The organism is Cytobacillus sp. FSL W7-1323, assembly GCF_038595015.1.
Taxonomy (GTDB): domain Bacteria; phylum Bacillota; class Bacilli; order Bacillales; family Cytobacillaceae; genus Cytobacillus; species Cytobacillus kochii.
In genome coordinates, this window is the sequence record NZ_CP151998.1 from 1,326,441 (window position 1) to 1,441,783 (window position 115,343).

A 115,343-nucleotide genomic window follows, 5' to 3' on the forward strand; every position below is an offset into this window, starting at 1 on the left:
ATCGCGTGAATCATCATAAATCAGGCTGTTCTATATATATAGGTGAGGATTATTTAATCCGCAATTATGATTATCATCCCAAAACATATGAAGGGCGATATACACTATTCCAACCGAGTGATGGAATGGGCTATAGTATGATTGGTCCATCGCAACGAGTAACAGGGCGAATGGATGGTATGAATGAGTGTGGTTTAGCAATGGGCTATAACTTTATGAATAGAAGAAGACCAGGTGATGGTTTTATTTGTTGTATGATTGGCAGACTTATTTTAGAGTCATGTCAAGATGTTGAAGAAGCAGTTGCGATGTTAAAAGAAATTCCTCATCGTCATTCCTTTACTTATGTTGTTCATGATAAGAAGGGAAGAAGTGCGGCAGTGGAAACCACCCCAAGAGAAGTGACAGTGCGTGAAACTCTATCCTGTACAAACCATTTTGAGAAACTCTTATCAGAAAACCGTCATCAATTAGCAGATTCAAAGCGTCGTTTAGCTGTTATGGAAGAAAATCGCGCAGCAATGAGTAGTCCAGAGCAAGCTTTTCAATTGATGAATGGTATAGGTAAAGGTGTATTTTCTGATTTGTATGGAAGCTGGGCGGGGACTATTCATACATCTGTATATTTTCCGCGTAGCCTAAAAGTATGGATGGCATTGGGAGGAAATCAACAACCTTATGAGATTGACTTTGCTTCTTGGCTATTAGGAAAAGAGTTATCAATCGAGAGAATGACTGGTAAAGTGGACACGGATATTCCTTTTCTTCACATGGATGAAGGGGCGAATTGGTTTAAGTGAAATGATAAAAAAAGAAAAAGCCAGTTGTGCAAATGAAGAAATGCTCAAAACTGGCTTTAGGGTGGCCTGTTATGGTACTGATTTTGATTATAATTCTCTTCTCATCGCCTTAAGAACATCCACTTTTGTTGCTCTCTTTGCAGGGCGGAGACCTGAGAATACGGTAACGAGTAAACAAATACCGACACTAATAAGGGTCAGTGACCAAGGGATATATGACAATAATAGTCCTTCTGGAGCTGCCTCATCAAATGCTGTTTGAATAATAAATGGTACAGATAAATTGACTAGGAAGCTGACACCATAAGCAACAATCGTCCCAAAGATGGCGCCTAATAAGCCGATATAAGTACTTTCTAATAAAAAGATATTTTTAATTGTACGTGGATGTGCACCAATCGCTTTCATAATTCCGATATCCGGTGCCCTTTCCGTTACAGCCATTGTCATCGTATTGTATATACCAATAGATGCAATAATCAATGCAATCGTACCAATAAAGATAAGGCCGATTTTCATAATAAGGAAGATGACATTCATTTGTTTCATTTCATTGGCAATCGAATAAATCATATAGCCTTTATCTTCAAGAGTCTTGTTAATTCCTTCTACTTCTTGAACGTTATTTGCGTATACTTTTACATAATCATAGACGTCTTCCGATTGTTTGGCGTCAAGTTCGCCGCCTTCGTACATTTCAGTGGCACCGCGCATAACGCCAGTGAATTGTTCAACTTCTTGTAAGATTTCTTCGGAAATAAAGACATGTGCTTCATATGCCCAATCGCGAGCAGGCTTTTCAGCGATTCCTACAATTTTAACAGAAATGGTTTTCTTCGTTTCTTTCCCATCTGTTAATTTAATGACTTCCATGTCCATTTCTTTATTTAGCAAGTCATCAGTATAGACATAGTCCTCGTTGATATTTCCTTCATCATCGTACAATTTCTCAGGGTTAGCACCGTTTTTAATTAAGCTGTCAGTAAAGTGATAACCGACAACAACTTCATTCTCCCCCTCAGGTAAGCGCCCAGAGGCGAGCTTGAAGTCTGCTTTAATCTCTGATGGAAAGTGTGTGACGATGGCATTCGTATTAGATGTATAGTCATCTAGTTGGAAGAAAGGCATCTGCGCCAATTCATTCCTGCGGGTAACGGCTTCCACTCCGTCCATTTCTTCAAAATAAGTAATATCTTCATTTGTTAGTCCTTGTGAATCTTCTTTCCCGTATATCTCCACTTGGGTAACCAATTGGTTTTGCATCATATCAGAAATAATCGATTTATGAAGTCCGAAGCCGACAGAGGCAAGTACAATTAAGAATGCAACACCAATCGCAGTAGCAAGTACTGTCATAAATAACCTAGATTTATTTTTCTTTAAATTTTGTCTAACGAACTTAAACTGATCTTTAAATGTCATTTCCCTACTTCCTCCAATACATGACCGTCAACAATTTCTATTGTGCGATGACCGAACTCGGCAACCTCTTCATCATGAGTAATGATAAGAAAAGTAATCCCTAATTCTTCATTTAATTGTTTAATGAAAGCGAGTAAGCTTTTCTCGGTGTCACTATCTAGGCTACCCGTTGGTTCATCAGCAAGAATAAGAGGTGGATTCACTACAAGTGCACGAGCAATACTGACCCGTTGTTGTTGTCCGCCTGATAATTCGCTTGGGTAATGGTCCTTGAACTCTGCTAGTCCAACACGCTCAAGTGTCTCTAACGTTTTTTGTTTACGTTCCTTTTCATTCATCCCTTTAAAAGTTAACGGCAATTCAACATTTTGGAATGCTGTCATACTTGGAATCAATTGAAAGTTTTGAAAGATAAAACCGATATGCTGAAGTCTAAAGGAGGCAAACTCTCCTTCAGAAAGCTCCGTCACAGTTTGATTATTAATCTTAACTTCACCATCCGTTGGTTTAATAAATCCGCTAATAATATTTAGTAAAGTTGATTTTCCAGATCCGCTTTTACCTACAATGGATACAATTTCTCCTTTGTTAATTTGGAATGATACATCCTTCAGAACAGGTATGACCGTTTTCTTCTCTTTTTTACCTATTTCAAAAGAATGATAAATCTTATTTACCTCAATCATGCATTTTCCCACCTTTTCTTTTGAATACAACTTAATAGACGTAAGTGAAATGAAGTATCCCTACATATTTATCAAAAAAATCTTTTTTAAATGCAAAAGTCATTCAATTGTTGATAGAGATTGAGTTGAAGTAGTGATGTTGTGATAAACTATTATCATTGAGAAAAAGTTGAGGTGTACGTAATGGAAACGGTGTTGATCGTCGGTGGTGGCATAAATGGTCTGTCAGCTGCCCATGAACTACAAAAATGGAAAAACGCAAACAATCGCGACATTCGCATTATATTAACAGAAGCACAAAATCATCTAGGTGGAAAAATTAAAACCGTTGAAGCGGATGGATTTATGATGGAAACGGGCGCTGATTCTATTGTCTCAAGGAAAGTAATGGGTAGAGAAATCTTTTCAGAACTGAATTTAAGTGATGAGGTCGTTTATAACGGGACAGGTCGCTCTTATTTATTTACCGATGGCGAGATAAAGCCCATCCCAGTTGATGCTGTATTTGGTATACCGACAAGTATCGAGTCATTGGCTAAAACTACATTAGTCTCTGCTGAAGGTAAAGTTCGAGCATTAAAAGACGTTTATCACCATAAGAATCCATTTACAGTTGAAGATAGTATTGGTGACTTTCTTACCTATTATTTTGGCGAGGAATTAGTAGAGAAGCAGATTGCTCCAGTATTATCGGGTGTTTATTCTGGAAAACTACAAGATTTGACGATTTCATCTACCTTACCAGCTGTTTTCGAATATAAAAAGAAATACGGAAGCATTATCATGGGGTTCAATGATCATAAGGAGAAATATCAGAGTAGCGGTGAAAGGAAGTTCCTCTCTTTCAAAAATGGTCTTTCAACAATTATTGACGCATATGAAAAATCTCTTGGGGCAGTGGAAATCAAAAAAGGATACGAGGCACAATCAATACAAAAAGTGAAGCAACATTATAAGGTGAGTTTTTCAAATGGTGAAGTGATGAAAGCAGATCATATTGTCTTGAGCACTCCACATCAAGTTGCGCAACAATTACTTGATGACGCAGCATTGAATCAGTATTTTTCTAACATGAAAAACAGCTCACTCATTAGTGTTTACATAGGATTCGATGTTCCTGATGCGGTCTTACCCAAAGATGGAACTGGCTTTATTACATCAAGCAATAATGAGCTACACTGTAATGCTTGTACATGGACGAGTAGAAAATGGAAACATACGTCTAAAAGTGGGAATCTGCTTGTCCGTCTCTTCTACAAAAGTAGCCACCCTTCATTCGCTAGCGTGAAGGATATGGAAGATACAGGATTACTTGATCTTGCAAGAGAAGATTTACAGAAAAGCTTAAAACTAACAGCTGAACCCATTGTATGGGAAATAACAAAATGGAATGAATTAATGCCTACTTATACACTGGACCACCCGCATTTAATCAAAGGAATTGAACAAACGCTTATAGAAAAATATCCTGGCGTGTATATAGCAGGAAGTTCTTACTATGGTTCAGGGATTCCGGATTGTATGGAGAATGGTATTGAAGTGGCTAGAAGAATAACAGCTACATTGTGAAGAACTAAAAAAACAAGAGGGGGGAGGTTATTCCTCCTTCTTGTTATTTATTTCTTCCATTTTTTCTTTCTTTTTCTTTTTTAAGCGTTTTTTCTCTTCTTCCATTTTACTCTCAATCCAACGTTTTTCATCTTTTAGTTCTTGTTTGATTAATTGTTTTTGTAACCTTCTTGACATTAGTTTATCTTTGGTTGCGCCTGAAAGCTCTAGTTCTCTTTTTACTTGCTGCAGTTCTTTGATTAAAGATATCGTCATGAGGATCATTACGAACGAAAATGGGAAGGCAGCAATAATCATTGTATTTTGTAGTGCTTGTAGGCCACCAGAATAGAGCAATACAGTGGCGATGGCTGATAGTAAGACACCCCATATGAGTTTATTACGATTCGTCGGATTTAACACACCTTTAACTGATTGCATCCCCAACACAACAGTAGCGGAGTCACCTGATGTAATAAAGAAAATAGCAATCAAGATAAGAGAGAGGACAGAGGTAATAAAACTAATCGGCATCTCTGCTAATGTTCCAAATAGCATTTGCTCTGTAGTCATTGAAGCCAAATCAGCTATCCCTGTCATTTGCATATCGATAGCAGTACCTCCTAAGAAAGCGAACCAAATAAATGTAACAATGGTAGGTACAAGCAATACTCCAATAGTAAATTCACGTATGGTCCTTCCTCTAGATACTCTTGCTATAAATGTGCCGACATACGGTGACCATGCCATCCACCATGCCCAATAAAAAATCGTCCAATTGTTAATCCACTCTCTGCTTTGCTCATTATTGGGTGTTAATCTAAAACTCATCTCTGGCAGTCGTTGTATATATTTTCCAATCGTGTCTGTGAACAAATTTAAGGAATAAACAGTTGAACCAAAAACAATAAAAAAGAGTAGGAGTACGAGCGCAAGTATCATATTGACATTGGATAAGAGTTTGATACCTTTATCAATCCCAGTGGTGGCTGAGATTAAGAAAATGACTGTAATAATGATAATAATCACTAATTGAATGAGAAAAGAATTAGGGATATTCCAAATGTAAGAGATCCCGCCATTAATTTGACTAGCACCAAAACCAAGAGTAGTGGCGATTCCCGCAACAGTGGCAATAATACCGATAATATCTATTAGTTTTCCTAACGGACCATCGGTATTTTTCATAATAGGAGATAGTGTAGAGCTAATTGAACCATCTCCCCCTCGACGAAAATTGAAAAATGCAAGACAAAGAGCAATAATGACGTATATACTCCAACCATGAATACCCCAATGAAAATAGACATACCTTAAAGCATCCATTGCTGCTTGATCGGTACCCGTTTGCCCTGTAGGAGAGTCAATTGCGAAATGAGAAATCGGTTCTGCTGTTCCCCAGAAAAGGAGTCCTGTACCCATCCCGGCACTAAATAAAAGGGCAAACCAAGTAGGATAACTATATTCTGGTTTTTCATCTGACTTCCCCAGTTTTAATTTCCCATAAGGGCTAACAATTAAAAATAAGCAAACACAGACAAAAACCGTGACTATGATTAAATAATACCAGCCAAAAGTAGAGGTGATGGCTGACTGAATAGCAGCTGTATAGTTTTCCATCACTTTTGGAGCGAATGCACCGATAAAAATTAAAACGAGTAAAATACCAACTGACCAATAAAAGACGGCCCCGAATTTCTGATGTTTAGTTTCATTATTCACTGTCATATACCACCTTTTTTATTGTCAAAGCGTAACTCCGGATGATTAAATGGAAGATCCCTACTGTAATTCTTTTACCTTTTCTAGTGTTTCGAATTAATATAAATATTATGTACACTTATCATGTGAAAAATGGTAAGGAATACTGCAGTGATAGGAAGTGTTTGTTCTTTTATGCGACCGTAGTTAACCTATCCAAACAGAGCAATAAATGACAGGAGTAAATAAATGATTCGGTATACAATCGAACCGAAGGAGAAGAGACTATGAGTTGGGTAACAGATATACAAAAAGCGTTGGATTATATTGAAGCAAACCTGTTGAAAAAATTAAACAGTGAGGAGGTAGCAAAACAAGCGAATACGTCTCCTTTTCACTTTCAACGAACGTTTGCCATTTTAACGGATATGACGCTGGGGGAATATATAAGACGACGAAGATTAACGGGTGCAGCTATTGAGCTTGGTAATAATGATGAGAAAATTATTGATATTGCCCTAAAATATGGCTATGAAACCCCAGAAGCATTTACTAAGGCATTCAAGAAGCAACATCATATCTCACCATCAGAAGTAAAGAAATACCGTGGAAAGTTGAAATTATATCAGCCCTTAAAAATACATGTAACATTAGAAGGAGCGGAACCAATGAATCATACAATAATTTCAAAAGATAGCTTTCAAGTAGTAGGCATAAGAAAGAATTATTCCCTTGAAAACGATGCAAACCTAACAGAAATTCCAAAGTTATGGAATCAAGTGAATCAAGATGGGACTTGTGATCGCTTACTTTCATTAAATAATGGCTCAATAAAAGGTGTGCTTGGGGTTTGCGTGGATCATATAAATCATAGGGAAATTGACTATTGGATTGCTGTCAATCATAATGGGCATTCTACTAGTTTTGAAACAATAACGATACCAGCCTCAACTTGGGCCGTATTTCAAGTGCATGGAGAGATGCCTAAAGCAATCCAACACACGTGGAAACAAATATTCTCAGAATGGTTTCCAACGAGCGGTTATAGACATACGGGAACAGCTGAGTTAGAGGTATATCCTGAAGATGGTTCCAACCGTAGCAATTTTTACTCAGAAATTTGGATTCCTGTAATCAAAGAGTAGTAAGTAAAAAAAGCTGGGTTGTAATTATGAACCCAGCTAAATGATTTAAGAGATTTGCTTGAGGTTTGTGGTTTCCTGCACAAAAACATTTCTTCCAGCCCCGATCCCACATAAAGTAAAAAGAACGGCAATAGTAATAAGGGCAAAAAATGCTGTATGCCATTGGTGAAAAAGGTCATAAAGAAGTCCAAGTAAGAAAGGACCACATGCTGCCAATAAATAACCAAAAGATTGGGCCATGCCAGAAAGAGAGGCAGCCTGTTCACTGTTCATAGATCGTAGACTCATTAATGCTAATGAATGACTTATCGCAGCTCCTAAAGAAAGACCAATGAGGATAATACTTAGAAATGTGATCACCATATTTGAAGTGAGAAATAACCCGCATAAACCTGTAATAAGGGTTGTACCAATCCCTAACCCAATCCATTTTTGATGTGATAATCTTTCTCCTAAAATAGGAATAAAAAAACTCGCTGGTAAACCCGAGATTTGCATGATAGTTAGCATCCAACCACCCATTTCTAACGTGAAACCTTTTACTATCAATATCTCTGGTAACCATGTGGAAAAACCAAAATAGATAAACGATTGCAACCCCATAAAACCGGTGATTTGCCATGCTATTCCCGACCTAAACAATGTAGAGAATGAAAGGAGAGGAACAGGGTTTTTTTTAGGTGTCTTTTTAATAAATGGTATCCATAGAAGACAAGCAAGTAAAATAGGGATTACCCAAATTAGTAGACTGGTTTTCCATGCAATCCCATTGCTAGAAAGTGTTCCACTAATACCTGGTGCAAAGCCAGCAAATACCCCCATTGCTAACGTATATATGCCAGTAATTAGCCCTATTTTTAATGGGAATTGTGCTTTAACAAGACTTGGGAGTAACACGTTACAAATACCTATCCCTAACCCGATCATGAAGGTACCAAGAAATAGTATGAAAATAAAATTAGTAGAGCGCATGAAGACACCTAGACCTATCAGTGTTAGACCGCAGAAAATCACCCTCTCAATTCCCCATTTTTTTGCAAAAAAAGGAGCAAAGGGGGAGATAGATGAAAAGGCTAATAAAGGGAGCGTGGTTAGTAAACTCACTGTACTCGTATTAAACTGCAATTCATGTTGTATGTCACCAATAATGGGGCCAACTGAAGTAATCGCAGGGCGTAAATTGAATGCAATTGTGATAATCCCTATAAAAATAAGTATATTCCTACCTTGATCGCTTCTATCTGTCATAATTAACGCCTCTTTTCAAGTAATCCAAGACGCGTTAATTATAATGAATTTTCTGATATTTGTATAGGGCAACGAAATGTTTATCTATTATTTCTTTGTTTTAGGTGGTAATTGGAGGCTTCGTAACAATTGGGTCTCTATACTATTCTGAACAGTATGCTCGATGAAGAAATCACTAATCATTTTCTTATACTTCTCGTCTTCAAACATTTTTTTATTTTGCAATTCCATCTCGGCGAGTCCTTCATATATGGCAATGAGGCAATAGGTATGGTCATTACCGGAAATAGGGCAGAGAATTTCAACCTCGTGACTGTAGTTTTCGTTGCGAAAGCTTTTGATATTAGCGAGATTTTGTATGCCTTCTTGAAAGTTTTCTTGTTTTAGTTGAAATGATTGATATACATAAATACTCATAATGAACATTCCCCAATCTTCTTTTATCAATTTAAACTTCACTCATTTTTGGTCGATATAGAATGATATAGGAGTATTTTGACATTAATATATCACGATTATTCATTTTCTTCTTAGAAACTTAAGCAACGTTAGAGAGTTATGTAGCTTTTGCTCTATTTTTTATCGAAATATCTTTATAAGTAGGGGAAAGTCGACTTTTGCTCAATTGAAGAATTTATGCTTTATGTAAGTGTAAATCGAGTTTGTGCAGCTAACATTGTAGAATGCATGATTGATGACTGAGCAAATCAAATTTGCGCAGCAATCTTTCCGATTTTTACACATGATGACCGACAAATTGAATACGAGCAGTTAACTATCTGAAATCGCTCTGATTGGTATGAGGAAACAGTTGCTACTCACTATTTGTTTATGAAGGAAGAGTTAGGAAGGCAATAAAAAAGCACCTGATGACATCAGATGCTTTTCCCATGATGGTTATTTCTTAAATACCTTATTTACAAGTTCGTTCATTGACATGTCACTATTTACTTCAAAAGTCCCTGGACGTAGATCATTTTCTAGACCCTTTTTCTCTACGGCATCAAAGAAGTCTTTACCATTTTTAATGATTTTTGCAGACTCAAGTGCATTACCGACGTCGATACTAGTCATACCAGAGGTAACTGTGAGCATCGTACGGTAAACAGCTTTTTCATTTTCATTTTCTTTTGCATCGTTAAGTTGCTTTTTTAGCTTTTCATTTTCTTCTTTAACAGAAGCGATATCTTTCATATCTTTATTAATATTGTCCCATTCTTCTTCACTATGAATAATAAATCCTTGAGATTGTAAGGCTTTTTCCATCTCTTCAGTACTAAGTTCTTCTTTGGTTGCTTCTGCGGGTTGATCGACTTCTTCTGTTGCTTTTGGCTCGGCAGCTTCTGTTTGTTTGCTTTCGGCCGGACTAAGGAAATAAGTAATCCCGAGAATGACTGCTGCGACAATTAAACCACCAGCAAAGCTGCGCATCGTTTTCTCACTCATTGAGCTACTTTACTCCTTTCCGTACTACGTTTTTCGTATGGAGCTAGTAGGTTATTCACTTCTTGTAATGACATCTTTAGTTTTTGAGCGATGCTTTCGTTGGAGTATCCTCTTCTATGTAGGTCAATCATTTCACGTAGAAGTAATCTATGATCCGATTGTACTTCAGATGTACCTGCTTCTACCGCTGTTATCTCAGCATCTATTTCCATGAATTTTACTTTTTGCTGTAGTTGGTGAATTTCATCCATTAAGGAAAAAGAAACCTGGTCAATATGTTGTTCTTGTTCTGATTTCGATTGTTTACCCTTAACAAATGATAAAATGAGCAACACAACAGCTGCACCAAGTAAAATGGCTAATACCCATTCCATCTTATAATTCCTCCTTATATGAAACTATTATCCTGTGATTTTATAATTATACCTTCCTTTTTGTCGAAATACGATTATTTATGTCAAAAATGCCACTAAAGTCATATTTTTGTAACATAAAAACACAGGTTGCATGCTCCTATTATAGTATAAGAGAATGGGGTCTAAATTCAAGCAATGTACAATGAGTGTGTTTTTTTTTGCAAAAGGTTTGCGTCTTTATGAAAGAAAAGGTTAAAATGCAATAAATAGTTTGAAGGAGTGCAACATGAATACATTATTTAATAATCAAGCAAAAGTTTATAAAGAGAAAAATAAAAACAGGGGTCGCTTGCTCATCAAATGCCCTGATCAACCAGGGATTGTCGCCCACATTTCGAAGTTTTTATTTCAACACCAAGCTAATATTATCGAATCCAGTCAATATTCCACTGATCATGAAGGTGGCAACTTTTTTATGCGCATTGAATTTGAGTGTCCTGAACTTCCACAAAAATTTGGACAAATGAAAGAGTCATTTATAAATGTTGCTCAAGATTTTGATATGGAATGGAAGTTACAACAAAATAGTGAATTAAAAAGAACGGCAATCTTTGTTTCAAAGCAGCTCCATTGTTTAAGAGAGATACTATTAGAATGGCAGAATGGCGACATGATGATGGAAATTCCATTAGTTATCAGTAACCATCTAGAGGCAAAAGAAATTGTTGAGTCATTAGGAATTCCTTTTTACCATATCCCTGCTTCGAAAGAAAATCGTGAAGAAGTGGAAACAAAGCAGCTACAATTACTTGAAGAGTATAATATAGATGTTGTCATTCTCGCTCGTTATATGCAAATTTTGACGTCTCGATTTGTTTCTGCTCAAGCTAATAAAATCATTAATATTCATCATTCGTTTCTACCGGCATTTGTTGGTGCGAAACCATATGATCGTGCCTATGCTCGCGGAGTGAAGATTATCGGTGCAACTTCACATTATGTAACCAATGATTTAGATGAGGGGCCGATTATCGAGCAAGATATAAGTCGAGTTGATCATAGGGATGGAGTAGAGGACTTGAAGAGAAAAGGAGCCTCAATCGAACGCAGTGTTCTAGCGAGAGCAGTAAAGTGGCATCTTGAAGATCGCGTGATTGTATATGGTAATAAAACCGTTGTTTTTTAAAAATAAATCGTAATACCTAAATCGGGGAGTTTTCCTCGATTTTTTTATTCTAATAAAACGATGAAAGCGTTTTATTGTTCAAAAAGAATTATTAAAGTAAGTAAAAATCCTTATCTTTGCGGAGTTTTAATTGTTAGATTTCCTTACATCATAATTGACAGCTTGTATAAATTGTTTTTCAATATAACTATCATAAAAAAACAGAAAATTATAAATTTTAGGAGGATGATGATGGAGGAGGCAATAAAAATAGCAAGCCATCCAGTTGTGTGGATTATCTCACTTACAGTCATTGGTGTAGTCATTTTCCAAGGAATTAAATTTATTCAAATGGCAAAGAAAACAAGTGAAAGTGTAGGTCTAAGTAAGCAAGATGTTAACAGCGCTTTAAAAGTTGGGATGATTAACGCAATAGGTCCTTCATTTGGGATTGTGGTTGTAGCTGTATCTTTAATTACTTTACTAGGTGACCCTTTAACATTAATGAGAATAGGCATTATAGGTTCTGCTGCTACTGAATCGATGGGCGCCAATTTGGCTGCAACCGCTTATGGAACAGAACTTGGATCTGAAAGTTTTACTGCAGAAGCGTTTGCAACTGTCGCATGGGTTTTATGTATTGGTGGATGTGGTTGGCTACTCTTTGTCTTCTTATTTACTAAATCATTAGCAAAGATTGAAAGAAAAGTATCAAATAAACAACAAGCAGATGGCAAACTCCCCATTATGATGATTGTGTCAAGTGCGGCTATGCTTGCGGTTTTTGGTAACTTTGTTGCAGGTGAAATATTCAAAGGGGTGGAAACAGCTATTGTTGCTTTAGCAGCGGCTACTGCGATGCTAATCGTGAGTTTTATTGCAAATAAAAGTCATCAACTCAAATTTTTACATGAATGGTCATTAGGTGTATCGATTATTGTTGGTTTAACAGTTAGTTATTTTGTCCTTTAAGGAGGGAAAAGTATGGCGGTTTCCGAAAGTAATATAGCAGCTAAAAAAAATGAGGTGATTCATTCATATGAAATGTATACTTTTCATCAAAAATCACATTTCTGGGGACGCCTAACTATTGGGTTGGTCATTGTATTGACTATCTCACTTCCTCTATATCTATCCTTTGTATTAGGTATACATCCCGGTTGGCAACCAATTATTACTGGGTTGATAGCTTATGCTGCCGCCATCGGGTATGCCTGGTTTATGGAGCCAATATCATATTATCCAACTTTAGGGATATCTGGTACCTATCAAGCCTTTTTAACAGGAAATATTGCTAATATGTGCTTGCCTTCTGCTGCGGCAGCTCAAAATGCTGTTGGTGCTGAACCTGGAACGAAAAAAGGTGAAATTGTTGCGGCTCTTGCAATAGGAGCAACATCATTAATGAATATGGCCATATTAATTTTCATTATTGTTTCTGGATCTTATCTCGTATCAATTATTCCGGAATCGATTCAAGGAGCATTTATATATATTGTTCCTGCTATTTTTGGAGGTATATTTGCGCAGTTTGCCCTTAAGAAGCCGTTATACGGAGGTATTGCATTATCAGTAGGATTATTTGTAAATCTAATACCTATTCCCACTTTTTTTAAAGGAATTATCTGTATCATCTTAACTATCATCATTTGTATATCATTAGAGAAAAGAAAGTAATTATAAAGGAGGAATTTATAATGATCAAAGAAGAACTTATAGATTGGATAAAAAATAAAGAAGAATTTTTTTCAGATATGGCAAAAGATATATGGAATCATCCACAAGTTGCTTATGAGGAAGAATACGCATCGAATTTACAAAAACAAGTCTTACAAGAAGCAGGGTTTGACATTCAAGAAAACGTAGGAGGAGCACAAACAGCATTCGTTGCCGAATATGGAAGCGGGAAGCCTGTTATTGGAATATTAGGAGAATTTGATGCCTTACCAGGACTTTCACAAGCGGTATCTACAAACAGGGAAGAGATTATTAGTGGTGGACCTGGACATGGATGTGGACATAATTTGTTAGGAACCGCTGGTGTGGAAGCTGTTATCGCGATGAGCGAAGCAATGAAAACGAGTGAAATAAATGGAACGATTCGTTATTATGGATGTCCTGCAGAAGAAGTTCTTTCTGGGAAAACATTTATGGCAAGACAAGGAGTATTTAATGATTTAGACTGTGCATTAACTTGGCATCCAGGTGTAGCGAATTTTGTTGTCAATATGTCAATGCAAGCAATGGTTTCGGTAGAATATCAATTTAAGGGAATAACTGCTCATGCTGCTGGAGCTCCGCATGCAGGGAGAAGTGCATTAGATGCCGTGGAATTAATGAATGTTGGAGCAAATTATATGAGAGAGCATGTATTAGATGGCTCAAGGATACATTATGTCATTACTAATGGCGGCCTTGCACCTAATATCGTACCTGATCAAGCAAGTGTATGGTATTATTTGCGTGCAACTACGAAAGAACAAGTAGATAGTATGTTCAACCGATTAGAGAAAATTGCACAAGGTGCAGCACTAATGACTGAAACAAAAGTTGAGCATCAAGTGAAGGCATATGCGTACAATGTCTTGCCTAATGACACACTTAATAAGGTAATGTTAAAAAATATGGAAGGTGTGTCTTTTTCATTGGCTGTTTTCGTATAGATTGTTGCTTTCTTGACCATACTTATAAAGGGTTGATAAATGGGGTTTAAGGAGGCGTTCAAGTATGTGGAAAGATGTATATGAAGAGTTCAGCGAACTAACCAAATCAGAGCAAATGGCTTTATTTAATGCTATGAAACAGGATTTATTTCCAGACGAACCAGATAAGATTAATAAACTACTCAAAAGCATTCGTGAAGCCCGATTTGCTTCTGGTTTAGGGTGCGTTCATTGTGGAAGTACATCTGTAAAAAGAAACGGTAAATATCGTTCAAGACAACGCTATCTGTGTAATGATTGCGGAAAGTCCTTCAACGATATGACGAATACACCATTTTCAGGCTCTCGCTACCCTGAAAAGTGGATAAAATACATTGAACTAATGGTCGAAGGTTACACCCTACCGAAAATCGCTGAACGCTTAAAAATTCATATATCAACTGCATTCTATTGGAGACATAAAATCCTGAACGCATTAGGAAGTCTTGGTTTTAATCAACTGCAAGGTATCGTTGAAAGTGACGAGACCTTCTTTCGAGAGTCTATGAAGGGTCGTGAAATTACCCATAGAAAAGCCAAGAAACGTGGAGAAAAGGACAAGAAAAGAGGGATTTCTAATCTTAAAATAGCAGTTGTCGTGGCACAAGACCGAAATGGTAATATGATTGCTCGGAAAGCAGGAACAGGTCGTGTAAAGGCAGAAGAAATTGATACTGTGATAGGTGAGTATATTCACCCGTCTGCTTTGTTATGTACAGATACAGCAACTAACTACAAGAAATTCGCCAAACTAAAAGGATTACAACACGAAACAGTTAATGAAAGCCAAAAACAACGGGTGAAAAAAGGCATATACCATATTCAACACGTCAATAACTCTCATAATCGTTTGAAAGGTTGGATGGAACGTTTTCAAGGGGTGGCAACCAAATACTTAGATAATTACCTCAACTGGTTTCGTTGGCTTGAAATAGGCAAACAAATAGCATTTGATGAACGAGTCAAACAAATGCTTGTTTCTGCCTGTCGAAAATCAAGTCACACCACAATAGAAATGTTGAGATGTGCTTAACTAATTATTAGACGTATATTTATTGCTTCCAGGGAGTTTTTTGATGTTGTTCCACGCTTCAATCGCTTCCTCACGACTTTTTCCTTGATTATTAGAGTCGGCAAAAAAATCACGAATAAATTGATTGTATTCAAATTGAGGAGCGATTTTTTTCTTGTACAATGGGTTTTTCTTTCGTTCTTCTTCTTTATACCAAGCATCTACAACATCTCGATACGTTTTTCCAATGTTAGTTTTAAAATAGTTTTGGATATAGGTAGAAAAATGAAAATTAGGGATAACTGTCTTGAAAAAGGCTCTTACATTTTGACTACAACGATGGTTTTTCGAAATGACTGTATCAAGACTTAAATCGACCTGTGGTTCTGACTTACTATTCACCTTTGATTTTCTAATTGGCTTTTTTATCTCTCCTGTTCGAAGAAATGTTTCAATTCTATCGGAAATCTCTATTTTTGAACCAGAAGCACTTATTCCATTTTCTCTGCAAAAAGATTGTAATTCTTCCTTTAACCAATAGAAATCTTTAAAACTATCTACACTAATATCTTTTGTTAGATTTGGTCTCATATTCTACACCTCAATATTCACTTATTTCTATTATAGAACAATTGTTCCTGTTAATCAAAAATAATCATAAGCAAAAACAACAAAGTTTACGAAAACAGCCTTTTCATTTAATCAAGATGAATTAAATTTTGCAGAAAAGTTGGTAGCAACAGTCGATAACGAAGTTGTTGAAATGTCCAAGAAGCAGTTCGGTATTGAACTAGAAGATCTATTACCAACGGATAAAAATCATTTCAAACATTTGAAAGGGCAATGTATAGGGGGATCAACAGATGTTGGTGATGTAAGTTGGATTACACCTGTAGGTCAAATCATGACAACTTGTGCACCAGTTGGTGTTCAACCCCATTCTTGGCAAGCTACAGCTTCTTATGGGTCCTCCATTGGACTGAAGGGGATGCATTTAGCAGCAAAATCAATGGCATTAACTTTATTTGATTTATTGACGGATACAAATTTAATCGATGTGGCAAGAGAAGAGTTTGTTAAAGAGACTGCTGGAAAGAAATATGAAGCAGCAATTCCTGATGATTTACGACCACCATCGTTAAAAAGTATGAAAGAATTAGTTCGTATGTAGCAGGGAAGTTGATTGGATAGGAATTATTGTGTAGATAAGCCTTAACAATATTCATTAGAATTGCTAAGGCTTTTTTTGTTTTGATTTCCTCATTCCTCTCCATATTTCTCACGATAATGTGATAAGGCTAAAAGAGGGAAAATGTAACGGTAACTGTGATAATGAAAATAAATCGCACCAGCGAGGCCTTGCCCTGCTGGGTAGTCTTCGCTCCAATCGTCATTGTCCAAAGATGTGAGGAGGTATTTTATGCCTCTTTTAATTGTCTCATCTGGCTTCTGACTTACCGAAATTAATGCATCTATGGCCCATGCAGTATGTGTGAGCGTACTATCACCTAATGGAATATATTTTTTTTGTTTATCACTTAAAGCGGATTCCCCATAACCTCCATCAGCATTTTGAATGGATCGTAGCCAGCTTGTAGCCTTCTTGATCATTTGACTTTTATTATCATATGCAATTGCTGATAATCCCGTAAGAGCTGCCCAAGTCCCGTATATATAGCAAATGCCCCATCTGCCATACCATGAACCGTTCTTTTCTTGGTGTGTTTTAAGCCATTCAATACTTTTGTCGAAATGAGAATGTTGGTGTGGCATTTGTGTGTAATTGCCTAAAAACTCCATGGCTCTTCCTGTTAAATCGGCACTGCTTGGATCGGTGAGAATAAATTCACTATCTTGGATTGGTACTAAAGCTAGTAACTTATTATTGGTATTCTTTTCAAAAGCTGGCCAACCGCCATCATCATTTTGCATGGAAACGAGCCAATTCACGCCTAAATTCCAAGCCTCTTTTATGTTATCATCGATTTTTGCAGAGTTTGTAATTGCACGAAGAGTGGCTGAGGTATCATCAGTATCTGGCTGAAAAGTGTTAATGTTAGAAAATCCCCAAGCTCCTGGTTTTGTCTTGGGATTATGAATGATCCAATCTCCAAATTTATATTGTTGTCTACTAAGTAAATAATTAGTTGCTTTCTTTATCATTGGATCATTTGGTGTTAATCCAGCTTTTTGTAAAGAATAACTGAGCAAGCTTGTATTCCAAACAGAAGCAGTAGTGAATTGGATATGTGTATGACCCTTTACTTTTGTCTTGAATCCGTATAATCCTTTTACCGCATTCTCAATTAACGGATCATCTTTTTTATGTCCTAATGAAAGTAATGCAAACACCATTAAAAATGTCGAGCTAATATAGCCAAATAAGGTCCCGTCAGGTTCTAGGTGATTCATCATATATTGTTTTGCACGGCTCATACTCAGTTGGTGTAACTCTTGTGGTAGGCCTATAATTTTCTTAATACTTGATTTGATTGTTTTGTGTATGGTTCGCCATTCAGAGGAACGGGACCAACTAAAATTTGCTTCCTCTCTCGAAGTGAACAGATCTGATAAATCTGGACTGCTGGCTGTTCGAAAACGAAACCTCTTTTCTGCGATAATCATAATGGGAACTATATTTGCTCTGCCGTATACGGAGATGCTATAGAAATTAATTGGCATGATAGGTTGGATGAGCATTAGTTCAATTGGTAGGGGAAAGAACTTTGGCCATTCATACTGTCCTGTGATGGTAAGAATCAGCTTGGTTAGGAAATGGGTTTCCTCTATGCCCCCTTGTTGTAAAATGAATCGTTTTGCTTTTTTCATTCGATCATCTTTTTTATCGATATAACCAGAATACAACAATGCATGATATGCCTCGACAGTTAAGGAAAGACTGCCTCCTCTTTCATCGTAATAATGTTTCCATGCTCCGTTTTCCTCTTGTTTACTTAGTATCCTTTTAACCAATTGTTTTATCATCTCTTCATCATCAATTTCCAAACTTCTTAATAAAATAATCATATACGTATCAGTGGATATACTAGATTCAAAAGGATATTCCCAAGTACCCGAAGTTGTTTGGTCAGCTCTTAAAGTAGTAATTAAATGATTGATTCCATTTGAGACCTTCATGATATTCACCCTTTTCGTTACTTTTCCTAACAATGTAAGCAATATTAATACATGAGTATTCATTGGACAAAATTATCATTCATAATGGTGGTGTTTTCCATATTTTTAATTCATAAATGGCGAAGAAAAAGCTTAAAATCTTCTATTACTAGGAGAAAGCTAAAAAAAGAATTAGTGACCTTACTAAAGAAAAACAAGCAGAACACAATAAATGAACTTAATCTTGACGAACAACAGATTCTAGAAAAGATAAACCAACAAACAACAGCTTGTAATCTCAATAATGTGACAAGAACAAATGCTTATCTCGCGTTTTATTTGAAATACCCCCAAGTGCATTGGGCTTTGCTAGCCCATTTCGTCTCCAGAAATGCGGGTTGGAATATGACAGATTTAAAGGGGGATTTATTATCAAAGATATTAAGTGAGACAGAACAGAATGCGTTCTTTCAATTTATGGAACGAGCCAATTGGTTGATTTTTCAAGATGCATATCCACAGTTATTGCTATACGAGGAAAGTGTCAGACAAAGTAAGCCGTTATTTCATTTGCTCTCTCATTTAGGAGTTTCTTCATTTATGCAAGCCGTATGGTCCATTTTTTGGCAGCAAAAGCAATCACATATCCTTACACATGCGCTTATTATTAATGAACAAAACTATATAGAAAAAAGAGTGGTACAAAACCCAATTTTTAAAGAAGAAGTGACTTCAACACTTGAGTTCAAATTACAAGATGTTTTTGCTTTTAACTATATTCTTTTTCCGTATCAGACGCATGGAATATCACAGTTAAAAGGGTTAGTTGTTCATTTATTTACAAAGTTGAATCAGAGAATAGAATTAGGGTATAAATTGTACACACTTCTATACGAAAACCCTTCTCAACTACGAAGCTATGTGAAGTGGGCGAACCAACATCCCCATACAGGGTCAAGAAGTGATTACTGGAGGAATGTCTATTGCGTCGTTCAGGAGGGAATACCGACAAAAACCTATAAGCCAAGAATTGCAGATGGTCATTTAAAAAGCGGTGCGAAAAAGTTATTTAGTCCTGTGCTTGTTCATGTATGGAAAGATACTAGTCATAAGAAGCCGGAGGTAGAAGATTGGTTTCAGAATGAGGGTATAGTGAAAATGCTATTTAAAGAAATGAATGTAAAAGATCATAACGTGAAACTGGCGTATATGAAATCCTTAGAAAGATTGGAGCTAGCAGTTGCTGCGAAAAGTTTATTATCGTAATGCAAAGACATACCTTTTTAATTCAGAGGGTATGTCTTTTTTTTGTACAACAATTTTAAATCTTACCATGCCTAGTAGTTTGACAGTAATCGTTTACCTTAACTTATGTTGAAGAGAAGGGATGAACTAGTTAACAATTATATGCTATTTAAGTGAATTTATAGAAATAAAAGCGCTTTCAAATAAAAAGATTATTAAAAATAATAATAAAAGACAAAATGTTCTTTTAATTTAAAAAGGAGCGTGATACTATTGTAAAATATCAAAATCGAATTTAAAGGAGTGGCATGTATGTCTCAGCTAATGGCTTTTGTAATTGTAATTGGAATTTTATTTATTGGGGATGTGGTAGCTACCAGAACAAAGGCATGGGTGCCATCCATGTTTATATGTGCTTCACTATTTCTCCTTGGATATTGGACGTTCTTCCCTACGGATATTGTTGAAGTGGCTGGTATCCCATCGTCTGTAGCAACATTATTAATGTATTTGCTCATTACTAATATGGGTACATTGCTTTCTTTACGGGAATTAAAGCAGCAGTGGAAAACGGTAGTGATTGCTCTTTCTGGAATCTTAGGCATTATTGTCATTTTATTTACAGTTGGTGTACTACTTTTCGATTTTCAAACAATGGTAGTGGCTATTCCACCACTTGTTGGTGGTGTAGTATCGGCATTATTGATGTCAGAAGCAGCTGCCGAAGCGGGACTTGTATCATTATCCGTATTTGCCATTGTTATTTACGTTATGCAAGGTTTTGCTGGTTATCCACTGACATCCTTTGTCTTGAAAAAGGAAGGGAAAAAGCTTCTTCAGCAAGTACGTAAAGGGGAATTGAAAATAAAGGATTCTGTCGAGGAGACAGCAGCCACAACTGAAGAAGTAGAATTAAAGTTGTTTAAATGGCTACCTGAGAAGTACAATACAGACTTTTTTAAGTTTTTCCGTCTAGGTATAGTTGCTTTCTTTGCCTATCTTGTGTCAACTGTATTAACCCCGGTCGTTTCAATTAGTCCGTTTGTCCTCTGTTTATTATTTGGTGTGATTGCTACAAGTTTTGGATTTTTAGAGAAGCAGTCGTTACAAAAAGCAAATGGGTTTGGTTTCGCAATTATGGCATTGATGTTATTTATCTTTGATGGACTAAAGCAAGCAACACCAAGTATGATGCTAGAAATAATTTATCCTTTAATTACAACAATCGTCATTGGTGTAATCGGTATGTATATTTTCTCAATGATCGTCGGTAAAATTCTTAAGGTAAGTAAAGAGATGGCCTTTGCTGTATCTTTAACCGCATTATACGGATTTCCAGCAGATTACATTATTACCAATGAAGTAATTAAATCATTAACAGATGATGAAGAGGAAAGAAATATCCTCACTAGTCATATGTTGCCACCAATGTTAGTGGGCGGGTTTATAACCGTCACGATCGTCTCGGTTATTTTAGCAGGTCTATTTGTCCAATTCTTATAAATTCGCAATCGAAATGAAGGAGTGATGAATGTTGAGTAATGTATTAACTCGAATTGATCAACATATAAAAACACTTGGTAAGTATACAAGTACGCCCGGAAAAGGTACAACGAGACTTACTTATTCAAATGAAGATTTACAAGCAAGAAACTATTTGAAGGATGTCATGAGAGACTACGGATTAACTGTATCGGAAGATGGTGTAGGGAACATTTTTGGTAAATTGGCTGGAGAGGTGAATGGACCAAGCGTTTTAATCGGCTCTCATTTTGATTCTGTTCCACATGGTGGTGATTATGATGGCCCTGCTGGGGTGGTAGCTGGATTGGAAGTGGCAAAACTATTCCAAGAGAATGGCATTAAACCTAAGTATCCATTGGAAGTTGTGGCACTAGTAGAAGAAGAAGGGTCAAGGTTTGGTGGCGGGTTAATGGGATCTAGAAGTATAACAGGTAAGCTTACAGACCAGACATTTAGAGAGTTGGCGGATTCACAAGGAGTTTCCACAGTTGAAGCGATGAAGAGTATTGGTTTGAACCCAGACCTCGTAAAGAAGCGTGACAGAGATACGATGAAGGCGTACTTAGAACTGCATATTGAACAAGGACCGATTTTAGAAAATGAGAAGACCTCAATTGGTATCGTAGAAGGCATTGTGGGTTTATCACAATTGGAGATAACAATTAAGGGAAAGGCAGGTCATGCAGGAACAACACCAATGGATGGTCGTGCAGATGCGCTTGTAATGGCAGCACATATGATTGCTAAGCTACCTAAGATTGCTGAAACTTACGGAGAGGGGACTGTCGTTACAGTTGGTAAACTATCAGTCTATCCGAATGGAGCAAATGTTATACCTGGGTCGGTTACATTTACGATTGATTTACGGTCAACAGAAGAAGCTAAATTGAAAACTCTACTAGAGGAAACACAAACTTTTATTCGTCAGTTACAAAGTGAGAAAATATCTATCTCTATTGCAGAACAATTATATATGTCACCAACAATATTAGATGATGAGATGAAGAAGCAATTAGAAAAGGGCTGCGAGAACTATAAAATATCTTATCAATCTATTTTCAGTGGGGCTGGACATGATGCCATGGTATTTGCTGAACAAACGAAGGCGGCTATGATCTTTATCCCAAGCAAAGATGGATTAAGCCACTGCCCAGAAGAATGGTCAGACCATCAAGATATTGAAAAAGCAGTATATGTTTTATTTGAAGCAGCAAAACATCTCACGGAGGTGAACTAACATGAACAACTATATTAAAGAGGCAATACTTGCGAGAGCGAATGAAGTGATTCAATTAAGAAGAAAGCTTCATAGTGAGCCGGAATTATCATGGGAAGAAGTAAAAACAACAGAGTTTATTGCTAACTACTTGGAAGATTTACAAGTTCCATATCGGAGAATGAAACCGACTGGTATAGTTGCTGAAATTACTGGCGGTAAGCCTGGAAAAAAAGTAGCTTTAAGAGCGGATATTGATGCCCTACCTGTAGAAGAGCTAAATACAGAATTATCTTACGCATCACAAGTAGAAGGGAAAATGCATGCTTGTGGCCATGATGCACATACAGCCATGCTATTAGTAGCAGCGGATGTTTTAAATAGTATGAAGGAAGAATTAAGTGGAAGTGTTCGTCTTATTTTTCAACCAGCTGAAGAAGCAGCCAGAGGTGCACTAGCAATGGTCGAGCAAGGAGCAATGACAGAGGTTGATCATGTGTTTGGTATTCATATTTGGTCCCAAATGGAGACAAATAAAATTGCTTGTACCGCAGGACCTCAGTTTGCATCTGCTGATATTTTTCATGTAGCTTTTCAAGGCCAAGGGGGACATGGTGCAATTCCACATGATTGTATAGATGCAACAGTGATGGCTTCTTCCTTTGTGCTGAATTTGCAGTCGATTGTTTCAAGAACAATTGATCCACAGCAAGGAGCAGTTGTAACAGTAGGAAAGCTTGAGTCTGGAACTAGATTTAATGTCATTGCTGAAAATGCTAAACTTGAGGGAACCGTTCGTTGTTTTGAACCTGCAGTTAGAGATCACATAGAGGAGCAATTATCTCACTATGCAAATCATGTTGCTGGTCTATACGGTGGCAAGGCAGTGGTTGAGTATACGAGAGGGACCCAAGCAGTAATTAATCATGAGGAGAGTGCTGCGTTAGTCCAAGAGGTGGCAGTCGACTGTTTTGGCCCTGATGTCCTATTTGATGAAAAACCAACAATGGGTGGAGAAGATTTCAGTTTTTATCTGGATTACGCACCAGGCAGCTTTGCGCTTGTAGGAAGTGGAAATAAGGATAAGGATACCGAATGGGCACATCACCATGGTAGGTTTAATATAGATGAAGATGCTTTAGTAACGGGTGCAGAGCTATATGCACAATTTGCCTGGTCTTACTTATTGAAAGTTTAATAAGCTAGCTTCTGTAATCATAAGTAAATCTTAAATGACAATAAAGAAACCAATCATTCAATGATTGGTTTCTTCTTTTCCATTCATAAAGGATTATTATTGTTTAATCCTGAGTTTTGATGGTTGGCTATAATTGATTGTTTGCGCCTCAGTAATTGTAGATCTATAAATAATTGGCATCGTGTATTAAAGTCATCAAAATTAATCGTAGTTAATTGATGTATTTTCTTTAATCGGTACTTTAGCGTATTTTCATGAATGAACAATTCTTCTGCTGTAGGCTTGAGACGACAGTTATTGAGAAGGTAAGCTTCTAATGTATCAATATAATTCGTATGATTATTTTGATCCTTCGTCAATAAAATAACTAAATCTTCATTACTATAATTGGTTTGTTTATTATGTTGTTCAATGATAGCTAAATAGCGTAATGTTTTTAGTTTTCGATAATTGATTGGAAGAGACTGTTCCTTATTAAAAAACATAGCGGTTTGTAAAACCTCAAGAGCCTCTGTATAGCTTTGCCTTAATTTATAGATAGAAGAATACTTATTTCCAATCCCAACGACCAACGATGTATCTGCATATTGCAAACGTATTGACTGTACGAGGTGTTCTGCATTCTCTTCTAAAGAAACATCTTGTTGATCATGACTAGCAAGCAAAACAATCATTTCTAAGTGGTAGAAGAAAATATAGGCAGACTGAGTCATATTATTGACAGATAATCTTACCGTATTAATGATTTCTTCAAAGTTTTTATCATCGCCTTCTTCCACCTTAAATACAGCAACAATAAAAGCTTTAGGCAATGTAACCTTTGCTGAAGCTGCCTCTACCTTTAATTGATGTTTCGTTTGGAATGAGTCTTCGATGACTTTTTCATAAAAATAATGATCTTCTTCAACCTTACCATCTTTAGCGAGCTTGTCACGATTAAGCAAGAATGCGATATGAGAAGAAGCGGCATCCAGGAACGCTAACTCTTTTTCTTTTAACTTAGGTGCTGTTTCTTGTATCCATATATAACCGTAAATGTCATTTTGATAAATAGAGGAAACAACAACCCGTTTATTCAGTGAAATATCTTTCATTGCTTTTATACGAAAAGGTTTCTTATGCTTAGTTAACTGATCAACGATACCTTCATCTGTAAATCTTTCAAAGATTGAGATGGGCCATTGTTTATTAAAGATGGTTTGCTTATTCACTTCATCATAATCCTCGGTAAAATAAGAACTATAGGCAATTAAAGAAAACTGTGCATCTTCAATAACAACAGGTTTTTTAAGTTGGATACTAATCATTTCGGCTATTTCTTCTATATTGGTAGAGGATTCTATTCTATCTAATTGTAAATCCATGCTTTTATCCTCCTTACGATGGACATTCAAGTCACATACCCCATATTATATTAAAAAAGACCTATGAAAGCCAATAGTATAAAAAGAGCAAAAAAAAGACCTAGGCAACTCGCCTAGGTCTTTTCACTCTCTAGAAATTAAGATTTAATCACTCGTTGATATTCATCGAAATCTTCTTCCACTTTTTTAGGTGGTTTGCTCGTTAAAAGGCTAACCACAATTATAGCTAATAAGCTGATTAGGAATCCTGGAATTATTTCGTAAAGGGTATCAGATAAACCTGCTGCTGACCAAATGATGACTGTCGCAGTTCCGAAAATCATACCAGCTAGTGCACCCCAACTTGTCATACGCTTCCAATATAAACTAAGTAATACTAAAGGTCCAAATGCAGAACCAAATCCAGCCCATGCATAACCGACAAGATCTAAGATCGTAGAATTCTTTTCCCAAGAAAGATATAAAGCAATTACCGAGATAATTAAAACTGACAATCTACCGATAAATACCAACTCTTTATCAGTGGCCGATTTACGTAAGAAGGAATTATAAATATCTTCAGTAAGAGAGCTTGATGTTACTAATAATTGAGATGAGACAGTACTCATGATTGCTGCCAAAATCGCTGCAATAATAAACCCAGTAATTAATGGATGGAATAAAATCTCGCCTAATAGTATAAATACTGTTTCTGGATCATCGATTGAATATTGAGTATTATTGAAGAAACCAATCCCAACGAAGCCAATAAACATGGCACCAATAATACAAAATACCATCCAAATCATACCCATCCATGTTGCCTTTTTCACGTCTTTTACTGATTTAATAGCCATAAAACGAACAATGATATGAGGTTGACCAAAGTATCCAAGTCCCCATGCTAATAATGAGATGATCCCAAGAAATGAAGTTCCGCGAAAGACATCTAGTAGAGCAGGGTCAATTTCTTTTGCTGTATCAACAGCGACACCTAAGCCACCAATCTCAGTTAAGGCAACAATTGGTACTAATACTAAAGCGATAACCATAATTAAACCTTGAACTAAATCAGTTAAACTAACAGCAAGGAATCCTCCAAATAAAGTATAAGCAATTGTTACCCCTGCAATAATTAAGAGTCCAGTATGGTAATTAAGGCCGAAGATACTTTCAAATAAGACGCCACCAGAAACCATCCCGGATGATACATAAAATGTAAAGAATACTAAAATAACAACACCGGAAACCATTCGCAATATTTTGGCTTTTTCGCCAAAACGATTTTCTAAATATCCTGGAATAGTAATAGAGTCATTCGCAATTTCTGTGTACACACGTAATCGTGGTGCCACATAAATCCAGTTTAATAAGGCCCCAACTGTTAATCCTACAGCAATCCAGCCCGAACTTAACCCTGTGGCAAACATAGCACCAGGAAGACCCATTACAAGCCAGCCACTCATATCTGAGGCTCCAGCACTAAGTGCAGTTGTTAATGGTCCTAAATCTCGTCCACCTAGCATATAATCATTTAAATTAGATGTTCTTTTATAGGAGTAATACCCTATATAAAGCATACCTAGCATATAAATTGCTATAGATATTATAATTCCTGTTTCCATTCTTTTTCTCCTTCCACATTCCAATACAATTTTTTCTAGTTTAATAATTAACATTCCAAAAAAAGAGGGAATTTATTTATATAGAAAAGACAATAAAAAAAAGACGTACAAATAGGGCTTCTCCCTCAAAATTTTTTTAGAAAGTCAATTATAGTAACTACCCAAATGCTCACCTTATTAATCATATATTTTTATATGAGCTATATCAATATATTTTCAACACAATGATATGGTCATTCTTTTGTCCCATATAGACAAAAGAAGATAATATTTAGTATATTAATGGATTTGTGTACTGAATTTTTAAAATATTTTATTTACAATGCAATATATTTATATTTTAATAGTAATATAGTTTTGAAAAATGAATTAATTTCTCGGGGGGGGGGCAAGGAAAATGAGAGGTTTAATGAAAAAATTAGTAGGATTTACAGCGCTTTCAAGTGTGCTTTTTTTAACCGCATGTGGAGGCGGCGGTAATGAAGAATCAAGTGGTACTGAAGGAGGAGAGGTTTCAGCAGACGTTGGAGTGGTCTCCTTTTTAACTGGATCAGGTGCTGCATACGGTGAAGCTATACAAGGTGGTTTAAAGTTAGCTCAGGAAGAAATAAATGCAAAAGGTGATGTGAAAATCAATCTAATCTTTGAAGATTCAGCAGGTAAGCAAGACCAAGCCTTAACTGCTGCTCAAAAATTAATTAACTCAGATAATGTAACAGCAATTATTGGTCCGACACTTAGTACAGAAATGAATGTCGTTGGACCAGAAGCAGACTTAAGTGGTGTGCCGATTATCGGAACGTCTACAACTGCTGAGGGGATCCCTCAGATTGGCGATTATGTTTTCCGTAATTCTATTCCTGAAGCGTTGGCTATTCCTGCATCAATGCAACAAGCAATAGACAAATATGATGTGAAGAAAGTGGCTATTCTTTACGGGAATGATGATGTGTTTACAAAGTCTGGTTATGACACGATGAAGAAAACAGCTGAAGAAATGGGACTTGAAGTCTTAACGACAGAAACGTTCCAAAAAGGTCAATCGGATTATAATGCCCAATTAACGAAGATTAAAAATTTGAATCCCGATTTAATTCTTGCTTCAGCGCTTTATAACGAAGGGGCAGTCATTATGGACCAAGCACGGAAAATGGGGATTGATGTTCCGTTTGTTGGTGGTAACGGATTCAATTCTCCGGAAGTTATCAATATTGCCGGTGAGTCTTCAAATGGGTTGATAGTAGCAACACCATGGTATAGCGAAAAAGAAGATGAAAAGGTACAGGAATTTGTGACGAAATTTGAAGAGGAACATGGTCATGTTCCAGATCAATTCGCTGCTCAAGCCTATGACGCATTATACATTCTAGCAGATGCACTTAAAAATGCCGGAAGTTCAGATCGTGATGCTGTAAGAGATGCATTAGCAAAAACAAAGGATTTTGAAGGAATTCTCGGCAATTTCTCTTTTGACGAAGAGGGCGATGTATTAATGGACCCTACGGTGTTAGTTATTGAAGGAGAAAAATTCGTTGAATTTAAGTAAGAAGAAAAATGTGTTAGAAGGTGAGACACCGTGTTAATAGAACAATTAATTAATGGACTAACATTGGGCAGCATTTATGCAATTGTTGCCCTTGGATTTACTTTAGTATTTGGCGTTTTAGGTATTATCAATATGGCACATGGCGAGATCTTTATGTTTGGAGCATTTATTGGAGTAATGATTACATCTACATTAAATGCGCCTTTATGGGTTGCTTTTCTGGGTGCAATCATCATTACGGCTATTATGGGTTACTTATTAGAGAGGTTTGCTTTAAGACCGTTAAGGCATAAACAAGGTGTATCACATCTAGCCCCACTAATAAGTACAATAGGTGTTTCTATTCTTTTAGAGAACTTATCACACCATCTTTTTGGTGCAGGGAATCATCCATTTAGAACAAGCTTTGCTGAAATCAGTTTTCAAATAGGATCAATCACCGTTTATTTAGTACAAATCGTTATTTTCGTCATTTCTATCGTGTTAATGCTCGTATTAACATTTTGGTTAGGTAAAACAAGAGCTGGAAAGGCATTAAGAGCCACGGCAGAAAATTTAGAAACGGCGAGTCTATTAGGTGTGGATACGAAAAAAACCATCCTGATGACAGTAATCATTGCTTCAGCCATGGGTGGAATAGCTGGTATATTGGTCGGAATGGCTTTTAACTCAGTAACGCCGCAGATGGGTCTATCAATGGGCTTAAAAGGTTTAGCGATTATCATTCTTGGCGGAATGGGCAGTGTGAGAGGAGCCATGTTCGGTGGCCTCATTTTAGGATTAGCGGAAACCTTCATCGTTGTATACGGAGATTCAGGCTATCGAGATGCTATTGCATTCTTAGCTATTATTATTATTCTTCTCATTCGGCCTCAAGGGTTGTTTGGCCAGAAAATTTCAACGTAAGAAGGTGAACGCAGGATGCTAGCAGAATTAATTAATCCGTACTATTTACAAGTAGGTTGCTTTATTTTAATTAATATTATTTTAGGTATCAGTGTATATATAACACTATCAACAGGACAGTTATCATTGGCGAATGCTGGTTTCATGGGAATTGGCGCTTATACATCAGCACTATTAACGATTCATTTTGAGTTGCCTATTATCATCGGTATTATCATCGGTATTATCATCGGTGCATTAGTTGCCGCTTTATGTGGAGTACTTATTGGTATTCCAACATTAAGGCTTCAGGGTGTTTATTTAGCCATTGTAACCTTAGGTTTTGGAGAAGTTATTCGTGTGATTTTTGTCAATTGGGAAAGCGTAACGAATGGCTCAGTAGGTATATCAGGAATCCCTCATATAGGAAGAGAAATACTGAAAACATTACAAGGATTTGGTTTTCAACCGAGCTCTATTGGATTACAAAATAATCAATTTATATTTTTAAGTATTTTTATCCTTCTGTTATTAATTACCATTTTTGTGATTTGGTTTTTCAGAAGACAGCACCAATCAAGAGTGGGAAGAGCTTTTGCTGCTATCAAATTAGATGAAAAAGCTGCGGAATCAATGGGAATCAATATCACTTATTATAAGGTTTTAGCCTTTGCACAAGGTGCACTTGTTGCCGGTTTTGCCGGGGCAATGTATGCTCATATACTTGCTTATATTAGCCCTGCCGATTTTGCCTATCATCGTGCGGTTGAAATTTTAATCTTTGTTGTGTTCGGTGGTAGTGAAGTGATTTGGGGTCCAATATTCGGAGCATTCTTCTTAACATTAATGCCTGAGGTGCTAAGGTTTATTAGCGAGTATCGTTATATGATTTATGGACTGATTATCATTATTATGATGGCTGTCCGCCCACAAGGACTTATCGATGTGCCATTATTGAAGGCTTTAAGTAAAAAGGGTAGAAAAAGGGGGCAGAAGCATGGTACTGGAAATCACAAAAGTATGTAAAAATTTTGGTGGATTAAGTGCTTTGACTGATGTTACCTTCTCAATAAATGAGGGAGAAATATTTGGTTTAATAGGCCCTAATGGTGCCGGTAAAACAACGATGTTCAATTTGATTACGTCTATGTTTACACCAACTTCAGGACAAATTACTTTTAAAGATGAAGATATTACAACGATGAAATCACATAACATTACCGAAAAAGGGATATGCCGAACGTTTCAAAATATCCGTTTATTCCCTGAAATGTCGGCCCTTGAAAATGTCATGGTCGGGCAGCATTCCCGCACTCGCTCAGGTGTGTTAAAAAGCGTCTTTCGTACAGCTTCACAAAAGAAAGAAGAAGCAAAAATAAAAGGTATAGCAGAAGAACTTTTAGACTTTGTCGGATTATCTACTTTTTCTGATGTTACTTCAGAAAATCTCGCCTATGGACAACAAAGGCGGCTCGAGATTGCACGTGCACTTGCTAGTGAGCCAAAAGTACTCCTGCTTGATGAACCGGCAGCTGGTATGAATGAGACTGAAACAAGCGACCTGTTTGATTTAATTAAGAAGATTCAACAGAAGGGCATAACGGTTTTAATTATTGAACATGATATGCCACTTGTGATGAAATTATGTGATCGCATAGCTGTATTAAACTTTGGCAAGAAGATAGCAGAAGGTACTCCGATTGAGATACAGAACCACCCAGAAGTAATTGAAGCTTATCTCGGTAAGGAGGAGGAAGATCAATATGCTTGAAGTTAGTGGTATTCATGCCGGTTATGGGAAAATTCAAGTGTTAAAAGATGTATCGCTAGAAGTGGAAGAAGGAACGATTGTCACCATCTTAGGGGCAAATGGCGCTGGGAAATCAACCACAATGAAAAGTGTATCCGGATTATTAAAACCTTCGGCAGGGAAGATCTCTTTCCTTGGTGAAGATGTAACGGGGTTACGCCCTGATCAGCTCTTAAGAAAGGGTATTGCCCTCGTTCCTGAGGGGAGACAGATTCTTGCAGGCATGACAGTGCTAGAGAATTTAGAAATGGGTGCTTATCATAGGAAGGATACGGAGATAGACTCAGATTTAAATAAAATGCTCGAGCGCTTTCCTATTTTGAAGGAACGAGAAAAGCAGCTTGGGGGAACATTATCTGGTGGTCAACAGCAGATGCTTGCAATTGCTCGTGCGATTATGAGTAGGCCGAAATTGTTGCTATTAGATGAGCCTTCAATGGGATTGGCTCCACTTGTTGTTGCCGATATTTTTAAAATCATTAAAGAGATTAATCAATCAGGAACGACTGTATTGTTAGTAGAACAAAATGCGAGACAAGCTCTGAAAATCTCAGATAAAGGTTATGTGCTTGAAACTGGAAAAATGGTTGCAAGTGGTAATGCAACAGAGTTATTAAGTGATGCGCGTATTATGGAAGCGTATCTTGGAAAGAAATCAAGTTAAACTAATGTAGTTCAACTTAGCATATAATCACATCCGAAGACTAGAGGAGATCGTTTAAAAAACGGTCCCTCTGGTCTTTTTATTTTGTGAATTTGTCTCAGTTTGATATTTGTAGTGATTATTGTCAATTTATAAAAACAAGTGACAATAAATTGGAAGCGAGATGAAAAAGGAAATTTGGAGATAATGAGAAGGTGGGGCTTCATAGGGGTTTGAGGAATTGATCAATTTCTGTAAGGCAAGATGGGCAATAATTGAAAGTGAAGTAACCAAATGTCATTATTGACTTTCATATTATCCTGTGAAATAATCTACCTAACGGTCGTTAGTTGAAGGGGTGTGATAATTGGTGAGTGCAGAACTTATTCGTGATGTTGCGCTAGTCCATTTCGCAGATAAGGGATATGAGGGAGCATCTTTACAGGATATAGCCACAGATGTAGGTATTAAGAAACCGTCGATATATGCTCATTTTAAAGGAAAAGATGACTTATTTTTACATGTTGCAAACTATGTGTTTCAGCAGGAAAAGCGGAAGATGATTACCTTATTTGCTTCGAGGAAAGATCATTCATTAGAAGAGAATTTAGTTTATTTTTTTGATTGGATTGTCGAGGAAAACAAGCATAACGAGCATGCAAAATTCTTACTGAGGGTGTCTTACTTCCCTCCAGCGAAACTTTATAATGAGTTAATGCGAATAGTCAATCCATTCTTTGCAGATATGGAACGGTTGTTAGCAAAATATATGAGGAAACACTCGAGTGAAGAAAATGACCAAAAGAAGTATCTAAAGGAAGCACTTGCTTATATTACGATTGTTGATGGTGCGGTTATTGATCTTATTTTTAATGGAGAAGACAGCTATTACAGAAGAGTTCGTGCTATCTGGCCGATATACTTTAAAGGCGTACAATGATAAACAACTAGAAAGAAGGGGTATAGATGACTAGGCATTGGTTACTTGTATTTTTAGCAGGCGTGTTAGAGGTTGGTTGGGTTTCAGGATTAAAATATGCTCAAAACACACTGGAATGGATTGCTACTGGAATTATAATTACATTAAGTTTTATAATATTAATTCTTGCTACGAAGCATTTACCAGTAGGAACTGTTTATGCAGTATTTGCTGGTTTAGGTACGGCGGGTACAGTAATAGTAGAAATGGTCGTTTTCGGGGAGCCATTTAAATTGATGAAAGTACTATTAATTATTATGCTTCTAGCAGGTGTGGTCGGGTTGAAGTTATTATCTGACCGTGCACCGGTTGAGAAAGGAGGATCTCAATAATGTACTGGATTGCCTTAGTTGTTGCAGGGTGCTTTGAGGTTCTCGGTGTATACCATTTGAAGAAAGTAGCTGATAAGCAATGGAAATCTATTATTTTCCTTGCTTTATCATTTGCGATCAGTTTTTCTTTACTTTCATTTGCAATGACGGATATTGCTATGGGTACTGCTTACGCTATCTGGACAGGAATAGGTACCGTTGGAGCAGCGATAGTAGGAATGGTCGTTTTTAATGAACCGAGAGAATGGAAAAGACTTGTTTGTATTGCGCTTATCTTAGGCGCAGCAATTGGATTAAAATTAATCTCCTAGATGTGAAAATAAAAGGCAGCGAAGTTTACAGTCGCTGCCTTTTATTATGATGTTTTCTTTATTACTTTATTAACAGTTTCATTTACTTCATCACGAGTCATTTTTTCTCGACCGTCTACTAACGCTTTTAATGTTCCATGGGCAAGTGAAAGTGGTATTTGACAGAAATTCACGATTGTCTCTGTCTCGATACTCGCTACGTATTCGTCAGCTCGAGATAGATTTTTATGCGCATAATCAAACATATCGTCTAGGCTATAACTATCTGGGAAAAAGCTTACACCGCGTTCTGCATCTTCTTTATAATTTCTTAAAATGTTAACAGCTTGAAGTCCACGACCGAAACCAATTCCAAGCTCTTTATCAGCTTCAGTTCCGTCATACCATTTCCATATGTCGGTTAACATCACACCAACTAATCCAGCAACTGTATACGTATATTGATCAAGGTCCGCTTCTGATTGTATTTGCCAATCTTTATCAACCCAATCACCCATCCCAGATGCCATGATTGCAGTTGACTCAACTACTTTTACTCTAATTTCATCTGGACAGAAAGAAATCCAATCATATAGGCGAAGAGTAACTTCTGGTAATTCGTTTTCAAATGGCTTGAACATCTTAATAAAGGTTTCTTTATTGTATTGAGCGGATTGAAGGACGTCACCGATATTATGCAATAGTTTGCTTTTTAAAGCTGGTTCCAAATCAGGATGATCTTCAATTTCATCAATTGCGCGCATACAAAGGTAAGCAGATGCAACGGTTTCTCGTAACTCTGTTACTAATAAGCTGATTGGAATGAAAAAAGTACGGCTTGTCTCCCTTAATGTTTCAATAACATCATTATGTAATTGTTGGTCGTGATTCGTATTTTTCACCTTTTATCGCATCCTTTAGTTTTATAATTATAAGTAAGTTACTTTTTTAACCATTTTGAGAATACAATACACATGACATGATGCATGTTAGTATATGGATTACAAAGAAAATTTAGTCGTATAGTTAAAAAATCCCTTATGATTGAATAATAGGTTAAATGCTTAGTAAGCATTGAAAAATGTTCAAGGTAAGTATGCTAAATTGTGTTAAAAACGAAGAACAACTTTTGAAAAAGTCAATGTTCTCTACCTCTAAAAATTTTAACATAACATTAAAGAAATAAAAATCAGAATGAATTATTTAAAAATTATGTAAAAAGGTATATGATAGTTCATATCTATTTAGTTAAACGAAGTATTAGTTTGGGGGAAAGCTATGACAAAGATACTCAAATTTATTAAACCTTATCGAGTCGCGGCATATATTGCATTAATACTTATGCTTATTGAGTTATCAGTTGAATTGCTTCAACCATTATTAATCGGCAAAATTATTGATGAAGGTATTCTAAATAATGATATGAGTGTGGTCCTTTATTGGGGAGGTATGATGCTCCTACTATCATTAATTGCCTTCTTCTCAGGGATTACAAACTCATATTATGCAGCCTTCGTTGGACAAAATTTAGGATTTAGTATTCGAAAGAAACTAATGAAAAAGGTGCAATCTTTTTCATTCACCAACTTTAATACCTTTCCTCACGCATCCTTGATTACAAGAATGACTAATGATGTGACACAAGTGCAAAATATCGTGTTTATGGGCTTAAGAATTATGTTAAGGGCTCCTTTACTCATTATAGGTAGTCTTATATTAGCTGTCCTAGTGAATTGGCAGTTAGCGCTTATTTTTCTAATTACCATACCGGTTGTAGTGATCTTCCTTGTTATTGTGATGACTAAAGGCGGTAAGATGTTTAGGTCTGTTCAACAAAAACTGGATACAGTCAATAATGTCATGCAGGAAAGTTTAATAGGATTAAGGTTGATTAAAGCGTATAACCGCAGAACTCATGAAGTAAAAAAGTTTATGAATGTAAGTAATAACTTAAAGGAACAAACAGCAAGCGCTCTAAGATTGATGGAAGCAGCTATGCCTGCATTACTATTCATAATGAATGTTTGTATTATCTTTATTTTATGGATCGGTAGAGAACAATTGCAAGCGACAAATATAGAAGTGGGGGAAGTCGTTTCAATTATTAATTATGCTACGAGAATGACTACTGCCTTTTCAATGTTTTCATTCATCATTATGGCTTTTTCGAGAGCGCGTGCTTCATCTGAACGGATTGTTGAAGTACTTGAGGCGAAGATTGATTTAGAAGATGAAGAAGATGGCAAAAGCCTTGAGCAGTTAAAAGGAGCGGTTACATTTGAGCATGTCTCATTTAGGTACCCAGGGATGTCTACATATGTCTTAAAAGATATTAGTTTTCATATTCGTCCAGGAGAAACTGTCGCTATATTGGGTAGTACAGGTGCTGGTAAAAGTTCTATTCTACAACTTATTCCTAGATTATATGATCCTACTGAAGGTGCAGTTTATGTGGATGGTATGAATCTGAAAGATGTTAAAATGGATGATTTACGAAAGAGAATTGGTTTTACCCCTCAAGAGTCCATCTTATTTAGTGGTACAGTGGAAGAAAACTTAGCATGGGGTAAATCAGACGCGACTTTATCTGAAATGAAAGCGGCGGCACAAGACGCGCAAATACATGAAACCATTACTGATTTAAAAGATGGCTATGAAACAAAATTAGGACAAAAAGGATTTAATCTATCAGGAGGTCAAAAGCAAAGATTATCGGTTGCTCGTGCTTTAATTAGAAAGCCTAATATTCTCATATTGGATGATAGTACGAGTGCTTTGGATTTACAAACAGAGTCCAAAGTATTGGATGCGATTGATAAATATAAATGTACTTTATTCATTGTCACACAAAAATTAAGTACGGCCAAGAGAGCGGATAAAATTATGCTTATAGATGATGGAAAAATCATTGAAGAGGGAACACATGATCAATTGATGAATACGTCTACTCTTTATAGAGAAATAGCGTATTCTCAGTCAGAACAGGGGGCTATGAATAGTGTTTACTAAAATAATGGCCCCATTCAAACAACCAAAGATACATAATCAAATAAATAACGATAGGAACAAAAAGCAACGTAAGCCCAATGACTTCAGTGCTGTCATTAAAAGAATTTGGTCTTACCTTGCAATCTATAAAATACGGCTATTATTACTCTTTTTTATGATTGTCATTAGTTCAGCGATGTCTTTACTTGGTCCCTTTTTAGTAGGAATAACAATAGATACTTTTATAGAAGAAAATGAAGCGGTTGTTTTCGTTTGGTTATTACTAGGGTTACTTGTAACTTATATCGTTCAATCATTGTCACTATGGCTACAAAACTATTGGATGATCGGTGTGTCTCAAGACACTGTATTTAATATGCGCGCAGATTTATTCCGACAAATACACCGCTTACCTGTAGCTTTTTTTGACAAAAGACAACTTGGGGAATTGATGAGTAGGATTACAAATGATATTGAAAATGTTAGTGCGACTTTAAATAGTTCAATTATCCAAATCATATCTAGCGTTTTCACACTCGTTGGTACGATTGCAGTCATGTTATGGTTGAGTCCGTTGCTAACAATTCTGACTCTTTTAATCATACCGATGATGTTCTATGGAATGAAATGGATTACGAAGCGAACAAGTATGTTGTTTAAAGAGCAGCAAAAAAACTTAGGAGAAATGAATGGCTATATTGAGGAATCTATTTCTGGGCAGAAATTAATCAAAATGTTTTCACAAGAAGAGAAAGTGATGGATGATTTTTTGCATAAAGCAGAAAACCTAAGAATTTCTGGATTTTGGGCACAAACATTCTCAGGGTTTATTCCTAAGTTGATGCATTTATTGAATAATTTCAGCTTTGCCGTCATTGCTGCGATTGGCGGAATACTTGCATTAAACGGTGGAGTGAGCATTGGTACAATAGTTGTTTTTACAGAGTATTCTCGACAGTTTACAAGACCACTCAATGATTTAGCCAATCAATTTAATACGTTATTATCTGCCATTGCTGGAGCTGAAAGAGTTTTTGAGCTGATTGATGAAAAAGATGAATTAACGAGTGAAAAAGATAAGCAGATGCTTGAAAATGTAAATGGTGAGGTTATTTTTGATAACGTATCGTTTACTTACGGGGAAGACAGAGAAATACTTTCTCATATATATCTTGAAGCCCGTCCTGGTGAGACTGTTGCTCTAGTAGGTCCAACAGGCGCAGGTAAAACAACCATAATTCAACTTATTAGTCGTTTCTATGAAGTGAGTAAAGGGAGAATATTATTAGATGATCGTGATATCTCCACAATACATAAAGAGAGCTTACGATCATATATGGGCTTTGTTCTGCAAGATTCCTTTCTTTTTCAAGGGACCGTCAAGGATAATATCCGCTATAGTCATCTTGAGGCAACGGATGAGGATGTTATACAAGCTGCAATGAAGGCAAATGCTCATTCATTTATTATGAAATTACCACAGCAGTATGACACGACTTTGAGTTTTAATGGCAGCGGGATTAGTCAAGGACAGAAACAATTAATTAGTATCGCCCGTGCTTTTTTGGCACAACCAAAAATTTTAATTTTAGACGAAGCTACGAGTAATATTGATACGGTTACAGAGGTGAAGATTCAACAAGCATTACAAAAGTTGATGATTAATCGAACATGTTTTGTCATTGCCCACCGGTTAAATACTATTCAAAATGCGGATAGAATCTACGTATTAAAAGATGGAAAAATAATAGAAGAGGGTACACATCAATCATTGCTGAAAGAAAAAGGTTTCTATCATCAATTGCAAAATAGTAAAGAAAGAAGTGGTTAATTAAAGATGCCAGTACATCAACCTTGTGTTTGATGTACTGGCATCTTTTTTGATGAGAAAATAAATCTAATGTCTTTGCTGAAGGGGGTTTTTGGCTGCACGATCAGCACGTTTAAATTCTTTTGCATATGTAACTTCTTGCATGCTTGAAAGACCACTAAAGCTCCGTTCTTTCCTCTTTTTATCATTTGCCATAACATTCACCCTTTCTTATTAGTAGTAAACTTTATTAGATTGCCCTATTTTCACGAGTACCATACGATTGAAGTAAGAGATGAGGAAGTAAATAGAGAATAAAGTGTTCGAGAAGGGGAGAGAATCGCGAAAGTGTTGGCTTTTTAGAAGGGAAAGAAACTGAGAGTGTCGCAAGAGGAAGAATAGCCTTCCTGTCGTCCTTAGAGGAGAAAAAGGAGAACTGCAGACAAGCCGTGTATATGTGCAAAATGCAGTAAGAAAAGGGGGAGAACTGCGCGCAAACAGAAGATACGCGCAAAATGCAGCAAGAAAAGGGAGGGAATTGCGCGCAAAAAGTGGATACGCGCAAAAGACAGAAAGAAAAGGAAGAGAACTGCGCGTAAACAGAAGATACGCGCAAAAGGCAGTAAGAGAAGGAAAAGAACTGCGCGTAAATCGTATATACGCGCAAAAGGCAGAAAGAAAAGGGAGAGAACTGCGCGCAAAACGTGGATACGCGCAAAAGGCAGCAAGAGAAGGGAGAGAACTGCGCGCAAAACGTGGATACGCGCAAAAGGCAGAAAGAAAAGGGAGAGAACTGCGCGCAAACAGTATATACGCGCAAAAGACAGGAAGAAAAAGGAGGGAATTGCGCGCAAAACGAAGATACGCGCAAAAGGCAGCAAGAAAAGGGAGATAGCTGCGTGCAAAACGTGGATACGCGCAAAAAGGCAGCAAGAAAAGGAAGAGAACTGCGCGCAAAACGAAGATACGCGCAAAAGGCAGCAAGAAAAGGAAGAGAACTGCGCGCAAACAGAAGATACGCGCAAAAGGCAGTAAGAGAAGGAAAAGAACTGCGCGTAAATCGTATATACGCGCAAAAGACAGCAAGAAAAGGAAAAGAACTGCGCGCAAACAGAAGATACGCGCAAAAGGCAGAAAGAAAAAGGAAGAGGACTATACCTAAATAGATTTTAAATCCAAAAACACAAAAAATCGCGAAAAAGCAGTTTTGTATTAATTTCCATAGGAGTACAAACAATCAAAAAGTACTTTGCTAGCTTGAAATTTATACAGAAATTCACGAGAGTGAGGAAATAGGAGAAATCACCGTCCTCAGAAAAGAATCATGCCCCAGATCGTCCTAGGGAAGAATTTCTTCCCCGAAAAAGTTCAATTAACTTAACGGAGAAGCACGGCGAATGGATAAACGACCATTCTTAGTAGAAAAGTGGTTAAAAGAAAAAATCAGAGCAAAAAAAGTGAAAGAAATGGTCTATTTACGTAAACAAAAGATGCGTGACCACTCAAAAGAATCACTTATCTTCTGTATTTAATCAACAGAGTGTATTTGTGACATCAAAATATAAAAGCTACTTCTGATAAATATCTTCTAATGCTTCTTTTAAATGAGTAAAATGAAAAGGGTAATCATGACTCAGAAGCTTATTTGGTGTAACTTTTTGCCCTTCAGTTACGAGCTTACTCATTTCACCAAGGATAGCTTTTACTGCAAATGAAGGGACAGGTAGCCAATGTGGTTTATGGAGCACAGTGCTTAATGTATGGCCAAACTCATTCATGGTTACTGGGTTTGGAGCAGTAAAATTGACGGGACCTTCTATTGATTCATGTTCAATCATATAAACGATTGCGGAGATAACGTCATTAATATGAATCCAAGAAAGCCATTGATTACCACTACCAATTCTACCTCCAGCAAAGAGTTTATATGGAAGGGCCATCTTAGGTAACGCCCCTGCATTTTTATCGAGAATGATGCCAAAACGACAACATATCGTGCGTATATTCCAATCTTTTTCGGCAGTTTTTGCTATATCCTCCCAGTTTTTAACGACAGTACTTAAAAAATCCTCACCAGAATAAGGACTTGCCTCGTCAAATGTACGCTTTTCTGATGTGCCATAATAGCCAACAGCACTTGCATTAATAAGGGTGTATGGCTTTTCGTTTAGATGATCGATTAGGCGTATTACCTCATTTGTAGCATGCATTCGACTATGGTATATTCGTCTTTTTCTTTCTTCAGTCCAACGACCACTGTTGATTGATTCCCCAGCTAAATTAATGAGGACATCTATTCCTTCTAGCATTTCTTCTGGTTCATCCCCTTCATTTAACCATTGAACAAAGTGGAGACCTTGTTTTTCTTGCTTCTTTCCTTTATTTCTTGTAAGTATATAAACTTGGTGATTTTCTTGTAATAATTGGTCAGTTAGTTTTTGTCCAATAAAGCCCGTTCCGCCTGTTAAAGCAATTTTCATGTTGACCCCTCCGCAAAAATTCTCTTCTATTTCTAAATGAATTCAATGAAAAGTGGATTAAAACCTGTTTTTTTTGTGGTAAAGTTAAAGTGAGGTGAGGATATGCCTACAATTACTAAAATTACGATTCAAAAGAAAAATAAAGATCGCTACAATATCTATACCGACAGTGAGCATGGAGAGACGTATGCCTTCAGTGTGGATGAAGATGTGTTAATTAAATATAATATGAAAAAAGGGAAAGAGATTGATTCCTTACTCATCGGAGAAATTCAATTCCAAGATGAGATTAGAAAGGCGTACAATACGGCCATCCATTATCTTTCTAGTAGAATGCGTTCTGAATCTGAAGTTCGTACACATTTAATCAAGAAAGAGTATGCTGTTGAGTTGATAGATGAAGTGATCCATAAATTATATCAATACCAATTCTTGAATGATGAAGAATTCGCTATTGCATTTGTGAGAACCCAAAAGAATACGACAGATAAAGGTCCAAATATAATTAGACATGAATTGAAAGATAAAGGTATAGCTGAAAAAATCATACAAGATGTTATAGAACTATACCCAAAGGAAGAGCAAGTTGAAACAGCCATTTCTCTTTGTCAGAAATATACGCTTAAATATAAAAAAGATTCCTCAAGAATGATGCAACAAAAAATAGAGCAAATGTTAACGAGAAAAGGCTTCAGTTATGATATGATTCAGTTGGCACTTGAAGAAATACAATTAGATAAAGACGATGATGAGGAGATGGGAGCTCTGAAACGTCAAGCTGAAAAAATAAGTAGAAAATATAATCATGAAGAACCATTCATCTATGAGCAAAAGTTAAAGCAAGCGTTATTTCGAAAAGGGTTTCCTTTGCATTTAATTGATGCCTATTTAAAAGAAAATAAAGATGTATGAGGAGGTCTTTTTACTATGCAAGAAAAAAGGTATAGCCAATTGAGCGAATATGAGCTAAAACAAGAAATTGCTCAATTAAGAGAAAAATCTAGAAAAGCTGAGCAATTAGGAATGGTTAATGAATTCGCTGTACTGGAAAGAAAAACAGTGATGGCTAAGTCGTATTTGCTCAATCCCGATGACTTTATTACAAATGAAATATATGAAATAGAGGGAGATCCAGGCTCTTACTTTAAAATTGATTATATGAATGGCGTTTTTGCTTGGGGTTATCGCTTATCTGGAGATCAAGAGCAAGAAGCTTTACCGATTGCAATGCTCGGCAAGTTGAAAAATCTTTAAAAAGAGGATGACGTATTTATCATCCTCTTTCAGTGTTAAGGGGTTTTTTGTAAAGTTCGCTTGAGCTTAATAAGATTTTGCGTTTGTTGTGTCTCTCCATTTACTTGGTAATGTGCCTTTTTCGGATTGAAATGTCCGGATGCAAACGGACTGTTAAATTCGTTTTCACCAAAGATTTCTTTTTTGTTTACCATGTAAATTAACCCCCTAAGTTTAAAAATCAGTTGTATTGCTATTGCGATTTGATGATGCCTTCATCCGTTCCTGTGGCTGTGTTTGTATCGTTCCATCTGCTCTTTTGGAAGCAAACTCAGCTTTGGCACGTGGTTCACCGTCAAACTTATTGTGGTTCTGATTAGGGAAATGAGCGGCTTTATTACGCATCGTTTTTGCCTCATTTCTAAAAATATTTGCGAAGCGTCATTTATTCAACTTCGCCTATTCATTAGTATAAGCAAATACGTATTTCACACACGGAAAAAATAATTTGGAAGTAGGGTAAAAGATGAATGAATTTCAAAATAAACTTCTTAATCGTTTATTGGAAATAAATGATCAATTGTCTGTTCACATTGCCAGAACATGGATTGAATTGCTTTGGGAGGATTTTGAAGCGACCTATGCGAAGGCAGGAAAAAAATATCAGGGTGAAGAGATGACTGCTAAAGTAGTCAGCCAATGGATTGAAAATCATGGGGCTAAATTACATGAGTTTATCGCAAAAAATCCAAAATATAAGCATTTACTTGAGGAAGATAAAAATAAAATGAATTAAGCCATAAAAGAGAGCTCCCCCGTTCGTTAATAGGAGCTAATGGGGGAGCTTATTTGTTGTGTTTGCACATTTACTGTTTAATTTGTAATAATATCTAATTTCTTCTTCAATTTCTCCTCACTAAATATCCAGCCCGTATATGAGTTGATGATCGTTAAATCCTTGTCTAAATGGGCAACAGCAACAAATGGATAATATTCATTGCTACGATATCTTAAATCGATAAATCTAATTTCTACAATGTTTTCGATTGTCTCAATTTCCCATCTATATACTGGAGAAAAGGAAAGAAAGGCAGAGATATTCTTATCTTTCGTTGCTGCGTTAAAAATCGGTGTTTTTGGTATAGGTACACGCTTAAACTGATCAACAATACGAACTTGACCTCTAAGGGCGCGTCCAACAAAAAAGCTATCTTTATTTTTTATAGCAATTCTCCATTGGTTGTATTTCATAGTTGGTGATATAATGATTTCTGTTGCGTCAGGGATGAGCTTTTGAACTTTCGCTTCAACGGATTTCTTTGCAAAATAACGTAAAATATAATAAATAAATAAAATACAATAAATAACTAGGAATGTATATCCTGGGTCCATTCCGAATATCCACAGAAACAAGCCAAAGACGTGCATGGCAAAAATAAACGGATCAAATGTATTGATCATACCTAATGCTACCCATCTCGATGAAAATGGCCTTAAAGCTTGTGTGCCATAAGCATTAAAAATATCGACAAATACATGTAAAAATACAGCTATAAAGGTCCATAACCAAAGGTGAAAAAGATTTGTTTCGGGAAAAAATAAATAAATAACACCTGTTATTAGTAATGGCCATAGTATCACCGCTGGAATGCTATGAGTAACACCCCGATGATTTCTTATATATGAAGCATTATTTTTTAATTTTAATATGGTATCGATATCTGGTATTTGTGATCCAATTATTGTACCGACCATTACACTTGCTGCTGTTATTGAACTATTGGCAACAACGGGGTCAAGTGTTGCAAGTCCTCCGAGCGCCAGTCCCATGACTACGTGAGTTCCGGTATCCAAAAGAGGAATTCCTCCTTTTTGTTTTTAATATTTTATTTAGTATATTCCCTAATTAACATAGTTTCAAATCATGGAGGTTAAAAAAAATGAACAATTCTCAACTAAAAGATAATCCTATAGATATTTATGCATTTCAACAGGATTTATTATCTTGGTTTGAAAAAGAGCAGAGAGACCTACCATGGAGAAAGGATAAAGATCCATATAAAGTATGGGTGTCTGAAATCATGCTCCAACAAACAAGAGTCGACACCGTTATCCCGTACTTTTTACGTTTTATGGAGGCGTTTCCTACAGTGAAAGATCTTGCAGAAGCGGAAGAAGAAAAGGTGCTGAAACTTTGGGAAGGTCTTGGTTATTATTCTAGGGCAAGAAATTTACAATCTGCAGTCAGAGAAGTACAGGAACAGTATGACGGAGTAGTACCTAACAATATTAAGGATATTTCTGCATTAAAAGGTGTTGGCCCTTACACTGCTGGTGCGATATTAAGTATTGCCTATGGCGAGCCAGAACCTGCAGTTGATGGCAACGTGATGCGTGTTCTTTCACGTATTCTCATGATCGAGGATGATATCGCTAAAGCTTCAGCGAGAAAAATATTTGAAGCAGCGGTAAGAGAGTTAATTTCTCATGACAACCCATCGTATTTTAATCAAGCTTTAATGGAGTTAGGTGCGCTTATATGTACGCCAACTTCCCCATCTTGCTTATTATGCCCAGTGAGGGATCATTGTCATGCTTTTTATGAAGGTAAGCAAGCGGAATTACCTGTAAAAACTAAAAAGGTGAAAAAAAAGCATGTTCAGATTGCTTCCGCCATTCTCTCTAATAGTAAGGGGCAGTTATTAATCCGCAAAAGGCCAAATAAAGGATTATTAGCTAATTTATGGGAGTTTCCTAATGAAGAAATTCATCTTCAAATCGATTCAGATAAACAGCAACTCCAAAATCAATTATCTAAGTCATACGATACGCATTTGAAAATTAATCAGCGTATTGGTCAAATCGATCATGTGTTCACGCATCTTACATGGCATATCAATTTGTATGAAGGGGAAATTCATTCAGTAACCGAAACAGAAAATGTAAAGTTAGTATCCTTAGAAGACATAAAAAAATATCCATTTCCCGTCTCCCATCAAAAAATGTTCAAGCAGTACATGCAGTATAAGGGGATAATGGATGAATGAGATTGTCAATCATAACACAACAAGATAAAATGGGTACGATGGAAGAATTGAACATTGAAAGGAGCAAGTTTTTAGATGAATGAAGGAAAAGTTGCACTAATTACAGGAAGTAGCAGAGGCATTGGCAGAGCTACTGCATTGAGACTTGCACATGAGGGTTATGATATTGTTTTAAACTATGCTCGTAGTCGTTCACAAGCGGAAGAAGTCGCTCGGGAGATCGAATCATTAGGAAGAAAAGTATTAACAATTAAAGCAAATGTCGGCGATAATGAAAAAATAAAATCAATGTTTGCGCAAATAGATGAAACGTTTGGCCGTTTAGATGTTTTCATTAGTAATGCTGCATCAGGCGTACAAAGACCTATCATGGAACTAGAGGAAACTCATTGGAATTGGACAATGAATATTAATAGTAAAGCGTTGTTATTTTGTGCGAAAGAAGCAGCTAAGTTAATGGAGAAAAATGGCGGTGGAAAGATTGTCAGCATTAGCTCACTAGGTTCTATTCGCTACTTGGAAAATTATACTGTAGTCGGTGTTTCTAAAGCTGCTGTTGAGGCTTTAACAAGATATTTAGCTGTTGAATTAGCACCGAAAAATATATGTGTAAATGCCGTATCAGGTGGAGCAGTGGATACAGAGGCATTAAAACATTTTCCGAATAGAGAAGAGTTATTAGCTGAAGCAAGTGAAAAAACGCCAGCAGGTAGAATGGTCTCTATTGATGATATGGTCAACTCGGTCATGTTTTTAGTATCTGATGATGCTAGCATGATTCGTGGACAAACGATAATAGTGGATGGTGGCATCTCATTATTGGTTTGATGTAATATTCGGAATATAATTACTTCGAAAAAAATGGATAATTCCTCTCGCTCTGGTTAAATTAATGAGCGTGGAGGTGATTAGGATGGCTAAAAAGCAAAATCAACAACAACAAAACCAACAACAATATAATCAAGAATTTGCGAGTGAAACAAACGCTCAAGAAGTAAGACAACAAAATCAACAAGCTGAAGCTAATAAGCAAAAAGCGAAAAACCAAAACAACCAAAATCAACAATAGTTCTTCATTAAAAGGCGCTCCTTTTTTTCAAAAGGGGTGCTTTTTTATATTTAGTCTTCTTTTATTTCGACAAAAGTTCTATCTCATCAACAATAATCTGCAAAGGAATCGATACAAAAAAGATAGAATAGTTTAGAAAAGACTTTAAAGGCTGGTGTATTTTTATGAAAGAATTTCAAGCATTGGTTGAAGAACAAATGAAAACAATGGATCATTTACTTTATTTGCAAAGTGAAGTGGAGAGATGTCATGAACTTCAAAATGAACTTTCTCGTTTACGCTCTAGAACAGCTGTAAGCGATATTCACAGTGAGATCCAAAAAATGAATGATGAATTAGATGAAATAGTGGCTGTATTCGAACAGCAAACGAATGAAGTTGTGAAATTGTTTCGCAAACAAAATATGAAAAATGCAAAGATTATCGTTTAGTAAACATATGTTAAAGGCAAGAATGATACAATAGGATGAGCATTACATACCCAATTACTGCTGAATCTACCGACAATTAAGCTGTCTTTGTTTTAAAATTCATTTTTTAACGTTATAATAAATAGAAAATAGGATCTGCACTTTGTTACCTTTAATCATCAATCAACTTATCGGAAGCATTATAGAAGGTAATAAGTTTGAGAGGATGTCCTTTTTAATAAAAGGTTCCAAAGCTTCCAGAAAGGAAAGTAGGGGAAAAGAATGGCGGTACCCATAGAAGGTGAACCGGTACAAATTCATAGTTATAAACATAATGGGCACATCCATCGCGTCTGGGAAGAGTCAACAATCCTTAAAGGTACGCAAAACTTAATTATTGGAGCAAACGATCGTACAATGGTTACTGAATCAGATGGTCGAACTTGGATTACGAGAGAACCGGCAATCTGTTATTTTCACTCACAATATTGGTTTAATATTATCGGAATGCTGAGAGAAGATGGCGTGTACTATTATTGTAATTTAAGCTCTCCTTTTATTTACGATGGAGAGGCGGTTAAGTATATTGATTACGATTTAGATATTAAAGTTTTTCCGGATATGACGTTTAATTTATTGGATGAAGATGAATATGAGCGTCATCGGCAAGAAATGCGTTACCCCACACCGATTGATAAAATCTTGTGGGCAAATGTGGACAAGTTGATATTCTTAATCAGACAACGAAAAGGTCCTTTTGCACCGGATTTTGTGGATGGTTGGTATGAAAGATACTTAACTTACCGAAGATAAAATGTTTTATTTACGCCTGTTGATATGAGAAACAACAGGTTTTTATTTGGCATGAAAAATAAATGGTATTATCTTTACATAATGAATATCTAGAAGGCTTGAAGAAGAAATGAATCATGACAATCTGGATAGATTAAAAGATAAATGAACAAAAAGGGTGACAGGCTAAAATTGAACATAATTAAAAGATATATGCATTTTGTTAAGCCGTATCGCCTACAGATTTTCTTAACAATACTAATTGGTATTGTGAAATTTGCAATACCATTGTTAATCCCGCTGTTAATTAAATATGTAATCGATGATATAGTCGGAAATGATGCGCTTACACAACCTGAAAAAATGACACAACTTTTAACGATCATGGGTATGATGTTGATTATTTTTATAATTGTAAGGCCACCAGTAGAATATTATCGACAATATTTCGCACAATGGGTAGCGAGCAAGATTTTATTTGATATTAGAGATAAACTTTTTACTCATATTCAGAAATTAAGCTTTAAATTTTATGCGAATAATCGATCAGGTGAAGTGATATCTAGAATCATAAATGATGTAGAGCAAACAAAGAATTTTGTTGTTACAGGACTGATGAATTTATGGCTGGATATGGCCACCATTATTATAGCTGTTGCAATTATGTTTACGATGGATGTTAAATTGACGATTGTATCGCTTATTTTAATGCCGTTCTATGCATTAAGTGTAAAGTATTTCTTTGGAAATTTACGAAGGTTAACAAGAGATCGATCACAAGCTTTAGCTGAGGTTCAAGGTTATTTACACGAAAGAGTTCAAGGAATGGCCGTTATTAAAAGTTTTGCCACAGAAGATTATGAACAAAGAAATTTCACGAGGCATAACAGTAACTTTTTATCAAAGGCTATTGATCATACAAAGTGGAATGCGAAAGCATTTGCAGTCGTGAATACAATTACTGATATTGCTCCACTCCTAGTAATTGCCTTTGCTGGATATCAAGTGATACAAGGACAAATCACTTTAGGTGTTATGATGGCATTTGTAGCTTATATTGACCGTTTATATAATCCACTTAGAAGGCTAGTCAATTCATCGACAACATTGACACAAGCTATCGCTTCAATGGACCGTGTGTTTGAATTAGTTGATGAAAAATATGATATTGATGATAAAGAAAATGCTATCCCTTGTAGAAATGTAGCTGGCCATATTGAGTTCAAAGATGTTCATTTTAAATATAATAATGAAGATGGTGCTGTTCTTCGTGATATTAATTTAGATGTGAAACAAGGGGAAACCATTGCACTTGTTGGAATGAGTGGTGGAGGAAAATCTTCACTAGTTAGTTTAATTCCCCGCTTTTATGATGTTTCAGGTGGGCGAATATTACTTGATGGTGAAGATATTCGTTCTTTCCAAGTAAGAAGTTTACGAGATCATATTGGTATGGTACTACAAGATAATATTTTGTTTAGTGAATCAGTAAAAGCAAATATATTACTCGGAAAGCCTGATGCTAGTGATGAAGAGGTCATTAGAGCAGCTAAGGCAGCTAATGCACATGGATTTATAATGGATTTGCCTGAAGGGTATGAAACGAAAGTGGGAGAACGAGGAGTAAAGCTTTCCGGTGGGCAAAAACAACGAATTGCTATTGCACGTATTTTCTTGAAAAACCCTCCAATTCTTATATTAGATGAGGCGACCTCAGCATTAGACTTAGAAAGCGAACATCTTATTCAAGAGGCATTAAATGATTTGGCAACGGATCGAACGACGTTTATCGTCGCTCATAGATTATCTACAATCACACATGCCGATCGCATTGTTGTTGTTGAATATGGTGAAATTGTGGAGACGGGCTCACATGAGGAATTAATGGAGAGACAGGGTCATTATTATAAGCTTTTCCAAGTACAACAACTCGAATCGTAATTAGATGGTAACGCTATCGAAATCACATTCATGTAAAATTCTTTTTAGAATTTAGACATGTATGTGATTTTTTAGTTTCTGTTGGCTTGAGTTAGTATCTGAAAACAGGTAGTTCCTAAGATACACTCGAATGTAAATGCAGATAAGGCTTGTGACTCCCGACTCTATAAAATATATAAATTGCTATTTTATTATATTAATAATTGGAAAATTCGGAATTATATTATAAAAAAATAATAAACTAGCGTAATTTTAAAGAATTATAATTATATTTAAATATTTCTGAAAAAACAATAGACTTATTCTTACATATTTTATAAAATATTAAAAAACGGAGGGAGAATGTAGAAGAAACTGATAAAGGGGTGACATAGTGACGCAATCTCCAGTATTAGAGGTAAGAAATCTAGAAACTTCGTTTGTAACTAAAGACGGAGAAGTAACCGCCGTCGATCAGGTAAGTTTTACTATTCATAAAGGAGAGGTAATAGGGATTGTTGGTGAATCAGGTTGTGGTAAAAGCGTAACATCATTGTCTATTATGAAGCTTGTGCCGCAACCACCTGGGAAAATAGTTGGCGGGGAAATACTACTTAACGGTGAGAATATAGTAGGGGCTAATGAAAAGAGAATGAGAGAAATTCGTGGTAATGAAATTGCTATGATCTTTCAAGAGCCAATGACTAGCCTCAATCCGCTTTTTAAAATAGGGGAACAAATGACAGAAGGCATCAAAATACATATGAAAAAGACAAAAAAAGAAGCAAATGAAATCGCACTTAAAATGCTAAAACTAGTAGGCTTACCAAGGGCAGAGGCGATAATGAAAGAGTATCCGCATCAGTTGTCTGGTGGAATGAGACAGCGGGTAATGATAGCCATGGCACTGTCCTGTAATCCCGAAGTACTAATAGCTGATGAACCAACAACTGCTTTGGATGTAACCATTCAATCGCAAATTCTTGGTCTGATGAAAGAGCTAAATAAAACTTTGCAAACTTCTATTATGATGATTACACATGACCTTGGAGTAGTGGCGCAAATGTGTGAGCGTGTCATTGTAATGTACGCAGGACAAGTGGTAGAAGAAGCAAAGGTAGGAGATTTATTTAAAAACCCAAAGCATCCTTATACACAGGGGTTATTAAAGTCGGTTCCAGATATTAGGGGAGAGCATTCCAGATTATATTCTATTCCAGGCAATGTACCGAAACCAGGCTCAATTACAAAAGGTTGCCGTTTTGCTGAAAGATGTGAATTTGCTCATGAACGCTGCGTAATGGAAGACCCTGTATTGTTTATGGAAGATGGTGAAGAGCATACGGTAAGATGCTTTCTACATGAGAAGAGGAGGGAAGTCTCATGAGTAAAGCAATATTAGAAGTAGAAAATCTAAAAAAATATTTTCCGATTACTGCTGGCGTTTTTAATCGCAAAGTTGCGGATGTAAAAGCAGTAGATGATATTAGTTTTTTTGTTAATGAAGGAGAAACATTAGGAATCGTTGGTGAATCGGGTTGTGGGAAGTCAACAACTGGACGGATGTTGATGAGATTAATTGAGCCAACCGAAGGGAAAATTTCATTTAACGGTAAAGAAATTACGAAATTATCAGATTATGAGATGAGAAAATTGAGAAAAGACATGCAAATGGTCTTTCAAGATCCATTTGCTTCACTCAATCCACGTCACTCAGTCGAACAAATATTAGAAGAACCTTTAATTGTTCATGGGATTGGAGATAAAGCTACACGGAAGAAGCAGGTAAGAGAAATGCTTGAAGTTGTTGGATTAAGTGGTTACCATGCTAAACGCTATCCCCATCAATTTAGTGGGGGGCAAAGACAACGGATTGGAATTGCGCGCGCATTAATGACCAGACCCAAATTAATTATTGCTGATGAACCTGTGTCTGCTCTAGATGTATCCATACAGGCACAAGTATTGAATTTATTAGAAGATTTACAAAAAGAATTCGGTCTGACCTATATATTTATCGCCCATGACCTAGGGGTGATCAAACATATTAGCGACCGTGTAGGAGTTATGTATTTAGGAAGAATGGTTGAGTTAACAACCGCTAAACAATTGTATGATAAGCCACTTCATCCATATACAGAAGCACTTCTAAGTTCCGTTCCGATCCCTGATCCAGAAATAGCTGTTACTCAGGGAGTGCTATCTGGAGATATCCCTAACCCTGCTGATCCACCAAACGGTTGTGCTTTCCATACGAGATGTTCAAAATGTATGGAGATTTGTAAGCAAGAACGACCACTTTTGCAGGAAATAGAAGATGGACATATGGTGGCTTGCCATTTATATGAGAAAGAGATTGCAAATTAGAAGGGAGAGAATGAAGAATGAAGAAAAAGAAAAGTTTTTGGCTACTTATTGTATTAATGGTTAGTACCCTTATTTTTGCTGGATGTAATAGTTCTACGTCAGGTGATAATGGAGATGAAGGCGGAGAAGCAGATGAAGGGAGCACTGGAGGAACACTTGTCTTTGGTCGAGGAGGAGATTCAACTTCTCTTGACCCAGCAATTACAACTGAAGGTGAAGCTTTTAAAGTAACGAAAAATATTTTTGAAACGCTTGTTGAATTTGGTGAGCAAGATACGGAGCTTCATCCTGGTCTAGCAACAGATTGGGAAACAAGTGAAGATGGGTTGACTCAGACACTTAAACTACGTGAAGGAGTTAAGTTCCATGATGGAACAGATTTTAATGCGGAAGCTGTCGTATTCAACTTCGAACGTTGGATGGCAGGGAATAAAGAACAATTCTATTATTACAATTCTCAATTTGGAGATAAGGTTGATAGTGTAACAGCAGTTGATGATTATACGGTTGAAGTCAAGTTAAATACAGCAATTGCACCGTTCTATAAAAACTTAGCGATGTCACCATTTGGTATCGCCAGTCCAACAGCCATTGAAGAGCATGGTGATAAATTCCTTGAAAACCCAGTTGGAACGGGTCCATTTAAATTTCAAGAATGGAAAAGAAATGACAGAATCACAATCGTAAAAAATGAAGAGTATTGGGATGAAGGTTTACCAAAATTAGACTCAGTCATTTTCAGATCTATTCCTGAGAACTCTGCAAGACTAAACGCTTTAGCTTCAGGAGAAGTTGATTTAATTGATGGTGTGAATTTCAGCGACGTCCAACAAATTGAAGATAATCCAGACCTACAAACATTTGAGAGACCGACAATGAATGTTGCTTATGTTGGATTAACGAATACGAGAGGTCCTTTACAAGAAAAGTTAGTCCGTCAAGCACTTAACCATGCGGTGAATAAAGAAGAAATCATCGATGCATTCTATGCTGGCGCAGCGGACCCAGCTGTAAATCCAATGCCACCGGTAATCTCTGGTTATAATGATGAAATTGAAGACTATCCATACGATCCAGAAAAAGCAAAAGAATTACTTAAGGAAGCTGGATATGAAGACGGATTTGAGATGGAATTATGGGCAATGCCAGTTCCAAGACCATATATGCCGGACGGCCAAAAAATAGCTGAAGCCCTACAAGCTGATTTTGCTGAAATTGGCGTTAAAGCTAAGATTGTTTCATATGAATGGGGAACATATTTAGAAAAAGCTAATAATGGAGAAGCTGATTCATTCTTACTTGGATGGACAGGTGATAATGGTGATGCAGATAACTTCTTGTATGTATTATTAGATGAAGATGCCATCGGTTCAAATAACTACACTTACTACAAAAACAGTGAAGTACATGATTTATTATTAGAAGCGCAAGCAACTACTGATCAAGCGAAAAGAGATGAGTTATACAAACAAGCACAAGTAATTATAAAAGAAGATGCACCATGGATTCCGCTTGTACATTCACGTCCTATTTTAGCTGGGAAATCTAATATTAAGAATTTCCTACCACATCCGACAGGGTCTGATTTGCTTTCACATGTGGAGGTCAGTCAATAAATCAATAGAGATAGAAAAAGGGAGTGGCACACTCCCTTTTCTATTCATCTGATAATAATGTAGTAATAGAGGTGAGAAGATGTTTACTTACACAGTTAGGCGGTTAATTGCATTAATACCCGTTCTATTAGGTTTATCACTGATTGTTTTTCTAATGATTCGTGCAATTCCCGGTGATCCAGCTCAAATCATATTAGGGCAATTAGCTACGGAAGAGGCGATAGAGGCCTTAACGCAACAGCTCGGGTTAGATCAACCGTGGTATATTCAGTACTTTACATATTTGGGAGATTTATTGACTGGTGATTTGGGAGAATCAATCAAAACCAATACAGCGATAAATCAGGAAATTTGGCCATACTTAGCAGCAACTTTAGAGTTATCCTTTTGCGCAATGTTAATTGCCATTTTTATAGGGGTTAATGCTGGTATCATAAGTGCATGGTTTCAGCATTCTTGGTTTGATTACATAGCGATGATTTTAGCACTGATCGGTGTTTCTATACCTATTTTTTGGTTAGGTTTGATGGAACAATGGTTCTTCTCTATTCAGCTTGATTGGTTACCGACATCTGGAAGGGAAGAGGTAAGGAACCCTGTTACATCTATAACAAATATATATTTAATAGATACATTGATTCAAGGTAGGTTTGATCAATTTGTTGATGTGTTACGTCATTTAATATTGCCAGCGTTTGCTTTAGCTACAATTCCAATGGCCATCATTGCTAGAATAACGAGATCTTCAATGTTAGAGGTAATGAAATCTGACTATATTAGAACAGCAAGAGCTAAAGGAATAAGAATGTTTTGGGTTGTGTACAAGCATTCATTAAAAAACGCAGTGATTCCTGTTCTTACTGTGATAGGTTTGCAAACAGGATTATTGTTAGGTGGTGCGATTCTTACCGAAACGATATTTAGTTGGCCGGGTATGGGCAGATATATTTACGATGCGATTAGTGCGAGAGATTATCCTGTCATTCAATCTGGAATATTAGTGATTGCATTTATATTTGTCATGATTAATTTATTCATAGACTTATTGTACGCTACAATCGATCCGCGAATTAATTATCGTTAAGGGAGGAATAGACGTGGAAGTGTCAGTAAATAATAAACCACCTATTCAGCCAAAAAATAATGAAGATAAAGTACAATCGCCTTGGGTGGAGGCGTTACAAAGCTTCATGAAAAACAAAATTGCCTTAGTCGGTACAGGGATTGTTGTATTTTTTATACTGTTAGCGATTTTTGCACCATTCATTGCGCCACAGGGCATTAATGAGCAGAATATGGCAAATAGGCTTCAAGCCCCATCAGCGGAACATTGGTTTGGAACTGATGATTTTGGGAGAGATATTTTTTCGCGAGTGATTTTTGGGGCGAGAATATCGTTATGGGTTGGTTTCTTAGCGGTAATGGGTTCGGCTGTTGTGGGTTCTTTATTAGGGATTATTGCGGGGTATTACGGGAGATGGATCGATACGATTATCTCTAGGATTTTTGATATAATGCTTGCTTTCCCAAGTATTCTTTTGGCAATTGCTATTGTGGCCGTCTTAGGACCATCACTGCAGAATGCATTAATTGCGATAGCTGTTATTAATATTCCTAATTTTGGGAGGTTAATTCGTTCAAAAGTTTTAAGTGTTAAACAAGAGGAGTATATTGTAGCCGCGAAGGCAGTTGGGATGAAAAATAATCGAATTCTATTTAGGCATGTACTTCCCAATAGTATGGCACCTATTATCGTTCAAGGAACTCTGGCAATTGGTACGGCTATTATTGAAGCAGCAGCTCTAGGGTTCTTAGGTTTAGGAGCAGAGGCACCGAATCCGGAATGGGGTAAAATGCTTTCAGATGCAAGAGTGTTACTTATCCAAGCACCGTGGACAATGATATTCCCTGGCATAGCCATTATGTTAACAGTTCTCGGCTTTAACTTAATGGGGGATGGATTAAGAGATGCCTTAGATCCGAGGATGAAGAATTAGAAAAATTTAGAGGAAAAGAGGCTATCGGAGATTTTATATCCGGTAGCCTCTTATTGATTATTGTTCGTCAACGGCTTCATCTAATGTTAAAGAAGAGTCTTCTTTATGGAACTTTTGAAAGCTACTAATAAGGCAATTCAATCGTTCCACTTGTTCATTATAATCCATCATTGCAGATACAATATGCATAGTATGAGCTAATTCTACCTGCCCATCATCTGAAATGAGATGTTGTTGTTCTAAAAAGAGCGTGAAAAGTTCCTTTCTACTTAAAGTAATATCGCCTTCTTCAAAAACGACTTCCGGTCGAACTTTCCCAATAAATTTTAATACCGCATGTTCATGATAATGAGTAATAATATCCAATTGTTGCTGGATAAGGTGTTGAAAATCTTCCGGCATTTCTGCTAAATCATTCTCAAAGCGATGCATCTTTGTTAAAGTATCTAGAGCTTTTTTATTCGCGGCATTCATTTGCCGGTAAATGACTAATTTTCTCGGTTTGGAATGGTTCTTCTTTTTAAAGTAATTACGTTCTTCTTTATATAAAGAAAAAAGCGTATCAATCTTTGTTAATCCTTCTTGCATGGTCCGTATATCATTCTTTAATAAATGATGTTCAGAGGCATGCCTTATATTTAAGCGAATCCACTTTGTAATTTCTTCGGTTAGATTAGAAATCTTTACATATAACTTCTTCTCATATTTCGGTGGAATAAACACCAGATTAACAATAAATGCAGAAAATATCCCGAGGATAACTGTCGAGAACCTAAGAATGGCAAACTCAGTAAAGGTATCTCCTGGTGTGACCATAATCGCTACCATTGTAACGAGTGATAAACCAATAGTGTTATCAAGTTTTAATTTTAAATTAATCGTAATAACCACTATTGCTGCTAAACCGATAATGAGAATTTCATGACCAAATAATAGTACAAATAATACCGCGATTACTGCTCCGATTATATTTCCTTGAATTTGTTCAAGTACAGATAAATAAGAACGATAAATCGTTGGTTGCAGTGCAAAAATAGCTGCAATCCCTGCAAAAACAGGAGATGGGAGTTGAAAAAGTTCTGCTAAAAATAAAGATAGTATGATTGCGATCCCCGTTTTCAGAATGCGGGCGCCAAGCTTCATATTTAAATAATCCTTTCTGCTCAATCATTAGTATGGCTGTCATGATAAACACCCACTCTTACTTTATACGTTTTTTTTCTTTATTAAACAATTATGTACTATACATGGATATTAGTATAAGTTCAATAGACAAATATGAAAAGTCGTTAAAATTAATAAAAAATTAAAGTTGATTAATTCTAAATGAAAAAATAGAAATACATCAAAAGGCAAGCAAGAGGGAGAAATTTGTTTGGACTAGCAGAGAATCGCATCAAAATCCAGCAAGAGAGAATAATTAGCTAGAAATGAGGCGAAATATCAATTAACTTCAGATTGGCATTTAAAGACAAACGGATAACCGATAATGTTGAAGCCCGAATCTGTTTCCGCACTCCCAGTGAAATGAGTCACATAAATTCATAAAGAAACACGAGAAATTCATCATTAGAATTCCTCGTGTCTCAAGTTTAGCAGAAAAACAAAATCAAATTAGTATTTCTTAGCAAAAGAAATGTATGTTATATCACTCAGTTGAAACAGAAGGATCGGCTTGTTCTTTAACTGGAACAACTTGCAAAAAGTGACTACTTAAATCTGATAAAAGAGCTTTTAAACCAATTGCTTCTTCTTCTTGGTTTTGATCCATCAATAGATTGATATATTTTTCTAATAGTTCTTTTACATCATCTAGTCCATTTTGGTCAAGCTCGGTTACGTTTACTTTTGCACCTTTAGCTATTCTTCTTTCAATTGCCGCTTTTGTTAATCCCATTTCAGGTTGATGTCTTAAGTAGACGACGCCACCTGTCATCCCTGCACAAATCCATGGGCCCGGATCACCTAATACAAGGCCGCGACCGTTTGTCATATATTCAAACGCAAATCCCTTAATATTCGCATTTGTACCGATTTTCCCAAATTCCTTCTCTGGAATTGCACTTGTTAGTTGTCCACCGATAATCATATCAGCTCCAGATAGACGAATACCAGCTCTTGCATCAGCGTTTCCTTGGGCAACGAGAAGTCCCACTTGTGCACCATAGCCAAAACCTTTTCCAACAGATCCATTATAATACTGTCCATTCTTACCTTTCGATTTAAAAATTAAGATTTGACCACCGAAGGAAGTTTTACCAATACCATCTTGTGCACCGCCTGCTACTTCGATGTTTATGCCGAAACTGTTATAGGCTCCTAATCCGTTACCAGGGATAGACCCATCATTATATTTGAGGTCAACTGGAGGAAGGGTTTTATATGATCCATCTAAGCGTCCTCTTACACGGTGACAAGATACACGACTACCAAGCACCCTTTGCTCTGAAGTAACATTAGAGAAGGTACGCGATTGGTGTAATTCTTCTACACTCTTGTCTAGATATTCAGCACCAACAGCTACTTGTAATTGTGCCTCACTCACTTCTTTAGGTTGTTCATTATTGGTGAGCTGTGAAATCTCTAATGTACGAAGTAAGTAGTCTAAATTCAATTGTTCTTTTCCTTTTATTTGTTCAAGTAAATCTGTACGTCCAATGGCATCTTGTAAATTGCGAATACCGATGCTACCCGCAAGTGCTTGCAGTTCTTTACCGAAAGCAGAAAATAAGTTAACTAAACCTTGGACAGCAGATTCAAATTGACGAGGAACGAATCTTCTTAACCCATGTTCTTTTGCTTGTGCCTCTGAATCAATTTGCGTAGCAATTCCAACATGACAAGTATCTAGATGACACCCACGGCAAGTTGTACAACCAATGGCTAACATTGATAAAGTACCAAACCCGACTCTATTTGCACCAAGTAACATCACTTTTAAAACATCACTAACACTTTTTAAGCCGCCGTCTGCCCATAGCTCAACATAATCTCTTAATCCAGCTTCTAGTAAGGCGTTGTGTGCCGCTTTAACACCAATTTCAACTGGTAATCCAACATGTTGGAGCGCGTGGATTCTAGCTGCACCTGTACCGCCATCAAACCCACTTAAAGTGATAATATCCGCACCAGCTTTAGCGATCCCTACAGCAATTGTTCCAATATTAGGCACAACAGGAACTTTAACTGACACTTTCGCCTTATCGTTCGCTGTTTTTAATTCATGAATCATTTGTGCTAAATCTTCAATAGAATAAATATCATGATTATTTGAAGGTGAAATTAAATCAGATCCAATTGTTGCATTTCTAGCTTCAGCTATTTTAGCTGTTACTTTAGAGCCTGGTAGATGTCCACCTTCACCTGGTTTTGCTCCTTGGCCGATTTTAATCTCAAGGAGGTTAGAAGAGTTAAGAAGCTCAGCGTTTACTCCAAATCGTCCTGAGGCAACTTGCTGACCTCTTGTACGAGGGTATTTCCCGAGCATATCTTTTATTTCTCCGCCTTCGCCATTTAAACTAATCATATTTAGTCTTTCTGCACCTTCTGCATAGGCTCTAAAAGCAATTTCATTTTGAGAACCAAATGACATAGAAGAAATAACGAATGGTAAGTTATGATCTCCAACAGAAATATTAACATCCTCTGGTGAAATTTTGGTTTCTGATTGTTTAAAATCAGTTAGGTGACGGATGGTTGTTGGGTTCTGAGCTTCTTGTTCGCTTATCTTTTCACGGTAAGCATCATATTCACCTGTGGATGCAACTTCACCAATTGCTTTCCAAATTCTCGGGAATAGATGGAAGGTTTTCCCGATTCTGTTTTTCTCGTTAATAAAGTCTTCAGCTCTTAATAAAGCATCTTCTTTCATGTGACCAAAATTGTATTTAAGCTCACCTGAACCAAAGAAATTGATGATATTTAAATATTCAGCGATTTCTTCGTTTAAGCCAATAGTTGAGAATAAGCGACCATATCCTCTTAGTTCATGAATACCGATTGTAGAGATTACCTTTTCCAACCCTTTTGTTAAAGCTGAATATAAGTTAACAAGAGGAGTTATTTCTTCGTTAGCAACAGTTACAAACATATAATATGGGCTAATTAAATCTGCACCTAAACCGTAAGCTGTAATAATATCATGTAATGACCTGATAGAAGCGGAACGTAAAAGTAAAGAACAGTCTCTTCTTATTGTTTCTTTTACTAATGCTTGATCAATGGCAGATACGACTAAGTGTGGATCCATCCAGTAGGAATCTTCTTGATGAGCACTAGCATCATTCAAGACAATAAGTGTTTTACCAGCTTTAACTGATTCAATCGCTTCTTTTGATAAGCGTGAAATTGCCTCTTTAATCGTTTCATCTTTTGAAAAAGTGATAGAAAGATAGGCAATTTTCTTTTGTGCTTGATAATATTCAGTTACTTGATCATAGCTAGGCTGATTGATTTCCTTAACACACTCGTATCCTAATTTTCCTTCTATTAATAATGGTGTTTGTAATTCAAGTACATCTATTGATTCTTCATTATTAAAGAGCGACGGTCTTTTACCGATAATTGTTCTAGTAGAGAAATGTTCTGTTTCTCTATCTCTATCGATGGCAGGGTTCGTAACAACTGCGACACTTTCTTTAATAAAATCAGCGATATTTGTTCTCTCACCATTTAAAGCAGCTAATGGAGCATCATGGCCAAGTGAACGGATAGGTTCCGCGCCTTTTTCTGCCATTTGTTCTACTAAGTTCACATGGTCTCTTTCCCAACCAAACGCTTTATATTGACCATTATGAATTTTTGTAGGGAAAGCCATTGTAGTTACTTTATTCAAAACTGGCGCACTTAAACGATCTTTATAATCTTTAACATTTACACGAGAAGAGAAGCGATTAAATGTTTCTTCCTGATAGTTTTCATGTTCATATTTTTCTAGTTTATTACCGTTCCATTTGAAGCCAACTTTTTCACCAGGAGATAAGGGCTTTGGTTCATTTACATATTCACTCGATGAAATAATCCCTGGTTCAGATGAGAATAAATAAGAACTTTCAGTCTCTAACATCCAAAGGGGTCTTAATCCAAGGGAGTCTACACTATATACTGCTTCGTCTCCGAATCTTGAGATAATTCCAGCAGGCCCTTGAGCGAAATGTCCCCATGCTTCCCTTATATAAGTATATAAATCTTGCAAATGCGGAGGGTATGACTTGATTTCGTTAATGATTGGAGGGAAGAGTACGTCCATCGCTTCAAATAATGAATAGCCATCTCTACAAATGAGTGTTTCAATGGTTCTGCTTAAATCTTGGGAATCACTACCTCCTCTAACGAGTGGTACATTAATCATTCTAGCTTCGTCGCGTAATTTTGCAATCGTATTAATTTCACCATTATGCCCTAAGACGGCAAATGGTTGCACACGAAAAAAGCTTGAGAGTGTATTAGTCGAATAACGATTATGGCCAAGAGTCATAGTCGAAGCTACCAATGGGTTTGCTAGGTCATGGTAGTATTTAGGTAAAATATCGCCAGCTCCCATTACTTTATATACAGCATGAAACTGACTAAGGGATGCTACGTGAATAAATTCATTTTTTTCTGCTTCTACAATAACTTCTAATATCGCTTGATTCAGATCTGTTTCATTTTTATCAACCATACATGCAATTTGCCAAAAAACAGGGTTCTCTTGAATCGCTATTGGGCCAAGTGCAGAAGAATCTGTCACTTCATCTGATTCGAAAATTAAAGAAAACCCTTTATCATCAAGAAGTTGGCGTACTTCTGTTTTGAAGGTTTCACTTTGTTCATTACGAGTGAAAAAGAGATGACCGACGACAAAATTGGGTGTGTCAACAACTGTTGAATCGATTTGAGCATTTTTAAGTTTTTCTTTCCAGAGTGTACGGGGGATATCGATATGAATCCCGACGCCATCTCCTTCTCCATTAATAAATCCTGCACGGTGGTTCATTGTTACTAATGCATCTATACAACTGAAAATATTTTCACGTGTTGGAATCTTTTCTTTTTCTAATGAAGAAACAATCCCACATGCATCGTGTTCTTGATTATTAAAATTTTTGAATTGGGAAGGGGTCCATTGTTGAGTCATAGTATTCGGCTTTTTGAGGCAATGCCTTAAGCCGTTCACCTCCTAGTTTAGTAATGTTTTTGAGGTTGCTAGATTGTTAAGATTTCTAGCGAAGTTAATTGAAATGTTATTTAACTGGGTAACGCATTAAAGTGTTTCGGTAACGAAGGAATTATACAGAATATTTTCATTATCATATCACATGAATTTTCAGAAATCAATTATTTATACATTTTTATGGATATGGAAAAGGTTGAGAATGTATAAAAATGTATAGCGGAATCTATATTTGTAAACGTTTTCATAGTATGTATCAAGAGAAAAAGAGAGCTAGTAGGCTCTCTTTTTGTGTATAAAAAATGAATATTTTATTTATTGGTTGGCTAATTCTTCGAAAGTATCATGGACTGCTTGAATGGTAGCGTCAATATCTTCTTCTGTATGAGCAATTGTAAGGAACCATGCTTCATATTTGGAAGGTGCTAGGTTGATGCCTCTATTTAACATAAGCTTGAAGAACTTAGCAAACATCTCACCGTCCGTATTTTCTGCTTGTTCATAGTTGATTACTTTTTCATCAGTAAAATAAACAGTTAATGCACCTTTTAATCGATTAATTGATATGGAAATATTGAACTGCTTGGCCGCATTCATGATGCCATCTTCAAGCTTTTCACCTAATCTATCTAAGTATTCATATACCCCAGGTTGTTTTAATACTTCTAAGCAAGCAATTCCAGCTAAGATTGATGCAGGGTTTCCTGCCATTGTTCCTGCTTGATAGGCGGGACCTAGTGGAGCAACACTCTCCATAATCTCTTTTTTTCCACCGTAGGCACCAATGGGTAAGCCGCCGCCAATGATTTTTCCTAATGCTGTGAGGTCTGGTTGCACACCTAATAAATCCTGTGCACCTCCATAGTGAAAACGGAAAGCGGTAATAACTTCATCATATATAACGAGTGAACCATGTGAATGACTTATCTCATTTACCTCTTCCAAGAACCCTGGTAAGGGCTCGACAATACCGAAGTTCCCTACAATCGGTTCTACTAAAACTCCTGCAATCTCATGTCCCCATTTATCCATAGCTTGTTTAAATGAATCAATGTCATTAAAAGGAACGGTGATTACTTCTTTTGCAATCGATTGAGGTACCCCGGCAGAATCAGGTGTACCAAGGGTTGACGGACCAGAACCAGCTGCAACTAGTACTAGATCTGAATGTCCGTGATAACAGCCGGCAAATTTAATTATTTTATCTTTTCCTGTATACGCTCTTGCAACCCTTATGGTTGTCATCACAGCTTCCGTACCGGAATTCACAAATCTTACTTTTTCTAAATTAGGCATCGCCTCTTTTAGCAATTTAGCGAAGTCTACTTCATACGGAGTAGGTGTGCCAAATAGTACTCCTCTTTCGGCAGCTTCTTTAATGGCTTTCGTTATATGAGGGTGAGCATGTCCTGTAATAATGGGTCCATAGGCTGCTAAATAATCAATATATTGATTCCCATCTACATCAAAGAAGTAAGCACCTTGGCCTCTCTCCATTGCAACAGGTGATCCTCCACCAACCGCTTTATAAGAACGAGAAGGGCTGTTTACGCCCCCGACAATGTGTTCAACAGCTTCTTTATGTAGTCGTTCGGAATTGATAAAATGCATCAATATTCCTCCTTAAGTAATATAATCTCCCTTTATATTTTAACATGTAAGCTATCGATATGTTAAAAGCAAAATATTTTCATATCTATAGTCAGTAAGACAACTTGTCATACTCTCAAAAGGTTGAACGTATAATGGTAATACCGTCACGAGAGAGGTGAGGTTAGTCTTGCTATTTTTTTTCGTTATTTTTACTGTTACATTATGTATTTTTATGAGTATGCAAAGCCTCTTAACCCCTAAAAGAACGAAGGGAAGATGGGTGTCATTAGATAACTTTTTTTATTTAATTTGTCTATATGCTACGATTTTAATTGCTTTTGGGTTAATATATATTATTCTCGATTTAAATGGGCATGTTGTGCTAATAGATGAAACAAGCTATGGAGGTATTAATTTCTTAGATCGTCTTGCATCAGGTTTTTATTTTAGTGCTGTTACTCTTTTTTCATTGGGTTATGGAGATGTTATCCCTGTGGGTTTAGGCCGTATGGTTGCGATGGTTGAAGCGTTGATAGGTTATGTCATTCCAACAGCATTTGTCGCAAGAGTTGTTTTTAATATTGATAATAAGAATGATCAATGAGAAGAAGGGTGTTTACTTGTATTTCACTCTTGTTTTTTATAGTCTAAGAAAAACGTGGTTAAGGAGTGAACGATTTATGAGTATAGAACTTGGAGAAAAAGCACCCGCATTTACATTAGAAGCAAGTAATGGAGAAGTTGTTAATCTAGAAGATTTTCGCGGGAGAAATGTCGTATTATATTTTTATCCTAAGGATATGACACCTGGTTGTACGACTGAGGCATGTGATTTCCGCGATAAGCATAATGACTTTTCTGATGTGAATACGGTCATTATTGGTGTCAGTCCTGACCCAATTAAACGTCATGAGAAATTTATTGAGAAACATGGGTTACCATTTCTTTTGCTTGCAGATGAAAATCATGAAGTTGCAGAAAGCTACGGAGTTTGGAAGTTGAAAAAGAATTTTGGTAAAGAATATATGGGGATTGAACGCTCTACATTTGTGATTGACGAGGAAGGCAGACTAATAAAAGAGTGGCGAAAAGTGAAAGTAAAAGGACATGTAGAGGATGCATTGCATTTCTTACAGGATAGAAAAGGTTAGGCTTTTAAATAACATGATAATAACTTGCCCATTTTAAAAAATTTAAGGCTTTTGTCCACGCAAGTAAAGCTAGTTTGAATATGATTAAACTAGGGCATACCTCCTCAAATATATTTTCCGGACTTTTAAAATGAGTCCGGAATTTTTTATGATGACAGGTTAGATCTGTTGATTTGTGGGATGAGAAATACAAAGGTATTAACAAAGTTAAGTTTATTAAAGATGGAATATTAGATGAGTTTAGTCTATATGATAAAATAAGAAAAACATACTTCTTGAAACGCGGTTATTGACAACTTTCAATAATTATTAGTAAACTATTTATAAAGATTATAATTTAAGAATGAATAGAAGAGAGGTGCATGACGGTGGCGCAAACACATCTTAAAGAAGCATTGGATACGTTAAAAGATACAGGGGTTCGCATTACTCCACAGCGTCATGCGATACTTGAATATTTAATAAACTCAATGACGCACCCAACAGCTGATGACATATACAAAGCATTAGAGGGAACGTTCCCAAATATGAGTGTGGCTACAGTTTACAATAATTTAAGAGTATTTCGTGAGGTTGGGTTAGTAAAAGAACTAACCTATGGAGATTCATCCAGCAGATTTGATTTTGTAACAACACAACATTATCACGTCATTTGTGAAGGTTGTGGTAAAATTGTTGATTTTCATTATCCTGGTTTGGATGAAGTTGAACAATTAGCAGCACATGTGACTGGCTTTAAAGTAAGTCACCATAGAATGGAAGTTTATGGGGAATGTCCAGAGTGTTCAAAGAAAAAAGAAATGCATTAAAAAATGTCTAAAGCTGTCAGCGTACTGCTGCCAGCTTTTTCTCTGTATTTTTTAGTTTAGTTTTCTATACAAATGAGTAAACATATTGTTTGTTTTAAGATTTACATCCTTTTTGGCGTGTGAAAATCTACTGTTTTAATGAAGTATCTTTTCGATTATATTTTTCGTCAAAATCTTTTCCTTCTAGTGAGCGATCGAGCGTTAGTGGTTCACGACAATGCATGCACATATCAACCCGTCCTAATATTTTGGTTGGCTTGTTACAATTTGGGCAAACAACTTGTATTGCTTTAGTTGAAAGGATGCCAATCCACAAGTAAATAACCGTACTAGCAATAATGAATAATACACCAAGCAGCATACATAAAGACATAATTAATGGTGAAGTTCTGAAAAAGATACCTATGTACATGACAATAAATCCAACAAATATTAAGCTTAAAGCGAAGGTTCTTATTTTATTTATTTTACTCGAATATTTTTTTGCCATTTTGTTCCCTCCTAAACACTAACTATATCATATCATTGTAAGAAAAAATAAAAAAATTGTCACTATTTGTTGGTGTTTATCAAAGGAAATTTAGATGAATTGTCGAACTAATATATATTAATACGAAATTATGGGGGCGTTATGATGGAAGATATACTCCGTCCTATTTATCAAGAAAGAGCTAGTCAACTAAATACACTAGGTGTGTTAATTGTAGAGGGAAATGAAAAGACAATTTCAAATAGAGATACGTTTGATGCAATACTATTAATTATCGTAGAAAATGCGGATACGCCTATTTTTGTGAAGCATTACACATTTGAAGATAAGAAAGCCTCAATGCAAATAATAACGAAGCAACAATTGGATCAATGGATACTTATGGGGAGTAATAGGAAGATTTTTGACTGGCTTTATAGTGGGAAGGTTTTATTTGATCGCAATGAATATATAGGAAACTTGCGTGATAAATTAAACGAATTCCCTTTCAAGGACAGAAAGCTCAAAATGGGACTAGAGTTTGCTAAGCTGATAAGAAGATATACAGATGGGAAAACTTTGTTTGAAAATCAGAATTATTTCGATGCTTATAATAATGTTGTTCATTCTTTGCATCATTTAGCAAGGCTTTCAATTATAGAAAATGGTTTCCATCCAGAAGTAACATTGTGGAATCAAATTCGCCATATGGAACCAGAAATAATGAAACTTTATGAAGAGTTAGTACAAAGTCATGAGCCGCTTGAGAAAAGGTTAGAGCTATTATTTTTAGCTAGTGAATTTTTAATTCATTCACGAACAAAGGCTGGAGTTGGCCATTTACTTGAAGTTTTAGCAGAACAATCAGTTTGGACAATTCAAGAAATCATCCAGCATAAAGAACTGAGACACTACTCAGTGGATTTGGTGATTCTACTAGAATACTTAATTGATAAAGGGTTTATTAAAGTGATTAGTGAAGAAACAAAAGGAAAAGGGATTAAACACCGATATTACAGTTTGTAATAAATTATATTAAAAAAGCAAAAAGTGGTTGACCCAGGAAAAAAATGATGATATATTAATAACCGTCGCTAATAACTGTATGAAAAACAGCTAACGCGACGGATGATTTAAAAAAGTATTGACTCCATAATAATAGATGTGTTATTATTGGAAAGTCGCTTCTAAAGCGAACGAGATTGTTCTTTGAAAACTGAACGAACATAAAACGTCAAGCGTAATTCTAAAAAAGCTGATTTATCAGCAACAAAGCACCATAGGTGCAAATGAGCTAATCAAACACTTTATTGGAGAGTTTGATCCTGGCTCAGGACGAACGCTGGCGGCGTGCCTAATACATGCAAGTCGAGCGAATCTGAGGGAGCTTGCTCCCAAAGATTAGCGGCGGACGGGTGAGTAACACGTGGGCAACCTGCCTGTAAGACTGGGATAACTCCGGGAAACCGGGGCTAATACCGGATAATATCTATTTATACATATAATTAGATTGAAAGATGGTTCTGCTATCACTTACAGATGGGCCCGCGGCGCATTAGCTAGTTGGTGAGGTAACGGCTCACCAAGGCGACGATGCGTAGCCGACCTGAGAGGGTGATCGGCCACACTGGGACTGAGACACGGCCCAGACTCCTACGGGAGGCAGCAGTAGGGAATCTTCCGCAATGGACGAAAGTCTGACGGAGCAACGCCGCGTGAGTGATGAAGGTTTTCGGATCGTAAAACTCTGTTGTTAGGGAAGAACAAGTATCGGAGTAACTGCCGGTACCTTGACGGTACCTAACCAGAAAGCCACGGCTAACTACGTGCCAGCAGCCGCGGTAATACGTAGGTGGCAAGCGTTGTCCGGAATTATTGGGCGTAAAGCGCGCGCAGGCGGTTCCTTAAGTCTGATGTGAAAGCCCACGGCTCAACCGTGGAGGGTCATTGGAAACTGGGGAACTTGAGTGCAGAAGAGGAAAGTGGAATTCCAAGTGTAGCGGTGAAATGCGTAGAGATTTGGAGGAACACCAGTGGCGAAGGCGACTTTCTGGTCTGTAACTGACGCTGAGGCGCGAAAGCGTGGGGAGCAAACAGGATTAGATACCCTGGTAGTCCACGCCGTAAACGATGAGTGCTAAGTGTTAGAGGGTTTCCGCCCTTTAGTGCTGCAGCAAACGCATTAAGCACTCCGCCTGGGGAGTACGACCGCAAGGTTGAAACTCAAAGGAATTGACGGGGGCCCGCACAAGCGGTGGAGCATGTGGTTTAATTCGAAGCAACGCGAAGAACCTTACCAGGTCTTGACATCCTCTGACAATCCTAGAGATAGGACTTTCCCCTTCGGGGGACAGAGTGACAGGTGGTGCATGGTTGTCGTCAGCTCGTGTCGTGAGATGTTGGGTTAAGTCCCGCAACGAGCGCAACCCTTGATCTTAGTTGCCAGCATTCAGTTGGGCACTCTAAGGTGACTGCCGGTGACAAACCGGAGGAAGGTGGGGATGACGTCAAATCATCATGCCCCTTATGACCTGGGCTACACACGTGCTACAATGGATGGTACAAAGGGCTGCAAGACCGCGAGGTTTAGCCAATCCCATAAAACCATTCTCAGTTCGGATTGTAGGCTGCAACTCGCCTACATGAAGCCGGAATCGCTAGTAATCGCGGATCAGCATGCCGCGGTGAATACGTTCCCGGGCCTTGTACACACCGCCCGTCACACCACGAGAGTTTGTAACACCCGAAGTCGGTGGGGTAACCTTTTGGAGCCAGCCGCCTAAGGTGGGACAGATGATTGGGGTGAAGTCGTAACAAGGTAGCCGTATCGGAAGGTGCGGCTGGATCACCTCCTTTCTAAGGAATATACGGAATTAACTTGATGTTAGACTGTTCGTTCAGTTTTGAGAGTATAATCTCTCAAAATAAGGTGAAAGTAGCGAAGGATTCAAGGAAGCGTAAGCTGACGAGAATACCAAAGCTTACCATTCATCAATCGTTCTTTGAAAACTAGATAATGTAATGAAGAAGATTACCGAGTAATCGCCACCTTAGTTATTTTCTCTCTATATAATAGAGTAGAGATACTAAACTTTTTTTAAAAACACACAACCGTGAGGGTTGTGAGAAGCAAGCAGTTCAAGGAAGCGAGCGAGGAAACACCGGAGTGTGCGTCTTGTGCACATGAGGATGTTGACGAGTGAGCTGACGCCGAAATGCGTAGCTTATCGCAAGCCGAACAATGGTTAAGTTAATAAGGGCGCACGGTGAATGCCTTGGCACTAGGAGCCGATGAAGGACGGGACTAACACCGATATGCTTCGGGGAGCTGTAAGTAAGCTTTGATCCGGAGATTTCCGAATGGGGAAACCCCCTATCCGTTATGGGATAGGATCCATACCTGAATACATAGGGTATGGAAGGCAGACCCGGGGAACTGAAACATCTAAGTACCCGGAGGAAGAGAAAGCAAACGCGATTCCCTGAGTAGCGGCGAGCGAAACGGGATTAGCCCAAACCAAGAGGCTTGCCTCTTGGGGTTGTAGGACATTCTATACGGAGTTACAAAGGAACGAGATAGACGAAGAGGTCTGGAAAGGCCCGCCATAGGAGGTAAAAGCCCTGTAGTTGAAACTTCGTTCCCTCCAGAGTGGATCCTGAGTACGGCGGGACACGAGAAATCCCGTCGGAAGCAGGGAGGACCATCTCCCAAGGCTAAATACTCCCTAGTGACCGATAGTGAACCAGTACCGTGAGGGAAAGGTGAAAAGCACCCCGGAAGGGGAGTGAAAGAGATCCTGAAACCGTGTGCCTACAAGTAGTTAGAGCCCGTTAATGGGTGATAGCGTGCCTTTTGTAGAATGAACCGGCGAGTTACGATTACATGCGAGGTTAAGTTGGACAGACGGAGCCGTAGCGAAAGCGAGTCTGAATAGGGCGAATGAGTATGTGGTCGTAGACCCGAAACCAGGTGATCTACCCATGTCCAGGGTGAAGTCCAGGTAACACTGGATGGAGGCCCGAACCCACGTACGTTGAAAAGTGCGGGGATGAGGTGTGGGTAGCGGAGAAATTCCAATCGAACTTGGAGATAGCTGGTTCTCTCCGAAATAGCTTTAGGGCTAGCCTCATGCGTAAGAATCTTGGAGGTAGAGCACTGTTTGGACTAGGGGCCCTCATCGGGTTACCGAATTCAGACAAACTCCGAATGCCAAAGATTTATCCATGGGAGTCAGACTGCGAGTGATAAGATCCGTAGTCAAGAGGGAAACAGCCCAGACCACCAGCTAAGGTCCCAAAGTATACGTTAAGTGGAAAAGGATGTGGAGTTGCTTAGACAACCAGGATGTTGGCTTAGAAGCAGCCACCATTTAAAGAGTGCGTAATAGCTCACTGGTCGAGTGACTCCGCGCCGAAAATGTACCGGGGCTAAACGTATCACCGAAGCTGTGGATTGAACATCGTTGATGTTCAGTGGTAGGAGAGCGTTCTAAGGGCGTTGAAGCTAGACCGTAAGGACTGGTGGAGCGCTTAGAAGTGAGAATGCCGGTATGAGTAGCGAAAGATGGGTGAGAATCCCATCCACCGAATGCCTAAGGTTTCCTGAGGAAGGCTCGTCCGCTCAGGGTTAGTCGGGACCTAAGCCGAGGCTGAAAAGCGTAGGCGATGGACAACAGGTTGATATTCCTGTACCACCGTATTCTGTTTGAGTGATGGGGGGACGCAGGAGGATAGGGTAAGCGCACTATTGGATGTGCGTCTAAGCAGTTAGAGGGACCATGAGGCAAATCCCATGGTCACATACCTTGAGCTGTGATAGCGAGGGAAATTTAGTACCGAAGTTCTTGATTCCACACTGCCAAGAAAAGCCTCTAGCGAGGAATAAGGTGCCCGTACCGCAAACCGACACAGGTAGGCGAGGAGAGAATCCTAAGGTGAGCGAGAGAACTCTCGTTAAGGAACTCGGCAAAATGACCCCGTAACTTCGGGAGAAGGGGTGCTCATTAGGGTGTTAAAGCCTTGATGAGCCGCAGTGAATAGGCCCAGGCGACTGTTTAGCAAAAACACAGGTCTCTGCGAAGCCGCAAGGCGAAGTATAGGGGCTGACGCCTGCCCGGTGCTGGAAGGTTAAGAGGAGAGGTTAGCTCACGCGAAGCTTTGAATCGAAGCCCCAGTAAACGGCGGCCGTAACTATAACGGTCCTAAGGTAGCGAAATTCCTTGTCGGGTAAGTTCCGACCCGCACGAAAGGCGTAACGATCTGGGCACTGTCTCAACGAGAGACTCGGTGAAATTATAGTACCTGTGAAGATGCAGGTTACCCGCGACAGGACGGAAAGACCCCGTGGAGCTTTACTGTAGCCTGATATTGAATTTTGGTACAGCTTGTACAGGATAGGTAGGAGCCTTAGAAGCCGGAGCGCTAGCTTCGGTGGAGGCGTCGGTGGGATACTACCCTGGCTGTATTGAAATTCTAACCCACATCCCTTATCGGGATGGGAGACAGTGTCAGGTGGGCAGTTTGACTGGGGCGGTCGCCTCCTAAAGAGTAACGGAGGCGCCCAAAGGTTCCCTCAGAATGGTTGGAAATCATTCGTAGAGTGTAAAGGCACAAGGGAGCTTGACTGCGAGACCTACAAGTCGAGCAGGGACGAAAGTCGGGCTTAGTGATCCGGTGGTTCCGCATGGAAGGGCCATCGCTCAACGGATAAAAGCTACCCCGGGGATAACAGGCTTATCTCCCCCAAGAGTCCACATCGACGGGGAGGTTTGGCACCTCGATGTCGGCTCATCGCATCCTGGGGCTGTAGTCGGTCCCAAGGGTTGGGCTGTTCGCCCATTAAAGCGGTACGCGAGCTGGGTTCAGAACGTCGTGAGACAGTTCGGTCCCTATCCGTCGTGGGCGCAGGAAATTTGAGAGGAGCTGTCCTTAGTACGAGAGGACCGGGATGGACGCACCGCTGGTGTACCAGTTGTCTTGCCAAAGGCATCGCTGGGTAGCTATGTGCGGAAGGGATAAGTGCTGAAAGCATCTAAGCATGAAGCCCCCCTCGAGATGAGATTTCCCATAGCGCAAGCTAGTAAGATCCCTGAAAGATGATCAGGTTGATAGGTTAGAGGTGGAAGTGTGGGGACACATGCAGCTGACTAATACTAATCGATCGAGGACTTAACCAAAAACGAAAAGCGAAAGCGCCTACCTAGGCGCTGTAGCTGGACAATACGAAATGCGGGCGGCTTCAAGCCGCCGCAGCTAGACAGCACTACGTAAGTAGTCGCGTCAGCACGCATTCAGGCGATTACTCAAAACAATCTTCTTCAACATTACCTAGTTTTCAGAGAATGATTTAAAATTTCTCTTGAAAATTTTATTAAAGACGTTATAATAATATATGTCTTTAAAAAGTCCGGTGGCGATAGCGAGAAGGTCACACCCGTTCCCATACCGAACACGGAAGTTAAGCTTCTAAAGCGCCGATGGTAGTTAGGGGCTGTCCCCTTGTGAGAGTAGGAAGTTGCCGGGCATACATACTATTAAATTATTCCGCAGTAGCTCAGTGGTAGAGCATTCGGCTGTTAACCGAACGGTCGTAGGTTCGAATCCTACCTGCGGAGCCAATGGAGAGCTGTCCGAGCTGGCCGAAGGAGCACGATTGGAAATCGTGTAGGCGGTTTATAGCCGTCTCAAGGGTTCAAATCCCTTGCTCTCCGCCATTAAACATATAAATTGGCCCCTTGGTCAAGCGGTTAAGACACCGCCCTTTCACGGCGGTAACACGGGTTCGAATCCCGTAGGGGTCACCATTTTGGAGGATTAGCTCAGCTGGGAGAGCATCTGCCTTACAAGCAGAGGGTCGGCGGTTCGATCCCGTCATCCTCCACCATTCATATTATCGCGGGGTGGAGCAGTCCGGTAGCTCGTCGGGCTCATAACCCGAAGGTCGCAGGTTCAAATCCTGCCCCCGCAATTTGGTCCGGTAGTTCAGTTGGTTAGAATGCCTGCCTGTCACGCAGGAGGTCGCGGGTTCGAGTCCCGTCCGGACCGCCACTACATAAATTCACACAAATTAATTTAAAACATATTGTAAAACGTATAAGTTTTGGCTCAGTAGCTCAGTCGGTAGAGCAAAGGACTGAAAATCCTTGTGTCGGCGGTTCGATTCCGTCCTGAGCCACCATTTGCCGGCCTAGCTCAATTGGTAGAGCAACTGACTTGTAATCAGTAGGTTGGGGGTTCAAGTCCTCTGGCCGGCATTGTTTTTTATGGAGGGGTAGCGAAGTGGCTAAACGCGGCGGACTGTAAATCCGCTCCTTCGGGTTCGGCAGTTCGAATCTGCCCCCCTCCACCATCTAGGGGTATAGTTTAATGGTAAAACGAAGGTCTCCAAAACCTTTGATGTGGGTTCGATTCCTACTACCCCTGCCAATTATGGCGGTTGTGGCGAAGTGGTTAACGCATCGGATTGTGGTTCCGACATTCGTGGGTTCGATTCCCATCAGCCGCCCCATTATTTTAAATTCACATTTTTTGCTTTCATGCATAGAATATACAAATGGGCTATAGCCAAGTGGTAAGGCAACGGATTTTGATTCCGTCATTCGCAGGTTCGAACCCTGCTAGCCCAGCCAGATCTGCGGAAGTAGTTCAGTGGTAGAACATCACCTTGCCAAGGTGAGGGTCGCGGGTTCGAATCCCGTCTTCCGCTCCAAGTAGTTATTTATATTGATGGCGGCATAGCCAAGTGGTAAGGCAGAGGTCTGCAAAACCTTCACCACCGGTTCAAATCCGGTTGCCGCCTCCAATACATATTCACTCATTTTTATACACCTCATGCCGGGGTGGCGGAACTGGCAGACGCACAGGACTTAAAATCCTGCGGTAGGTGACTACCGTACCGGTTCGATTCCGGTCCTCGGCACCATAATTAAATAAAAGAATATTTGCCGGTGTGGCGGAATTGGCAGACGCGCACGACTCAAAATCGTGTTCCATCACGGAGTGTCGGTTCGACCCCGACCACCGGTATTTGCGGGTGTAGTTTAGTGGTAAAACCTCAGCCTTCCAAGCTGATGATGAGGGTTCGATTCCCTTCACCCGCTTATATGGAAGTTAAGGACTGTAGACAATCTCTATTTATTAGCAGATTGTCTACAGTTTTTTTTAGTTGAAGTGATTAGTTTTGTTGTTTTTTACTAACCTTAACGAAGTGCATAATGAGTGAAGAGAATGGATGAAAGGCTTCAGTAACGAGAAATGCATTCTCCTTAAAAAATATATGCAGAATACAGGTTGGTTAACAAGAAATATGTTGGAAATGAAAACTTTTCGTATTGATGGTTGACAGGATAGCTTTTATTAGATAAAATTTTCTTTGAAGTTGATAATCATTATCAATGACATGATGATGATCTAAAATGTTCGGATGGAGTGAATGACCTTGTCTAGATTATTTACTGAAGACTTAAGAATTGCATACGGTGATAGAGAGATTGTGAAGAACTTAAACATGATGATACCAGACGGTGAGATTACGGCTATTATTGGGCCGAATGGTTGTGGTAAATCGACTGTCTTAAAGACGATTGCAAGAATTATCCAAGCCAAAGCTGGGTCTGTATATCTTGATGGTAAGCAAATCAGTAAGGAATCGACAAAAGCGATTGCACAAAAAATGGCCATTCTTCCTCAATCTCCTGATGCTCCTGAAGGCTTAACGGTTTCAGAGCTAGTATCTTATGGAAGATTTCCATATCAAAAGGGTATGGGGAGATTAACAGCAAAAGATCGCCAGGTGATAGATTGGGCACTCCAAGTAACAGGAATTGCAGAATTTAAAGATAGAGAAGTAGATGCATTGTCTGGTGGACAGCGGCAAAGAGTATGGATCGCGATGGCTTTGGCTCAAGAGACTGATATAATCTTATTAGATGAGCCGACTACATATTTAGATATGTGTCATCAATTGGAAGTATTAGAACTGTTAAAAGAGCTTAATCAATTAGAAAATAGAACAATTGTTATGGTTATTCATGATTTAAACCATGCAGCAAGGTTTGCTGATTATTTAATTGCTATGAGAGCAGGAAAAATTATTAAAAATGGTGCTGCGAAGGAAGTTATGAATAAGCAGATTTTAAGAGAAGTATTTAATATTGATGCAGAAATTGGTATTGATCCACGTACACAAAAACCAATCTGCTTAACTTATGATTTAATTGATAGTAGGATGGTAGTTCAAGAGCAAGTCGTTTAATGATTTGCTTCTTTTTTTGACTATAATTGAGAATGATTATTATTTTAAAGGTGGATGGAGAACTTGAAAAAGCAATTGGTATTTTTATTTTTTATTCTATTATTAGTTTTAACAGCTTGCGGAAATGGTGGGAATGAATCGTCAGGTGAAGGCAGTAAGGAAACGGAAAAAGAAACATTTACATATAAATCAGAAAATGGAGAAATGGAGTTACCAGCTAATCCTGAAAGAGTAGCATCTATGGCTTACACTGGTAATGTTCTATCATTAGGGATTACGCCAGTAGCAATAGATGAGTGGTCTAAAGCGAACAAATTTTATGGTGATAAACTGAAAGATTCTGAAGTCATTACAGCAGATAATGTAGAGAAATTATTAGAATTAGAACCAGATTTAATTATTGCATATTCAACTGACGAAAATTTAGATAAATACAAAGAAATCGCGCCAACCGTCACATTAACTTATGAAAAATATGGCTATTTAGATCAACACCTTGAAATAGGTAAGGTGTTAGGAAAAGAGCAGGAAGCACAAGCATGGGTGGAAGAGTGGAAAGAAAAGACAGCTGCTGAAGGTGAGAAAGTAAAAGAGGCAATTGGTGATGATGCGACTATTATGGTATTTGAGACATTTGGTAAAGACATGTATGTGTATGGTGAGAACTGGGGACGCGGAACAGAAATCATTTATCAAGCACTTGGTTTAAAAGCACCTAAAGCGGTAGAAGAAGAAGTATTTGGACCAGGGTACTTAGCTATATCTTCAGAAGTCATACCAAAATATGCTGGAGATTATATTTTCCTAGGAGATGGACAAGGAGCCGATAATTCCTTTACTGAAACAGATGTTTGGAAAGGCATCCCAGCAGTGGAAAATGACCGCGTGTTTACATTTGACTCTTCTTCTTTCTATTTCAATGATCCCATTTCATTGGAAGAAGAATTAGCATTTATCGTTGAAAATTTACTTGGGGCTAAGTAATATAATGAAAAATAATACTTTTAATGAAGCAAAGGAAAAGAAAATATATGCACGTCCTGCAATTGCTTCTATTATTCTAGTACTAAGCTGCCTACTTTTAGTAGGTAGCTTAGTTTTGGCTATTTCGGTTGGAGCAGCGAGTATTTCATTTGCAGATGTTTGGCAAGCTGTATTTGCTTATGAACAAGGAAACGAAGACCACCAAATTATAAGAAGTATACGATTACCTCGTGAGCTAGGAGCTGCTGTTGTCGGCGCGGCTTTTGCTGTTAGTGGTGCCATTATGCAAGGAATGACAAAAAACCCTTTAGCAGATCCGGGTTTACTAGGTTTAAATGCAGGTGCAAGTTTAGGACTAGCGATTGCCTTCTCGTATGTAGGCAATACAAATTATATGATTATTATGTTATTCTCATTTATTGGAGCAGGGATTGCTGCTTGCTTAGTATTTGGATTTAGCGCAATGAAAAGAGGTGGGATGAGTCCACTAAAAATAACGTTAGCTGGTGCGGCAGTTACTGCATTTCTTTCATCGATTGGAGAAGGGATAGCACTTATAAATAAATTATCACAAAGTATTGCCTTTTGGACTGCTGGTGGCGTTTCAGGAACAACATGGGCACAGTTGCAAATTGTTACACCTACAGTACTTTTCGGTATTATAATTGCCATCATGCTCTCAAGAAGTTTGACTGTATTAAGCTTTGGAGAAGATGTGGCTAAAGGCTTAGGGCAAAGAACTTTTATTGTTAAGGCTGTGCTCATGACGGTTGTTCTTATATTAGCAGGTGCCGCGGTTTCTCTTGTTGGGGCGATTGCTTTTGTTGGTTTATTAATTCCTCATATCGTGAGATTTTTAGTCGGTACGGATTATAGATGGATTATTCCGTGTTCAGCCGTAATAGGTAGTGTGTTTTTAGTTTTAGCCGATACGGCAGCAAGAATGGTTAATCCTCCTTTTGAAACACCAATGGGAGCAATTGTAGCAATACTTGGCCTACCTTTCTTCTTGTACCTTGCAAGAAAGGGGAGATCATTAATATGATTAGTGCCCGCCACTTTAAACGTTCAATTATTATCATTATCTCGACGTTTGTGTTACTATTGCTTATCTTTACAATTAGTGTAGCAACAGGATTTGCCTCTTTAAGTCCCGATCGTCTTTTGCCAACATTACTTGGTAATGGAACGGCGAAGGAAAACCTGATTTTATTTACCTTTAGATTGCCGAGGATACTGATTGCGGTGCTCGCAGGCATGGGTTTAGCTTTGTCGGGGGCAATATTACAGAGTATTACGAGGAACCCGTTAGCAGATCCGGGAATACTAGGAATTAATTCAGGTGCCGGTTTGTTTGTCGTTTTCTTTGTTTTGTTATTTGGAAATAGTACAGGCAATCATTTATATTTGTTGCCACTATTCGCTTTAATTGGAGGATTAATTACCGCTATATTCATTTACCTTCTCTCTTACAAGAGAGGGGAGGGCATTCAACCTGGTAGAATGCTTTTAGTTGGTGTAGGATTAGCTGCTGCTATAAATGGTGCATTGTTAACTCTTGCTTCTAAAATGGCTAGAGAAGAGTATGATTTCTTCGCCAACTGGGCTGCAGGGAGAATATGGGGAGATGATTGGTTATTTGTCTTTGCTCTCCTTCCTTGGCTTGCAATATTAATCCCGTTCATTTACTTTAAATCAAATACGCTAAATACGATGGCTTTAAATGAAGAGCTTTCTGTAGGTCTTGGAGTTAAAACGAATAAGGAAAGGTATATACTGTTATTGGCTTCCGTGGCCTTGGCAGCTGCGTCAGTATCCGTTAGTGGTGGTATAGCATTTATCGGTTTGTTAGCACCCCATATTGCAAGAAGCTTAGTCGGTCCTAGACATCAGTTGTTTTTGCCTGTTGCGGCAATGTTTGGGGGCTTACTTTTACTTTCAGCAGATACGGTTGGCAGAGTTTTACTTGATACGATTGGCATACCAGCGGGAGTAATTGTATCATTTATTGGGGCGCCGTATTTTCTATATTTAATGGCTAAGAAATAATAGACTTAAAAATCGAACAAAATAAAGAGTGAAATGCACCCCACTTGCTAGACACAATCTAACAAGTGGGGTGCATTTTTTCTATAGCCAAATTTAATGCTGTAGAAAAATAGGATATTATTTTTTTAAACTATTACCTCAACTTGACCATTACCTCCATGAACTTGGATAAACATATCTTTTAGTGAGTTGAGCAGTGCTTGTGCCTCAACTGTTTCAATTGAATGTCTTAAAAAGACGACTTGTAATGCATTGGTTGTCTGTTCATTAACATTTGTTCTAGTAGAATCTACAAATGGACTACCAAATGGCCCAAGTGAATCACTTAAAATAATTAAGTTTTTTAGTGAATTATCACGTCCGTTTAATCCTCCGTAAACTTCTCCATCAGCTCCGATTCTCACATCAATATTTCCGTTGATACAATCTAAATCGTATATGCCAATCGGGACTTCGTATTTTAATGAGAAAAAATTATTAATATCAGCGGCACTGTTGATGCTCTGTAGGTAGTTCTGTTTTTTAATTCTTCGATACATTGCTTCAGCAGAATGACGATATTTGTTGGGGTCTTTACCTGTTTGTTTGAAAATACTTCGCCATTCTTTTATCCCTGCAAATTCAGTTATATTCTTTTCTTCAAGATCAAAAAATAATGACTCTTGAAAGAGTTGTAAGCGGCCCTTTACCATTTGGGGAGAACCTGATATAGTGATATGATTGTATGTAATGATGCCTATTTTGAATTGAGGGAATAAGGTCTTTAAATCTTTTGATATGTTGATTACCAATGTTTACACCTCCTGATTTTATAATAACTAGTTTATCATGAGAGGGAAGATGAATCACATGGAAAACCAAGGAGGAGTGAATAATCCTTGAATATAGCTGAACTAAAAGAAGAAATCATTCGATATAGTAAGACGATTGGAATAGATAAGATTGGATTTACCACTGCATCAACTTTTGATGGTTTGCGGAATAGATTAATGAAACAACAAGAGCTCGGATACCAATCAGGTTTTGAAGAGCCTGATATAGAAAAGAGAGTCAACCCTGCGTTATTGATGGATCAACCGATGTCGATTATTAGTATTGCCCTAGCTTATCCAACAAAGATGAGAGAGCGCGTAGTGAGTAAACCGGGTGAGAGAAGAGGTATTTTTTGCCGTGCTTCTTGGGGAGATGACTATCATTTAGTGTTGAAGGATCGTCTAAGTAAGTTAGAAGCCTACTTGGAAGAGCTTGTTCCTGATGTCCGATTTACATCAATGGTCGATACAGGTGCTTTATCTGACCGTGCTGTAGCTGAGCGAGCGGGTATAGGGTGGAGTGGAAAGAATTGTTCTATCTTTACACCTGAATTCGGCTCTTACGTCTATTTAGGTGAAACCATCACAAATATTCCTTTTGAACCGGACGAGCCACTAGAGTCAAAGTGTGGGACTTGTACGAAATGTATTGATGCTTGTCCTACAGGTGCACTCGTTCAAGGCGGGCAACTAAATGCGCAACGTTGTATTTCCTTTATTACGCAAACAAAAGGATTTATGCCCGATGAGTTTCGCGAAGAATTAGGGAATCGAATTTATGGCTGTGATACTTGTCAAACGATTTGTCCAGAAAATAAAGGCAAGGATTTTCATTTTCATGAAGAAATGGAGCCAGATTCAGAAATTGTCAAACCTTTGTTAAAACCGATACTTCATATGAGCAATAGAGAGTTTAAGGAGAAGTTTGGTCGTCTTTCTGGTTCGTGGAGAGGGAGGAAACCTATTCAGAGAAATAGTATTATCGCTCTAGCTCATTTTAAGGATGAATCAGCTGTGGGAGATTTAATCATGTTAATGAAAAAAGACCCACGACCAGTAATTAGAGGAACAGCAGCATGGGCATTAGGGAAAATTGGAGGCGAAGAGGCAGAAAAAGCTTTACAAGCAATGCAAGCTACAGAAGAGGATCCTGAAGTCCAACAAGAAATCGAAAAAGGTTTAAAGATGTTTAATCCTATTATGTAGTATGTGAGAAAGTAATGCGATTACTTTCTCTTTTTTTATCGTTAAACCCCTCTTATGAACATATGCATGTTAATGGAGGGAGTGATACGATGAAAGAACAATTGCAAGAACTATTAGAAAAAAGAGTCAGGCAATGTGTCAGCAATGAGAGAGAATCTATTCATACTTGTATGAAGATAAAAAATAAAAAAAGAAGTTTAGAAAAAAGGGGAGCAAGTATCGTAAAGGCAAAGGCAATTGGAAAAATCAAAGGAGAGCCGCACATTCAAGAAGATAGTAAATATATTTCGTATAAGGCGCATTTTCAATATTTAATTAAGCAAGGAAAGACTTTTTATATTGAAGAAGAGGTGGAAGAACGAGTGGCTGAGTTTTATAAAGAAACGCTCGTTGAGGATAAAGAAAAGTTGGTTCTTTATGATCAAGACACGGTTGATATCTTAGAGGAAGATTCGCGTTCATCTTATCCATTTCATTTTGACCGCAGAAAAGCGGTACAATACGCAGAAAAATGGTGGAATAGCCATAATCCACAGTTTCATGCATTTGATGTCGATTGTACGAATTATATCTCTCAATGTCTACATGCAGGAGGAGCCCCGATGCGCGGATTTCCTGCTAGGGGAACGGGGTGGTGGATGCGCAGTAAGAATTGGAGCTATAGTTGGAGTGTAGCTCATTCTATGCGTATTCATTTAGCTAACTCGACAATTGGATTACGAGCGAAAGAAGTGGAGCGTCCTGAGGAATTATTGCTAGGAGATGTCATTTGTTATGATTTTCAAGGAGATGGTCGTTTTGACCATACGACGATTGTGACGGCTAAAGATGAACAGAATATGCCGCTTGTAAATGCCCATACGACTAATAGTCGCAAACGCTATTGGGATTATGAAGACTCTACCGCTTATACTGAAAATATTAAATATAAATTCTTTACGATTTATGATGCCTAGCACTTACCTTTCGTAATGAGCTGAAGAAGTGTATAATAAGAGCGAGATATTATAATAGAGGTGAACAGTTAGTGTCAGTGAATGTTGTTTTATATCAACCAGAAATTCCAAGCAATACAGGTAATATCGCTCGTACTTGTGCAGCTACTTATACAACGCTTCATTTAATTCGACCATTAGGGTTTTCAACGGATGATAAGATGTTAAAAAGAGCGGGTTTAGATTATTGGACGTATGTAGATATTGTTTATTATGATTCGTTAGAAGAATTTTTAGAGAAAAATAAAGACGGCGAATTTTTCTTGTTAACAAAACATGGGAAACAACCGCATACTACTTTTGATTATAGTGATCAATCAAAAAATTACTTCTTTATCTTTGGAAGAGAAACAACTGGCTTACCAAAGGAATTTATTCAAGCGAATCTTGATCGCGCTTTAAGAATACCTATGAATGAGCATATGCGCTCACTAAATTTATCAAACACAGCAGCTATTTTGATTTATGAAGCCCTGCGTCAGCAAGGATATCCACGAATGAGCTAGCGTGAATAAGAAGGTCTGCTCTTACATTTGGCAAGATCTTCTTTTTATATACTAATTTTTTTTACATAGGGGAGATGAGATGATGAATGAAATGATTCAATTGATGAAAGACCATCGTTCAGTACGCCATTTTGAGGATAAACGTTTAACGAAAGAGCAAATTAAGGAGATTGTGACAGCCGCTCAGTCTGCTTCTACTTCAAGTTTTGTACAAGCGTATTCTATTATAGGTGTTTCCGACCAACAGAAGAAGGAAAAGTTGGCCGAATTGGCAGGAAACCAAGGGTTTGTTGCAGACAGTGGGCATTTCTTTGTGTTTTGCGCAGATCTTCATCGTCATGAAGTCATTGCAGAACTAGAAGGGATAGATTTAACTGAGTCCATTGAAAGTACGGAAAAATTTATGGTGGCTTTAATCGATGCAGCTTTAGCAGCCGAAAACGCAAGCTTAGCAGCTGAATCCATGGGTCTTGGCATTTGTTATGTTGGTGGCTTACGGAATCAACTTCAAGAAGTAAGCGAAGTATTAAAAACACCTGATCATGTGATACCATTATTCGGACTAGCAGTTGGGTACCCAGCGAAAAGGAATGCGCAAAAGCCGCGTCTACCAATGAACCATATTTATCATGAAAATGAATATGAACAGGACAAGGACATATATATTCAAGAATTACAAGCATACAATGAGGTGATTTCTGCTTACTATAAAGAGCGAACAGCAGGTAAGCGTGATGATACTTGGACAAGTCAGATTGCTGGTATGTTTGAGCGTAAAAAGAGAATGTACATGAAGCAATTTGTTCAAGAAAAAGGTTTAGATAAACGATAAAAAAACTGCGGGAGTTAGACTCTCGCAGTTTTTTTTGTGTTAGCGCATATTATTTAATGTGCTTACCAGGCTTATCATCATAGCCCGCTGTGAAAATTGAAACTAAAAATGCCACCATCACACCTAAAATTAGGACTGTACCCATTATGTATGGCCTCCTTTTTCCTAAAAATAGAAACACAACATATAACTTTATTATATCCTAATAAATTTAAATAGTGAATGCAAATCATGGATATTATTGGACAGTTCTGCATAGGAATGTGTATTAGATATTAGCGTTATTCAAGACCCACTTTTTACAGATCTTGGGGGATGGATAATCTAATGTTGTTTTTATTTGTAAAAGCCCTTTAACCGACTAAATTTTTTGTCATTTGTTTTCGGTAAGCATGTTTGTTTTTCTTCAAGCATAGATTGTAATAATCGTCTCTGATAATGTGACAGGGGGAGGTCCATATGGATATTCTAAAAAAAGTGGAGTTGTATAGACGAGAAGAGGAAAAGTTGAAATGGGAAGGGACTTTTGGAGAGTACTTAGAAATCATAAAAGAAAAGCCATGGGTTGCCCAGTCCGCACATTCACGGGTTTATAATATGATCAAAGACGCTGGTGTTAATGATGTGAAAGGGCAGAAAACATATGAATTCTTTAGCAATCAATTATTTGGCCTAGAAGAGTCATTAGAACGACTTGTCGAAGAATATTTTCATCCGTCGGCGAAAAGATTAGATGTGAGAAAGCGGATATTATTATTAATGGGGCCCGTAAGCGGCGGGAAATCAACCCTTGTGACGATGTTAAAGAGAGGGTTAGAAGCCTATTCATTAACAGATAAAGGAGCGGTATATGCCATTAAAGGCTGTCCAATGCATGAGGACCCACTTCATCTTATCCCACATCATTTGCGCAAAGACTTTTTAGATGAATATGGAATTAGAATTGAAGGAAACTTATCACCACTCAATATGATGAGGCTTGAACAAGAATATAATGGAAAAATTGAAGATGTAATAGTCGAAAGAGTGATGTTTTCAGAAGATAAGCGGGTAGGGATTGGTACATTTAGCCCCTCTGACCCTAAATCTCAAGACATTGCTGATTTAACAGGAAGTATAGACTTCTCCACAATTGCCGAATATGGTTCCGAGTCTGATCCAAGAGCTTATCGATTTGATGGGGAACTGAATAAGGCCAATCGGGGTATGATGGAATTCCAAGAAATGCTTAAATGCGATGAAAAATTTCTATGGCATCTCCTATCATTAACGCAAGAAGGAAACTTCAAAGCAGGCCGGTTTGCCTTAATATCAGCGGATGAATTGATTGTTGCTCATACAAATGAAACGGAATATCGTTCGTTTATAAGTAATAAGAAAAATGAGGCACTGCATTCACGGATTATTGTGATGCCAATTCCATATAATTTGAAGGTAACCGAGGAAGAGAAAATTTATGAGAAAATGATTTTTGAAAGTGATGTGTCAGATGTTCATATTGCTCCCCATACATTAAAAGTTGCTGCTATGTTTACAATATTAACAAGAATGAAGGATCCGAAAAAAGGCGATATTGACTTAGTTAAGAAGATGCGTTTATACGATGGTGAAAGTGTAGAAGGTTTTAATCGTGCAGACGTAGAAGAAATGAAAAAAGAACATGCAGATGAGGGAATGAGTGGCATCGATCCCCGTTACGTAATCAATCGCATTTCCTCTACCATCATTCGTAAAGAGATGACGTCGATTAATGCCTTAGATGTATTAAGGTCATTAAAAGAGGGATTAGATCAACATCCATCCATTACTGCTGAACTGAAAGAACGATATTTGAACTTTATTTCACTTGCTCGAAAAGAATACGATGAAATTGCGAAGAAAGAAGTGCAAAAGGCATTTGTTTACTCTTATGAAGAATCAGCGAAAACATTAATGGAGAATTACCTTGATAATGTTGAGGCTTATTGCAATAAGGCTAAACTAAGAGACCCACTTACTGGAGAAGAAATCAATCCAGATGAAAAACTAATGCGCTCGATTGAGGAGCAAATCGGGATTTCAGAAAATGCTAAAAAAGCATTTCGTGAAGAAATTCTCATTCGTATTAGTGCTTATGCTAGAAAAGGTAAACGATTTGATTATAATTCGCATGATCGCCTGCGTGAAGCTATTCAAAAGAAATTATTTGCTGACTTAAAGGATGTCGTCAAAATTACAACTTCTTCAAAAACACCGGATGAACAACAATTGAAGAAGATTAATGAAGTAGTCGCACGTCTTATTGATGAACATGGCTATAATTCCACATCTGCAAATGATTTACTTCGTTATGTGGGTAGTCTATTAAATAGGTAAACCGTCCAGTCTATTGTTTAAAAAAGACAGAAATAGGGTATTTAATCAATAGAGGTGACGAATAATGTCAAAAGAAGAAAAAGTACCGGAAAATAGCTCAATGGCAAGCAATGAAGAAGAAATAGAAACTCTTGGAAAAGAAATGGAACAAATGAAATCGAAAGAAGAATTGAAAGAAATGCAAAAAACACCTGATCCTAAACAGGAAGTCGGTAAGCAAAAATCATAAAAGCTACAAACAATGAAAAAAGCAATGGACCCCATTGCTTTTTTCATTATATTCATATTTTGTATTAGTTGAACGATGGATGATAGATAGTAATCGCCCAACTTTAATAATTGTCTAAATAATATGTAAATAATTCTGTTTTAAAGCATAGGATAGAGTAATCAACATTTTTTGAACCTAGCTATAAGTAAATATTTTCAGGTTAGCAATGGACACTCGTCATATTGTATGTTTTTGGGTGAGATATGTGAATGAATTCCGTAAAATCCTTAAAGTTTTTTATAAACAAAAAAGGAGGGCAAATGAGAATGACCGAAAAAAATCAAAACCATCAGTTTGTCGTGTCACAGGAAGATTGGTCCCTCCATCGTAAAGGGCATGATGATCAACAACGCCATCAAGAAAAAGTACAGGATGCCATCAGAAACAATTTACCTGACCTGATTACAGAAGAAAACATTGTCATGTCCAATGGTCGTGATGTCGTTAAAATACCGATTCGTTCCTTAGATGAATATAAAATTCGCTACAATTATGATAAGAATAAGCATGTCGGTCAAGGTGATGGCGATAGTCAAGTTGGTGATGTAGTAGCGAGAGATGGGTCAGGTCAGAAAGGGCAAGGTAAAGGGCAAGGTGCAGGGGATCAAGCGGGTGAGGATTACTTTGAAGCAGAAGTCTCTTTAATGGAAATTGAGGAAGCGTTATTTAAACAATTGGAGCTACCGAACTTAAAGAAAAAGGAACAAGATCAAATTGTCGTTGAGAATATTGAATTTAATGATATTCGCAAAACTGGTCTTATGGGGAATATAGATAAAAAGAGAACAATGATGTCAGCTTTTAAGCGAAATGCGATGCACGGGAAATCAGCTTTTCACCCCATTTATCAAGAAGACTTAAAGTTCAAGACTTGGAATGAAGTCGTGAAGCCTGAATCGAAAGCAGTTGTGCTAGCAATGATGGATACAAGTGGTTCGATGGGTATCTGGGAGAAATATATGGCGAGAAGTTTCTTCTTTTGGATGACTCGGTTTTTACGAACGAAATATGAAACGGTAGAAATTGAATTTATTGCGCATCATACAGAAGCAAAGGTAGTATCAGAAGAAGATTTCTTTTCTAAAGGAGAAAGTGGCGGCACAATCTGTTCGTCTGCTTATCGTAAAGCATTGGAGTTAATTGATCAAAAGTATAACCCAGTCAGATATAATATATATCCATTCCATTTCTCAGATGGGGATAATTTAACTTCAGATAATGCAAGATGTGTAAAACTTGTTGAAGAGTTAATGAAAGTATCAAGTATGTTTGGCTACGGGGAAGTGAATCAATATAACCGCCATTCCACTTTAATGTCAGCATACAAAAATATAAAAAATGATTTGTTCCGTTATTATATTTTAAAGCAGAAGGCTGATGTATTCCATGCGATGAAAGGCTTTTTTAAAGAACAAGAACAGAAGGAAAAGTTGGCTTAATGAGAGCCTGTTTTGAAAGGTTCGCAACTAAGTTCTGAAGTGTAATAGCTTACTTACGAGCGTTTCGGAGGCAGGGTTTTGAAAAATGATGAGAACAAAGCAATCGAGCTTTTTAGTTATATCACAGCGATTGATGCTGTGTTTTTTTTTGCTCAACTGACTTAGCCCTATGTAGATTTGAGCACTTTTATCTGTAATTCTTTTAAGTAGCTCTCTACATCTACTTATGTCATAATTTTCATAAAGAGTAATATGGAGGGGTTTCCTTTGCACAAAATTCAAGATTTAGGTAATGATATTAAACTGATTGATTTAATGGATTTACAAACACCTGAGCGTACGGGGGCGTATATATTAGGTGCTGAAGAATTAACAGTGATTGAAACAAGTGCTAGTCCTTCGATTCCCCATCTTATAGAAGGAATGCAGGAATTGAACATTAACCTTGAAGACATCAAGCATATTATTGTCACTCATGTACATTTAGACCATGCTGGGGGAACTGGTTTGTTCTTAGAACAATGTCCAGAAGCAAAAGTATATGTTCATCCAAGAGGTAAACGGCATTTAGCTGACCCTAGTAAATTAATTGCTGGTGCTAGAATGGTATATGGCGATGATTTTGATCAACTATTTAATCCGATTGTGCCAATTGATGAGAAGAGATTAGTCGCGATGGAAGAGGGACAATCATTGGATATCGGTGGGCGTTTGTTAACTTTCTATGATACCCCTGGCCATGCAAAGCACCACTTTTCAATCCATGATTCGAAAAGTAATGGCTTCTTTACTGGCGATACAATTGGCGTATTTTATCCTAACATAGCAAGAAAAGGTTATCCATTAGTTCTGCCATCGACTTCTCCTAATCAATTTAATCCAGAGGCGATGTTATCTTCTGTTGAAAAAATCGAATCACTTCAACCACAACATATCTTTTTTGGGCATTATGGTGAGGGCCCTGAACCAAAGGATGTTTTTACTCAAATTCGTTATTGGTTACCTATATTTACTTCAGTTGCAGATGACGTTTTTCTCCAAGGAAATGACATAATAAAAATGCAAGAAGCCATACAATCGGAATTGTTGGAACAAGTAAAACATTATTTATTAACAGCGCACGATGTTGAACTTAGTGCAGAGGATAAGAAGCTAATAGGCTTAGATTTAAATGTCTGCACAATGGGGATGATTGATAGATTGCAGAAAGTGAAATAAAGATTTAAGTCGTGTGGTTTGGAGGTAATTAACATGGATTTGGAAGAAATAAGATCAGAGATACAGCATCGTCAATCAGATATATTGGGTAGCTCCAGATTGGTTAAATTCGCTGTTCTTCTTCCCCTAATAGAAAAAGATGGAGAAATACATATTTTGTTTGAAGTACGGTCTTTATCTATGAGAAGACAGCCAGGGGAAATTTGCTTTCCTGGGGGGAAAATGGATCAAGACGATGTGGATTTAATAGAGACGGCAAAAAGGGAGACCAGTGAAGAGTTAGGTATCCCAATTGGAGAAGTCTCTGTTTTTTCAGAACTTGATTATGTAGTGACACCTTATGATACAGTGATTTATCCGTTTGTAGGCACAATAGAGAGCATCAGTGATCTTAAGCTAAATCCAGAGGAAGTGGATCAAATTTTCACAGTACCACTTGCTTATTTTTTGAAAGAGGGACCATCTATTCATTATATTGAGATGAAGCCAGAGCCTAATAGTAGCTTTCCCTATCATCTCATTCCTAATGGGGAAAAATATAAATGGCAAACGCGGAGGATGCAAGAAATTTTTTATACTTATAAAGGTCATGTGATATGGGGGTTAACAGCTAAGATACTGTATCATTTTTTGACGCTTATCCAGGATGAAAATAAATAAATTTTCAAAATGTTATTGACGATTCCCTATAAAAGGGTATATGATGTTAAACAAATAAATATGAACTTCTTATCCAGAGAGGCGGAGGGACTGACCCAGAGAAGCCTCGGCAACCAGCAATCTTTTGTATGGTGCTAATTTCAGAGGATATTATCCAAAGATAAGGAGAAGGTGAGCTCGTTAATTCAAAGCCCTTCTGCCTCTTCTAGGTAGAAGGGCTTTTTATGTGATAGAGCTAATATTTTATTGGAATATAAAATATATTCAGATTTCATATTGACGACAAATCATTTTTTGGATATAATTCTATTTGTAATTAAAGTATTAACGCTTTAAAAAATAAAATATTTCTTATCGAGAGTGACGGAGGGATCAGGCCCTATGAAGTCCGGCAACCTTCAAGCAATTGCTTGAAAAGGTGCTAAATCCTGCAGGCAGTAAATGTCTGGAAGATAAGATGAGGCAACCCCCTCTTCTTATGAAGAGGGGGTTATTTATTTTAATCATCCGACTAAAAAGTAGAGGAGAGTATATAATGACGAATCAATTTAACACTTATGATGATGAGACGATTTTATTACATGGAGGTCAATCACCAGACCCGACAACGGGATCTCGTGCAGTTCCTATTTATCAAACAAGTTCATATGTTTTTCATAATACAGACCATGCGCAAAGCCTATTTTCATTAGATGAGACGGGAAATATCTATTCACGAATCGGTAATCCAACGGTAGATGTATTAGAAAAACGTATTGCTTTATTAGAAGATGGGGTAGCGGCAGTAGCGACTTCATCTGGAATGGCAGCTATAGCTCTTTCAATTATGAATATTGCCCAAGCGGGTGATGAGATTGTTGCAGCGTCGAACCTTTATGGTGGAACATATAATCTTTTTGCCATAACACTTCCGAAATATGGGATTAAAGTTCATTTTGTTGATGGATCTGACCCTGAGAATTACCGTAAAGCGATTACGCCAAAAACTAAGGCTTTATATGGAGAGATTATTGGGAACCCAAGTCTTCATGTCCTAGATGTAGAGGCAGTTGCAAATATTGCTCATGATAATGATATTCCCCTTATTATTGATAATACTTTCGCTTCACCTTATCTTTGCAAACCAATCCAATGGGGAGCAGATATTGTCATTCATTCGGCAACAAAATGGATTGGTGGTCATGGAACAACAATTGGCGGACTTGTAGTTGATGGCGGACGATTTAATTGGAATCATGATAAGTTTCCTGGTTTTACTCAGCCAGATCCAAGTTATAACGGTATTGTTTATGCGAATGAGTTTGGTACACTCGCTTTTAGTACAAAACTTCGTGTTCAGTTGCTGCGCGATTTTGGGTCATCTTTAAGCCCACATAGTGCATTTCTTTTACTCCAAGGATTGGAAACACTCCATTTACGTATAGAGAAACATACGGAAAATGCAGCGAAGATAGCCCATTTCTTAAACGCTCATCCAGCTGTCGATTGGGTCGCATATCCAGGTTTAGCAGAGCATCCAGCGCATGAACTCGCGAAGAAATATTTAAACACTGGCTTCGGTTCCATTGTGAACTTCGGTATTAAAGGTGGCCGAGATGCGGGTAAAAAAGTGATAGATACAATTGCATTGTGGTCTCATGTAGCCAATGTAGGTGATGCGAAGTCACTCATTATTCATCCGGCTTCAACCACACATCAACAGTTAAGTGCAGAAGATTTAATTAAAAGCGGTGTAAGTGAGGAACTCATACGTTTATCAGTTGGGATTGAATCGGTTAGAGATTTAACCAATGACTTAGATCAAGCCTTCTATGAAGCGACTGGTATTTCTTCGAAGGGAGAACAAAAAGGAGAAACAGCAGTAAATGATGAAGGTGTTATTCGATGGGCATTACAATCATCCTCATTAAAAGAAGATGTGGATGGCAAAGAACTGCAAAGAGCAAAAAGGATAGCTGTTGTTGGATTAAGTGGAAATCCTGCTAGACCAAGTTACCGTTTAGCAAGAAAAATGCAAAGATTAGGTTATCAAATCGTGCCAGTTAATCCAAGAGAAACAGAAGTATTAGGTGAACAGGCATATCCAAATTTAAAATCCATTCCTTTTACCATTGATATTGTGCAAGTATTTAGAAGCCCTGAAGCTGCGATAGAAGTGGCGAAAGAGGCAGTAGAAATCCAACCGAAAGTTTTCTGGCTACAAGAAGGTGTCATTTCACCAAAAGCAGTTGAAATAGCAAAAGAAGCCGGACTTGAAGTGGTACAAAATCGCTGCACATATAAAGAGGCACAGAGATTAAGAGGTTCTATTGTAACCTTTGCTTGTGAAATTTAAAACCGAGATTGAGGAGAGTCATCGATGAAAAAATGGTTCGTATTTTTAATTGTCGTTTTATCAATTGGATTCATTAGTGCTTGCGGAGATAGTGAGGCAAGCACTGATGATAGTAATGACGAAGGAAAACCAGAAAAAATTGTTTTAGACTATGCCTATTATTCTCCAACAAGTGTAGTTTTAAAGAAATTCGGCTGGGCAGAAGAAGCGTTTGCCGAAGATGATATTGATGTTGAGTTTGTCCTCAGTCAAGGAAGTAATAAGGCACTTGAGTTTCTTAATAGTAGCAGTGTTGATTTTGGCTCAACTGCAGGTGCAGCGGCATTAATTGCAAAAGCAAATGGTGCTCCAATTGAATCAGTCTATATATACTCAAAACCAGAATGGACGGCATTAGTTGCACCGAAAGAATCAGCTATCAAATCAGTTGAAGACTTGAAGGGAAAGAAAGTAGCAGCAACGATTGGAACAGATCCATATATCTTTTTACTGCGCTCATTAAATGAAGCCGGATTAACATCAGCGGATGTTGAAATCGTTAACTTGCAACATGCTGACGGTGGAACGGCATTAACAACAGGGCAAGTAGACGCTTGGGCTGGTTTAGATCCCCATATGGCTAAATTAGAACTTGAAGCAGACACAGAATTTATTTATCGAAATATCGATTTTAACACTTATGGCACATTAAATGTGAGAAGCGAATTTGCTGAGAAGTATCCTGAACAAGTGAAAAAAGTAATTGAGCTTTATGAAAAAGCTCGTACATGGGTATTAGAAAATCCTGAAGAAGCGGCAGAGATACTGGCAGAAGAAGCACAAATCACCCTAGAGGTAGCGAAAAAAGAATTAGAGAGAAATGACTTTAATGAACCAATACCTGGTGAAGTGCAAATAGAAGCATTAAATGCTGCTGGTGAGGTTTTAAAAGAAGAAGGCATTATTAAGAGTGATGACGTAGGTAAAGTGGTTGATGAATTAATAAACCCAGATTTCTCAACAGAGGTCATTCAATAGGGTTGGTAAAGGAGAATGAATATGAAGGAAGTCATAGCGATCCCCAAAGTAAATGAGGGTAAGGAGAAGCATAGAAAAATTAACCCTAGTATTCAAAGGGTATTACTTGGAAGTATCGTGCCAATCTTACTTATTCTTGCATGGGAGTACTTGAGTCGGATCGGTGTGTTCCCTCCTCATTTACTCCCGGCTCCATCAATCATTTTGCAATCACTTATGACAATGACGACAGATGGAAGTTTATGGACACATACGAGCATTACATTATATCGCCTTGTGCTTGGTTTCTTATTTGGCACTGCTGCAGCTTTAATTATCGGCGCCGCTGTTGGCTACTTTTCAACAGTTGAAAGTTTATTAGATCCCCTGATCCAAGCTTTTCGTTCCATACCTTCATTGGCATGGGTGCCATTATTTATTCTTTGGATGGGAATTGGGGAACCTTCCAAGGTGGTTTTAATCGCTGTCGGTGTTTTCTTCCCAGTTTATCTAAATATCGTTTCAGGCATTCAAGGAATTGACCGTAAACTAATTGAAGTGGGGAAAATCTATCATTTTAGCTCATGGCAATTAATTTGTAAGATTATCTTACCAGCAGCTTTGCCATCTTTTTTAGTAGGGCTGAGAAGCGGATTGGGACTTGGTTGGATGTTTGTTGTTGCAGCTGAATTAATGGGAGCTTCTACAGGTATTGGCTACTTGCTTGTTTATGGCCAAAACACTTATGCACCGGAATTAATTATTTCTAGTATCGTCTTATTTGCCATATTAGGAAAAATAACAGATGCCATTTTAAAAGGGTTAGAGACAAAAACATTGCATTGGCAAGATACGATCGTCAAGAAGTAGGAGGTGGCAAGATTGTTATCAATTGAGCGAGTGTCTAGAACTTTTTCAAATGGAACAACGGGATTCAAAAATATTGACTTAAAGGTAGAAAAAGGTGAAGTCATTGGAATCTTAGGAACAAGTGGTTGCGGTAAAAGTACGCTCTTACGTGTATTATCCGGCTTGGATAAACAATATGATGGCCAGGTTGTAATAGATGGCGAAACTGTCCATGATGTTCATAAGAAAATCGGGATGATTTTCCAAGAACCTAGATTGATGCCTTGGTTAAAAGTTTATGACAATATCGGATTCGGTCTACAAAAAAAAGTTCAAAGTAAAATAGCGCAATATATTAAAGCCGTTGGGCTAGAAGGGTTTGAAAACCATTACCCGAAAGATTTATCTGGCGGGATGGCGCAAAGGGTGGCCATTGCCAGAGCCCTCGTTACCTCACCAGAAATATTACTTTTAGATGAACCGTTTAGTGCATTAGATGCTTTTACAAAAATGCAATTACAAGATTTATTACTGAATCTCTGGCAAACCTATCAATCAACTATCCTCTTAGTAACGCACGATATTGATGAAGCATTATATTTAGCCGATCGCATTATTATTCTTAGGGGACAGCCGGGAGAATTATATCAAGAAATAAAAATTGAAAAATCAAAACCAAGATCAAGAGGAGATAAAGATCTTGCTGCACTAAAAGATGAGATTTTGCAATTATTAGATTTATCTCATTCGAAAGCAATCTAAAGATAAAGGAGCTAATGAATTATGACAGTGATAGAGCGGCAACAGCTTGCCCCCATTGAAGGAGATTACAACTTAACAAACTATGAAGAGGCATGTCAAAATATTTCATGGGATGAGGTTAAACAACAGTTTAGCTGGAGCCAATCAGGTCTAGTCAATATGGCTCATGAATGTATTGATAAACATGTGGTTGACGGTTATGGAAACAAAATAGGGTTGCATTATGTGAATGGTTCATATGAAGAGACATACACATTCGCAGAGATTAAAGAAAAAACGGATCATATCGCCACCGTTTTAAGAAACCAAGGGGTGAAAAAAGGTGATTTCGTTTTTATTTTTCTACCTAAACATCCCGATTGTTATTTTACAATGATTGCCACCATTAAACTCGGCGCAATTGCGGGTCCTCTTTTTGAAGCATTTATGGAGGAAGCAGTAAAAGATAGAATCTCTGATTGTGATGGGAGATTTTTGATTACGGATACTGACTTACTTAACAGGGTACCAAAGAACGAACTGCCTTGTTTAGAGAAGATATTTCTTACTGATGCTGATGACGTACAATTATTAGGTGAAAAAGAAATTTCACTCATCAAAGAATTAGAGAAAACAGTAAAAGAAGAAGATATCACGACGTGGGTTGATCTCGAGCATGGTTTAAACATCCACTATACGAGCGGTTCAACAGGAAAGCCAAAAGGAATTATTCATGCTCATAGAGCGATGGTTCATCAATATCAAACAGGGAAATGGGTACTCGATTTAAAAGATGATGATGTGTATTGGTGTACCGCACATCCAGGTTGGGTTACGGGAACTGTGTATGGCATTTTCACACCTTGGTTAAATAGAGCGACAATTGTTGTTAATGGTGGCCGCTTTGATGCAAAGGGTTGGTATCATACATTAGAAACAACTGGAGTATCTGTATGGTATAGTGCACCGACAGCATACAGAATGTTAATGGCAGAAGGAAATGACCTACCAAATGATTATGATTTATCCAACTTAAGACATTTATTAAGTGTTGGTGAGCCGTTAAATCCTGAGGTCATTTATTGGGGACAAGAAACGTTAGGGAAAAGAATTCATGATACATGGTGGATGACTGAAACAGGGGCACAATTAATTGTCAATTTACCTTCAGAAGTAATTAAACCCGGATCAATGGGTCGACCATTTCCTGGTATAAGCATCGCTATCCTCGATGATGATGGTGTCGAACAATCAAGAGGGTCGATTGGTCACTTAGCAATTAAAGCACCATGGCCAGGAATCATGAAAGAAGTATGGAAGAATGAGGAGAAATACCAGTCATATTTTCCTTTTGAAGGTTGGTATGTATCAGGAGATCTAGCTGTTCAAGATGAAGATGGATATATATTCTTCCAAGGTAGGAGTGATGATATGATCAATTCTTCCGGGGAGAGAATCGGACCTTTTGAGGTTGAAAGTAAGCTCATTGAACATCCTGCTGTAGCAGAAGCTGGAGTCATTGGAAAACCAGATGCATTAAGAGGAGAAATCGTCAAAGCCTTTATTGTCCTAAGAAAAGGATTTACAGGCAGTGATGTACTACTTGAAGAGATTAGAAGGTTTGTAAAAACAAGATTAGCTGCTCATTCTGCCCCACGAGAAATGGAAATTGTCACAGAACTACCTAAAACAAAAATCAGTGGAAAAATATTGCGCAGAGAATTAAAGGCAAGAGAGCTTGCCAAACTTAGTAAAAAATTACAGTAATATGATGTAATGGGAGGTAAAGGGTTTTGACGATAAATATCGCTTTACTTGGCTATGGTACTGTTGGTAAAGGCGTTTACCGTACAATTCAACAGCATCAAGGGCGTTTACAAAAGTTATTAAGTGAAGAAGTAAAGGTTGTTGCTATTCTAGTGAGGGACATTAAGAAGCATACTGCCCCCGATCAGTCAGTTATGTTGACAAACCAATATGAAAAAATCCAACAATTGGAGAATATTGATGTAGTAATTGATGCAATTGTTGGTATTGAACCGGCTGCAACTTATTTACAAAGTGCGATTGAAAAAGGTCGCCACGTAATTACGGCAAATAAAGAGATGTTTGCAGAAAAAAGTAATATCTTAAGAGAATTAGCAAAAAAATATCATGTCTCAGTCGGCTACGAGGCTACTGTAGCAGGCGGTATTCCTATTATTCAAACTTTAAAAAAACTACTAAATGCTAATAAAGTAACGAAGGTTGAAGGCATATTGAATGGTACATCTAATTTTATATTAACTAAAATGAGAGAAGAGCAATTATCATTTGATAATGCTCTGGCGCTAGCGCAAAAATTAGGTTATGCGGAAGCGGATCCGACGAATGATGTTGAAGGCTTTGATGCGTATTATAAAGCTGCTATCTTAAGTGAGTTGATTTATGGAGAGAAACCAAAAAGCGAGCAGATTGAAAGAAACGGGATTGCGAGTATTGCTAAATCAGATATTACTTTCTTTAATGAATTAGGTCTTAGATACAAGCACGTGGCAACTATTGAATACGCTCATTCTCAAGTAAAATGTGCTGTTCGGCCAGTGTTAGTTGAAAGTAACCATCCTTTATATCAGGTGGAAGGTGTGCAAAATGCTATCCATATCGAGGCGGATATTGTCGGGAGTATTAGTTTGCAGGGGCCAGGTGCAGGTATGTATCCAACAGCAAGTGCAATTATAGAAGATTTGATTCATTTATCAGAAAAGGCTCAGGAGTATACTTTTAATGAAGAGTCCACCCTTGATCAACAGCGTAGTGCGAAAACGAGTTGGATTGCATATGGACGCTCTGCCTTACAGCAATTACCTGAAGGAGCAGAAATTATGAAGATGATTGCTAATGATACATGGGTAGTAGAAATAGAGGGGGATTTACGTATAGAAGATGCATCCTTAATTCAAATATTAGGTGATGCTACAAGATTAAAAGAAATGAAAAAAATCCATTAAAGTAGTGGATGATAAATCCTTATAATTCTATTGATAAAACTAGACAATTTCAAGTATCAGTATCATGGTCAAATTTACTTACCTTGTTCAACTTGAGGAATCGTTCGTTGAACAAGGTAAGTATTTTTATGGCTCTGTTAACATTAGTCAATAACAATAACTAAGCAGTGAAAGAAATCATATTTGCGAAGAATATGAATATTTGTAGGGTTCTTTTTGAAGTCCTGCTTAACTAAAATGAAAAAAAGCAGTATCTCAGTATTCATCAAAGTAAATAAAATAATAGAATGAATATTCTTATGTAGAAAGGCCATACCGTTAAAAAATGAAAATAACTAGTGTTAATAAGCAAAGGATGAAGGAAAAATTTTTTCTGTAAACTTTTAAATCATCAACAACGAACTGTTTTATTTCATAAATGTAGCGTTGATTATCTAAATAAAAAAGGATAACTAGCCCTTATTTATAGACTAACTATCCTAGGAAATATAATCTTTAATAAGATTTCTCACCAGTTTTTAGACGGATTGCGATGGTGTTTTTACTGATTGGTTTGGAAGTAACGTTTGATTGATTTCTGAATATAAATCCTTTATATTGACAGTGACAATTTTGGCTCCGATCTGTACGTGAACCATATTATCAAAGACAGCTGTAACGAGACCATTTAAAGACACGCTTGTTCCGATACTTACATCTTTCTTTTCATTCTTTCTGATATTCGTAACTTTGTTATTTGCCATATTCTCCACCATCCATTCTTATAAATTATAAGTACAGAAGTCTTCTACTTCATTTACACTATATCTCTTTATATTACCTGTTTATAGTAAAATAAACGTTAAAAGTGAAAATGTCCAGTAAAAAGGTTGGTCTTTTTATCGACAAATTTCTCTCATTCTATATTTGTAATAAATCATTCAATTGCTTCTTTAAATCAGGATATTGATTAAAGTTTGTAATCATTCCTTTAATGACTGGAAGTCTGGGATATTCCCTTTGGGTTTCTTCTTCTATCATATCGAGGGAGACCTCTAATGTTTCCTTATCGTCGCATGCTTGTATTTGTTTTCTAATATCTGCGATGGTAGTCGATGGACTAGTATTTGGTAAACATATATTAAAATTATGCAGGAAACGGTTCATCTTAGCTTCAGTGATCAAAGGTTCTTCTTTTTTTAGACCTTCTGCTAAAGAGTCCATTCTATTTAATAAATAATCAGTCACATGCTCAGGCTTAAATATTTCTTTGTCAATGATTAATATTTTTACGTATGAATGAAAAAGACCATCAAGGAGTTGAGATAAATCCCATAAATAAGGAGTCATTTCTTCTCCATATATAGAAGATAAACTTTTGCGGTAAAATTCATTCATTTCAATTTGCTTTGTGAATAATAATTCTTTAATTGATTCATTAATAGGTATGGTTTGTTCTCTTGTTTGAGTAATAATAAAATCCTTATGTTGGATTAACATATCAATGGTTGTATTGATTTGTGCCTTGAATTTTTCTCTGGCTGTGAGGTTCTTATTGTCCCACTGCATGATTTCTTCAGTTAATTGATCAAAATAATATATTAATAAGGACTCTAACAATTTTTCTTTTGATTTAAAATATAAATAAAACGCACCTTTGGAAATGCCGCTATCAGTGGCGATATCTTGTACAGATGTGGCAGTATATCCTTTTTTAGCGAACAATTTAATCGCAGCTTCAATAATTATTTTTTCTTTTTCTTTCATCTGTAACAACTCCTTAACCGAAGAAGAATCTCCGTGTTAACAAAAACTTCACAATAATATAATTGACACTTGACTGACCGGTCAGTTATATTTATTGGTGATGTGACCCACTAGTCATATTCTATAGGATACCCGAGATTGGCGTCAAGAAAACAAACAAAATAGATTCTATAGAACCAGTAACGATTTTTTTTGGGTATGATAGTGAGTATTCCTATATGTAAGACTTCATTTACGCTGATTTCTACTATATACATAATGGTTATCGGGTAAAGGAAAATCGAATTAATAAAAAAAGAGGTGTCAATGTGAAGGGCATAGTCAATTTCGTTTTAAAGAATAAGCTCGCTGTGTGGTTATTAACCATAATTATTACAGTTTCAGGTGTTTACTCAACTACACAGATGAAAACTGAAACAATCCCGGATATCTCTATTCCATTTTTAATGGTAAATGGTGTTTATCCTGGTGCCACACCTGAGCAAGTGATGGAAGAGGTTTCAGTGCCAATTGAACAGGCAGTTGAAGGGCTAGATGATGTCAATGCTGTTTATTCTAATTCAAGTGCGAATGTAGGAAGTATTCAAGTAGAATATAAATATGGCGTTGATATGGATGATAAAAAGGTTGAACTAGAAAGAGCGATTGCTAATCTAAATCTTCCTGAAGATGTGGAAGAGCCGACTGTGACATCTATCAGCATGAATATGATGCCAGTAGTTGCACTTTCAATTAGTAGTACAGAAGAAGATATAGTTGGACTGACTGAATTAGTTGAAGATGTGATCTTGCCTGATATTGAAAAGATTGAAGGAGTAGCATCTGCAACAATGACTGGTCAACATATTGAACAAGTTGAATTTACTTGGGATGAAGAAGAGCTAGCCAAGTTTGAATTGAATCAAGATGATGTAAAAGAACTGATTCAAGCAAGTGATATGGCATTATCTTTAGGGCTATTTGATTTTGAAGAAGCTGAAGAAGCTGTTTCGGTAGATGGGAAAGTAACAACTGTTGATGAGTTGAAAGAAATGATGATCCCAGTAACGCCAACTGCCGACCACCCACAACCGTTTGTTGAGCTAAGTGAACTTGCTCAAATTGAACAAGTAGGTAAAGTAGAGTCTGTTTCTCGTACAAATGGAGAAAATGCGATTGCGATCCAAATTGTAAAAGGACAACAGGATAACACAGTAGATGTAGTTAATCGTGTAAAAGACTATGTTGAAGAAGAAACAGAAAAGTATGATGGCCTTGCCATTGATATTTCTTTAGACCAGGGTGAACCGATTGAAAAGTCTGTTAGCACAATGGTCGAAAAAGCACTTTTTGGTGGTTTAATTGCTGTATTAATTATTCTACTCTTTTTAAGAGACTTTAAGTCAACGATTATATCCATTGTTTCCATTCCGGTGTCGATTTTTATGGCATTTTTAGTCCTTAATTGGTTGGATATTACGTTAAATATTATGACTCTTGGAGCGGTTACAGTAGCAATTGGTCGTGTAATCGATGACTCGATTGTTGTTGTTGAAAATATTTACCGTCGCTTACATTTGAAAGAGGAAAAATTAAATGGTCGTGCTTTAGTAAGGGAAGCGACTATTGAAATGTTTAAGCCGATTCTTTCATCTACATTAGTAACTGTGGCCGTTTTTGCGCCGTTAATTTTCGTAGGTGGAATGGTTGGTGAGCTATTTGTTCCGTTTGCTTTAACGATGACATTTGCATTGGGTGCTTCATTAATTGTTGCGATTACAATTGTCCCAGCCCTATCTCATTTCTTATTCAAGAAAAAACTTTACGGTAAGAAAGAGGAGAGCAATCATAAAGAAGTAGGTAAACTTGCTTTATGGTATAAAGGCATTCTAAGTAAAGCGTTAAACCATAAAATTATAACGTCAGCTATCGCTATTCTTTTATTAGCTGGATCATTAGCATTGACTCCATTAATCGGTTTTAGCTTCCTTGGAAGTGAAGAAGAGAAGGTAATGTATTTAACATATACACCTGAAACCGGCGAAAAGATGGATATAACAGAAGAGAATATTTCTGAAGTAGAAGAAGAGTTATTAAAACGCGATGATATTGATATACTACAATTGTCCATTAATGACCCAGACAATGTAGATCCTGCTGCTATGATGATGGGTGGGGGCGCTAGTGGGGCTCTTATGTATCTAATTTTTGATCCAGATATGAAGAACTTCCCAGAGGTAAGAGAAGAAATTGAAGAATATGTATTTAATATAGAACAATCTGGTGAGTGGAAATCTCAGGACTTTTCTTCAATGGGTGCGAATACTAGTGAAGTAAGCTATACATTGTATAGTGAGAATTTAGATAAACTAAATGATGCCGTGACACAAGTGGAAGATGTCATGCATGATACTGATAACTTAGATGATATTTCATCTACGGCAGAAGACGCTTATGTAGAACATATCTTAAAAGTTGAGCAAGCAGATGTCATGCAGTATGGCTTAACGACAGGTCAAATCGTTATGGCGTTAAACGATAAAGGTAATAGTGAAGTGCTGACAACTGTTCAAAGTGATGGTAATGAAATAGATGTCATTATTCAAACTGAAGCTGCTGAGCCTGCGAAATCAATTGATGAGTTATTAGATACAGAGGTTCCGACTGCGACAGGCCAAGAAATGCCATTATCTGAGCTTGTTAATGTAGAAGAAGGAACAACATTAAATACATTGTCTCGTAGTAAAGGTGAGTACTATGCAACAGTTTCTGCAACAGTAACTTCAGATAATTTATCCAAAGTTACGAGTGAGCTGGATAAAGGTATCGATGATTTAGACTTGGCACAAGGGGTAACTCTTGATGTTGCTGGTGTAACTGCAGATATGAATGAAACGTTTACGCAATTAGGTTTAGCAATGCTTGCCGCTATTGCGATTGTATATTTCATCTTAGTTGTTACATTTGGTGAGGGTGTTGCACCGTTTGCCATTCTGTTCTCACTACCGTTTGCAGTAATTGGCTCATTTGTCGGATTATACATTGCAGGGGAAACAATCTCTGTTACGGTTATGATGGGTCTACTCATGTTAATCGGTATCGTTGTTACGAACGCTATTGTATTGGTTGACCGGATTATTCATATGGAAAGAAACGGTATGACGATGAGAGACGCTATTCTAGAAGCGGGTGCCACTCGTCTTCGTCCGATACTAATGACAGCTATTGCTACAATGGGTGCGCTGGTTCCATTATTATTTGGTTCAGGCGGTGGAGGCTTAATCTCTAAAGGATTAGGTATCACAGTTATCGGGGGTCTTGCAAGTTCGACCTTATTAACTCTAGTTGTTGTTCCTATTGTGTATGAAGTATTATCAAAAATGTTTAAAAAGAATCGAAAAGATGTTCAAGATAATTAATTAAAAAATAACCCAAAGCATTGATGCTTTGGGTTATTTTTTTTGATGAAGTTCATCTAATGAATAAGGTAAGCTTGTAGCAAATATAGTATCATTTGTTCTACGTTTGTCTTAAAGAAGTAGATTAAACACTTTTTTGAATACAGCTGTGTTCATGTTAAAATGAACCAGAGCATGGAAAAGGTGAGTGATAATAATGGAAAAAAAGATAGGGTTTATCGGTTGTGGAAAAATGGCACAAGCGATTATTGGAGGTATATTAAAAAACGGTTTAGTCAGTCATCATGAAATTATTTCAAGTGCAAGAACGAAAGAAACACTACATAAGGTAGAAGCAAAGTATGCGATTCATACAACCCACTCCAATAAAGAAGTGGCAAGAAACGCCGAAGTGATCTTTTTAGCGGTTCCTCCTAAGGATCATAAGGAAGTAATTGATGAAATAAAAGAAGTAGTAAATGAACATAGCATTATCGTAACAATTGCTGCTGGCATTACTCTAAATGATATCGAAGAGTACTTTGAGCGAAATGTAATGGCAGTACGTACAATGCCAAATACACCTTCACTGGTTGGTGAGGGAATGAGTGTGCTAAGTAGCAACCAGTATATTAATGAAGAGAAATTAAGTAAAGTAATACGCATCTTTTCTGCTATCGGGAAAGTGGAAGTAGTTGACGAGTCATTAATGGACGGCATTCCAGCAATTAGCGGTTCTTCTCCTGCATATGTGTTTTTATTTATAGAAGCACTGGCCGATGGAGCAGTAAAGGACGGTATACCAAGAGACACTGCTTATAAGCTAGGTGCTCAGGCAGTATTAGGTGCAGCAAAGATGGTGCTTGAATCTGGTAAACATCCTGGAGTGTTAAAAGATGAGGTTTGTACCCCTGGAGGTGCGACTATTGATGCGGTCAGCAAGTTAGAAGAAACAGGATTTCGTTCATCTGTTCTCACTGCTATGAAAGCTTGCAGCGAGAAGGTAAGAAGCTTATAAGTAATAAGAGTTTTGATTTTAGCTGTAGCATCGTTAGCTTATTTTAAGCGATGCTGCAGCTTTTTGCCTTTCAAAGGGGAATAAAAAAATATGTAAACAGTTGAAAATGTTAAATAAGAGAAGGCCAATAGATAGATTGGTATATATTCATGAAAAAAGCATATACCATAAAGGATAATTAAATCTTGAATTCATACTTGACGTATAGGAATAATCGTATTATCATATGAAATTGTGCAAAAGTAAGATTTTAGGAGGGGTAATGATGGATAATGTATGGTTTATTATTAACTTAGCATTAATGATTGGTTTTATTAGTTTATTATTTATTATGCAACGTAAACATATTTCATTTTCTAAAAGAGTCTTTACGGCATTGGGAATAGGTATATTGTTTGGTTTAGCATTGCAACTGATTTATGGACCAACTTCAGAAGTATTGGCAAGGTCAACAGATTGGTTTCAACTAGTTGGTGGGGGTTATGTTAAATTCTTACAAATGATTGTTATGCCACTCGTGTTTATTTCCATTTTAGGAGCGTTTACAAGATTGAGCCTCTCAAGTAATATTGGTAAAATTAGTGTATTAATTATCGGAATACTACTTGGGACTACAGCTTTGGCTGCAATTGTAGGTATTGGTTCGGCGACTGTCTTTAATTTAGAAGCCATCCAAATTGAAGAGGGAGATGCAGAGATCAGTAGAGGGACACAAATGGAAGAAACATCTCAATCACTAGCAGCTCAAACATTGCCTCAACAAGTTTTAGAGTTACTTCCTGCAAACCCTTTTCTTGACTTAACAGGAGCGAGAGCGACTTCAACGATATCGGTCGTTATATTTGCAGCAATCTTAGGTATTGCCTACTTGGGCGTAAGAAGAAAAACACCTGAGCAAGCAGAGGTATTTGCAAAAATTGTCGATGCCTTTTATAGCATTATTATGCGTGTGGTTACACTAATCCTTAGATTAACTCCTTATGGCGTGCTAGCTATTATGACAAAGACAGTTGCATTAAGTGATTTCTCTGCAATCTATAATTTAGGAAAATTTGTCATTGCTTCATATGTAGCGTTAGCGGTTATGATGCTAATTCATTTGTTATTATTACTATTTGTCGGATTAAGTCCACTACAATACTTAAGAAAAGCTTTTCCAGTGCTTGCGTTTGCCTTTACGTCAAGAACAAGTGCTGGGGCATTACCTTTAAATATTAAGACGCAAAAATCATTAGGGGTGTCAGATGGAATAGCCAATTTCGCTGGCTCATTTGGTCTCTCGATTGGACAAAATGGTTGTGCGGGTATTTATCCGGCTATGTTAGCTGTTATGATTGCACCTACGGTCGGGATTAATCCATTACAACCAAGTTTTCTACTTTCTGTTATCGTTATAGTTGTTATCAGCTCATTTGGCGTTGCGGGAGTAGGTGGAGGAGCTACTTTTGCAGCCATTCTCGTCCTTTCAGCTTTAGATTTACCTATCGCGCTTGCGGGTTTATTGATTTCAATTGAACCGTTAATTGATATGGGAAGAACAGCGGTAAATGTGAGTGGTTCTATGACTTCGGGTATATTAACGAGTAAAATTACGAAAGATATCGACCAAGAAGTTTATAATAACCCACATAATAAAATTGAAGAGGTAGAAGTCTAACTCATTCAATCCTATATTGGTAAAAAAGAAAATCCGAACACTCATCAATCAGATGCTTAAATTGCTTTAGCATTTGGTGAGGTGTTCGGATTTTTTATTTAGCTAATATATGTTTTAATCATTCAACTTTAATGTGGTAAAAAGAGCAATTGAATGAGAAATAATACAGCGAAAATATAAACGAGTGGATGAACTTGTTTACCTTTGCCTTTAAATATTTTTAAGATTGGATGTGTTATAAACCCGAGTGCAATACCTGTAGCAATACTAGAAGTGAGCGGCATCGTCAAAATAATTAAAAAGGCTGGGAAAGCTTCATCAAACTCACCCCATTTAACTTTAACTAAGCTTCCCATCATTAAGCTACCAACAATTATGAGTGCAGGCGAAGTAATGGCAGCAATGCCTGAAACCGCACTGACAAGTGGACTAAAGAATGCAGCAACGATAAAAAGGATACCTACTGTCAAAGAAGTTAGTCCGGTTCGTCCACCGGCGGCAACTCCACTAGAAGATTCAATGAAAGCAGTTGTAGGGCTTGTTCCGAACATAGAACCGACAGATGTGGCTAATGAATCAGATAATAAAGCCTGTCTTGCACGTGGCAATTTATTCCCCTTCATTAAACCAGCTTGTTGGGCAACACCAATCATTGTTCCGGTTGTATCAAATATTGTTACTAATAAAAACGAGAAAACAACCGCATAAAGGCCATGAGTGATGACTTCCCCAATAGCTGAAATGGGGTTGAATACTAAAATGCCTTCTGGAAGCGAAGGTAAAGATGTAAGCCCGTCACTAAACTGTAGTTGCCCAGTAAAGAACGCGATTAAGCCTGTTATAATCATGCCGAAAAACAGTGCTCCAGATACATTTAGTGCGATTAAAATGAGTGTGATGACTAAACCAACTAGCGTTAATATTGCCGAAGTTGCTGTTAAATCCCCTAGAGCAACAAGATTGCTAGGATCACTTGTAATAATGCCGGACATTCGCAGTCCAACAAATGCAATAAATAAACCAATACCAGCTGAAATTCCAGCTTTTAAGTTTTCGGGAATGGCTTCAATTAATTTTTCACGAAAAGCAGTTAAAGATAAAATCACAAAGATTAGTCCGGCTACGAAGACGGCAGCAAAAGCTGTTACATAATCTAAGCCCCCACCAACAACAGAATAGGCGAAATAAGCATTTAATCCCATACCGGGAGCAATAGCAATTGGATAATTGGCAAAAAGGGCCATCCAAAGTGTACCAACAACTGCTGCAATAATCGTTGCAGTAAAGACTTGATCAAATGGGACACCAGCGTCAGAAAGAATGACTGGGTTAACAACAACAATGTATGCCATTGTTAAAAAAGTTGTAAAACCGGCGAGTATTTCTGTTTTTGCTGTAGAATTGTTTTCTTTTAACTTAAACATTAGAATCCTCCAAGCTGTAAATACATGGTCGTGTGTAATAATACGAACGAAAAAAGGTCACATGGACTATAGTATTCGTTTTTATGAAGATTTTCAAGTTCTTTATAGTATTTGTTATATATGTGTTCTTATTAGAAGAAGACAAAAAATCCTTAAAGGATATAAACCCTTAAGGATTTGTTTGCATTATAAGAAAGAACTCAAAATCAAATAAGTTAATCCAGCTATTGTTGCTGAAATCGGCAAAGTAATAACCCAAGTAATTAACATACGTTGTGCTGTTCCCCATTTGACTCCTTTTACTCGATGGGCTGAGCCTACACCGAGGATAGATGAAGAAATAACATGAGTTGTACTAACTGGCATATGTAGTGCGGTTGCACCAAAGATGACCATTGCCCCCGTAATGTCTGCTGCTACTCCGTTAACAGGGCGAATCTTCATGATTTTACCGCCAACTGTTTTAATAATTTTCCAACCACCAACAGATGTACCCAGTCCCATCGCGATTGCACAAGATAATTGGACCCAAAAAGGAATGTCCGTTGAAGTTACATAGTTATTGGAGATTAACGCTAGTGTGATAATCCCCATCGCTTTTTGTGCATCATTTGTACCATGGGTATATGATTGCAATGCAGCGGTGAAAATTTGTATCGTTCTAAAATTTCTATTTGTCTTTGTTAAATTATTATTTCTAAAAACAATTTTAAAAATGCTATAAATAATAAATCCGGCTGCAAAAGCAATCAGTGGTGAAAAAATGAGTGCCTGTATAATACCGATAAATCCACTATAGTTTAATGCAGAAAAGCCAGCTGACGCAATGGCAGCACCTGCGATTGAACCAATTAAAGCATGAGAGGATGAACTTGGTATGCCGAAATACCAAGTCAAAAGGTTCCAGAAAATCGCTGCTATAAGGGCAGATAGAATGACAATTGAGCCGTTTTGTAAGGTGAAAGGATCGACAATATCCTTCGTAATCGTTTTCGCAACACCTGTAAAAGTCATTGCACCTACAAAGTTCATTGTTGCAGCTAGTATAATAGCATGTCTAGGTTTCAAAGCTTTCGTTGACACTGAAGTTGCAATAGCATTCGCTGTATCGTGAAATCCGTTAATAAAGTCAAAGACTAAAGCAAAAATGACGATTAATACTGTGATAATTAAAATTGCATCCATTAGTTATTGCTCCTCACGCGTTTTTCATTATAATTGTTTCGAATGCGTTGGCAACTGTTTGGCAGCTGTCAGCAATTTCCTCTAGGTTTTCGTAAATTTCTTTCTTCTGAATGATGCGAATTGGATCTTTTTCAACAGAAAAAAGATGTTTAATAGATTGGCGTAATACGCCGTCGCATTTTGATTCTAGGTCTTTGATTTTAATTGCATGATCTCGTATTTTTAGCAACTTTTTAGAGGATAATAGCTCAACTGATTTTTCAATTTCTACTGCACTTTGTTGAATAGCTTCTACAAACTTTAACATATATTCATCAGCATTAATGATGGAGTACATTTCAAATAAATCTGCTGTTTGTTCAAAACCATCTAATACGTCATCCATTGCCATTGCAAGATGAAGAATATCTTCTCTTTCAATTGGTGTAATGAAGGCATTGTTTAATTCTTTAATTGTTTCATGAACAAGTGTGTCGCCTTTTGTTTCGTATTCTTTCATTTTTTCTGAGAAAATTTTTAAGTCACTAATGTTATTTAGCTTATAATCGGCGAAATACATAGCTCCTTCTTTTAAGTTGATTGCAATATCACTTAACAATTTATTGAATTTATCTTGTTTTTTAAAAACCATCATTAATACCCCCAGTAATTTTCGGAAAATAAACCCTTCAAACGTTATTATTTTAAACGAAAAATTTTATTGTATAAAGCGTAATTTTCGGGTCTAGAAGAAAAATGTCGAATTATGTTCAAATGTAATCTAATTGTAATGTTTCTTATTATTTAATTAAATACCTTTATATCCCTTGTTATTACTAACTTTCTAAGAGTATGAGTGAGTGGAATCCATACTATTTTTCATGAATTGGTTGTATTCGCCTTTACAAAAAATTAATAAAGTTTTTCTTTACTTTTACATTATTCCTTAACTTAATTAATATCTATTCATATTGGAATGTCTTAAAAGTACTGCGCATTTATTTGATTGTTATGCATTTTTCTGATAATATATATTTCTTCTCACTTACACAACGTCAGATTACTCTCCATCAGCGGCTAATTATTAAAATGGAGGTAAATGATATGACAACGGTACATCAACACCCCGATTACAATGAAGAAAACCAGCGCTTAGAATATACAAAAAGATATATGGAAGCTGTTATTAAAACAGCAGAGACATCGAAGGATAATTTTCAAGACAATATGAAAGCAGCCTTTAAAGACGTCGATTCCAGCTTAGGTTATTCGTCCTTATTAACGAATGCTCGCTTTTTTGATATGTCAAAAGAAGAGCTATCAAGTTTGAAAAAGTCCCGTCTCAAACCTTATTTTGCAAGAATTGATTTTTCCAGAGATGATCAACCGGCGGAAGAAGTTATCTATATTGGGAAAACGTCTTTATACTCAAGAGAAAATCAGGATCAATTAATTGTCGATTGGCGTTCACCAATAGCAAATCTTTATTATGAAGGCAGACTAGGGGATGTTTCGTATGTCTCTAATGGAGAGAATTTTAACGGTGAGCTTTTATTAAAAAGACAATTTATGATGGAGCGAGGCCTCCTAACTGAGATTCGTGATATTGATTTGACAACAAATGATCAATTGTTACAAGAAACCCTAGCTGGAAGTGCAAGTAATCGCCTCACAGAAATCGTATCTACTATACAAGAGGAACAAAATAAAGTTATCAGAGCTGATTTGAATAAACCTATCATCGTTCAAGGCGGTGCGGGAAGTGGTAAAACGACGATTGCTCTACACCGAATTAGTTATTTTATCTTCCAATACAAAGAAAACTTTCAACCTGAGCAATTGATGATTATTGCTCCAAGTAATCTATTCCTTGATTATATTTCCGAAGCGCTACCTGAGCTTGGTGTTGAGAATATTAAGCAAAAAACGTACGAGGATTATGTAATAGGAGCGTTACAAAAGGAAAATATAAAATTGAAAAAAGATGATAAGTTAATTCAATTATTAGAGAAAAATCATCAAAAGGAAACAGTTCATGCGCTTCAAATATCAAAATTGAAGGGGTCTAAAGTTTTTCAAACAATACTGAATGAATATATGAAAGAAATATTTCTAACTTTTCATCCGCCTACTGATTTTTATGTTGATAAGTATCGATTATATAAAAGTGCAAGATTTGTGCAATTATTGGAAGAAGATTTTTATTATTTACCTTTGTATAAGAGAATAAATAAGTTACGTTCGATATTACAAAATGAAATAAAACATAAAAAAAAGAAAATGCTTGAGAAAATTGAAATGTTTTATGATGACAAAATTGAAAGAGCATTATATCAAGCGAAAGATCCCGTGAAGAGAAAAAAATATGTATCACAAGCCCTTGATAAGAAAGAAGCAAGGTTGAATGAAATGAAAACGGCAATAAAGAGATCGGTAGCTACATATATGAAGCAATTTCCTAAAAAGAATATTTGGTCCTATTATAAAGATTTATTTCAAAATCCACAGCAATTAGTAAAACGCTCACATAATCAGTTAACACAAGTAGAAGCAGAAAATATTATACGGTATCAACAAGACTTGTTTAAGAGGCGAATGTATGAAAGAGAAGATTTAGCTTTATTATTGTATTTGCAGGTTCATTTGTTTGGAATTGAAAAAGAGTGGAAAGTAAAAAACATAGTCATCGATGAGGCGCAAGATTATACGTTCATGGAACTTCTTTCTCTTAAGAAAGCAGCTGATACCGATATGTTTACATTAGTGGGAGACTTAGCACAAGGTATTCACTCTTATAGAGGGCTTACATCTTGGGAAGACGTAAAGGCTGAGATTTTCCCTCGAGCCACTTATACAGAATTACAGAAGAGTTACCGGACTACTGTAGAAATTATGGAAGCAGCTAATCATATATTGAAAAAACTGCCGTATACCTTTCCTGAAGTAAAGCCTGTTGTTAGACATGGAGAGCATCCGCAGTTTATCCCATCCCCCGAAGGCAAGCACTATATAAATGTCTTAGAGGCTAAATTACTTAAAGTAAAAGAAGAAGGGTTTAAAACTTTTGCATTAATTGGGAAAACGATGAACGATTGTATGAAGCTTTATCAACAATTTGAAAAAACTGGCGATATGGTGGTTTATTTACTAGGAGAACATGGACAAATTCCTAAAGAATCAGTCGTCATTGTTCCGGCTTATTTAGCAAAAGGTTTAGAGTTTGACGTAGTATTTATCTTTTCGATTGATGAAGTATTTACCTCAAAAGCTCCTTTAGAAATACAGTTGTTATATGTGGCAATGACTCGACCGCTTCATCGTTTATATTTTTATGGAAATAAAAAAACAGACTTTTTACTTGAGGAGGATGAGGGATGGTAAAAATACCTAATGTAAAATTAGCAAATGGGGTCTTGATGCCCCAATTTGGTTTAGGAGTATATAAAGTAGAAGAAGGTAAGGAAGTGGAAAATGTCGTAAGGAATGCGATTCAACTAGGTTATCGCTTAATCGATACTGCCAGCTTCTATGATAATGAAGAAGGTGTAGGCAGAGCAATAGAACAAAGTGGCATACATAGAGAAGAGCTGTTTATTACGACAAAGGTTTGGAATGATGATCATGGATATGAGCAGACGATTGCAGCCTTTAAGAAAAGTTTGAAAAAATTACATTTATCTTATATTGATTTATATTTAATTCATTGGCCCATGCCAAAAAAGTATAAAGATACGTGGCGAGCACTTGAGTATTTGTATGAAGAAGGGTTAGTAAAGGCAATAGGCGTTAGTAATTTTCACGAACATCACTTAGAAGAAATAAAAAAAGACGCAAATATAATGCCAATGGTAAATCAGGTTGAATTGCACCCGCAATTATCACAACAACCACTTCGTGAGTATTGCTGGAGTAATAACATTCAAGTGGAGGCGTGGGCGCCAATTGCAAGAGGTGAACTGTCTAAGGAGCCACAATTTGTTACCTTAAGTGAAAAATATAATAAAACAGTCTCGCAAATTATTCTGCGTTGGCATATACAAAATCAAGTAATTGTTATACCTAAAACAACGAAATTAAAGAGGCTAGAGGAAAATCAAGCTATATTTGATTTTGCTCTGTCTGACGAGGATATGAGTGTTATTGACGAATATAATAAAAATAAACGGATGGGTAAAAATCCTGACGATTTGTAATTGATATTTCCATATTAGGAAAAAAGTGAATGAATGATTTATTAAATGCTTTCACAACCTAAGTGTACATCTAATGAAGATGAAATAGATGTAATGAAGGAGTGAAGAGCATTGTTTAGCTTTTTATGGTCATTAATTATAGGTGGACTTATCGGTTGGGTAGCGAGTTTAATCGCAGGTAGAGATATCCCAGGAGGAGTTATAGGCAATATTATTGCTGGCTTCATCGGAGCTTGGTTAGGGACTCTTATTTTAGGAGACTGGGGACCAGTAATCGCAGATTTTGCTATAATTCCAGCGATCATTGGTGCGATTGTGCTTGCCTTTATCGTAAGTTTCATCATGAGGTCCATGAGGAAATCGACAGATTAAAATAAGTAAAACGAACAATTTGAACTGTACTCCAATTGTTAGAAATGAGCTAACAATTGGAGGTGCAGTTTTTTTATGGCTAAATTTAAGGAGCACTTCACTTCGAATTTGCTCGTTGTTTTGTGTTTTTATTATCGATTGTAAATAGATAAATAAAAGAGCTGATAGTAGACTTTGTACTTTGTTTCCTTTATGGACATAATGAGCGGAAGTCTGCTGGTGCTGGACAAGTGATCTCCTGTTTTTCTTTTGTGAAGGGGTGCTGCCATTCAAGTTTATAAGCATGTAATGCTTGTCTAGTTAGCAGGTTCTTTCCTCCATATAAATGATCACCAACGAGTGGATGTCCGATATGACTTAAATGGACACGAATTTGATGGGTTCTGCCTGTATCGAGTTGACAAGTAATGAGTGAAATATTGTTTTTGCTATCATAAGCTTGGACGTCATAGGTCGTTTTGGCATATTGCCCTGTAGTTGAGACTCTCCGCTTATTGGAATGATGGCGATCCTTTCCGATAGGGAGTTCAATACTATCATGTTTACTTTTTAGTTGGCCATGGACGAGAGCCATATACGTGCGCTTGATAGATCTTTGTGCAAGTTCTGTATCAAGGATAGCACCTGCTAAAGAATGTTTAGCAAACAGTATCACTCCAGATGTCTCCTTATCTAATCGGTGAATATGTCGAATGTAAGTAGATTCACCCTGAAGTTGCATATAATATTTGGCTGCATCTAAAAGGGTATTTTTTTGAACTAAGGTGTGTGGGTGTGTTTCCATCCCAGCAGGTTTGTTAAAAATGATTAAATGATCATCCTCGTACCTAACATCTACATCTGTATAGAAACCATCATTCTCAAGCGTTTCTACCTGAGGGTCCGTTAAAAGTTTGAATTGTAACCGATCTCCTTGGATTAGTGGCTTTTCCCATACAATAGGGTTGTTATTCTTTTTTACGCATCCCTCCATGCGCATTTGATGGGTCAGCTTTTTAGGGGCGCCCCAAATCTCTCTAAACAATTGCGTTGCAGATTGTCCAGCCCATTTTTTTGGAATGGTTAATTCAAACCATTCTCCTTTTTTACTTACTGTTACCATTATTTACTTCCTTCCTTTTAAGCATTTCATATAGTGTTTATTCATATAGATGAAAGTGTATTTAACAAGGATTATTTAAGTTCTCTTTTAGAAAACGATATTTGCATCAATAGTATATAAAATCATGGTGATAATTACCACCGAGAGGCAAAAGTAGTTTATGCTATTCTATTGGTAATCATGAAGTATTAGTGAACAAAGGTGGGTTACTTGTGAAAGTAGTTTTTGCGGCAACAACAGAACAAGAGGAGCAAATTGAAGCATTGGTCGATAAAATGTTTCATCATGTTTTACCTCATTATTTTTCAGAAAAAGAATTACAGGCATTTGGTGACATGAATATTTTAAAGCCGACAGAGAAGTGTATGGAAACTTTAGGAGATGCTTACTCGGTATTGGCTAGTTTACAAACTTTAATGCACCTTCTTGAAGATGCAGGGTTGAAGAAAGAACATTGTGAGTTATTTAAAAGAAATACTGAGATTTTAAATCGTTTTGATATCTCTTTTCCATTTTCCTTTCATCATTTCCTTCCTGAACAAACGAAAGAGCCAATAAATATAGACCAAGCATACTTACAGTAAGAATCATTAAAGGGAAATACAAAAAAACGACCAAATGTTCAAAAATAAATTTGGTCGTTTTTTAATTTTAATCCGTTTTTATTCTGTTACGTTTTCCTCAAACCAATCTTGAAATACAGCTTCCTCTTGGTATCCTGTAATACGAGCTACTTCTTTTCCATCTTCATAATGCACGATAGTTGGTGTTTCTGAAATACCAAAGTCATTCCAACCTTGATCGAATTCTAGTAAGTTGTATTGTAATAAGTCAACGCCTAAGTCATCAGATAAAGGAGCAACAATTGGAGTTGTTCTTTGGCAGTGAGGGCATGTCGGACTAAAAAAGTATACTGTAGCTTCGCCGCTTTCACTTAATTGACTTTCTAAATCCTCCGGTAACACAATATTGCTATAATTAGGATCATCTAACTGATCAATCGTTTCTTGCTCTAAATCAGTTGTTCCGTAAGGGTTGTCCCCTGAAACTTTTTGATCGTTCTGCATTTTTGTTAACAGTGCAACTCCACCAAAAAGAATAATAATGACTGCTAAGAATATGATAATTTTTTTCATTCGGTCTTCTCCCCCTTTGTTTTTTTCCATATCATGACACTACAAATAAAAATAATAATAAATGCAACCAATGCTAGAAATGGAATAGTGATAAAGCCCAACCAGTTAATATACTGTCCCGTACAAGGAACTCTGCCACATGCTGGCGCGCTTTCAGTTAAAAAAGAAAACTTTTGAATACCGTAATGGTAAATAGAGATGAATCCTCCAATTCCAGATAAAATCATCGTATAAAAGCTGATTCGAAAGTCTTTTTTAACTACTGCTATGCCTAAAATGACAATTAGAGGATACATAAGAATTCTTTGGTACCAGCATAATTCACATGGCTCATACTGTCTAATTTCCGAAAAATATAAACTGCCGAAAACAGCAATGACTGAGGCAGCCCATGCTGTAAACAGTATACTTTCCCTAGCATCCTTCTTTTCTGTTGGTTTCATAACGTTCTCCCTTTTTTCATATTTATAGGCGAAATGAAAAATATGTATACTAACGTATTTTAACAAATTATACGTCTCTTTAACGTAAAAATAAACGATGCTTGAGAAAATTCTATAAAAAGTCATAAAATCAACACAAATCAAGCATAGTTATGTGTTGACAAATGAATCTATAGGGAGACCATTTGCCTAAGATTAGAAAAGGGAAAATAGGGGTATAAGAGTAACAAACGTTTGTTTCAATGAAAATAAGGGGAGTATTTATGAGAAAATTAGATTTAAGCAAATTTGAGAAAAAAATGATTATTAGAAATATGAAAGAAGAAGATATCGACAAAATTATTTCGCTACAAGAGGTATGTTTTCCAGGAATGGATCCATGGAAAAGAGATCACCTTGAAAGCCATTTAAATATATTTTCGGAAGGACAATTTGTAGCAGAGTATGATGGTGAAATCATTGGTTCTTGTTCCAGTTTAATTATTAATTTTGATGAATATGATGATCGCCATACATGGGCTGATGTCACTGATGACGGTTATATAACTAACCATAACGATGATGGCTACAATCTGTATGGTATTGAAGTAATGGTTCATCCTGAGTATCGTAGAATGAAGATTGGTCACCGTCTTTACGAGCAAAGAAAGGAGCTAGCTCGGGAGTTAAATCTAAAGAGTATTATTATTGGAGGGCGAATCCCTAATTATCATAAGCATGCAAAAGAGATGAGTCCGAGAGAATATGTTAATGAAGTATCACTTCATAAAATATATGACCCTGTATTATCCTTTCAATTATTAAATGGTTTTACACTGATGAGGATAAACCCTAATTACTTGCCAGATGATAGGCAATCCAATAAATACGCAACATTAATGGAATGGAATAATGTTGATTATAAATCGACAACGAAAAGATTTTATAAAACAAGTTATCCAGTTAGAATTTGTGTCGTACAATATATGATGCGCCAAATTCAATCGTTTGAAGACTTCGCTAGTCAAGTCGAGTATTTCACAGATGTTGCGTCAGATGCAGAAGCGGACTTCGCAGTTTTTCCAGAGATATTTACGACGCAATTAATGTCATTTCTGGACGAGAAAGTACCGAGTCTTGCCATAAGGAAGCTTACTGAGTATACGGAAGAGTATATTCAATTATTCACTGATTTAGCTGTTAGGTATAACATAAATATTATAGGTGGATCTCATTTTGTAAAAGAGGATGAGGATAAAATTTATAATATAGCCTATTTATTTAGACGTGATGGTACGATTGAAAAGCAATATAAACTCCATATTACTCCTAATGAAAGAAAATGGTGGGGGATATCCCCAGGTGACGCTGTCCGCGTTTTTGATACTGATTGTGGAAAAATTGCGATTCAAATTTGTTATGATATTGAATTCCCTGAATTAGCTCGAATTGCGACTGATTTGGGAGCAAAAATTATATTCGTTCCTTTTTGTACCGAGGACAGAGAAGGTTATTTACGTGTTCGATACTGTGCACAAGCTCGGGCAATTGAAAATCAAATTTATACAGCAATATCAGGTACAGTAGGGAATTTACCACAAACAGAAAATATGGATATACAATATGCACAATCAGCGATTTTTTCACCTTCAGATTTCGAGTTTGCTAAGGATGGAATTGTCGGGGAGACGAATGCAAATATTGAAATGGTGCAAATTGGTGATGTAGACTTAGAGGTATTAAGAAGGAAAAGACAGGACGGTACAGTAAGACATTTGAAAGATAGAAGGCATGATATTTATCAAATTCAATATCGTAATCATAAATAAATTCTATAGATAGCTATCCTTGCACGAACAAATTTATTTGTTCGTGTTCTTTTTGGAAAATTATGAATGTGGACTCTTAGGGATATATCCTTTAAAGAAATTGAAACAGAAACTGCAGTAATTTATTGAAAATTTTATAAAAATCCACTATTTTTAATAAGAGAGAATAGCTTAAAAAATGGATTATTTTAGTCGATAATGGAAAGAGGCATTTAACTAGGGGGGAAAACGATGGATTGGAAAAGCAATGTAGATAGATGGAATACATATTCGCAATTGACTTCTGAAATGAAAGAAGAATTAATTCAATTAAATGACAATGAAAACCATTTGGAAGATGCATTTTATAAAGACCTCGAGTTCGGAACAGGTGGGATGAGAGGAGAGATCGGTGTAGGCACAAATAGAATGAATATTTATACCGTTAGAAAAGCATCTTACGGTATAGCCAAATACATAATTGAAAAAGGGCAGGAAGCAAAAGCAAGAGGTGTGGTGATTGCCTATGATTCAAGACATATGT

The 115,343-nt window shown here is 37.2% G+C and carries 102 protein-coding genes, 17 tRNA genes, 3 rRNA genes and 2 riboswitches (2 of these 124 cut by a window edge); of the genes, 92 read left to right on the forward strand and 30 right to left on the reverse strand.

Annotated features, from left to right (window positions below):
• Nucleotides 1-800, forward strand: partial view of a C45 family peptidase gene (locus MKX67_RS06875; RefSeq protein WP_342489064.1) — the 3' portion only. It extends 265 nt beyond the left edge of the window; 800 of the gene's 1,065 nt are visible here — the last part of the coding sequence; its start codon lies off the left edge, out of view; the stop codon is at nucleotides 798-800.
• An 87-nt stretch (nucleotides 801-887) separates the two neighbouring features.
• On the opposite strand, the gene MKX67_RS06880 is transcribed toward MKX67_RS06875, so the two are convergent.
• Nucleotides 888-2,222, reverse strand: a complete 1,335-nt coding sequence (locus MKX67_RS06880; RefSeq protein WP_307318028.1) for an ABC transporter permease — start codon at nucleotides 2,220-2,222, stop codon at nucleotides 888-890.
• On the reverse strand, nucleotides 2,219-2,908 hold the full coding sequence (locus MKX67_RS06885) for an ABC transporter ATP-binding protein (RefSeq protein WP_095370041.1): 690 nt from the start codon (nucleotides 2,906-2,908) through the stop codon (nucleotides 2,219-2,221). The genes MKX67_RS06880 and MKX67_RS06885 overlap by 4 nt, the downstream gene beginning before the upstream one ends.
• 183 nt (nucleotides 2,909-3,091) lie before the next feature.
• On the opposite strand from MKX67_RS06885, the gene hemG reads away from it, so the two are divergent.
• A complete protein-coding gene (gene hemG / locus MKX67_RS06890; protein WP_095370040.1) occupies nucleotides 3,092-4,477 on the forward strand; it encodes a protoporphyrinogen oxidase in 1,386 nt (461 codons plus the stop codon).
• 27 nt (nucleotides 4,478-4,504) lie between these two features.
• Here hemG and MKX67_RS06895 read toward each other — a convergent pair whose 3' ends face one another.
• On the reverse strand, nucleotides 4,505-6,178 hold the full coding sequence (locus tag MKX67_RS06895) for a BCCT family transporter (RefSeq protein ID WP_342489065.1): 1,674 nt from the start codon (nucleotides 6,176-6,178) through the stop codon (nucleotides 4,505-4,507).
• Between the two features lie 266 nt (nucleotides 6,179-6,444).
• Here MKX67_RS06895 and MKX67_RS06900 point away from each other — a divergent pair, with 266 nt between their 5' ends.
• A complete protein-coding gene (locus MKX67_RS06900; protein WP_342489066.1) occupies nucleotides 6,445-7,302 on the forward strand; it encodes an AraC family transcriptional regulator in 858 nt (285 codons plus the stop codon).
• A gap of 45 nt (nucleotides 7,303-7,347) precedes the next feature.
• Here the strand turns inward: MKX67_RS06900 and MKX67_RS06905 are convergent, their stop codons facing one another.
• From MKX67_RS06905 to MKX67_RS06920, 4 genes are all read right to left on the reverse strand, one after another.
• Complete coding sequence (locus MKX67_RS06905) at nucleotides 7,348-8,550, reverse strand: MFS transporter (RefSeq protein WP_341050344.1); 1,203 nt, start codon at nucleotides 8,548-8,550, stop codon at nucleotides 7,348-7,350.
• An 87-nt stretch (nucleotides 8,551-8,637) separates the two neighbouring features.
• The gene (locus MKX67_RS06910) at nucleotides 8,638-8,967 is read right to left on the reverse strand and encodes a hypothetical protein (protein ID WP_095370037.1); all 330 of its coding nucleotides are present in this window, start codon (nucleotides 8,965-8,967) and stop codon (nucleotides 8,638-8,640) included.
• Nucleotides 8,968-9,447: 480 nt separating this feature from the next.
• Complete coding sequence (locus MKX67_RS06915) at nucleotides 9,448-9,996, reverse strand: hypothetical protein (RefSeq protein ID WP_342489067.1); 549 nt, start codon at nucleotides 9,994-9,996, stop codon at nucleotides 9,448-9,450.
• A complete protein-coding gene (locus tag MKX67_RS06920) occupies nucleotides 9,993-10,370 on the reverse strand; it encodes a hypothetical protein (protein WP_095370035.1) in 378 nt (125 codons plus the stop codon). Before MKX67_RS06920 ends, MKX67_RS06915 begins: the two co-directional genes overlap by 4 nt.
• A 268-nt stretch (nucleotides 10,371-10,638) precedes the next feature.
• On the opposite strand from MKX67_RS06920, the gene purU reads away from it, so the two are divergent.
• From purU to MKX67_RS06945, 5 genes are all read left to right on the forward strand, one after another.
• Entirely contained in the window at nucleotides 10,639-11,538 is a 900-nt protein-coding gene (purU, locus tag MKX67_RS06925; RefSeq protein ID WP_307318016.1) for a formyltetrahydrofolate deformylase, read from the forward strand.
• A gap of 231 nt (nucleotides 11,539-11,769) precedes the next feature.
• Complete coding sequence (locus MKX67_RS06930) at nucleotides 11,770-12,489, forward strand: DUF5058 family protein (RefSeq protein ID WP_307318013.1); 720 nt, start codon at nucleotides 11,770-11,772, stop codon at nucleotides 12,487-12,489.
• 12 nt (nucleotides 12,490-12,501) lie between these two features.
• Nucleotides 12,502-13,194: a small-conductance mechanosensitive channel gene (locus MKX67_RS06935; protein WP_307318012.1), complete on the forward strand. Its 693-nt coding sequence runs from the start codon at nucleotides 12,502-12,504 to the stop codon at nucleotides 13,192-13,194.
• A gap of 20 nt (nucleotides 13,195-13,214) precedes the next feature.
• Nucleotides 13,215-14,180 (forward strand): amidohydrolase, encoded by a 966-nt coding sequence (locus tag MKX67_RS06940; protein WP_342489068.1) that lies wholly within the window; start codon nucleotides 13,215-13,217, stop codon nucleotides 14,178-14,180.
• 64 nt (nucleotides 14,181-14,244) lie between these two features.
• Entirely contained in the window at nucleotides 14,245-15,252 is a 1,008-nt protein-coding gene (locus MKX67_RS06945) for an IS1595 family transposase (protein WP_322909862.1), read from the forward strand.
• Here the strand turns inward: MKX67_RS06945 and MKX67_RS06950 are convergent, their stop codons facing one another.
• On the reverse strand, nucleotides 15,253-15,822 hold the full coding sequence (locus tag MKX67_RS06950) for a DUF6434 domain-containing protein (protein WP_224939361.1): 570 nt from the start codon (nucleotides 15,820-15,822) through the stop codon (nucleotides 15,253-15,255).
• Nucleotides 15,823-15,994: 172 nt separating this feature from the next.
• Between MKX67_RS06950 and MKX67_RS06955 the strand changes: the two genes are divergently transcribed.
• Nucleotides 15,995-16,402, forward strand: a complete 408-nt coding sequence (locus MKX67_RS06955; protein ID WP_342489069.1) for a hypothetical protein — start codon at nucleotides 15,995-15,997, stop codon at nucleotides 16,400-16,402.
• Nucleotides 16,403-16,491: 89 nt separating this feature from the next.
• Here the strand turns inward: MKX67_RS06955 and shc are convergent, their stop codons facing one another.
• On the reverse strand, nucleotides 16,492-18,369 hold the full coding sequence (shc, locus tag MKX67_RS06960) for a squalene--hopene cyclase (RefSeq protein ID WP_342489070.1): 1,878 nt from the start codon (nucleotides 18,367-18,369) through the stop codon (nucleotides 16,492-16,494).
• Nucleotides 18,370-18,543: 174 nt separating this feature from the next.
• Here shc and MKX67_RS06965 point away from each other — a divergent pair, with 174 nt between their 5' ends.
• The 4 genes from MKX67_RS06965 (at nucleotide 18,544) to MKX67_RS06980 (ending at nucleotide 23,531) form a co-directional block, all read left to right on the forward strand.
• Complete coding sequence (locus tag MKX67_RS06965; protein ID WP_233435344.1) at nucleotides 18,544-19,614, forward strand: DUF2515 family protein; 1,071 nt, start codon at nucleotides 18,544-18,546, stop codon at nucleotides 19,612-19,614.
• A gap of 291 nt (nucleotides 19,615-19,905) precedes the next feature.
• A complete protein-coding gene (locus MKX67_RS06970) occupies nucleotides 19,906-21,096 on the forward strand; it encodes a hypothetical protein (protein ID WP_342489071.1) in 1,191 nt (396 codons plus the stop codon).
• Between the two features lie 28 nt (nucleotides 21,097-21,124).
• A complete protein-coding gene (locus tag MKX67_RS06975) occupies nucleotides 21,125-22,354 on the forward strand; it encodes a Zn-dependent hydrolase (RefSeq protein ID WP_322910063.1) in 1,230 nt (409 codons plus the stop codon).
• A gap of 1 nt (nucleotide 22,355) precedes the next feature.
• Nucleotides 22,356-23,531 (forward strand): amidohydrolase, encoded by a 1,176-nt coding sequence (locus MKX67_RS06980; RefSeq protein ID WP_095370027.1) that lies wholly within the window; start codon nucleotides 22,356-22,358, stop codon nucleotides 23,529-23,531.
• A gap of 83 nt (nucleotides 23,532-23,614) precedes the next feature.
• Here the strand turns inward: MKX67_RS06980 and MKX67_RS06985 are convergent, their stop codons facing one another.
• A complete protein-coding gene (locus tag MKX67_RS06985) occupies nucleotides 23,615-24,895 on the reverse strand; it encodes a helix-turn-helix domain-containing protein (RefSeq protein WP_342489072.1) in 1,281 nt (426 codons plus the stop codon).
• 137 nt (nucleotides 24,896-25,032) lie between these two features.
• Nucleotides 25,033-26,499, reverse strand: a complete 1,467-nt coding sequence (putP, locus tag MKX67_RS06990; protein WP_095370025.1) for a sodium/proline symporter PutP — start codon at nucleotides 26,497-26,499, stop codon at nucleotides 25,033-25,035.
• Nucleotides 26,500-26,896: 397 nt separating this feature from the next.
• Here putP and MKX67_RS06995 point away from each other — a divergent pair, with 397 nt between their 5' ends.
• From MKX67_RS06995 to MKX67_RS07030, 8 genes are all read left to right on the forward strand, one after another.
• Entirely contained in the window at nucleotides 26,897-28,045 is a 1,149-nt protein-coding gene (locus tag MKX67_RS06995) for an ABC transporter substrate-binding protein (protein ID WP_095370024.1), read from the forward strand.
• A gap of 30 nt (nucleotides 28,046-28,075) precedes the next feature.
• Nucleotides 28,076-28,951: a branched-chain amino acid ABC transporter permease gene (locus tag MKX67_RS07000; protein WP_095370023.1), complete on the forward strand. Its 876-nt coding sequence runs from the start codon at nucleotides 28,076-28,078 to the stop codon at nucleotides 28,949-28,951.
• Nucleotides 28,952-28,966: 15 nt separating this feature from the next.
• Nucleotides 28,967-29,956: a branched-chain amino acid ABC transporter permease gene (locus tag MKX67_RS07005; RefSeq protein ID WP_342489073.1), complete on the forward strand. Its 990-nt coding sequence runs from the start codon at nucleotides 28,967-28,969 to the stop codon at nucleotides 29,954-29,956.
• Complete coding sequence (locus MKX67_RS07010) at nucleotides 29,928-30,701, forward strand: ABC transporter ATP-binding protein (protein WP_095370021.1); 774 nt, start codon at nucleotides 29,928-29,930, stop codon at nucleotides 30,699-30,701. Before MKX67_RS07005 ends, MKX67_RS07010 begins: the two co-directional genes overlap by 29 nt.
• Nucleotides 30,694-31,404: an ABC transporter ATP-binding protein gene (locus MKX67_RS07015; RefSeq protein ID WP_095370020.1), complete on the forward strand. Its 711-nt coding sequence runs from the start codon at nucleotides 30,694-30,696 to the stop codon at nucleotides 31,402-31,404. The genes MKX67_RS07010 and MKX67_RS07015 overlap by 8 nt, the downstream gene beginning before the upstream one ends.
• A gap of 349 nt (nucleotides 31,405-31,753) precedes the next feature.
• Entirely contained in the window at nucleotides 31,754-32,323 is a 570-nt protein-coding gene (locus MKX67_RS07020) for a TetR/AcrR family transcriptional regulator (RefSeq protein ID WP_157733756.1), read from the forward strand.
• Nucleotides 32,324-32,349: 26 nt separating this feature from the next.
• Nucleotides 32,350-32,694: a multidrug efflux SMR transporter gene (locus tag MKX67_RS07025; protein WP_095370018.1), complete on the forward strand. Its 345-nt coding sequence runs from the start codon at nucleotides 32,350-32,352 to the stop codon at nucleotides 32,692-32,694.
• A complete protein-coding gene (locus tag MKX67_RS07030) occupies nucleotides 32,694-33,005 on the forward strand; it encodes a multidrug efflux SMR transporter (protein WP_095370017.1) in 312 nt (103 codons plus the stop codon). The genes MKX67_RS07025 and MKX67_RS07030 overlap by 1 nt, the downstream gene beginning before the upstream one ends.
• 44 nt (nucleotides 33,006-33,049) lie before the next feature.
• Here the strand turns inward: MKX67_RS07030 and MKX67_RS07035 are convergent, their stop codons facing one another.
• Nucleotides 33,050-33,886, reverse strand: coding sequence for a phytoene/squalene synthase family protein (locus MKX67_RS07035; protein ID WP_095370016.1), 837 nt, complete (start codon nucleotides 33,884-33,886; stop codon nucleotides 33,050-33,052).
• Nucleotides 33,887-34,262: 376 nt separating this feature from the next.
• Between MKX67_RS07035 and MKX67_RS07040 the strand changes: the two genes are divergently transcribed.
• Nucleotides 34,263-35,993 carry an ABC transporter ATP-binding protein gene (locus MKX67_RS07040; RefSeq protein WP_342489074.1) on the forward strand — a complete coding sequence of 577 codons (1,731 nt, stop codon included), beginning with the start codon at nucleotides 34,263-34,265 and terminating at the stop codon, nucleotides 35,991-35,993.
• Nucleotides 35,994-35,997: 4 nt separating this feature from the next.
• Nucleotides 35,998-37,803, forward strand: coding sequence for an ABC transporter ATP-binding protein (locus MKX67_RS07045; RefSeq protein ID WP_095373495.1), 1,806 nt, complete (start codon nucleotides 35,998-36,000; stop codon nucleotides 37,801-37,803).
• A 66-nt stretch (nucleotides 37,804-37,869) separates the two neighbouring features.
• Here the strand turns inward: MKX67_RS07045 and MKX67_RS07050 are convergent, their stop codons facing one another.
• Complete coding sequence (locus MKX67_RS07050; protein WP_095370014.1) at nucleotides 37,870-37,998, reverse strand: YfhE family protein; 129 nt, start codon at nucleotides 37,996-37,998, stop codon at nucleotides 37,870-37,872.
• A 241-nt stretch (nucleotides 37,999-38,239) separates the two neighbouring features.
• Here MKX67_RS07050 and MKX67_RS07055 point away from each other — a divergent pair, with 241 nt between their 5' ends.
• The 3 genes from MKX67_RS07055 (at nucleotide 38,240) to MKX67_RS07065 (ending at nucleotide 39,314) form a co-directional block, all read left to right on the forward strand.
• Nucleotides 38,240-38,677, forward strand: coding sequence for a hypothetical protein (locus MKX67_RS07055; RefSeq protein WP_342489075.1), 438 nt, complete (start codon nucleotides 38,240-38,242; stop codon nucleotides 38,675-38,677).
• A gap of 4 nt (nucleotides 38,678-38,681) precedes the next feature.
• Nucleotides 38,682-38,948 (forward strand): hypothetical protein, encoded by a 267-nt coding sequence (locus MKX67_RS07060; RefSeq protein ID WP_342489076.1) that lies wholly within the window; start codon nucleotides 38,682-38,684, stop codon nucleotides 38,946-38,948.
• 231 nt (nucleotides 38,949-39,179) lie between these two features.
• The gene (locus MKX67_RS07065) at nucleotides 39,180-39,314 is read left to right on the forward strand and encodes a hypothetical protein (protein WP_267892247.1); all 135 of its coding nucleotides are present in this window, start codon (nucleotides 39,180-39,182) and stop codon (nucleotides 39,312-39,314) included.
• A 36-nt stretch (nucleotides 39,315-39,350) separates the two neighbouring features.
• Here the strand turns inward: MKX67_RS07065 and MKX67_RS07070 are convergent, their stop codons facing one another.
• Nucleotides 39,351-40,262 (reverse strand): TIGR01777 family oxidoreductase, encoded by a 912-nt coding sequence (locus MKX67_RS07070; RefSeq protein WP_307317995.1) that lies wholly within the window; start codon nucleotides 40,260-40,262, stop codon nucleotides 39,351-39,353.
• Between the two features lie 102 nt (nucleotides 40,263-40,364).
• Between MKX67_RS07070 and recX the strand changes: the two genes are divergently transcribed.
• Nucleotides 40,365-41,174 (forward strand): recombination regulator RecX, encoded by an 810-nt coding sequence (recX, locus tag MKX67_RS07075; RefSeq protein WP_307317993.1) that lies wholly within the window; start codon nucleotides 40,365-40,367, stop codon nucleotides 41,172-41,174.
• A gap of 15 nt (nucleotides 41,175-41,189) precedes the next feature.
• Complete coding sequence (locus MKX67_RS07080) at nucleotides 41,190-41,516, forward strand: YfhH family protein (RefSeq protein ID WP_095370010.1); 327 nt, start codon at nucleotides 41,190-41,192, stop codon at nucleotides 41,514-41,516.
• 35 nt (nucleotides 41,517-41,551) lie between these two features.
• On the opposite strand, the gene MKX67_RS07085 is transcribed toward MKX67_RS07080, so the two are convergent.
• Both MKX67_RS07085 and MKX67_RS07090 read right to left on the reverse strand, forming a co-directional pair.
• The gene (locus tag MKX67_RS07085; protein ID WP_095370009.1) at nucleotides 41,552-41,710 is read right to left on the reverse strand and encodes a YpzG family protein; all 159 of its coding nucleotides are present in this window, start codon (nucleotides 41,708-41,710) and stop codon (nucleotides 41,552-41,554) included.
• 19 nt (nucleotides 41,711-41,729) lie between these two features.
• Nucleotides 41,730-41,900 carry a small, acid-soluble spore protein K gene (locus MKX67_RS07090; RefSeq protein ID WP_095370008.1) on the reverse strand — a complete coding sequence of 57 codons (171 nt, stop codon included), beginning with the start codon at nucleotides 41,898-41,900 and terminating at the stop codon, nucleotides 41,730-41,732.
• 121 nt (nucleotides 41,901-42,021) lie between these two features.
• Here MKX67_RS07090 and MKX67_RS07095 point away from each other — a divergent pair, with 121 nt between their 5' ends.
• On the forward strand, nucleotides 42,022-42,291 hold the full coding sequence (locus tag MKX67_RS07095) for a YfhJ family protein (RefSeq protein WP_095370007.1): 270 nt from the start codon (nucleotides 42,022-42,024) through the stop codon (nucleotides 42,289-42,291).
• A 77-nt stretch (nucleotides 42,292-42,368) separates the two neighbouring features.
• Here MKX67_RS07095 and MKX67_RS07100 read toward each other — a convergent pair whose 3' ends face one another.
• On the reverse strand, nucleotides 42,369-43,349 hold the full coding sequence (locus MKX67_RS07100; protein ID WP_095370006.1) for a metal-dependent hydrolase: 981 nt from the start codon (nucleotides 43,347-43,349) through the stop codon (nucleotides 42,369-42,371).
• An 86-nt stretch (nucleotides 43,350-43,435) separates the two neighbouring features.
• On the opposite strand from MKX67_RS07100, the gene mutY reads away from it, so the two are divergent.
• The 11 genes from mutY (at nucleotide 43,436) to nikC (ending at nucleotide 54,713) form a co-directional block, all read left to right on the forward strand.
• Nucleotides 43,436-44,542, forward strand: coding sequence for an A/G-specific adenine glycosylase (gene mutY, locus MKX67_RS07105; RefSeq protein WP_342489077.1), 1,107 nt, complete (start codon nucleotides 43,436-43,438; stop codon nucleotides 44,540-44,542).
• Nucleotides 44,543-44,617: 75 nt separating this feature from the next.
• Entirely contained in the window at nucleotides 44,618-45,370 is a 753-nt protein-coding gene (gene fabL, locus MKX67_RS07110) for an enoyl-[acyl-carrier-protein] reductase FabL (RefSeq protein WP_341054934.1), read from the forward strand.
• An 85-nt stretch (nucleotides 45,371-45,455) separates the two neighbouring features.
• Nucleotides 45,456-45,611, forward strand: a complete 156-nt coding sequence (locus MKX67_RS07115) for a gamma-type small acid-soluble spore protein (protein WP_224935696.1) — start codon at nucleotides 45,456-45,458, stop codon at nucleotides 45,609-45,611.
• Between the two features lie 164 nt (nucleotides 45,612-45,775).
• Complete coding sequence (locus MKX67_RS07120) at nucleotides 45,776-46,042, forward strand: YgaB family protein (RefSeq protein ID WP_095370003.1); 267 nt, start codon at nucleotides 45,776-45,778, stop codon at nucleotides 46,040-46,042.
• 261 nt (nucleotides 46,043-46,303) lie between these two features.
• Entirely contained in the window at nucleotides 46,304-46,834 is a 531-nt protein-coding gene (locus MKX67_RS07125; protein ID WP_095370002.1) for a DUF402 domain-containing protein, read from the forward strand.
• A gap of 171 nt (nucleotides 46,835-47,005) precedes the next feature.
• Nucleotides 47,006-48,754, forward strand: coding sequence for an ABC transporter ATP-binding protein (locus tag MKX67_RS07130; RefSeq protein ID WP_342489079.1), 1,749 nt, complete (start codon nucleotides 47,006-47,008; stop codon nucleotides 48,752-48,754).
• A 373-nt stretch (nucleotides 48,755-49,127) separates the two neighbouring features.
• Entirely contained in the window at nucleotides 49,128-50,120 is a 993-nt protein-coding gene (locus MKX67_RS07135) for an ABC transporter ATP-binding protein (RefSeq protein WP_095370000.1), read from the forward strand.
• Complete coding sequence (locus MKX67_RS07140) at nucleotides 50,117-51,100, forward strand: dipeptide ABC transporter ATP-binding protein (RefSeq protein ID WP_095369999.1); 984 nt, start codon at nucleotides 50,117-50,119, stop codon at nucleotides 51,098-51,100. The genes MKX67_RS07135 and MKX67_RS07140 overlap by 4 nt, the downstream gene beginning before the upstream one ends.
• A gap of 17 nt (nucleotides 51,101-51,117) precedes the next feature.
• Entirely contained in the window at nucleotides 51,118-52,716 is a 1,599-nt protein-coding gene (locus tag MKX67_RS07145) for an ABC transporter substrate-binding protein (protein WP_095369998.1), read from the forward strand.
• A gap of 79 nt (nucleotides 52,717-52,795) precedes the next feature.
• On the forward strand, nucleotides 52,796-53,800 hold the full coding sequence (locus MKX67_RS07150; protein WP_342489080.1) for an ABC transporter permease: 1,005 nt from the start codon (nucleotides 52,796-52,798) through the stop codon (nucleotides 53,798-53,800).
• Nucleotides 53,801-53,819: 19 nt separating this feature from the next.
• Complete coding sequence (gene nikC / locus MKX67_RS07155; protein ID WP_233435343.1) at nucleotides 53,820-54,713, forward strand: nickel transporter permease; 894 nt, start codon at nucleotides 53,820-53,822, stop codon at nucleotides 54,711-54,713.
• A gap of 57 nt (nucleotides 54,714-54,770) precedes the next feature.
• Here the strand turns inward: nikC and MKX67_RS07160 are convergent, their stop codons facing one another.
• The 3 genes from MKX67_RS07160 to MKX67_RS07170 form a co-directional block, all read right to left on the reverse strand.
• Nucleotides 54,771-55,856, reverse strand: a complete 1,086-nt coding sequence (locus MKX67_RS07160; protein ID WP_307317977.1) for an aromatic acid exporter family protein — start codon at nucleotides 55,854-55,856, stop codon at nucleotides 54,771-54,773.
• 505 nt (nucleotides 55,857-56,361) lie between these two features.
• Nucleotides 56,362-60,831, reverse strand: coding sequence for a glutamate synthase-related protein (locus MKX67_RS07165; protein ID WP_307317975.1), 4,470 nt, complete (start codon nucleotides 60,829-60,831; stop codon nucleotides 56,362-56,364).
• 351 nt (nucleotides 60,832-61,182) lie between these two features.
• Nucleotides 61,183-62,478 carry a glutamate-1-semialdehyde 2,1-aminomutase gene (locus tag MKX67_RS07170; protein ID WP_095369993.1) on the reverse strand — a complete coding sequence of 432 codons (1,296 nt, stop codon included), beginning with the start codon at nucleotides 62,476-62,478 and terminating at the stop codon, nucleotides 61,183-61,185.
• A 169-nt stretch (nucleotides 62,479-62,647) separates the two neighbouring features.
• Here MKX67_RS07170 and MKX67_RS07175 point away from each other — a divergent pair, with 169 nt between their 5' ends.
• The 3 genes from MKX67_RS07175 (at nucleotide 62,648) to perR (ending at nucleotide 64,420) form a co-directional block, all read left to right on the forward strand.
• Nucleotides 62,648-63,064 carry an ion channel gene (locus MKX67_RS07175; protein ID WP_224935704.1) on the forward strand — a complete coding sequence of 139 codons (417 nt, stop codon included), beginning with the start codon at nucleotides 62,648-62,650 and terminating at the stop codon, nucleotides 63,062-63,064.
• 76 nt (nucleotides 63,065-63,140) lie between these two features.
• Nucleotides 63,141-63,611 (forward strand): thioredoxin-dependent thiol peroxidase, encoded by a 471-nt coding sequence (bcp, locus tag MKX67_RS07180; RefSeq protein ID WP_095369992.1) that lies wholly within the window; start codon nucleotides 63,141-63,143, stop codon nucleotides 63,609-63,611.
• 368 nt (nucleotides 63,612-63,979) lie between these two features.
• The gene (gene perR / locus MKX67_RS07185) at nucleotides 63,980-64,420 is read left to right on the forward strand and encodes a peroxide-responsive transcriptional repressor PerR (protein ID WP_180317040.1); all 441 of its coding nucleotides are present in this window, start codon (nucleotides 63,980-63,982) and stop codon (nucleotides 64,418-64,420) included.
• A gap of 127 nt (nucleotides 64,421-64,547) precedes the next feature.
• Here the strand turns inward: perR and MKX67_RS07190 are convergent, their stop codons facing one another.
• Nucleotides 64,548-64,910 (reverse strand): YgzB family protein, encoded by a 363-nt coding sequence (locus tag MKX67_RS07190; RefSeq protein ID WP_095369990.1) that lies wholly within the window; start codon nucleotides 64,908-64,910, stop codon nucleotides 64,548-64,550.
• A 144-nt stretch (nucleotides 64,911-65,054) separates the two neighbouring features.
• Between MKX67_RS07190 and MKX67_RS07195 the strand changes: the two genes are divergently transcribed.
• From MKX67_RS07195 to MKX67_RS07315, 25 genes are all read left to right on the forward strand, one after another.
• Nucleotides 65,055-65,915 carry a nucleotidyltransferase-like protein gene (locus tag MKX67_RS07195; RefSeq protein ID WP_251163047.1) on the forward strand — a complete coding sequence of 287 codons (861 nt, stop codon included), beginning with the start codon at nucleotides 65,055-65,057 and terminating at the stop codon, nucleotides 65,913-65,915.
• Between the two features lie 281 nt (nucleotides 65,916-66,196).
• Nucleotides 66,197-67,745: ribosomal RNA gene (locus MKX67_RS07200) — 16S ribosomal RNA — on the forward strand.
• A 387-nt stretch (nucleotides 67,746-68,132) separates the two neighbouring features.
• Nucleotides 68,133-71,065: ribosomal RNA gene (locus tag MKX67_RS07205) — 23S ribosomal RNA — on the forward strand.
• 229 nt (nucleotides 71,066-71,294) lie between these two features.
• Nucleotides 71,295-71,412, forward strand: a 5S ribosomal RNA gene (rrf, locus tag MKX67_RS07210).
• The 16S, 23S and 5S rRNA genes sit together here with 17 tRNA genes alongside, the layout of an rRNA operon.
• A gap of 19 nt (nucleotides 71,413-71,431) precedes the next feature.
• A tRNA-Asn gene (locus tag MKX67_RS07215) sits at nucleotides 71,432-71,506 on the forward strand.
• A gap of 2 nt (nucleotides 71,507-71,508) precedes the next feature.
• Nucleotides 71,509-71,602 (forward strand) — tRNA-Ser (locus tag MKX67_RS07220).
• 15 nt (nucleotides 71,603-71,617) lie between these two features.
• Nucleotides 71,618-71,692: transfer RNA gene (locus MKX67_RS07225), tRNA-Glu, on the forward strand.
• A 4-nt stretch (nucleotides 71,693-71,696) separates the two neighbouring features.
• Nucleotides 71,697-71,772: transfer RNA gene (locus MKX67_RS07230), tRNA-Val, on the forward strand.
• A 10-nt stretch (nucleotides 71,773-71,782) separates the two neighbouring features.
• Nucleotides 71,783-71,856: transfer RNA gene (locus MKX67_RS07235), tRNA-Met, on the forward strand.
• 3 nt (nucleotides 71,857-71,859) lie between these two features.
• Nucleotides 71,860-71,936, forward strand: a tRNA-Asp gene (locus MKX67_RS07240).
• A gap of 54 nt (nucleotides 71,937-71,990) precedes the next feature.
• Nucleotides 71,991-72,066: transfer RNA gene (locus MKX67_RS07245), tRNA-Phe, on the forward strand.
• A gap of 3 nt (nucleotides 72,067-72,069) precedes the next feature.
• Nucleotides 72,070-72,142 (forward strand) — tRNA-Thr (locus tag MKX67_RS07250).
• A gap of 11 nt (nucleotides 72,143-72,153) precedes the next feature.
• Nucleotides 72,154-72,237: transfer RNA gene (locus MKX67_RS07255), tRNA-Tyr, on the forward strand.
• Nucleotides 72,238-72,240: 3 nt separating this feature from the next.
• Nucleotides 72,241-72,314 (forward strand) — tRNA-Trp (locus MKX67_RS07260).
• A 6-nt stretch (nucleotides 72,315-72,320) separates the two neighbouring features.
• Nucleotides 72,321-72,396: transfer RNA gene (locus MKX67_RS07265), tRNA-His, on the forward strand.
• Between the two features lie 46 nt (nucleotides 72,397-72,442).
• Nucleotides 72,443-72,517, forward strand: a tRNA-Gln gene (locus MKX67_RS07270).
• A gap of 5 nt (nucleotides 72,518-72,522) precedes the next feature.
• Nucleotides 72,523-72,597 (forward strand) — tRNA-Gly (locus tag MKX67_RS07275).
• Nucleotides 72,598-72,616: 19 nt separating this feature from the next.
• Nucleotides 72,617-72,690, forward strand: a tRNA-Cys gene (locus MKX67_RS07280).
• 31 nt (nucleotides 72,691-72,721) lie between these two features.
• Nucleotides 72,722-72,810: transfer RNA gene (locus tag MKX67_RS07285), tRNA-Leu, on the forward strand.
• A gap of 21 nt (nucleotides 72,811-72,831) precedes the next feature.
• A tRNA-Leu gene (locus tag MKX67_RS07290) sits at nucleotides 72,832-72,914 on the forward strand.
• A 3-nt stretch (nucleotides 72,915-72,917) separates the two neighbouring features.
• Nucleotides 72,918-72,988: transfer RNA gene (locus MKX67_RS07295), tRNA-Gly, on the forward strand.
• 338 nt (nucleotides 72,989-73,326) lie between these two features.
• Nucleotides 73,327-74,142 (forward strand): ABC transporter ATP-binding protein, encoded by an 816-nt coding sequence (locus MKX67_RS07300; RefSeq protein WP_095369988.1) that lies wholly within the window; start codon nucleotides 73,327-73,329, stop codon nucleotides 74,140-74,142.
• Nucleotides 74,143-74,205: 63 nt separating this feature from the next.
• Nucleotides 74,206-75,126 (forward strand): iron-hydroxamate ABC transporter substrate-binding protein, encoded by a 921-nt coding sequence (locus tag MKX67_RS07305; protein ID WP_307318270.1) that lies wholly within the window; start codon nucleotides 74,206-74,208, stop codon nucleotides 75,124-75,126.
• Between the two features lie 4 nt (nucleotides 75,127-75,130).
• The gene (locus MKX67_RS07310; protein ID WP_322909115.1) at nucleotides 75,131-76,171 is read left to right on the forward strand and encodes an iron ABC transporter permease; all 1,041 of its coding nucleotides are present in this window, start codon (nucleotides 75,131-75,133) and stop codon (nucleotides 76,169-76,171) included.
• Nucleotides 76,168-77,175, forward strand: coding sequence for an iron ABC transporter permease (locus tag MKX67_RS07315; RefSeq protein ID WP_095369985.1), 1,008 nt, complete (start codon nucleotides 76,168-76,170; stop codon nucleotides 77,173-77,175). The genes MKX67_RS07310 and MKX67_RS07315 overlap by 4 nt, the downstream gene beginning before the upstream one ends.
• Nucleotides 77,176-77,300: 125 nt before the next feature.
• Here MKX67_RS07315 and MKX67_RS07320 read toward each other — a convergent pair whose 3' ends face one another.
• On the reverse strand, nucleotides 77,301-77,966 hold the full coding sequence (locus tag MKX67_RS07320) for a phenylalanine--tRNA ligase beta subunit-related protein (protein WP_095369984.1): 666 nt from the start codon (nucleotides 77,964-77,966) through the stop codon (nucleotides 77,301-77,303).
• Nucleotides 77,967-78,053: 87 nt separating this feature from the next.
• On the opposite strand from MKX67_RS07320, the gene queG reads away from it, so the two are divergent.
• From queG to MKX67_RS07395, 15 genes are all read left to right on the forward strand, one after another.
• Nucleotides 78,054-79,193, forward strand: coding sequence for a tRNA epoxyqueuosine(34) reductase QueG (queG, locus tag MKX67_RS07325; RefSeq protein WP_095369983.1), 1,140 nt, complete (start codon nucleotides 78,054-78,056; stop codon nucleotides 79,191-79,193).
• A gap of 89 nt (nucleotides 79,194-79,282) precedes the next feature.
• The gene (locus MKX67_RS07330; RefSeq protein ID WP_095369982.1) at nucleotides 79,283-80,149 is read left to right on the forward strand and encodes an amidase domain-containing protein; all 867 of its coding nucleotides are present in this window, start codon (nucleotides 79,283-79,285) and stop codon (nucleotides 80,147-80,149) included.
• Nucleotides 80,150-80,220: 71 nt separating this feature from the next.
• Nucleotides 80,221-80,694: a tRNA (uridine(34)/cytosine(34)/5-carboxymethylaminomethyluridine(34)-2'-O)-methyltransferase TrmL gene (trmL, locus tag MKX67_RS07335; RefSeq protein WP_095369981.1), complete on the forward strand. Its 474-nt coding sequence runs from the start codon at nucleotides 80,221-80,223 to the stop codon at nucleotides 80,692-80,694.
• Between the two features lie 82 nt (nucleotides 80,695-80,776).
• Nucleotides 80,777-81,526 (forward strand): oxygen-insensitive NADPH nitroreductase, encoded by a 750-nt coding sequence (nfsA, locus tag MKX67_RS07340; RefSeq protein ID WP_095373493.1) that lies wholly within the window; start codon nucleotides 80,777-80,779, stop codon nucleotides 81,524-81,526.
• A gap of 459 nt (nucleotides 81,527-81,985) precedes the next feature.
• The gene (locus MKX67_RS07345; RefSeq protein WP_307318272.1) at nucleotides 81,986-83,881 is read left to right on the forward strand and encodes a PrkA family serine protein kinase; all 1,896 of its coding nucleotides are present in this window, start codon (nucleotides 81,986-81,988) and stop codon (nucleotides 83,879-83,881) included.
• 64 nt (nucleotides 83,882-83,945) lie between these two features.
• A complete protein-coding gene (locus MKX67_RS07350) occupies nucleotides 83,946-84,110 on the forward strand; it encodes a hypothetical protein (protein WP_307318274.1) in 165 nt (54 codons plus the stop codon).
• A gap of 308 nt (nucleotides 84,111-84,418) precedes the next feature.
• Nucleotides 84,419-85,591 carry a sporulation protein YhbH gene (yhbH, locus tag MKX67_RS07355; protein ID WP_095369979.1) on the forward strand — a complete coding sequence of 391 codons (1,173 nt, stop codon included), beginning with the start codon at nucleotides 84,419-84,421 and terminating at the stop codon, nucleotides 85,589-85,591.
• Between the two features lie 267 nt (nucleotides 85,592-85,858).
• Entirely contained in the window at nucleotides 85,859-86,809 is a 951-nt protein-coding gene (locus tag MKX67_RS07360) for an MBL fold metallo-hydrolase (RefSeq protein WP_322909116.1), read from the forward strand.
• A gap of 33 nt (nucleotides 86,810-86,842) precedes the next feature.
• Entirely contained in the window at nucleotides 86,843-87,469 is a 627-nt protein-coding gene (locus tag MKX67_RS07365; protein ID WP_095369977.1) for a CoA pyrophosphatase, read from the forward strand.
• Nucleotides 87,470-87,535: 66 nt separating this feature from the next.
• Nucleotides 87,536-87,636: riboswitch (SAM riboswitch) on the forward strand.
• A gap of 181 nt (nucleotides 87,637-87,817) precedes the next feature.
• Nucleotides 87,818-87,928: riboswitch (SAM riboswitch) on the forward strand.
• Between the two features lie 76 nt (nucleotides 87,929-88,004).
• Complete coding sequence (locus MKX67_RS07370) at nucleotides 88,005-89,804, forward strand: PLP-dependent aspartate aminotransferase family protein (RefSeq protein ID WP_095369976.1); 1,800 nt, start codon at nucleotides 88,005-88,007, stop codon at nucleotides 89,802-89,804.
• 24 nt (nucleotides 89,805-89,828) lie between these two features.
• Complete coding sequence (locus MKX67_RS07375; RefSeq protein ID WP_307318278.1) at nucleotides 89,829-90,821, forward strand: aliphatic sulfonate ABC transporter substrate-binding protein; 993 nt, start codon at nucleotides 89,829-89,831, stop codon at nucleotides 90,819-90,821.
• Nucleotides 90,822-90,842: 21 nt separating this feature from the next.
• Complete coding sequence (locus tag MKX67_RS07380) at nucleotides 90,843-91,670, forward strand: ABC transporter permease (RefSeq protein ID WP_233435275.1); 828 nt, start codon at nucleotides 90,843-90,845, stop codon at nucleotides 91,668-91,670.
• 12 nt (nucleotides 91,671-91,682) lie between these two features.
• Nucleotides 91,683-92,411: an ABC transporter ATP-binding protein gene (locus tag MKX67_RS07385; RefSeq protein WP_307318281.1), complete on the forward strand. Its 729-nt coding sequence runs from the start codon at nucleotides 91,683-91,685 to the stop codon at nucleotides 92,409-92,411.
• 21 nt (nucleotides 92,412-92,432) lie between these two features.
• Complete coding sequence (acsA, locus tag MKX67_RS07390) at nucleotides 92,433-94,157, forward strand: acetate--CoA ligase (protein WP_341091882.1); 1,725 nt, start codon at nucleotides 92,433-92,435, stop codon at nucleotides 94,155-94,157.
• Between the two features lie 26 nt (nucleotides 94,158-94,183).
• A complete protein-coding gene (locus MKX67_RS07395; protein ID WP_342489082.1) occupies nucleotides 94,184-95,380 on the forward strand; it encodes a homoserine dehydrogenase in 1,197 nt (398 codons plus the stop codon).
• 518 nt (nucleotides 95,381-95,898) lie between these two features.
• On the opposite strand, the gene MKX67_RS07400 is transcribed toward MKX67_RS07395, so the two are convergent.
• Together MKX67_RS07400 and MKX67_RS07405 are read right to left on the reverse strand one after the other, a co-directional pair.
• Nucleotides 95,899-96,123, reverse strand: coding sequence for a hypothetical protein (locus tag MKX67_RS07400; protein ID WP_095369970.1), 225 nt, complete (start codon nucleotides 96,121-96,123; stop codon nucleotides 95,899-95,901).
• A gap of 157 nt (nucleotides 96,124-96,280) precedes the next feature.
• A complete protein-coding gene (locus tag MKX67_RS07405; protein ID WP_095369969.1) occupies nucleotides 96,281-97,126 on the reverse strand; it encodes a TetR/AcrR family transcriptional regulator in 846 nt (281 codons plus the stop codon).
• Between the two features lie 308 nt (nucleotides 97,127-97,434).
• Between MKX67_RS07405 and MKX67_RS07410 the strand changes: the two genes are divergently transcribed.
• From MKX67_RS07410 to MKX67_RS07420, 3 genes are all read left to right on the forward strand, one after another.
• Entirely contained in the window at nucleotides 97,435-100,524 is a 3,090-nt protein-coding gene (locus MKX67_RS07410) for an efflux RND transporter permease subunit (RefSeq protein WP_307318288.1), read from the forward strand.
• Between the two features lie 196 nt (nucleotides 100,525-100,720).
• Nucleotides 100,721-101,521, forward strand: a complete 801-nt coding sequence (gene proC / locus MKX67_RS07415; RefSeq protein ID WP_095369967.1) for a pyrroline-5-carboxylate reductase — start codon at nucleotides 100,721-100,723, stop codon at nucleotides 101,519-101,521.
• A gap of 265 nt (nucleotides 101,522-101,786) precedes the next feature.
• The gene (locus MKX67_RS07420; RefSeq protein ID WP_342489085.1) at nucleotides 101,787-103,178 is read left to right on the forward strand and encodes an L-cystine transporter; all 1,392 of its coding nucleotides are present in this window, start codon (nucleotides 101,787-101,789) and stop codon (nucleotides 103,176-103,178) included.
• A 128-nt stretch (nucleotides 103,179-103,306) separates the two neighbouring features.
• On the opposite strand, the gene MKX67_RS07425 is transcribed toward MKX67_RS07420, so the two are convergent.
• The 3 genes from MKX67_RS07425 to MKX67_RS07435 all read right to left on the reverse strand — a co-directional run bounded on the left by MKX67_RS07425 (nucleotide 103,307) and on the right by MKX67_RS07435 (nucleotide 106,418).
• Complete coding sequence (locus MKX67_RS07425; protein ID WP_342489087.1) at nucleotides 103,307-104,602, reverse strand: NCS2 family permease; 1,296 nt, start codon at nucleotides 104,600-104,602, stop codon at nucleotides 103,307-103,309.
• A 186-nt stretch (nucleotides 104,603-104,788) separates the two neighbouring features.
• Nucleotides 104,789-105,787, reverse strand: coding sequence for an inorganic phosphate transporter (locus MKX67_RS07430; RefSeq protein WP_095369964.1), 999 nt, complete (start codon nucleotides 105,785-105,787; stop codon nucleotides 104,789-104,791).
• A gap of 13 nt (nucleotides 105,788-105,800) precedes the next feature.
• Nucleotides 105,801-106,418, reverse strand: coding sequence for a DUF47 domain-containing protein (locus MKX67_RS07435; protein WP_095369963.1), 618 nt, complete (start codon nucleotides 106,416-106,418; stop codon nucleotides 105,801-105,803).
• Nucleotides 106,419-106,870: 452 nt separating this feature from the next.
• On the opposite strand from MKX67_RS07435, the gene MKX67_RS07440 reads away from it, so the two are divergent.
• From MKX67_RS07440 to MKX67_RS07450, 3 genes are all read left to right on the forward strand, one after another.
• The gene (locus tag MKX67_RS07440) at nucleotides 106,871-109,147 is read left to right on the forward strand and encodes a UvrD-helicase domain-containing protein (RefSeq protein ID WP_341091885.1); all 2,277 of its coding nucleotides are present in this window, start codon (nucleotides 106,871-106,873) and stop codon (nucleotides 109,145-109,147) included.
• Entirely contained in the window at nucleotides 109,141-109,959 is an 819-nt protein-coding gene (locus MKX67_RS07445; RefSeq protein WP_095369961.1) for an aldo/keto reductase, read from the forward strand. The genes MKX67_RS07440 and MKX67_RS07445 overlap by 7 nt, the downstream gene beginning before the upstream one ends.
• Nucleotides 109,960-110,070: 111 nt before the next feature.
• Nucleotides 110,071-110,331, forward strand: coding sequence for a GlsB/YeaQ/YmgE family stress response membrane protein (locus MKX67_RS07450; protein ID WP_224939070.1), 261 nt, complete (start codon nucleotides 110,071-110,073; stop codon nucleotides 110,329-110,331).
• A gap of 190 nt (nucleotides 110,332-110,521) precedes the next feature.
• On the opposite strand, the gene MKX67_RS07455 is transcribed toward MKX67_RS07450, so the two are convergent.
• Nucleotides 110,522-111,433 carry an RluA family pseudouridine synthase gene (locus tag MKX67_RS07455; protein ID WP_342489089.1) on the reverse strand — a complete coding sequence of 304 codons (912 nt, stop codon included), beginning with the start codon at nucleotides 111,431-111,433 and terminating at the stop codon, nucleotides 110,522-110,524.
• A gap of 212 nt (nucleotides 111,434-111,645) precedes the next feature.
• On the opposite strand from MKX67_RS07455, the gene MKX67_RS07460 reads away from it, so the two are divergent.
• Complete coding sequence (locus MKX67_RS07460) at nucleotides 111,646-112,017, forward strand: DUF5365 family protein (protein ID WP_095369958.1); 372 nt, start codon at nucleotides 111,646-111,648, stop codon at nucleotides 112,015-112,017.
• Between the two features lie 78 nt (nucleotides 112,018-112,095).
• On the opposite strand, the gene MKX67_RS07465 is transcribed toward MKX67_RS07460, so the two are convergent.
• Together MKX67_RS07465 and MKX67_RS07470 are read right to left on the reverse strand one after the other, a co-directional pair.
• Complete coding sequence (locus MKX67_RS07465) at nucleotides 112,096-112,569, reverse strand: thioredoxin family protein (protein WP_095369957.1); 474 nt, start codon at nucleotides 112,567-112,569, stop codon at nucleotides 112,096-112,098.
• Nucleotides 112,566-113,012, reverse strand: coding sequence for a disulfide oxidoreductase (locus MKX67_RS07470; RefSeq protein WP_342489090.1), 447 nt, complete (start codon nucleotides 113,010-113,012; stop codon nucleotides 112,566-112,568). The genes MKX67_RS07465 and MKX67_RS07470 overlap by 4 nt, the downstream gene beginning before the upstream one ends.
• Nucleotides 113,013-113,275: 263 nt before the next feature.
• Here MKX67_RS07470 and MKX67_RS07475 point away from each other — a divergent pair, with 263 nt between their 5' ends.
• A complete protein-coding gene (locus tag MKX67_RS07475; protein ID WP_342489091.1) occupies nucleotides 113,276-114,820 on the forward strand; it encodes a bifunctional GNAT family N-acetyltransferase/carbon-nitrogen hydrolase family protein in 1,545 nt (514 codons plus the stop codon).
• 231 nt (nucleotides 114,821-115,051) lie between these two features.
• Nucleotides 115,052-115,343, forward strand: partial view of a phospho-sugar mutase gene (locus tag MKX67_RS07480; protein WP_342489092.1) — the beginning only. It continues 1,451 nt past the right edge of the window; only the first 292 of its 1,743 coding nucleotides appear in the window; its start codon is at nucleotides 115,052-115,054; its stop codon lies beyond the right edge, outside the window.

Coding starts and splice junctions, on each gene's coding strand:
- MKX67_RS06880 (WP_307318028.1), bottom strand. CDS start 2,222: ATGACATTTAAAGATCAGTTTAAGTTCGTTAGACAAAATTTAAAGAAA.
- MKX67_RS06885 (WP_095370041.1), bottom strand. CDS start 2,908: ATGATTGAGGTAAATAAGATTTATCATTCTTTTGAAATAGGTAAAAAA.
- hemG (WP_095370040.1), top strand. CDS start 3,092: ATGGAAACGGTGTTGATCGTCGGTGGTGGCATAAATGGTCTGTCAGCT.
- MKX67_RS06900 (WP_342489066.1), top strand. CDS start 6,445: ATGAGTTGGGTAACAGATATACAAAAAGCGTTGGATTATATTGAAGCA.
- MKX67_RS06905 (WP_341050344.1), bottom strand. CDS start 8,550: ATGACAGATAGAAGCGATCAAGGTAGGAATATACTTATTTTTATAGGG.
- MKX67_RS06910 (WP_095370037.1), bottom strand. CDS start 8,967: ATGAGTATTTATGTATATCAATCATTTCAACTAAAACAAGAAAACTTT.
- MKX67_RS06915 (WP_342489067.1), bottom strand. CDS start 9,996: ATGAGTGAGAAAACGATGCGCAGCTTTGCTGGTGGTTTAATTGTCGCA.
- MKX67_RS06920 (WP_095370035.1), bottom strand. CDS start 10,370: ATGGAATGGGTATTAGCCATTTTACTTGGTGCAGCTGTTGTGTTGCTC.
- purU (WP_307318016.1), top strand. CDS start 10,639: ATGAATACATTATTTAATAATCAAGCAAAAGTTTATAAAGAGAAAAAT.
- MKX67_RS06930 (WP_307318013.1), top strand. CDS start 11,770: ATGGAGGAGGCAATAAAAATAGCAAGCCATCCAGTTGTGTGGATTATC.
- MKX67_RS06935 (WP_307318012.1), top strand. CDS start 12,502: ATGGCGGTTTCCGAAAGTAATATAGCAGCTAAAAAAAATGAGGTGATT.
- MKX67_RS06940 (WP_342489068.1), top strand. CDS start 13,215: ATGATCAAAGAAGAACTTATAGATTGGATAAAAAATAAAGAAGAATTT.
- MKX67_RS06945 (WP_322909862.1), top strand. CDS start 14,245: ATGTGGAAAGATGTATATGAAGAGTTCAGCGAACTAACCAAATCAGAG.
- MKX67_RS06950 (WP_224939361.1), bottom strand. CDS start 15,822: ATGAGACCAAATCTAACAAAAGATATTAGTGTAGATAGTTTTAAAGAT.
- MKX67_RS06955 (WP_342489069.1), top strand. CDS start 15,995: ATGTCCAAGAAGCAGTTCGGTATTGAACTAGAAGATCTATTACCAACG.
- shc (WP_342489070.1), bottom strand. CDS start 18,369: ATGAAGGTCTCAAATGGAATCAATCATTTAATTACTACTTTAAGAGCT.
- MKX67_RS06970 (WP_342489071.1), top strand. CDS start 19,906: ATGTCTCAGCTAATGGCTTTTGTAATTGTAATTGGAATTTTATTTATT.
- MKX67_RS06975 (WP_322910063.1), top strand. CDS start 21,125: ATGTTGAGTAATGTATTAACTCGAATTGATCAACATATAAAAACACTT.
- MKX67_RS06980 (WP_095370027.1), top strand. CDS start 22,356: ATGAACAACTATATTAAAGAGGCAATACTTGCGAGAGCGAATGAAGTG.
- MKX67_RS06985 (WP_342489072.1), bottom strand. CDS start 24,895: ATGGATTTACAATTAGATAGAATAGAATCCTCTACCAATATAGAAGAA.
- putP (WP_095370025.1), bottom strand. CDS start 26,499: ATGGAAACAGGAATTATAATATCTATAGCAATTTATATGCTAGGTATG.
- MKX67_RS06995 (WP_095370024.1), top strand. CDS start 26,897: ATGAGAGGTTTAATGAAAAAATTAGTAGGATTTACAGCGCTTTCAAGT.
- MKX67_RS07005 (WP_342489073.1), top strand. CDS start 28,967: ATGCTAGCAGAATTAATTAATCCGTACTATTTACAAGTAGGTTGCTTT.
- MKX67_RS07010 (WP_095370021.1), top strand. CDS start 29,928: ATGGTACTGGAAATCACAAAAGTATGTAAAAATTTTGGTGGATTAAGT.
- MKX67_RS07015 (WP_095370020.1), top strand. CDS start 30,694: ATGCTTGAAGTTAGTGGTATTCATGCCGGTTATGGGAAAATTCAAGTG.
- MKX67_RS07025 (WP_095370018.1), top strand. CDS start 32,350: ATGACTAGGCATTGGTTACTTGTATTTTTAGCAGGCGTGTTAGAGGTT.
- MKX67_RS07030 (WP_095370017.1), top strand. CDS start 32,694: ATGTACTGGATTGCCTTAGTTGTTGCAGGGTGCTTTGAGGTTCTCGGT.
- MKX67_RS07040 (WP_342489074.1), top strand. CDS start 34,263: ATGACAAAGATACTCAAATTTATTAAACCTTATCGAGTCGCGGCATAT.
- MKX67_RS07045 (WP_095373495.1), top strand. CDS start 35,998: ATGGCCCCATTCAAACAACCAAAGATACATAATCAAATAAATAACGAT.
- MKX67_RS07050 (WP_095370014.1), bottom strand. CDS start 37,998: ATGGCAAATGATAAAAAGAGGAAAGAACGGAGCTTTAGTGGTCTTTCA.
- MKX67_RS07065 (WP_267892247.1), top strand. CDS start 39,180: ATGGATAAACGACCATTCTTAGTAGAAAAGTGGTTAAAAGAAAAAATC.
- MKX67_RS07070 (WP_307317995.1), bottom strand. CDS start 40,262: ATGAAAATTGCTTTAACAGGCGGAACGGGCTTTATTGGACAAAAACTA.
- recX (WP_307317993.1), top strand. CDS start 40,365: ATGCCTACAATTACTAAAATTACGATTCAAAAGAAAAATAAAGATCGC.
- MKX67_RS07080 (WP_095370010.1), top strand. CDS start 41,190: ATGCAAGAAAAAAGGTATAGCCAATTGAGCGAATATGAGCTAAAACAA.
- MKX67_RS07085 (WP_095370009.1), bottom strand. CDS start 41,710: ATGGTAAACAAAAAAGAAATCTTTGGTGAAAACGAATTTAACAGTCCG.
- MKX67_RS07090 (WP_095370008.1), bottom strand. CDS start 41,900: ATGCGTAATAAAGCCGCTCATTTCCCTAATCAGAACCACAATAAGTTT.
- MKX67_RS07095 (WP_095370007.1), top strand. CDS start 42,022: ATGAATGAATTTCAAAATAAACTTCTTAATCGTTTATTGGAAATAAAT.
- mutY (WP_342489077.1), top strand. CDS start 43,436: ATGAACAATTCTCAACTAAAAGATAATCCTATAGATATTTATGCATTT.
- fabL (WP_341054934.1), top strand. CDS start 44,618: ATGAATGAAGGAAAAGTTGCACTAATTACAGGAAGTAGCAGAGGCATT.
- MKX67_RS07115 (WP_224935696.1), top strand. CDS start 45,456: ATGGCTAAAAAGCAAAATCAACAACAACAAAACCAACAACAATATAAT.
- MKX67_RS07120 (WP_095370003.1), top strand. CDS start 45,776: ATGAAAGAATTTCAAGCATTGGTTGAAGAACAAATGAAAACAATGGAT.
- MKX67_RS07125 (WP_095370002.1), top strand. CDS start 46,304: ATGGCGGTACCCATAGAAGGTGAACCGGTACAAATTCATAGTTATAAA.
- MKX67_RS07140 (WP_095369999.1), top strand. CDS start 50,117: ATGAGTAAAGCAATATTAGAAGTAGAAAATCTAAAAAAATATTTTCCG.
- MKX67_RS07145 (WP_095369998.1), top strand. CDS start 51,118: ATGAAGAAAAAGAAAAGTTTTTGGCTACTTATTGTATTAATGGTTAGT.
- MKX67_RS07150 (WP_342489080.1), top strand. CDS start 52,796: ATGTTTACTTACACAGTTAGGCGGTTAATTGCATTAATACCCGTTCTA.
- MKX67_RS07160 (WP_307317977.1), bottom strand. CDS start 55,856: ATGAAGCTTGGCGCCCGCATTCTGAAAACGGGGATCGCAATCATACTA.
- MKX67_RS07165 (WP_307317975.1), bottom strand. CDS start 60,831: ATGACTCAACAATGGACCCCTTCCCAATTCAAAAATTTTAATAATCAA.
- MKX67_RS07170 (WP_095369993.1), bottom strand. CDS start 62,478: ATGCATTTTATCAATTCCGAACGACTACATAAAGAAGCTGTTGAACAC.
- bcp (WP_095369992.1), top strand. CDS start 63,141: ATGAGTATAGAACTTGGAGAAAAAGCACCCGCATTTACATTAGAAGCA.
- MKX67_RS07190 (WP_095369990.1), bottom strand. CDS start 64,910: ATGGCAAAAAAATATTCGAGTAAAATAAATAAAATAAGAACCTTCGCT.
- MKX67_RS07195 (WP_251163047.1), top strand. CDS start 65,055: ATGGAAGATATACTCCGTCCTATTTATCAAGAAAGAGCTAGTCAACTA.
- MKX67_RS07310 (WP_322909115.1), top strand. CDS start 75,131: ATGAAAAATAATACTTTTAATGAAGCAAAGGAAAAGAAAATATATGCA.
- MKX67_RS07315 (WP_095369985.1), top strand. CDS start 76,168: ATGATTAGTGCCCGCCACTTTAAACGTTCAATTATTATCATTATCTCG.
- MKX67_RS07330 (WP_095369982.1), top strand. CDS start 79,283: ATGAAAGAACAATTGCAAGAACTATTAGAAAAAAGAGTCAGGCAATGT.
- nfsA (WP_095373493.1), top strand. CDS start 80,777: ATGAATGAAATGATTCAATTGATGAAAGACCATCGTTCAGTACGCCAT.
- MKX67_RS07345 (WP_307318272.1), top strand. CDS start 81,986: ATGGATATTCTAAAAAAAGTGGAGTTGTATAGACGAGAAGAGGAAAAG.
- MKX67_RS07350 (WP_307318274.1), top strand. CDS start 83,946: ATGTCAAAAGAAGAAAAAGTACCGGAAAATAGCTCAATGGCAAGCAAT.
- yhbH (WP_095369979.1), top strand. CDS start 84,419: ATGACCGAAAAAAATCAAAACCATCAGTTTGTCGTGTCACAGGAAGAT.
- MKX67_RS07365 (WP_095369977.1), top strand. CDS start 86,843: ATGGATTTGGAAGAAATAAGATCAGAGATACAGCATCGTCAATCAGAT.
- MKX67_RS07370 (WP_095369976.1), top strand. CDS start 88,005: ATGACGAATCAATTTAACACTTATGATGATGAGACGATTTTATTACAT.
- MKX67_RS07375 (WP_307318278.1), top strand. CDS start 89,829: ATGAAAAAATGGTTCGTATTTTTAATTGTCGTTTTATCAATTGGATTC.
- MKX67_RS07380 (WP_233435275.1), top strand. CDS start 90,843: ATGAAGGAAGTCATAGCGATCCCCAAAGTAAATGAGGGTAAGGAGAAG.
- acsA (WP_341091882.1), top strand. CDS start 92,433: ATGACAGTGATAGAGCGGCAACAGCTTGCCCCCATTGAAGGAGATTAC.
- MKX67_RS07400 (WP_095369970.1), bottom strand. CDS start 96,123: ATGGCAAATAACAAAGTTACGAATATCAGAAAGAATGAAAAGAAAGAT.
- MKX67_RS07405 (WP_095369969.1), bottom strand. CDS start 97,126: ATGAAAGAAAAAGAAAAAATAATTATTGAAGCTGCGATTAAATTGTTC.
- proC (WP_095369967.1), top strand. CDS start 100,721: ATGGAAAAAAAGATAGGGTTTATCGGTTGTGGAAAAATGGCACAAGCG.
- MKX67_RS07420 (WP_342489085.1), top strand. CDS start 101,787: ATGGATAATGTATGGTTTATTATTAACTTAGCATTAATGATTGGTTTT.
- MKX67_RS07425 (WP_342489087.1), bottom strand. CDS start 104,602: ATGTTTAAGTTAAAAGAAAACAATTCTACAGCAAAAACAGAAATACTC.
- MKX67_RS07430 (WP_095369964.1), bottom strand. CDS start 105,787: ATGGATGCAATTTTAATTATCACAGTATTAATCGTCATTTTTGCTTTA.
- MKX67_RS07435 (WP_095369963.1), bottom strand. CDS start 106,418: ATGGTTTTTAAAAAACAAGATAAATTCAATAAATTGTTAAGTGATATT.
- MKX67_RS07440 (WP_341091885.1), top strand. CDS start 106,871: ATGACAACGGTACATCAACACCCCGATTACAATGAAGAAAACCAGCGC.
- MKX67_RS07445 (WP_095369961.1), top strand. CDS start 109,141: ATGGTAAAAATACCTAATGTAAAATTAGCAAATGGGGTCTTGATGCCC.
- MKX67_RS07455 (WP_342489089.1), bottom strand. CDS start 111,433: ATGGTAACAGTAAGTAAAAAAGGAGAATGGTTTGAATTAACCATTCCA.
- MKX67_RS07465 (WP_095369957.1), bottom strand. CDS start 112,569: ATGAAAAAAATTATCATATTCTTAGCAGTCATTATTATTCTTTTTGGT.
- MKX67_RS07470 (WP_342489090.1), bottom strand. CDS start 113,012: ATGAAACCAACAGAAAAGAAGGATGCTAGGGAAAGTATACTGTTTACA.
- MKX67_RS07475 (WP_342489091.1), top strand. CDS start 113,276: ATGAGAAAATTAGATTTAAGCAAATTTGAGAAAAAAATGATTATTAGA.